Source organism: Coleofasciculus sp. G1-WW12-02 (assembly GCF_040219735.1).
Taxonomy (GTDB): Bacteria; Cyanobacteriota; Cyanobacteriia; order Cyanobacteriales; family Coleofasciculaceae; genus Coleofasciculus.
The window spans coordinates 1-81,616 of sequence record NZ_JAVJRX010000063.1 but is presented as its reverse complement, the minus strand read 5'-3'; the positions used below and the strand labels follow the sequence as shown (position 1 = coordinate 81,616).

General features: G+C 46.2%; 65 protein-coding genes and 3 pseudogenes. 36 read left to right on the top strand and 32 right to left on the bottom strand.

Annotation, left to right across the window (positions count from 1 at the left end; all coding sequences use genetic code 11):
* Positions 1-170: 170 nt before the first annotated feature.
* On the bottom strand, positions 171-650 hold the full coding sequence (locus RID09_RS11620; protein WP_446336101.1) for a Crp/Fnr family transcriptional regulator: 480 nt from the start codon (positions 648-650) through the stop codon (positions 171-173).
* Positions 651-746: 96 nt separating this feature from the next.
* On the opposite strand from RID09_RS11620, the gene RID09_RS11615 reads away from it, so the two are divergent.
* Positions 747-3,281, top strand: coding sequence for a PhoD-like phosphatase (locus RID09_RS11615; protein ID WP_446336100.1), 2,535 nt, complete (start codon positions 747-749; stop codon positions 3,279-3,281).
* Positions 3,282-3,450: 169 nt separating this feature from the next.
* Here RID09_RS11615 and RID09_RS11610 read toward each other — a convergent pair whose 3' ends face one another.
* The 3 genes from RID09_RS11610 to RID09_RS11600 all read right to left on the bottom strand — a co-directional run bounded on the left by RID09_RS11610 (position 3,451) and on the right by RID09_RS11600 (position 5,975).
* On the bottom strand, positions 3,451-4,059 hold the full coding sequence (locus tag RID09_RS11610; protein WP_446336105.1) for a hypothetical protein: 609 nt from the start codon (positions 4,057-4,059) through the stop codon (positions 3,451-3,453).
* A gap of 156 nt (positions 4,060-4,215) precedes the next feature.
* A complete protein-coding gene (locus RID09_RS11605) occupies positions 4,216-5,547 on the bottom strand; it encodes a hemolysin family protein (RefSeq protein ID WP_446336099.1) in 1,332 nt (443 codons plus the stop codon).
* A 197-nt stretch (positions 5,548-5,744) separates the two neighbouring features.
* Positions 5,745-5,975 (bottom strand): hypothetical protein, encoded by a 231-nt coding sequence (locus tag RID09_RS11600; RefSeq protein ID WP_446336098.1) that lies wholly within the window; start codon positions 5,973-5,975, stop codon positions 5,745-5,747.
* Between RID09_RS11600 and mfd the strand changes: the two genes are divergently transcribed.
* The 4 genes from mfd (at position 5,974) to RID09_RS11580 (ending at position 12,105) form a co-directional block, all read left to right on the top strand.
* On the top strand, positions 5,974-9,495 hold the full coding sequence (gene mfd / locus RID09_RS11595; protein ID WP_446336097.1) for a transcription-repair coupling factor: 3,522 nt from the start codon (positions 5,974-5,976) through the stop codon (positions 9,493-9,495). The two genes, RID09_RS11600 and mfd, sit on opposite strands and share 2 nt — an antisense overlap.
* 115 nt (positions 9,496-9,610) lie before the next feature.
* On the top strand, positions 9,611-10,243 hold the full coding sequence (locus RID09_RS11590) for a ParA family protein (protein ID WP_446336096.1): 633 nt from the start codon (positions 9,611-9,613) through the stop codon (positions 10,241-10,243).
* Positions 10,243-10,872 carry a hypothetical protein gene (locus RID09_RS11585; protein WP_446336095.1) on the top strand — a complete coding sequence of 210 codons (630 nt, stop codon included), beginning with the start codon at positions 10,243-10,245 and terminating at the stop codon, positions 10,870-10,872. The genes RID09_RS11590 and RID09_RS11585 overlap by 1 nt, the downstream gene beginning before the upstream one ends.
* A 147-nt stretch (positions 10,873-11,019) precedes the next feature.
* A complete protein-coding gene (locus RID09_RS11580) occupies positions 11,020-12,105 on the top strand; it encodes a DUF3616 domain-containing protein (RefSeq protein WP_446336094.1) in 1,086 nt (361 codons plus the stop codon).
* Positions 12,106-12,169: 64 nt separating this feature from the next.
* Here the strand turns inward: RID09_RS11580 and RID09_RS11575 are convergent, their stop codons facing one another.
* The 3 genes from RID09_RS11575 to RID09_RS11565 form a co-directional block, all read right to left on the bottom strand.
* Positions 12,170-12,472, bottom strand: a complete 303-nt coding sequence (locus tag RID09_RS11575; protein WP_446336093.1) for a DUF1830 domain-containing protein — start codon at positions 12,470-12,472, stop codon at positions 12,170-12,172.
* 319 nt (positions 12,473-12,791) lie between these two features.
* Positions 12,792-13,181, bottom strand: coding sequence for a hypothetical protein (locus RID09_RS11570; RefSeq protein ID WP_446336092.1), 390 nt, complete (start codon positions 13,179-13,181; stop codon positions 12,792-12,794).
* Between the two features lie 206 nt (positions 13,182-13,387).
* On the bottom strand, positions 13,388-14,065 hold the full coding sequence (locus RID09_RS11565) for a response regulator transcription factor (protein WP_446336091.1): 678 nt from the start codon (positions 14,063-14,065) through the stop codon (positions 13,388-13,390).
* 279 nt (positions 14,066-14,344) lie between these two features.
* Between RID09_RS11565 and RID09_RS11560 the strand changes: the two genes are divergently transcribed.
* From RID09_RS11560 to RID09_RS11545, 4 genes are all read left to right on the top strand, one after another.
* Positions 14,345-15,361, top strand: coding sequence for a PAS domain-containing sensor histidine kinase (locus RID09_RS11560; protein WP_446336090.1), 1,017 nt, complete (start codon positions 14,345-14,347; stop codon positions 15,359-15,361).
* Positions 15,362-15,490: 129 nt separating this feature from the next.
* A complete protein-coding gene (locus tag RID09_RS11555; protein ID WP_446336089.1) occupies positions 15,491-15,940 on the top strand; it encodes a hypothetical protein in 450 nt (149 codons plus the stop codon).
* Positions 15,941-16,026: 86 nt separating this feature from the next.
* Positions 16,027-16,581, top strand: a complete 555-nt coding sequence (locus tag RID09_RS11550) for a GAF domain-containing protein (protein ID WP_446336088.1) — start codon at positions 16,027-16,029, stop codon at positions 16,579-16,581.
* Positions 16,582-16,586: 5 nt separating this feature from the next.
* Positions 16,587-18,470: a hypothetical protein gene (locus RID09_RS11545; RefSeq protein ID WP_446336087.1), complete on the top strand. Its 1,884-nt coding sequence runs from the start codon at positions 16,587-16,589 to the stop codon at positions 18,468-18,470.
* 418 nt (positions 18,471-18,888) lie between these two features.
* On the opposite strand, the gene nrtS is transcribed toward RID09_RS11545, so the two are convergent.
* Positions 18,889-18,969, bottom strand: a complete 81-nt coding sequence (nrtS, locus tag RID09_RS11540; RefSeq protein WP_446336104.1) for a nitrate/nitrite transporter NrtS — start codon at positions 18,967-18,969, stop codon at positions 18,889-18,891.
* Between the two features lie 178 nt (positions 18,970-19,147).
* On the opposite strand from nrtS, the gene RID09_RS11535 reads away from it, so the two are divergent.
* The 5 genes from RID09_RS11535 (at position 19,148) to RID09_RS11515 (ending at position 24,178) form a co-directional block, all read left to right on the top strand.
* Positions 19,148-20,617 carry a glycoside hydrolase family 13 protein gene (locus tag RID09_RS11535; RefSeq protein ID WP_446336086.1) on the top strand — a complete coding sequence of 490 codons (1,470 nt, stop codon included), beginning with the start codon at positions 19,148-19,150 and terminating at the stop codon, positions 20,615-20,617.
* 299 nt (positions 20,618-20,916) lie between these two features.
* Complete coding sequence (gene hpf, locus RID09_RS11530) at positions 20,917-21,564, top strand: ribosome hibernation-promoting factor, HPF/YfiA family (RefSeq protein WP_446336085.1); 648 nt, start codon at positions 20,917-20,919, stop codon at positions 21,562-21,564.
* Positions 21,565-21,648: 84 nt separating this feature from the next.
* On the top strand, positions 21,649-23,229 hold the full coding sequence (locus RID09_RS11525; protein WP_446336084.1) for an ATP-binding protein: 1,581 nt from the start codon (positions 21,649-21,651) through the stop codon (positions 23,227-23,229).
* Between the two features lie 129 nt (positions 23,230-23,358).
* Positions 23,359-23,670, top strand: coding sequence for a carbon dioxide-concentrating mechanism protein CcmK (locus RID09_RS11520; RefSeq protein WP_446336083.1), 312 nt, complete (start codon positions 23,359-23,361; stop codon positions 23,668-23,670).
* Positions 23,671-23,818: 148 nt separating this feature from the next.
* Positions 23,819-24,178 (top strand): carbon dioxide-concentrating mechanism protein CcmK, encoded by a 360-nt coding sequence (locus RID09_RS11515; RefSeq protein ID WP_446336082.1) that lies wholly within the window; start codon positions 23,819-23,821, stop codon positions 24,176-24,178.
* A 121-nt stretch (positions 24,179-24,299) separates the two neighbouring features.
* On the opposite strand, the gene RID09_RS11510 is transcribed toward RID09_RS11515, so the two are convergent.
* Complete coding sequence (locus RID09_RS11510; protein ID WP_446336081.1) at positions 24,300-26,027, bottom strand: diflavin flavoprotein; 1,728 nt, start codon at positions 26,025-26,027, stop codon at positions 24,300-24,302.
* Positions 26,028-26,340: 313 nt separating this feature from the next.
* Here RID09_RS11510 and RID09_RS11505 point away from each other — a divergent pair, with 313 nt between their 5' ends.
* Entirely contained in the window at positions 26,341-26,928 is a 588-nt protein-coding gene (locus RID09_RS11505; protein ID WP_446336080.1) for a Uma2 family endonuclease, read from the top strand.
* A gap of 157 nt (positions 26,929-27,085) precedes the next feature.
* Here the strand turns inward: RID09_RS11505 and RID09_RS11500 are convergent, their stop codons facing one another.
* Positions 27,086-28,021: an alpha/beta hydrolase gene (locus RID09_RS11500; protein ID WP_446336079.1), complete on the bottom strand. Its 936-nt coding sequence runs from the start codon at positions 28,019-28,021 to the stop codon at positions 27,086-27,088.
* Between the two features lie 72 nt (positions 28,022-28,093).
* Between RID09_RS11500 and wecB the strand changes: the two genes are divergently transcribed.
* Positions 28,094-29,212: a non-hydrolyzing UDP-N-acetylglucosamine 2-epimerase gene (wecB, locus tag RID09_RS11495; protein WP_446336078.1), complete on the top strand. Its 1,119-nt coding sequence runs from the start codon at positions 28,094-28,096 to the stop codon at positions 29,210-29,212.
* Positions 29,213-29,521: 309 nt separating this feature from the next.
* Positions 29,522-30,355, top strand: coding sequence for a PEP-CTERM sorting domain-containing protein (locus tag RID09_RS11490; protein WP_446336077.1), 834 nt, complete (start codon positions 29,522-29,524; stop codon positions 30,353-30,355).
* 215 nt (positions 30,356-30,570) lie between these two features.
* On the opposite strand, the gene RID09_RS11485 is transcribed toward RID09_RS11490, so the two are convergent.
* On the bottom strand, positions 30,571-35,664 hold the full coding sequence (locus RID09_RS11485) for a WD40 domain-containing protein (protein WP_446336076.1): 5,094 nt from the start codon (positions 35,662-35,664) through the stop codon (positions 30,571-30,573).
* Between the two features lie 327 nt (positions 35,665-35,991).
* Between RID09_RS11485 and RID09_RS11480 the strand changes: the two genes are divergently transcribed.
* The gene (locus RID09_RS11480; protein WP_446336075.1) at positions 35,992-36,567 is read left to right on the top strand and encodes a Uma2 family endonuclease; all 576 of its coding nucleotides are present in this window, start codon (positions 35,992-35,994) and stop codon (positions 36,565-36,567) included.
* Between the two features lie 210 nt (positions 36,568-36,777).
* On the opposite strand, the gene RID09_RS11475 is transcribed toward RID09_RS11480, so the two are convergent.
* Together RID09_RS11475 and RID09_RS11470 are read right to left on the bottom strand one after the other, a co-directional pair.
* Positions 36,778-37,008, bottom strand: coding sequence for a hypothetical protein (locus tag RID09_RS11475; protein WP_446336074.1), 231 nt, complete (start codon positions 37,006-37,008; stop codon positions 36,778-36,780).
* A 28-nt stretch (positions 37,009-37,036) separates the two neighbouring features.
* Complete coding sequence (locus tag RID09_RS11470) at positions 37,037-37,201, bottom strand: hypothetical protein (protein WP_446336073.1); 165 nt, start codon at positions 37,199-37,201, stop codon at positions 37,037-37,039.
* A gap of 213 nt (positions 37,202-37,414) precedes the next feature.
* On the opposite strand from RID09_RS11470, the gene RID09_RS11465 reads away from it, so the two are divergent.
* Both RID09_RS11465 and RID09_RS11460 read left to right on the top strand, forming a co-directional pair.
* Positions 37,415-43,180 carry a translocation/assembly module TamB domain-containing protein gene (locus RID09_RS11465; protein ID WP_446336072.1) on the top strand — a complete coding sequence of 1,922 codons (5,766 nt, stop codon included), beginning with the start codon at positions 37,415-37,417 and terminating at the stop codon, positions 43,178-43,180.
* Positions 43,181-43,253: 73 nt separating this feature from the next.
* Positions 43,254-43,880: a Uma2 family endonuclease gene (locus tag RID09_RS11460; protein ID WP_446336103.1), complete on the top strand. Its 627-nt coding sequence runs from the start codon at positions 43,254-43,256 to the stop codon at positions 43,878-43,880.
* 313 nt (positions 43,881-44,193) lie between these two features.
* Here RID09_RS11460 and RID09_RS11455 read toward each other — a convergent pair whose 3' ends face one another.
* From RID09_RS11455 to RID09_RS11400, 12 genes are all read right to left on the bottom strand, one after another.
* Positions 44,194-44,394 carry a hypothetical protein gene (locus RID09_RS11455; protein WP_446336071.1) on the bottom strand — a complete coding sequence of 67 codons (201 nt, stop codon included), beginning with the start codon at positions 44,392-44,394 and terminating at the stop codon, positions 44,194-44,196.
* Between the two features lie 188 nt (positions 44,395-44,582).
* Positions 44,583-45,707: a sensor histidine kinase KdpD gene (locus tag RID09_RS11450; protein WP_446336070.1), complete on the bottom strand. Its 1,125-nt coding sequence runs from the start codon at positions 45,705-45,707 to the stop codon at positions 44,583-44,585.
* Between the two features lie 25 nt (positions 45,708-45,732).
* Positions 45,733-47,763 (bottom strand): cation:proton antiporter domain-containing protein, encoded by a 2,031-nt coding sequence (locus tag RID09_RS11445; RefSeq protein ID WP_446336069.1) that lies wholly within the window; start codon positions 47,761-47,763, stop codon positions 45,733-45,735.
* Positions 47,764-47,801: 38 nt separating this feature from the next.
* Positions 47,802-48,146, bottom strand: coding sequence for a hypothetical protein (locus RID09_RS11440; RefSeq protein WP_446336068.1), 345 nt, complete (start codon positions 48,144-48,146; stop codon positions 47,802-47,804).
* A 4-nt stretch (positions 48,147-48,150) separates the two neighbouring features.
* Positions 48,151-48,813: a response regulator gene (locus tag RID09_RS11435; RefSeq protein ID WP_446336067.1), complete on the bottom strand. Its 663-nt coding sequence runs from the start codon at positions 48,811-48,813 to the stop codon at positions 48,151-48,153.
* Entirely contained in the window at positions 48,806-49,120 is a 315-nt protein-coding gene (locus tag RID09_RS11430; RefSeq protein WP_446336066.1) for a CHASE3 domain-containing protein, read from the bottom strand. Before RID09_RS11430 ends, RID09_RS11435 begins: the two co-directional genes overlap by 8 nt.
* Positions 49,121-49,162: 42 nt before the next feature.
* The gene (gene kdpC, locus RID09_RS11425) at positions 49,163-49,741 is read right to left on the bottom strand and encodes a K(+)-transporting ATPase subunit C (protein WP_446336065.1); all 579 of its coding nucleotides are present in this window, start codon (positions 49,739-49,741) and stop codon (positions 49,163-49,165) included.
* 76 nt (positions 49,742-49,817) lie between these two features.
* Positions 49,818-49,982, bottom strand: a complete 165-nt coding sequence (locus RID09_RS11420) for a hypothetical protein (protein WP_446336064.1) — start codon at positions 49,980-49,982, stop codon at positions 49,818-49,820.
* Positions 49,983-49,984: 2 nt separating this feature from the next.
* Positions 49,985-50,254, bottom strand: coding sequence for a K(+)-transporting ATPase subunit F (gene kdpF / locus RID09_RS11415; protein ID WP_446336063.1), 270 nt, complete (start codon positions 50,252-50,254; stop codon positions 49,985-49,987).
* A 27-nt stretch (positions 50,255-50,281) separates the two neighbouring features.
* Complete coding sequence (gene kdpB / locus RID09_RS11410; protein ID WP_446336062.1) at positions 50,282-52,387, bottom strand: potassium-transporting ATPase subunit KdpB; 2,106 nt, start codon at positions 52,385-52,387, stop codon at positions 50,282-50,284.
* Positions 52,388-52,440: 53 nt separating this feature from the next.
* Positions 52,441-54,150 carry a potassium-transporting ATPase subunit KdpA gene (gene kdpA / locus RID09_RS11405; RefSeq protein WP_446336061.1) on the bottom strand — a complete coding sequence of 570 codons (1,710 nt, stop codon included), beginning with the start codon at positions 54,148-54,150 and terminating at the stop codon, positions 52,441-52,443.
* 175 nt (positions 54,151-54,325) lie between these two features.
* Positions 54,326-54,619 carry a hypothetical protein gene (locus RID09_RS11400; protein WP_446336060.1) on the bottom strand — a complete coding sequence of 98 codons (294 nt, stop codon included), beginning with the start codon at positions 54,617-54,619 and terminating at the stop codon, positions 54,326-54,328.
* Positions 54,620-54,898: 279 nt separating this feature from the next.
* Between RID09_RS11400 and RID09_RS11395 the strand changes: the two genes are divergently transcribed.
* The 4 genes and pseudogenes from RID09_RS11395 to RID09_RS11380 form a co-directional block, all read left to right on the top strand.
* A complete protein-coding gene (locus tag RID09_RS11395; protein ID WP_446336059.1) occupies positions 54,899-56,002 on the top strand; it encodes a sensor histidine kinase in 1,104 nt (367 codons plus the stop codon).
* 304 nt (positions 56,003-56,306) lie between these two features.
* On the top strand, positions 56,307-56,960 hold the full coding sequence (locus RID09_RS11390; RefSeq protein WP_446336058.1) for a response regulator transcription factor: 654 nt from the start codon (positions 56,307-56,309) through the stop codon (positions 56,958-56,960).
* Positions 56,961-57,027: 67 nt separating this feature from the next.
* Positions 57,028-57,726, top strand: coding sequence for a Uma2 family endonuclease (locus RID09_RS11385; protein ID WP_446336057.1), 699 nt, complete (start codon positions 57,028-57,030; stop codon positions 57,724-57,726).
* A gap of 15 nt (positions 57,727-57,741) precedes the next feature.
* A pseudogene (locus RID09_RS11380) lies at positions 57,742-57,825 on the top strand (DNA-binding response regulator); the annotation flags it as partial.
* Between the two features lie 55 nt (positions 57,826-57,880).
* Here RID09_RS11380 and RID09_RS11375 read toward each other — a convergent pair.
* On the bottom strand, positions 57,881-62,587 hold the full coding sequence (locus RID09_RS11375) for a glutamate synthase-related protein (RefSeq protein WP_446336102.1): 4,707 nt from the start codon (positions 62,585-62,587) through the stop codon (positions 57,881-57,883).
* A 560-nt stretch (positions 62,588-63,147) separates the two neighbouring features.
* On the opposite strand from RID09_RS11375, the gene RID09_RS11370 reads away from it, so the two are divergent.
* The gene (locus RID09_RS11370; protein ID WP_446336056.1) at positions 63,148-63,291 is read left to right on the top strand and encodes a hypothetical protein; all 144 of its coding nucleotides are present in this window, start codon (positions 63,148-63,150) and stop codon (positions 63,289-63,291) included.
* A 235-nt stretch (positions 63,292-63,526) separates the two neighbouring features.
* Here the strand turns inward: RID09_RS11370 and RID09_RS11365 are convergent, their stop codons facing one another.
* Together RID09_RS11365 and RID09_RS11360 are read right to left on the bottom strand one after the other, a co-directional pair.
* Positions 63,527-64,153 carry a hypothetical protein gene (locus tag RID09_RS11365; protein ID WP_446336055.1) on the bottom strand — a complete coding sequence of 209 codons (627 nt, stop codon included), beginning with the start codon at positions 64,151-64,153 and terminating at the stop codon, positions 63,527-63,529.
* Positions 64,154-64,205: 52 nt separating this feature from the next.
* The gene (locus tag RID09_RS11360) at positions 64,206-66,845 is read right to left on the bottom strand and encodes a CHAT domain-containing protein (protein ID WP_446336054.1); all 2,640 of its coding nucleotides are present in this window, start codon (positions 66,843-66,845) and stop codon (positions 64,206-64,208) included.
* Positions 66,846-67,169: 324 nt separating this feature from the next.
* Between RID09_RS11360 and RID09_RS11355 the strand changes: the two genes are divergently transcribed.
* Positions 67,170-68,435: an IS701 family transposase gene (locus tag RID09_RS11355; RefSeq protein ID WP_446336053.1), complete on the top strand. Its 1,266-nt coding sequence runs from the start codon at positions 67,170-67,172 to the stop codon at positions 68,433-68,435.
* On the opposite strand, the gene RID09_RS11350 is transcribed toward RID09_RS11355, so the two are convergent.
* Both RID09_RS11350 and RID09_RS11345 read right to left on the bottom strand, forming a co-directional pair.
* On the bottom strand, positions 68,373-68,690 hold the full coding sequence (locus RID09_RS11350; protein ID WP_446336052.1) for a hypothetical protein: 318 nt from the start codon (positions 68,688-68,690) through the stop codon (positions 68,373-68,375). The genes RID09_RS11355 and RID09_RS11350 overlap by 63 nt on opposite strands.
* Before the next feature lie 340 nt (positions 68,691-69,030).
* Entirely contained in the window at positions 69,031-69,207 is a 177-nt protein-coding gene (locus RID09_RS11345; protein WP_446336051.1) for a hypothetical protein, read from the bottom strand.
* A gap of 47 nt (positions 69,208-69,254) precedes the next feature.
* On the opposite strand from RID09_RS11345, the gene RID09_RS11340 reads away from it, so the two are divergent.
* On the top strand, positions 69,255-70,367 hold the full coding sequence (locus tag RID09_RS11340) for an IS630 family transposase (protein ID WP_446336050.1): 1,113 nt from the start codon (positions 69,255-69,257) through the stop codon (positions 70,365-70,367).
* Positions 70,368-70,371: 4 nt separating this feature from the next.
* On the opposite strand, the pseudogene RID09_RS11335 reads toward RID09_RS11340, so the two are convergent.
* Positions 70,372-70,815: pseudogene (locus RID09_RS11335) on the bottom strand (Uma2 family endonuclease); the annotation flags it as partial.
* Between the two features lie 389 nt (positions 70,816-71,204).
* Here RID09_RS11335 and RID09_RS11330 point away from each other — a divergent pair.
* The 9 genes from RID09_RS11330 (at position 71,205) to RID09_RS11290 (ending at position 80,957) form a co-directional block, all read left to right on the top strand.
* Positions 71,205-73,196 carry a phosphodiester glycosidase family protein gene (locus RID09_RS11330; protein ID WP_446336049.1) on the top strand — a complete coding sequence of 664 codons (1,992 nt, stop codon included), beginning with the start codon at positions 71,205-71,207 and terminating at the stop codon, positions 73,194-73,196.
* Positions 73,197-73,700: 504 nt separating this feature from the next.
* Positions 73,701-74,126: a phosphomannose isomerase type II C-terminal cupin domain gene (locus tag RID09_RS11325; protein ID WP_446336048.1), complete on the top strand. Its 426-nt coding sequence runs from the start codon at positions 73,701-73,703 to the stop codon at positions 74,124-74,126.
* A 193-nt stretch (positions 74,127-74,319) separates the two neighbouring features.
* Positions 74,320-74,649: a HesB/IscA family protein gene (locus RID09_RS11320; protein WP_446336047.1), complete on the top strand. Its 330-nt coding sequence runs from the start codon at positions 74,320-74,322 to the stop codon at positions 74,647-74,649.
* Positions 74,650-74,957: 308 nt separating this feature from the next.
* Positions 74,958-75,338: a 30S ribosomal protein S12 gene (gene rpsL / locus RID09_RS11315; protein ID WP_446336046.1), complete on the top strand. Its 381-nt coding sequence runs from the start codon at positions 74,958-74,960 to the stop codon at positions 75,336-75,338.
* A gap of 215 nt (positions 75,339-75,553) precedes the next feature.
* Entirely contained in the window at positions 75,554-76,024 is a 471-nt protein-coding gene (gene rpsG, locus RID09_RS11310; RefSeq protein ID WP_446336045.1) for a 30S ribosomal protein S7, read from the top strand.
* Between the two features lie 207 nt (positions 76,025-76,231).
* Positions 76,232-78,307: an elongation factor G gene (fusA, locus tag RID09_RS11305; protein WP_446336044.1), complete on the top strand. Its 2,076-nt coding sequence runs from the start codon at positions 76,232-76,234 to the stop codon at positions 78,305-78,307.
* A gap of 23 nt (positions 78,308-78,330) precedes the next feature.
* Positions 78,331-79,560, top strand: coding sequence for an elongation factor Tu (gene tuf, locus RID09_RS11300; protein ID WP_446336043.1), 1,230 nt, complete (start codon positions 78,331-78,333; stop codon positions 79,558-79,560).
* A 222-nt stretch (positions 79,561-79,782) separates the two neighbouring features.
* Positions 79,783-80,100 carry a 30S ribosomal protein S10 gene (gene rpsJ / locus RID09_RS11295; protein WP_044208966.1) on the top strand — a complete coding sequence of 106 codons (318 nt, stop codon included), beginning with the start codon at positions 79,783-79,785 and terminating at the stop codon, positions 80,098-80,100.
* A 209-nt stretch (positions 80,101-80,309) separates the two neighbouring features.
* Entirely contained in the window at positions 80,310-80,957 is a 648-nt protein-coding gene (locus tag RID09_RS11290; RefSeq protein WP_446336042.1) for an LON peptidase substrate-binding domain-containing protein, read from the top strand.
* Here RID09_RS11290 and RID09_RS11285 read toward each other — a convergent pair.
* A pseudogene (locus RID09_RS11285) lies at positions 80,950-81,476 on the bottom strand (RNA-guided endonuclease InsQ/TnpB family protein); the annotation flags it as partial. The gene RID09_RS11290 and the pseudogene RID09_RS11285 sit on opposite strands and share 8 nt — an antisense overlap.
* Positions 81,477-81,616: the final 140 nt, after the last annotated feature.

Genomic DNA, 81,616 nt, shown 5'->3' with positions numbered 1-81,616 from the left:
AAGTTAAACAGTTTTAAGGTCACTGAAACAGTGCTTTTTGGACAGTTACCGACCGATAACCTTGGCGAGGCTAACTTTACCCCAGAAATGGGTGAAAACCGGAGGGGCAACCATACCCCTCCACCCCGAAAGGGGTATGCTTAAACCGCTACCGCGTGTTCCTCCCTGGTCTAAAGACACAGGGTTTCCCACAACGAAGGATTTTTATGATGGCGATTGCAAGCCGCCGTTTGACTAACCTGATTTAACAGGGTTTGGGTGTAAAAGAGGAGCAATCGTGGCAATTTACTCCCTCGCTCAAACTCGCTTTTCAGAATTGAGGCATTCATCTTCATCGCTGTGCCTTCTATTTGCACAACTGCCTCGTTGATTGCCATCCCATCCGCTAAAAATACAGCAATCCCCACCATTCCTTCCTTCCCTACCATGCCAACTTCAGTCGTCAAACCATTTGCCAAGAGGATGATTAAAGAAACTATTGCCCGATTCGGGAAATAGACATGGAGAATCGGTTCTCCGGGTTGGTAAAGAATTTGTCCTAATGTCAGAGATACTTCTTTGAGGTGGGGAACGAGGCGCTGGTATTCCTGATCAGGTAGAGTCGTCAGTAATTGATTAATCTTGATAGAATTACTATTTAACAATGTCATTTCAGTTGAGTATTTTTATGTAGATTGCCAAAAACCTATCAACCTTTTTTGGTAGTATAAAGTCTGTATGACCACTCATTCTTCAACCCTTTAGCTTTGCCCTTGCTCGACGCCTACAGCGAATTTCAGCAACAACTCCCCCATCTGCCGCTAATTTTGGCAGGTCCAATCTTGCGGCGTACTGATCCAGATGGAGTCACGGTTTGGCTGGCACTGAAAGCGCCGAGTATAGTCACACTTCGAGTTTATACCACTATCGACGGTCAGGGTAAAACCATTGATCAGGAACGGTTGACTGGATCACGCGCTACTGTAGCTGTTGGCAAATACCTGCATATTGTCGCTGTGACGGCTAAACCTGTGGATGGATATTTACTTGAACCGGGACAGATTTATGCCTACGATTTGGAATTTGGCGATCGCAATCAAACCCTCAACGATGCCCTCAACGCCAGAGAGGTTTTCCCCTTCATCACGATTAGCTATTTAGAACACAATCTGCCGACATTTGCTATGCCGCCAGATGACTTAAATCATCTGCGGATTGTTCACGGTTCCTGTCGAAAAGCCCACGGTAAGGGACAAGATGCCCTACCCCTGCTGGATGGCTTGATAGAACAGTCAGCCGATCAACCCCATTGTAGACCCCATCAACTCTTCTTAACGGGGGACCAAATTTATGGGGATGATGTGGCTGATCCCTTGTTAGCCGCGCTAGGCGATGTGGGGACTACCTTACTGGGTTGGGAGGAAGATATTCCCTATAAAGGGGATTTTGTCAAGGGGTATTCCCGGAAAAAAGTGAGTGAGTGGAAACCCGGACAGCGCACGGAAATTGCCCAAAAATATGCTGGCTTGACCGCGATGCTGGATAATCAACCTGAACGCGCCAAAAGTCATCTGTTTAGTTTGGGTGAATATTTGGCGATGTATCTGTTTTTTTGGTCGCCAATCCTTTGGGTAAATCCCTTTACTAAGGGCAAGATCAGGGGAAAAAAGCCGAAAACGTGGGATAAGGAAGTTAAAGCGATTCAGGAGTTTGCTAGCCGTTTGTGGCAAGTCAGGCGATCGCTAGCGAATGTGCCAACCTATATGATCTTTGATGACCACGATGTTAGCGATGATTGGTATTTGAATCGGGAGTGGTGTAATCGGGTTTTGGGTAAACCTCTGGGTAGACGGGTGGTACAAAATGGACTATTAGCTTATGCTCTGTGTCAAGGGTGGGGAAATACACCGGAACAGTTTACATCGGGGCAACCGGGAGATCAACTATGGCAGGCGTTGCAACAATGGTCAGAATCAGGCGGGACGGATGAATTAGCCTGGGAGAGGATGGGGAAGTATTTGGGAGTACCTGGGATTGAGGCTGAAACGGGATTGCCGAAATTGAAACAGGATGGAACGGTTTTAGTTCTGAATCGAGACTATGCTGATGGTACTCCTAGCTTAACCTGGCACTATAGCGTGAGGAGTTTTAAACACGAAGTTATCGTACTCGATACGCGGACGTGGCGGGGTTATCCCATGGGAGAAGATCAGGTGATGGCGCCGCCGATGCTATTATCCCCGACAGCCTTTGATCAGCAAATTGAAGACTCTCTAGACAAAACCGATCAGCTAAAAGCGGCGGGTAAGTCGAGGATTGAAGCCACATTACTCGTTTTACCGACAAACTTAATTCATGCATCGATAGTGGATTTAGCTCAACAGTGGTATTGGCGTCAGGGTAAGGTGTTTGGCACAGATGTGGGGGATTCGTGGAACTTTCACGATGTCGCTTTTACTAAGCTGCTAACGGCGCTATTTCAGCGACGCGATCGCATCGTGTTGCTGTCGGGGGATATTCACTATGGTTCGGTGGTTCGCCTCAACTATTGGTCCCATCCCTGTGGGGAACTCCAGAGACAAGCATCAGGCTACATCTGGGAAGCAGATGAAGGCTGTCGAGATGAGCCATCGCGGGTTAAGGAAGCTCAAGAGAGCCAAAATCCTAAATCTGCCTCTGTGCTGGTACAGTTAACCTCTAGTGCGATTAAAAATGCCGAGTTAAAGACCTATTTAGCTCATACCAAAGTCAAATCACTGCTATTAGAACAACCCCAATATTGGGTGGGATGGGAGAAACCGCCACAACTGCTGGAAATTATCACCACTCCCGATAAGGTGAGAATCCAGGATCTGCCTGTTCCCAGTGAAGGACCTTTTTGGCAGCAAATCCAGGTTCCTCAAGGGAATTGGGACATTGCGTGGCAAGTCGCCCTCAAGGATGAGCGATCGCAACCTGATTGGCGGTATCGCACAGAGTGGAGTAAACGCCAAAAAGCGGAGTCAGTACCTTGGCTGAAGCGACATCCCCAACCAGATTTACACCAGACATCACCCTTATGGCAAAAGGTTTTATTAGGTTCTATATCCTGGTTATGGCGAAATCGCTGGTTACAAGAGGGTGAGGAAATTGTCGGCTGTAATAATATTAGCGTTGTCTGTTTTCACTGGTCACCGGATGAGGATAAAGCGGTGATTCAAGAGATGTATTGGCATCCACCCTGGAAGCCGACGAGTGTGGTTAAGAGTCGTTATTTTGCGCCACTGCGGTTAGAGTCGCCACCGCCATTGCCTACCTATTAATCATTTAGGGTTTTGTGATGAGGGAGCAGGGGGAGCAGAGGGAGCTGGGGGAGATTTTAGTTTTCACGGTATGTAGCGCAATGTGTGTAGGGGCGGGTTTCACTACTATCTTTTCGGTTGCATCCAGATGTGACTAAACCCGCCCCGTGGTTAATACTTGTTGGAAAGACTATGCAATTAGAGCCTGCACAAGAATTCGCATGAGTGGATCTAGATCATCTGGAACTCGATAAAGATTTAATACCTGCTCAATTTCTTTAGTTTTTCGATGTAAACAGGCGAATTGCCAAACCGTGCCAGTAGTGACTGCACCAATCAAAATGGATTGTTCAGGAGTTCTATCCCATTGATCGAGAGCGATCATTTCTGCTACAAGTTGTGTAAAACCGTAGTCTAAATCCTCGCGCTTTGCTTCAATGACTAGCAACTCTGTTTCACTTCTGAGTAAGTAATCTAAGTAACCTTGTAATTGCTCGTTCACTTTGATAGGATATTCAATTCTTAGTTGAGATTTCGTATATTGAACTAACTGCAAAAGTACCTGTGAAATCAATACTTCACGTCGAGAAGCTTCACTTGATAAATCAACGTAAGGAAGCACGGATTCAATGCGGTTCTTGAGGTCTTCTAACTGCTCTAGCTCAGACTGATATTGAGGCAATGTCAAACGCTTGCGAATTAATTTATATCCGAATTCATTGGCTAATTCATCGGCAAGAATCCTTAATTCAAAGATTTTACTAAACGTATAGGATTGATTCGGATCTAAAAGGTGCATATTGCTAACATTCATTAACTTATAGGTTCTGTCGCCAGAGAATGTGCGTGAGCGTGTCCAACAAAAACTACGAACTCTCTGCCATTTGTACGATATCGAGACTCGGTGACATCCTCCTATTTACCGTAGGGTGGGCAATGCCCACCAGCCTTAGTTTCAATACACATCATTAGAACGCGGATAAAACTCTTTTTGCAACGGTGCCACCAATACCTTATCCACCCGATTGCCATCCATATCCATCACTTCAAACCGTAAACCTCCCCATTCAAAATAGTCAGCCGCAGTAGGGATGCGACCTAAATGAGTAATTACAAAACCGCCTAACGTATGATAGTTTCCCCGTTGCTCTCCCGGTAACTCCTCAATGCTAAATAGTTTGCGGAACTCTTCAACGGATAACATGCCATCAACTAACCAGGAACCATCCTCCCGCTGTACCGCGTGCAACTCATCGGCATCATCAAAAGAGGGAATTTCACCAATAATGGCTTCTAAAATATCATTGAGTGTCACTAATCCTTGAATTATTCCATACTCATCCACCACCAATGCCAAATGCGGTCCTGATTGCTTGAATAACTCCAATACTTTCAGCGCCCTAGTGCTTTCGGGGATAAATAATGGCTGCCGCAAGCAACAGGTTAGATCGAGAGGATAACCCGCCAGACAATGGGCAAGTAAGGCATTGACTTGCACAACACCCAGCACATTGTCAATTCCACCCTGACAAACCGGAAAACGAGTATGGGAACTCGTCATCATTTTATGGCGGTTCATTTCCGAGGAATCGTCTAAATTTAGCCAGACAATATCGGGACGAGGCGTCATCAAGCCACCAACCCGTTGATCATCTAACCGGAATACTCGCTGCACCATGTCTTGTTCGACTTGCTCAAAGGTTCCGGCTTCTGTGCCTTGCTGCATTAAAATCTTGATTTCTTCCTCGGTTACCGTCGGTTCTTGGGAAGGGGCGATGTCCAACAGGTGCAATACAGTTTCCGTGGAATAGCTTAATAAATGAACCGCAGGCGCTGCGAGTTTTGCCAAAAATTTCATCGGTGTCGCTACCGCCGTGGCAATTAATTCTGGGTTACTCAGTGCCAATCGCTTAGGCACCAGTTCCCCGATAACCAGAGACAGGTAGGTAATCGTCACCACGACAACAAATAACGCGATCGCATCTGCCCGGGTGGCAAGTAGGGGAATCCCCTTCAACTGGGTAGCGAGTTGTTCGGCAATCGTCGCACCGCCAAAGGCACCGGCGAGGATACCAATCAGGGTAATCCCAATCTGAACTGTGGAGAGGAACTGATTCGGGGAATTAGTCAACTCCAAAGCCGTGCGAGCTTTAGAATTACCTTGATTAGCTAATTGTTGCAGGCGCACCTTGCGAGCGGCGACAATCGCCATCTCTGACATAGCAAAGATACCATTGAGTCCGATAAGGAAGAGGACAAAGACAATTTCGCGAGAGACAGAGGACATGGGTTTAGTGGCTGGCAAGTGAGGGAGGATGTATTCCTCACGTTCTAGTATTAAGCATGACTTGAGTTCTGGGTTTTGACTGTAGAGATGTGATGCGAGAAGCGTCTGCGGTTTGGTGTCGGGGTTCCTTTTGACTCCTATCCATGGGAGGAAACCCGTCCTGACCAAGGTTTGAGGGTGGCGATAGAATAGTTTTTTTAACGCAGAGGGACGCAGAGGTTCACGCAGAGGGACGCAGAGGGGTTGATCGGGAGATTGGGTGTGGGGTGAATCAGGTTGGGGGTTTGGTGTCGGGGCTTCTTTTGACGATTATTATTTCTTTTTGACTCATAAGTGAGTAAATCTGCCTCGACCAAGGCTTCTACAATGAGATAAGCCGATGGACAGCGGCTTGGGTTGTCTATTTCTAATAACGTGCGGTGAATCATGGCATTCTCTTCTATCATTCGGACTCTGGAGCGATCGCCTCTGACGAGTGAACTCCTCTCTAAACTGAATCGTCAGTCGTCTTTGCACCTGAATGGGATTGCTCGTCTACCTAAGGGGTTAGTCTCATCTGCTATCGCCCAAGCCGCAGGGCGTAATCTTTTGGTTGTCTGTGCCACGTTGGAAGAAGCTAGTCGCTGGGCGGCGCAATTGGAAGCCATGAACTGGCAAACGGTTCATTTCTATCCCACCTCAGAAGCCTCACCCTACGAACCTTTTAACCCAGAATCGGAAATGACTTGGGGACAAATGCAGGTATTAGCCGATTTGGTGATTGGTCATTCGTCAAGTTCTGATCAGGCTAACCAAGGGACTTCAACAGACAATGGACAGACAAAACACAAGGGACTGGCAATTGTCGCCACTCATGCGGCACTCCAACCCCATTTACCACCCGTCGCCGCCTTGGCATCCTACTGTCTGACAATCAACCGAGGCATAAGTTGGGACACTAAACAAATCGATCAACAATTAGCACGCTTGGGTTATGATCGAGTGCCACTGGTGGAAATGGAAGGTCAGTGGAGTCGGCGCGGTGATATTGTGGATATTTTCCCAGTTGCGGCTGAATTACCGGTGCGTTTGGAATGGTTTGGGGATGAACTCGAACAACTGCGCGAATTTGACCCCGCGACCCAACGCTCCCTAGATAAAATTGAGCAACTTGTACTTACCCCTACTGATTTTAGCCCCATTATTACCGATGCCCTCAGTGATACCCAAGTTCAACAGGTTCAAATCCATCTAGAGGAAGAGGAACAGGCACTTTGGCAAGCCGGGGGACATCTGGAAGGGAGTCGCCGCTTCTTGGGTATTGCCTTTGAGAAACCCGCCTCTCTATTGGATTATTTACCCGATAATATCGTTATTGCCATTGACGAACCCGAACAATGTCGCGCCCATTGCGATCGCTGGGTGGAACACGCCCAAGAACATTTAGAAACCCTTGCCCATCCCCTTCCCCCTCTGCATCGTCAATATGACCCAGACGCGCCATGGCACGTTTTTACAGTCTATTTATCAGAACTGGCAGAAGCAACCAATGACAAAGCGGTAAATTTAGCCAGCCGCCCCATTCCCGCAACACCGCACCAATTTGCCAAACTTGCAGAAATTGTCCGCAGTGAACGCGATCGCAAGTTTTCGGTTTGGCTGATTTCTGCCCAACCTAGTCGTTCTGTCTCTCTGTTACAGGAACATGATTGTCCCGCCCAGTTTGTTCCTAATCCCCGTGACTATCCCGCCATTGATAAACTGCAAAGCCAGAAAACACCCGTGGCGGTCAAATATTCCGGATTAGCTGAACTCGAAGGCTTTATCCTGCCTACGTTTCGCCTTGTTGTCATTACCGATCGCGAGTTTTTTGGGCAGCATACCCTCGCCACCCCCAGTTATGTGCGTAAACGACGCCGCGCCGCCTCGAAACAGGTTGACCCGAATAAGTTAACCCCTGGGGATTATGTGGTACATAAAAATCACGGGATTGGTAAATTTGTCAAGCTAGAAAGCCTCACCCTTAACCATGAAACCCGTGAATATCTAGTTTTACAATATGCTGATGGATTATTGCGGGTAGCCGCCGATCAGGTGGGGGTTTTGTCTCGCTATCGCAGCGCCGATAGCCCTGCGCCCCAACTGAATAAAATGTCCAGCAAAGCCTGGGAAAAGACCAAAAGTCGGGTTCGCAAAAGCATTAAGAAACTGGCGGTTGATTTACTCAAGCTCTATGCCCAACGCAGTCAACGTTCCGGTTATGCGTTTCCCGTGGATTCCCCTTGGCAAGATGAACTAGAGGAGTCATTTCCCTACCAACCCACCCCAGATCAACTCAAGGCGGTGCAAGATGTGAAGCGAGATTTAGAGAGCGATCGCCCCATGGATCGCTTGGTTTGTGGGGATGTGGGGTTTGGGAAAACCGAGGTGGCATTGCGGGCAATTTTTAAAGTGATTACCTCCGGCAAACAAGTCGCCTTCCTCGCCCCAACCACGATTCTGACTCAACAACATTACCACACCCTCAAAGAACGCTTTGCTCCCTATCCCATTCATGTGGGATTACTCAACCGTTTCCGCACCGCTCAGGAACGCAAGGAGATTCAGCGCCGCCTCAATACTGGGGAATTAGATGTTGTTGTGGGTACCCATCAATTATTAGGAAAAGGTGTAACATTCCGCGACTTAGGTATGTTAGTCATTGATGAAGAACAGCGATTTGGGGTGAACCAAAAGGAGAAAATTAAAGCTCTAAAAACTCAAGTCGATGTGCTTACCTTAACCGCTACACCCATTCCCCGTACTTTATATATGTCCCTATCTGGGGTGCGGGAAATGAGTTTAATTACCACACCACCCCCTTCCCGGCGTCCCATTAAAACCCATTTAGCCCCTTATGATCCAGAAGCGGTTCGTACCGCGATTCGCACGGAATTAGATCGAGGGGGACAGGTGTTCTATGTTGTCCCCCGAGTCGAGGGAATTGAAGAAGTAGCTACTAAACTGCGGGAAATGATACCAGCGGCGAGATTGGCTATCGCCCATGGGCAAATGCCAGAAGGGGAATTAGAAGCGACAATGCTCACCTTTAGTAACGGGGATGCGGATATCCTCATTTGTACCACTATTATTGAATCGGGGTTAGATATTCCGCGAGTGAATACTATCCTGATTGAAGACGCCCAACGCTTTGGTCTAGCCCAACTCTACCAACTGCGGGGACGAGTCGGGCGATCTGGGGTTCAAGCACACGCTTGGTTATTCTATCCGAAGCGAGAAACGCTTTCTGACCCTGCTCGCAAGCGCTTACGGGCGATTCAGGAGTTTACTCAGTTGGGTTCGGGATATCAACTCGCGACGCGGGATATGGAAATCCGGGGGGTGGGAAATCTTCTAGGGGCGGAACAGTCGGGACAAATGGATGTGATTGGCTTTGATTTGTATATGGAAATGCTGCAAGAAGCCATTCGCGAGATTCAGGGTCAAGAAATTCCCCAAGTGGATGATACGCAGATTGACTTGAATATCACCGCCTTTATCCCGGCTGATTATATTCCCGATTTGGAGCAAAAAATGAGTGCGTATCGGACAGTGGCGGCGGCGAATTTCCAGTCCGAGTTAGCCCAAATTGCGGCTGATTGGAATGATCGCTATGGTTCTTTACCCGCACCCGTTGAGCAATTATTGCGGATTGTACAACTCAAACAGGTGGCGAAGTCTCTAGGATTTAGTCGAATTAAACCCGAAGGGAAACAGCACATTGTTCTGGAAACGCCCATGGAGGAACCGGCGTGGAATCTATTGAAAGAGAACTTACCCGAAAATTTGCGATCGCGCTTTGTCTATTCTCCTGGTAAAGTAACAGTACGGGGATTAGGCGTCCTCAAAGCTAACAAACAGTTAGAAAATTTAATTGAGTGGTTAAGTAAGATGCAAGGAGCATTGCCCAAAGCAATAAAACCTGTGTAGGGGCGGGTTTCACCCCTATTGTTTCCAATGACCCAGATGTCACTAAACCCGCCCCTACCAAATAAGAAATGACGAATGACAAATGACATAAACAAATGACATAAACAAATGACGAATGACCAGCATAATCGCTATCATTAATGGTAAGGGAGGTGTGGGCAAAACCACGACCTCAATCAACTTAGCCGCCGTACTAGCGGAGAGAAAACAGGTTTTATTAGTGGATACTGATCCGCAAGGTTCGGCGAGTTGGTGGGTGGAACGTAGTGAGGGAAAAATCGGGTTTGATGTCGCCAAAGAAACCAATCCTCAACTCTTGAGTCGCCTGCAAACCCTGAAAGGCTACGAGTTAGCGGTTGTGGATACGCCGCCCGCGCTGCGATCGCAAGCTTTGAATGCAGTTGTCGCGATCGCAGATTATATTGTTTTACCCACACCTCCCGCACCGATGGATTTAGCGGTTTTAATGGAAACCGTGCGGCGTGCGATCGCGCCTGTGGGAACCTCCCATCGGGTACTCTTAACCCGGGTAGACTCTCGTAGTCGCCGGGAAGCTTTAGAAGCTCAAACCACACTCCGGGAACTCGGCGTTCCTGCATTCGGGACGTTTATTCGGGCGTATAAAGCCCATGAACGCGCCGCCCTACAGGGGATACCGATTACTCAATGGCGGGGAGAAAATGCCCGTGAAGCTCAAGCTGATTATCGCCGCGTGGCGGATGAAATACACCATAATTGGGGGTGCTAATGACTAAAAAACGTTTAACTGATTTGCTACGGGAAGAAGTGGAAAAATCGCCATCCCCGAATCAGCAAAATGTTGACGATACCGACGAACCGAATACTGAAACAGAGGAGACATCAACTATGGCAACTCGCCGGAGAACCAGTACAACGAGAAGCTCGAATCCGACAAAAGCTGACCTAGAAGCCACCGTTGCGGAATTGAGGCAAGCACTGGAGGAAGCTCAAAACCAAGAAACCACTTTGGTTGATTTAAAAGATAGTTTAGCACAAGCTGAGCAACGAGAACGTGATTTAAAAAAACAAATTACGGAATTAGAAACACAATTGCAGCAGCAGCAAGAATCTGTTGAACAATTACAAAATGAGTTAAAGAAAATTAATCATCTCAAGAGTGAGTTTGATCAAGCCAAAAAAGCCGCCGTTCAACTTGCCCAAGCCAATGAGAAATTGATCCAGGAGGTTGATACACTTAAACAAGAGAATGAAGCGACCAAAGTAAATCAAAAGCGACCTGTAGAGACCAAACGACCTTTAGAAACCAAGCGTCCTCAAGCCCGCACTCTAGGACGACCGATTCAAAAGGAAAGTGAAAAGCCGGCTGATTTTGCTAACAAATCGTGGTTACTGTGAGGGCTTTCCATACTTTGCCCTCAACATTGGTACTTTAAATTTTCTCCAGAGGGCTTGAGGTACTGGTGAGAATAAGAATCATTGACTTTGTGAAAAAATACGCACCTTAATCACCAATACCTAATCACCAATCACCAATCACTAATTATGTCCAATCCCTTTTTGCTCAGCCGCGTCCTTTTACGCTTTAATTCCTCCGATGAAGACCTACTTAACGAACTCTCAGCCACCACGTTCACACCGGATGGCAATTTGTGGCTAGGTTCCGATGACGGGTTAAATGTAGAACGTCTTTCTCTGATCGAACCTTGTGTTTTTGGTAATCACCAATCCTATTATCTCGGAGATTTCATTGAACTATTTAATCAAGATGATGAAATCGATATTGAAGGAATCGATCATGACGATAATTATCTTTGGATAACAGGTTCCCACAGCACTAAACGTGGCAAACCTAAAGGAAAAAATTTAGAAAAAGACATACAACGCCTTGCCACAATTAAAACCGATGTGAATCGATATTTACTGATTCGTATTCCTCTGGTGAATGGCGAATTATTAAAAGTATCTTCTCTCCCGGATAATCCTGATAAGAAATTGACCGCCGCCTGTCTACAAAAGACAGAAGCGAGTAATATTCTCATGGACGCCTTAATTGACGATATTCACTTGGGTCCGTTTGTCACCCATCCCTTACCCAGTAAGGATAATGGCTTAGATATTGAAGGATTGGCGGTGCGTGGCGATCGCGTGTTTTTGGGCTGTCGGGGTCCGGTTCTCAGGGGTTGGGCAGTTATCATAGAAATCAAAGTGGCTGAAACTGCACCGGGGATATTAACCCTTCAGGATATCGGTGAAAACGGCAGACGCTATCTCAAGCACTTTATCGATCTTAATGGTTTAGGCGTGCGGGAACTCTGTTGGCAAGGAGACGATTTGTTGATTCTCGCTGGACCGACAATGGATTTAGAAGGCGCTATCAATGTATTTCGCCTCAAGTCTATTTTAGACCGTTCAGCCGATAGTATCACTGGGCAAGCCTCAGGAGAGCTAGAGAGTCTGTTTGACTTACCCTTTACCCCAGGATGCGATCACGCCGAAGGTTTAGCCTTGTTTCCCTGTTTAGGAGAATCCGATGCGCTATTAATCGTTTATGATTCCCCCAACCCCATTCGCCAAATTGAACCAAGTGTGATTTACGCAGACGCTTTTAGCGGAAAAATTGTCGGCTAATCGTGCTAAATAACTTATGAATGCTCTAGATTCAGGATAGTTTAGGTATGATCGATTCTAGCAATCAAGCAATTTGATGCCATAGCGTTTCCTGAACTTGACTCATCTGTTCCTGGACTTTTAGGTAACTACAGGGAATACTATCGATTAAACTCATTGCGGTTTCCCCATTGTGATGAAGTTCGAGTTTAGCTTGGGAAGGGGCTTCAAAAAATAAACGTTCCTGGGGAAATATAATTCGCTCAAATCGCCAATTTGGGATATTGGTAATCCGAGCAATTAAGGTTTTGCCTGTTCCATTGGTGTAGTAACAAAGCATAAGATTACTAATGTCATTGAGCCGAGAAGAAAATAGTTGAGTCATCATCAATAACCCCCGTAATGTTATCAGTTGGTCAGAATTCTTACTCAGAAGGAGGATAAAGGATTACCAAAAAGCTTTATCCACAAGTTTGACTGCAGAAGACTAGGGCAGAGCTGTTTCCCATACCACTCCGTTAACACTAGACAAAAAAGCAGATACCAAAAGCATAGAGCATTCTACCCTCTGCCTTCTGCTTTCTACCTTTTTGTCCTCGCTGAAACTGAATCAGATACTTAATCAGCTAAAACACCTTCAATCCCCTATTTACTTTGCCCAAAATGTCCAACAGCTTATCCGTAATTTCTCTCAAGAACAGCTTTCCTTATGAAAAGGCTGGCGCAAAAAGATAGGTATGGCTCCAAGGCAAGGTATAGAATTGAGCATTGGTTAGGGACGAGGGAGGTTGCCAGTCTGATTGAGTGTGTAGAAGGTACTCTATTCCCCAATGAGCATAGGTTTCAACCCGCAAACGCAGTTCTAAGGAATGGTAAGGAATTTTCGTGGATACAGAACCGTTTCTCGTTTTCTTTGCCTGGGTATAAGCTTCGGGAATTGCTGCCATCACGTAGTCAACGAGTCGTTGACGGACATCAGGCTGGGCAAACAGTTCGTTGTAGAGCTCATCACCATAAACTGCCAGTGCATTGTCAATTTCTTCATTCACTAATCGTAGTCCCAAGTCTACAACCGCTTTAGACAGTGATTTAGACATTGTTCATTTCCTCAACTTGATGGTTTACCTGCTGAGATAAGAATGGAGCTGTCGTCACACGGAAACACTGAAATTAGAGGACATCCAGTCAAAAACGGGAATGCCCCTATCGGTCATGACTCGATGACCACTACAGACTTTACAGGTTAAACGTAAAAAATTTGGGGAATGACAAAGGAAATTTAGTGATTTAGTTCAAGAAAAGATTAAGACAAGGGTTTCAATCGATAACCCACACTGTGAACCGTCTCAATCAAGTCATCGGGCGCTCCCACCGCTTTGAGTTTGTGACGCAAGCTCTTAATGTGGGCTTTAACGGTATCTTCAAAAGGGCTTGCCTCTGATGACCACAAATGTTCAATGATAAACTCGCGGTTGATGATACGCTGACTATTTCGCAAAAATAATTCTAGACAGGAATATTCCTTTGGGGTTAAATGTACAGGCTGTTGATTATAAGTTACTTCATGACGGCTGGGATCGAGCTGTAAGCGCTCCCACTCTAGCACTGGCGGTACTGAACATCCTCCCCGCCTCAACAGCGCTCGAATGCGAGCTAAGAGTTCTGGCAAATCAACGGGTTTGACCACATAGTCATCAGCGCCTGCATCTAAACTGTTCACCTTATCCGTGCTGGTGTCAAGGGCTGTGATCATCAGGATCGAGCCGTGATAGCCATCAGCACGCAGACGTCGGCACAAACTGACACCATCTAACTTAGGTAGCATGACATCGAGCAAAATTAAGTCATAATAAAGGCTGATCGCTTGTTGCCAGCCTGCTTCCCCATCATTGACAACATCCACATCATAATGCTGATCGATAAGCGCCTCTGTGAGTGCTTCCGCGAGCGGTATATCGTCTTCCACGAACAAGATTTTCATAGCCAATTTTTTGAATAAACCAGAAAGGAGACTAAAGCTGATATAGCAGATGCGCTATACTCTTCCGATTTCCACTTTACCAACCTTAACCTTGGCTCCACTCATTCTTGAGAAACCGATTCAGTAATTCAATTATCTACTGAAATACCCGATACAAGGTAACATTTGCTACCTAGATCTCCCAGTTATAACCAAGGGTGGGTTTTGTTGAGAGGGTATTGGTAGAGACTAAAATTACACGGCTAAACCCGCCCTTACACTTAAGTTATTACTGGACTTGTGACTTATGACACACTCTATTTTAATCAAACCTGTGAACGATTAACTGGCTATTCCTTTGAGGAAGTCAAGGGAAAGTATATTTGGGATTTGTTTTTAATTCCAGAAGACATTGAATCAGTAAAAACTATTATTAAAGAACTCCAAGCCTGTCACTTTCCCAACGAGCATGAAAATTACTGGCTCGCACGAGATGGTAATCGTCGCCTAATTTCCTGGTACAATACAGTCCTGCTAGATAACAACAGTGCAGTAAAGTATCTCATTGGTATTGGCATTGATATCACTGAGCGCAAACAAGCCGAAGAAATGCGTCGCCAACTCGAACGTCAGCAAGAACTGAGTCAACTCCAGCTACGCTTTTTTTCGTTAGTGTCTCATGAATTTCGCACTCCCTTGAGTACAATTTTAGCCTCCGTTCAACTCCTACAACTTTGCCCTGATAAATTTTCTCCTGATAAAAAACTCAGAAATCTGCAACGTATTGAAGGTGCGACTCAACGCCTACGGCAAATGTTAGATAACATTCTCACAATTAATCGTGCTGAAACGGGACAATTGGATTTCCAGCCGACGCAGGTTGAGCTGGAAAAGTTTTGTCAAGAGATTTTGGCTGATATACCGCTTAACCCTGACCATCAACATGTTCTAAATTGTGTTATAAATGCCGACTGTGGCAGCGCCTGTTTAGATAAAAATATGCTGCGTTCTATTTTGAGCAATTTACTGACGAATGCAATTAAATATTCTCCGCAAGGTGGCACTATTGATTTTCGGATAAATTGCACAGCAACTGAGGTAATTTTTCAAGTTTGCGATCGAGGAATTGGTATTCCGGTTGATGATATTCCCCATATATTTAAAGCCTTCCACCGGGGAACAAATATTGATAGTATTCCGGGTTCAGGATTAGGGTTAACGGTTGCCCAAACTTGTGTTAGCGTACATGGCGGTAACATTAGCGTGACCAGCGAACCTGAAGTTGGCACAACGTTTACGGTAACAATTCCTGGCTAATTCATGAGTCAATTGTAGGGGCGGATTTAGCCTATTCAACTAGCTATAGACAAAAAAATGAACAACAAAACCCGCCCTTATTCATAAGTTAATAAATAGACCATTTTGAATGAGTGGAGTGTGAAAGTAATGAGCAAAAAACCAACTAAACTAAACCATTTTGCTATTACTAACGCTGCTAAGATAAGGCTGATCATCTTATTTTTCCTATTGGTAAGTTTAGGAATTTGGACAGGGTTAACGTTTTCGGAACCGACGAGTCCCCAACAGGCAGCCGCTCAAGTTAAGCTGCTAGAAGCTATTTACCAAAAGGGGAATTATATCGAGGCGGGGATTTGGATAGCGATCGCACTCGGATTTGGAGTCCGCATCATTCGCCGTTCGGGAACAGAGCGATATCAAGCACTCATGGCTTTCCTCACCTTCTTTTTCTTTGGACTATCGGATATCATCGAAGTGCAGACAGGAGCCTGGTGGCGTCCTTGGTGGTTATTTGTGTGGAAAAGCCTGTGTGTGTTTTCCATGGCAGCTTTGCTAATCAATTATCTGCGATCGCGCTCTGATTCGCAGTTATATTGAGCGGGCGTACAGGGGGTTCCCGGAGATGGAGGAGATGGGGGAGATAGGGATAAAATAGCAAGTGTAACCAATAATTGGGACTTAACATGAATCAGCCAGTGCCAGGGAATCCCCAAACCAACTCTGATTCTGATCAATCGATGACCACTGGTGATCCAGGTTTACGATCCTTTGCTGACCGTCTGGCTAAGAATTTGGCACGGGATACGCTAATTCAAGGAACGACTGACTATCTGCGAAACGTGTTAGCAGTCGATCGCGTAGTTCTCTATTATTTCTATCACGAGTGGAAAGGTCAGGTCACCTTCGAGTCATTGAGTTCTCCCAAATACTCCATCTTCGGCTCGACAGGGGGCGATGACTGCTTTAATGACGAGTATGCGGGGTTGTATTATGCAGGACGGGTAAGAGCGATCGCAGATATTGAAACCGAACCCATCGATCCCTGTCACCGCGACTTTTTGCGGAGCCTCAAAGTACATGCCAATTTAGTTGTGCCGATTCTCACACCGCGACGGTTATGGGGATTACTTGCGGCTCATCATTGTCAAGATACCCGTTCCTGGTTACCGTCTGACATTGAAGCCATGAAAAAATCAGCCCAAACCCTAGCGACGGTTCCAGCAATTCGAGATAGCTAGATATCATGAAAGTCAAAGTCCTAGTTCTCACGCTGACAACTCTTACCGCACTTATCGGTACGGCGGATTGGGCGGCAGATTTTCCCCTGAGTCGAGCCCTGTTGTCTGAGTGGCAATGGGGAGGAGTTGGACAGTCCCAAACCCTGCTCAAAGAGCGTATTTTAGATGAAGGGGAAGCAGAAGCCGCATTTCGGGCGCGGAGTTTGGCAATTCGGGAAAAGGTGGCGGCGGAGGATTTGCAAGGATTGGATACCTGGTGGCGTACTCGCACGATTAGTGACCCCCATAAATACCTACTTCCAGTCATTCTTGCCCGCCTCAGCTTAGGGGAACAATACGATCGCCAGCAAACCTGGGATATACTCTTAGGTTTAGATGAAGGAAAACCTGATCTTTATCACTTCCGCAGCCCCTACGATATTCGCATCTTCTTCTTATTCGGAGATACCATGCCCAAAGCGGTACAATCCTCTTACCGTAGTATGGTGGATTCGCCGCGTGTGCGGGAGTGGCTGGAACAGGGTACAGAAAACCATCAGTTCATGCAGCGTATTTCCGGTTTAGCGCTGATGGATGGAAGTGGTTTCCCTACGCCTCTCCCGGCGACGGCGGCGACAAATGAGGCTTGGTTAAGGGCAGAATTGAATAAGTTCCTGACGATTGGACAGGGAGAGTTTCATTCTTCGACGTATTATGGTTATGCGATCGCAGGTTTGCTAAATCTCTATGATTTTGCCGATACTCCTGAACTGCGCCAGTTGGCAAAAGCCGCATTAGATTGGTACGCCGTCAATATGGCGGTGCGCTTCAGTTGGGGAACCGCAGGCGGTGCAGAAAGTCGTGGTTTTGATCGGGGGACGTGGGATGATAGTGGTTTGAGTGGGGTGGCTTGGATTTGGTGGGGGGATAGTTTGACACCTGTCGAGCGTATGGATCGTGGTGTTACTAGGGTAGCATTACCTGCCGCGTTGAGTGATTATCGTCCGCCGCCTCAATTGAGAGCGATTGCCCGTAAGGAGATAAAATTACCCTTTCAGCTTAAAGCCAGTCATCCTGGTTATTATAGTTATCACCAAGACAACCGATTTTGGGAAACATTTTATGTGACTCAAGATTATAGTTTGGGTACATTAATTGACCCCAGTCGTTCTTACCAAGTCAAAGGCACTATTAATGCCCAATATGCTACCTATAAATTAGTCATCCGCGACCCCAAAGGGCAAAATAATGCCGTTGTTAGTTTGGGAGGAACCTATCATTCCGCCATGGCGACAGGGCGTTCTCCAGGAGATCAGTACGTCCAAGAAAAGGGTGCGGTGATTTATCAGTTACGATTAAATCCACAAGATAAAGCCGCCGATGTACTGGGGCGTTCTCACCTGGTTTTACCAACTCGATATGGGAAACCTCAGCGCTATAGGGATTGGTACATTTGGCGAATTGATAATACCTTCCTTTGCGCCCGTCCTTGGGGTGAAAAGATAGACTGGCAAAGTCAGGTATCAGAGAAATATTCTGATTACCAAGTTTTAGCGGCAATCGGCAGGAATACCGCTTGGATTACCGATGTAGCCAGTGTTGATGATTATCCCACAATCGAGGCTTTACAGCAAGCCCTTGACCAAACAGAGATTCGCGATCGCTCCTGGGAGACAATGGGTCAGCTTACCTATACCAGTTTAGCTGGCGATCGCTTACAGATGACCTATCAACCCAATCGAGGGGCGGGTGTAGCTCAGATTAATGGCAAAGAGCGAATTCTCGATGATTGGGCGGTGTTGGATAGTCCTTATGTTCAGCAAGAATTAAATAGTGGTCTTTTAGACGTGTTTTCTCCCCAAGGAAATTGGCGTCTGCGAGGCACATTGACGGGTCCTGAATGGGATTAGGTAATAAGTAATAATTAGGGGCTTTTGAATAAGTATTGTGGTGAGAATAGGGAACGGGGAACGGTTGTAGTGCGAGGGTCTAGCTCGTTATTTTGTATAGGTTTTTATCTACTGTAGGGGCGGGTTTAGCCACTAAGTTAGCTAGTCACCGATAAATGTTCGTCATTTAAATCTTATTGTCAAGAATTACGAAATCTATATAGTGTGACCAAGCGTCCCGCTACTTCTCCTCACTTTAACGCCATGACAGCTTAATTCATCGGTTAATATATCTCACTCTATACCCCTGATGCCATCTGAGCAACCCAATCTTTTTCACGGGGATTGGGATTCTCACGCCGTTCTTGAAATTAAAAATATACGACTTTTGACAGGTGACAAAAAATTCGAGTTAAATATGCATTTTATCAAGATTCCATCATCGTTGTCGGGAGCGACTGATATACTGCCCATGAATATTCACTCCATAAGGAACTAGGTAGGTGAGTAATCCAGAAATCCAGACAGTATTCCTTGAACGGTTTCATCATTGGCACAATTGAAATCATTGGATTTCGTTACATAAGTTTTTCTTTGGCTTAAAGACAGTTTTCGGGTAAAATACTAACTTCAATAACATAAATCGTATTTAGCGAGCCATACTTGTACTCTAGTAGAGAAGAGCTAGACCATTATCAATGCAGATTCAGACGCCAGATTGGGTGAAGCACGCCGTCTTCTATCAAATATTCCCGGATCGCTTCGCCAAGGGTCATCCACCCCGTTCGCAAGTGGCTAAAACACTTCCCCTAGAACCCTGGGATGCCCTGCCCACCTTACAAGGTTATAAGGGCGGAGATCTGTGGGGCGTAATGGAAAAACTCGATTATTTGCAAGATTTAGGCGTTAACGCCATTTACTTTACCCCCATCTTTCAATCCGCCAGTAACCACCGTTACCACACTCACGATTATTATCAGATCGACCCAGTATTAGGGGGGAATGGTACATTCATGACACTCTTAGAGAAATGTCATCAGCGGGAGATGAAAGTCGTCCTGGATGGTGTATTTAATCATGCAAGTCGCGGCTTCTTCTTCTTCCATGACATTCTCGAAAATGGTCCTTATTCGCCGTGGTTAGATTGGTTCAAGATTGAACGCTGGCCCCTATCAGCCTATGATGGCAGCAAACCAGCTAACTATGTCGGTTGGGAAGGCAATCGGGCGTTACCCGAATTCAACCATGATAATCCCGACGTGCGGGAATATATTATGCAGGTTGCCGAACATTGGATTAAACTCGGCGTCGATGGTTGGCGCTTAGATGTCGCGTATGAGATTGAAGCGCCAGGATTTTGGCAAGAATTTCGCGATCGCGTCAAAGCCATTAACCCAGATGCCTATATTGTCGGCGAAGTGTGGGTAGACTCGAGTCAGTGGCTAGATGGGACTCAATTTGACGGGGTAATGAACTACCTATTCACCGGACCCACCATCGCCTTTACCGCAGGCGATCGCGTGGTTCACGCATACGTAGAACAACCCTCTTACGAACCCTATCCTCCCCTAGATGCACCGGGTTATGCAGCTAAAATCGAGCATCTGTTGCAGCTATACCCCTGGGAAATTCAACTCACCCAACTCAACCTGCTAGCCAGTCATGATACAGCCCGACTGCTATCCATTGCCAGTGGCGGGAAGAAAAATCCATCCGCCGAAGCGATCGAAAGCGTTAAGCTAGCTACCCTATTACTGTTTACCTTTCTCGGCGCCCCCAGCATCTACTATGGAGATGAAGTCGGTTTACCCGGCGCATTAGATCCTGACTCCCGACGGGGTTTTCCCTTAGAATCTCAATGGAATCAAGAGATTCTCGATTGTCACCGTCAGCTTATTGCCCTACGTCATCATCACCCCGCCCTGCGTACAGGTAGCTATAAAGTGCTCTTTGCCGAGGGAATGACGTATATCTTCGCCCGCCAACTTGAGGCAGATGAGTTAATTATTGCCGTCAATGCAGGAATGACAACCACCCAAGTTCAGGTTGAGGTGCCGCCAGAATTATCACCACGTCGTCAAATCCTGTACGGCGACGCCAGCTTCACCTGGAATCAAAACAATTTGGCGATAGAATTACCGCCTCGGACAGGTTGTATTTTGGGTTAACACCTCCGTTGACTCCCTCATCTCCCTCTATTGGGGAAGAGGTAACTCAACCCGCGCCGCTTGACTGTTCCAGACGTAGAATCCTACGTCTGGGCATTCCTTGTCCCCATTTTGTGCCATTTGTACCTTATTCCCTGGTTAAGGAATATATCAGAGAACAAACTTACGTAAAGTATTGCTGCTTACATCCAGAAGTTATCCACACTCAGCCTTACAATAGAAGTATCCTCCAAGAGCAGCTAAGACCAGCCCTAGCTCTGCTCTATTACGACACAATACTACAGGACGGAGTAGTCAGTATGAAGCTTGTGATCCAGGGCAAGAACATTGAAATCACTGATGCAATTCGAGAATATGTTAATCAAAAGATAGAAAAAGCGGTCAATCACTTTCAGAATATGACGACTGAGGTAGACGTGCATCTCTCTGTTGCCCGTAATCCTCGGATCAGCACGAAGCAAACTGCCGAAGTTACCATATATGCCAATAAAACCGTAATTCGTGCCCAGGAGAGTAGCGAAGACTTGTATGCCAGTATCGATCTGGTGGCAGATAAGATTCAGCGTCAACTGCGTAAATACAAAGAAAAGCTGCAAAAGAAAACACAGGCACAACCGAAAACAGCCGCTGTTATTCATGAAGCACCTGTGGCTGAGGATTTAATTGGCGATCGCGCTCCCGAACTGCCCACAGAAGTCGTGCGGATGAAATATTTCGCCATGCCGCCGATGACCATTGAAGAAGCCTTGGAACAGCTTCAACTGGTCGATCACGACTTCTATATGTTCCGGAATGCGAAAACCGATGAGATTAACGTCATCTATGAACGAAATCACGGCGGATATGGTGTGCTTCAGCCTCGTAATGGCAATGGTCATACCAATAATAAAAATGGCAAGACTGCCCAGGATCTTGAGGTGGTAACCAATACATCAACAATTTCATAGCATCTGTTATCAAACTTGGTGTCCTCTCTTGATCCTCCCCCGAGTGACAGACGGGGGATTCTTTTGAAATAGAGGAATAGTGGTGTGGCAAGGGCAAAGATTCTAGTTGTCGAAGATGAAATTATTACTGCTCAAGCCATTGCTGGTCAACTCAAACGACTGAGTTACGACGTGGTGGATATTGCCAATTCTGGTACAGCCGCCCTCGCTAAAGTCGCTGAAACTCATCCGGATCTGGTGTTGATGGATATTGTTCTCAAACACCGAGAAATGGATGGAATTGAAGCCGCCGATCAAATTCGCAGCCAATTTAAAATACCCGTCATCTACCTGACGGCTCACTCCGAGGCGGCTACCTTGGCGCGTGCTAAAGTGACAGAGCCATTTGGCTATATTGTCAAGCCCTTTAATCAACGAGATTTAGGGATTACTATCGAAATCGCGCTTTATAAGCATCAAACCCAACAGCAGTTAATCGAACGCGAGGAATTTCTCTCGACGATTCTCGACTCAACCCATGATGCGGTAGTGGCAACGGATGCAATGGGCGGCATTACTTATATGAATCCTATCGCCCAAACCGTAACGGGCTGGTTGTCTACTGAAGCGATGGGCAAACCCATTACTGAAGTCGTGCAAATTCTCAATGAAGCCACGAATACAGTTGTGGAAAACCCAGTGATGCTACTGCTGCGGGGTGAACCTGTCCTGAATCAAGGACATAATCGCCTGTTAATTGCCAGAGATGGAACCAAGACGCCAATCGTAGATCATGTTTCCTTAATGCGCCCCAACGATGATGATATCAAGGGTGCGGTTTTAGTATTTTGCGATATCAGCGAACGCCGTCAAGCCCAAGCCCTAGAACTAGAACGGGTTAAACTGGCAACGGAAGTCGCCGAACGCCAAAAAGCCGAAGCCGAAATTCGCAAAGCCTTAATCGCTGAACAGGAATTGAGTGAACTGAAATCTCGGATTGTGGCAATGATTTCCCACGAATACCGCACACCCTTGGCAGTAATTTTAACCTCAACAGAACTCCTGAAACGGTACAGTGATCAGTTATCACAGGAGAAACAACAAACTTATTTAGACCGGATTCAAATGGGCGTCAAGCAGATGGCTCAGCTTGTGGAAGAGGTTCTCACGTTTAATAAAGCCCAAGCTGGCGAACTTCAGTTTAATCCCGAACCGTTGAATGTGGAAGACTTTTGTCTCCAATTGGTAGACGAACAGCGACTGATGGTCGGCGATCGCTATACTTTGACTTATGACGCTCAACTCTCGTCTGGTGAAGCGGAGTTAGATAAGCAGATGCTGCGACATATCGTCACCAATCTCCTCAGCAATGCGATTAAGTATTCTGCCAAAGGCACGACGGTTTCCTTGTCTCTACGCCACGAGGATGACAGTATTATCATTCAAGTTCAAGACCAAGGGATTGGTATTCCCGAATCGGAGCAACCTCGATTATTTTCCCCCTTTTTCCGTGCCAGTAATGTCAGTACAATTGCCGGCACGGGAATGGGACTGTCTATTGTTAAAAATTGTGTAGATTTGCATCAGGGGAAGATTGCGATCGCGACTCAGGTGGGCAAAGGGACAACGGTGACAGTCATGTTACCCGTCAACGCCAAACCGTCCTCTGGAAATCCAACCCATTAAAATATTTCAATTGATGAAGTTTTGTTTCATCTAAAAAATAATCTATAATCTAATTTCGCCCAAATGGGTCATCAAGCCCCGTACAATAAGTTGGATATAGTCTTTTGAGGTGGAGGCAACAGAGCAATCATGCCAGCAGCAGTTGGGACGATTGAAGCGTTGGGGTTTCCAGGGATACTTGCCGCAGCAGACGCGATGGTCAAAGCTGGCGCTGTTACCCTGGTGAAGTTTGATCGCAATGAAAGTGGTCGCTTTATGGTCAGCGTTCGGGGCAAAATATCCGAGGTCAGGGTAGCTGTAGATGCGGGTCTAGAAGCGGTGGAGAAAACCTATGGCGCCGAGATAACTGCTTACTACATCATTCCTAATCCCCACGAAAATGTTGACACCGTTCTACCGATTGAATATACCAGTCAAGTTGAACAGTTTCGTACATTTTAACTGATTAAGGAAAGGGTAAAAGTTTCAGTTGCTCTAGGTCTGGTTCGCGATAAAAATGCTAAAGACAAAGAGTATTTTCCTGAAAAAAACCCATAATTCGTAGAATAAGTTTTTGATTTAATAATTTCACTGATTAAGGAGATTGGCAATGTCAATAGTAGCAGTTGGGTCAATTGAAACCAAGGGCTTTCCCGGTATATTAGCCGCAGCCGATGCCATGGTGAAAGCGGGTCGAGTGACGATAGTCGGCTATATCCGCGTCGGTAGCGCTCGTTTTAATCTGAATATTCGTGGCGATGTTTCTGAGGTAAAAACTGCCATGGATGCGGGGATTGCCGCCGTTGAAAAAACCTATGGTGCAACCTTAGAATCGTGGGTGATTATTCCCCGTCCTCACGAAAATGTGGAGTGTGTTCTGCCGATTGCGTATACGGAAGAGGTTGAGCAGTACCGAGAAGCAGTTGAAAATCCATTAATCCAAGGTCGAGGAAACGGATTGCAACGTTAAGAAAATAGGGAAGTTGGTAGGGTGTTATGTAGGGGCGGGTTCCACCTTTAGACAGATGCAAGTTTTGCGCCCCTACGAGATCAACGATCGCACCAATTCGTTAAAAACAAATGGCAAATGACTAATAATGATTCCCCACCTTACGATGGTGTACCGCCGTCATCCCATCCGTCTGAGAAACCCGACCGGTAGAAACTGTGGCATAAATCGTCCAGTGATCACCACAATCTAAGCGGCTTTTCACTTCACATTCCATATAGGCTAGGGCGTCGGCTAAAATCGGAGAACCATGGCTAGCAGAATAGGTTTTAATCCCATCAAAACGGTTCGCACCGGGGGGGAAGCGCTTGAGGAAATGCTTCATCAGTCCCTGGTAATTTCCAGCTTCTAGGACATTGAGAACAAAGTGATCGCCAACATACATTAACGACTCGATCGCCCGATCCTTTGCCACCGCCACAGATATACCCAGGGGTTTGAATGAAGCTTGCGTCACCCACGACGCTACCATCGCACTGCTGATATTCCCCTTTTTAGCCGTAATAACATACAATCCACTGCTGAGTCGCCCCAAGGCTTTATCCAAATCACTATCCAGGGACTTACTTTGCTTAATCGTGCGATCGCGTGATAACCATTGTCCTAAATCCGTTCCCGCTTCTTCACATAACTGATAAACCTGTTCGTTAGGCGTATCTTTGACTAAAATCGGCGCAAACCCTGGCGTTAGTCCTAAATCCCGAAACTTATTCACCAACAGATAAGCTGATTCACTCTCAAGAGCCCCCGATTCAAATACACCAAAAGACTGCTTTGGATTCGTCGCCCCCAAAATTGTACCCATCGCAGTTTGGGCGATAGAGGCGACTTCTCCCGTCGTCGGTGGTGTACCCATCACCACCCCAGACGCTATACTCATCAATTCCTTAATCTCTTGCGGATCAGCCGATCGCACGTCCATCATATCCACCGCCACACCGGTTTTGGTAATTCCATGGGCAATGGCTTGGGAGAGGCGATCGCTATACCCGTAATCGGATATATAAAATACAGCAACAGTCGTGTCTGCTTTTGCCTGTTCCTCACTCCACCGACGGTAACGTCCCGTGAGTTCACTCAGGTTGTGATAAAGTAGGGGTCCATGACCTGTGGCAATGGTGGTAATTTCGGGTAACTTGTCCATCCGTTTCAGGGCGGATAGCACAGAACGGGCATTTGGACCCATTAAACAGTCATAGTAATATTTAAAATCGTCTTCGAGTAGGTCTAAGTCTTCATCAAACGTGTAATCATCACAATAGTGCATGCCAAAGGCATCACAGGTAAACAAAACCTGGGTTTTGGTATCATAGGTGAAAATCGTATCGGGCCAATGGAGATTGGGAGCAATTACGGCTTCGAGGATATGTCCATTTCCCAAATCAATGCGATCACCATTTTTGACGATTTGCGATTGAAACGGCTGATTGACCCAATTTTCCAGAAATTGGATCGCCACTTTCGACCCCACAACTGTAATATTTGGGGCAAGTGCCAGAATATCTTTGACTAAGCCACTGTGATCGGGTTCCGTATGGCTGACGACTAGATAATCTAATCGAGCTGGGTCAATTAATCCCTTCAGAGTATCGAGATAGAGTTGGCGAAACTTTTCATGGGAGGTATCCACCAACGCCGTTTTTTCACCCCGAATCAGGAATGAGTTGTACGTCGTGCCATTCTGTAAACCAAATTCTATATCAAAGCGATCGCGATCCCAATCTAGCGATCGGATTGCGGTGGTATCCGGGGCAATTTCGGTCGTCTGCATCGTCAACCGACGCTGAATTCCCTCTGCTACTGCTACCATCGGTCGTCTCCTTTCTTATATCAACTTCATTTACTCGGCTTTTTAATTATGTTTACATATCAATCCAGTTTTATAGATTTAAATTATTTATGAAACAGATTAAAACGGTATTCAGCAAGCCCTAAATAGACGAGGTGCGGTTCGGTCATGAGTTAGGCTCAAGAGTATCGGGGAACCTCTCTCACCCTGTCCCGATTCAAGTGAAGTTGAGAGAGATGGGCGATATCGCGGACTAGACCCGTTAGTCAAAATTTAGCATTATCACGTTTCGGCTGAGAAAATATTAGAGGTAGAGGAATAGCGGGTATCATTTATGCAATTACAGACACAAAAACGCTCCTACACGCCAGAAGAATACTTAGAACTAGAGGAGAAAGCGGAGTACAAGCATGAATATCGCGATGGGGAAATTGTACCGATGACGGGTGGGACGACTAATCACAATAAGATTGCGTTGAATTTTGCCGCCAACTTAAAGTTTGGGTTAAGAGGGCAAGATTACGATATCTATATCGGGGATGTACGGTTATGGATACCTCGTTATCGTCAGTACACCTATCCTGATGTGATGGTTATTGAAGGAAAACCGATTTACACAGGAACGGGGACAACGACGGTAATGAATCCCTCGTTGATTGTTGAGGTATTATCCAAATCTACGAAAAATTATGATTTAGGCGATAAGTTTATTTACTATCGGTCGATTCCGGAGTTTAAGGAATATATTTTGATTGACCAAACCAAATATCATCTGATGCAGTATGCCAAAAATCCTAATGGTCAATGGTTATTAAGTGAGCAGGAATCAGCCGAGGCGGTTCTCGAATTAAGTTCAATCGAATTTCAGATCAATATAAGTGATATTTACGAAAACGTCAATTTTGCCGATAGTGAGAAATAGAAATGTAAAAGCGTCAAGTATCGTGGCGAAATGTCATGCTGAACAGAGCGACAGCGGAGTGAAGCATCTCGACCTAAGGAGTCGGACGTAATTATTAAATATCGTGGGAATAAATATAAATTAGTTGAATTAGAAAAGCCTGACAAAAATTGGGGAACTAAGCAATGGCGAACCGATGCTTGAGTGCGGCGGCGGCTTCAGCTAGCGCCTCTTGACCTTGATCCAGAACCTTTGCCATGCCCACAAAGCCGTGAATTGTGCCATCATAGCGAGTCATTTTTACAGATACTCCGGCGTCTTGCAAGCGATTGCCATAAGCTTCTGCTTCATCTCGCAGAGGATCATATTCGGCGGTGATAATCAGCGCTGGGGGTAAGTTACTCAAATTGTCTGCCAGGAGTGGTGAAGCATGGGGATTTTGTCCGTCGGCGGCTGATGAAAGATAGTGATGCCAAAACCACACTAATAACTCTGTGGTTAATAGGTAATCTTTACCATAGTACCGATGGGAGTCGGTATCAAAGCCATACTGGGTTACTGGATAGAATAACAGTTGATAGACTAGGGAGGGAAAGTTGCGATCGCGTGACATTAAGGCGACAACGGCGGCTAAGTTTCCTCCAGCGCTATCTCCGCCAACCGCAATACGTTCCGGATCACCTTGAAATGACGCCGCATTTTTAGCCACCCATTCTGTGGCGGTATACGCATCCTCTACGGCGGCGGGAAATTTATGTTCGGGTGCGAGACGGTAATCCACAGAAACGACAATACAACCGACTTGATTGGCTAACGTGCGACAAATACTATCCGCCGCCTCTAAGTTTCCGACAACCCAACCGCCACCGTGGAAAAATACCACAATAGGAAAGGGTGGGTTTCCGGCTGGTGTATAAATACGGATAGGAATGTCTATCTCAGAACTAGGAATGATACAATTTTTCACCGAGGCGACAGGTTCAGGTTTAGGGGAGAACTGATCTCCCATCGCTGCTTGTTCTCTCGCCTGTACGGGGTTCAGTTCATTGAGAGGAGGTAGTCCTAATTCTTTGATTTGGTTTAATAGTATCCTGGTTTGGGAATTCAGCGGCATAATTAATTCGCTATCAAATTGAATGGACTGATGATTAAAGACGAATGACAAATGAAAAATGACGAATGAAAAATGACTTATAAACCGACAATCTGTATTACGTTAGGCACCCGCCCAGAGGCGATTAAACTAGCCCCGGTTATCCAACAGTTTCAAGCTTGTGATCTGTTCAAGACTCAGGTCATCTTAACGGGTCAGCATCGGGAAATGGTGGATCAGGTGATGCAGCTATTTAAACTAAAAGCTGATCGCAATTTAGAAATCATGCAAGTCAAGCAAACGCTGACAGATATTACCTGTCGAAGTTTGCGGGGATTGGAGGAGTTATTTACCGAGATTAACCCGCAGTTGGTTATCGTACAAGGAGATACGACGACAGCATTTGCTGCTACTTTAGCAGCATTTTATCAAAAAATTCCTGTGGGTCATGTAGAAGCCGGGTTACGAACGGATGATTTGTTTAATCCTTATCCCGAAGAAGCCAATCGGCGGTTGATTTCTCAGTTAGCCCAACTGAATTTTGCACCAACAGCTAAGTCGGTGGAGAATCTGAAGACATCGGGGATTGTGGGCGAGATTCACCAGACGGGGAATACGGTGATTGATGCTTTACTGACAGTAGCCAAGGAGGAACCCCAATGTCCGGTTCCGGGATTAGATTGGAACAAGTATCGCGTCTTATTAGCTACGGTTCACCGTCGGGAAAACTGGGGTCAACCTTTAGAACATATTGCCCAAGCCTTTGTCCAACTTTTGGATATGTTTACGGATACGGCTTTACTCTTACCCCTCCATCGCAATCCTACCGTCAGAGAACCCCTGAAACAAATATTAGGCAATCATCCGCGAGTCTTTTTGAGTGAACCCTTAGATTATGGCAAATTAGTGGGCGCGATCGCACGCTGTTATTTGTTGCTGACGGATTCGGGTGGATTGCAGGAAGAAGCGCCGAGTTTAGGTAAACCTATATTAGTTTTGCGCGAAACCACTGAACGTCCAGAAGCCATTACAGCAGGGACAGCGAAACTGGTGGGAACCAACCCCAGCCACATTGTCGCCGTAGCCAGTGAATTACTCCGGAATTCGATGGCGTATCAGGTTATGGCTACCGCCGTTAATCCCTTTGGTGATGGTTACGCCGCTCAACGGATTTTGGCAATTGTTAAACGTTATTTAGGGCTTGCTGAATAAGTATTGTCAGGCTAAGCTTTTGGATTAGGGATTGAGAATTGGGAAAATTAAGGACTGTAGAAACATTGCAGGCAACGTCTCTACAGGCTCCATTTTACTACATCGGATATCTAATCATCAGAGACTGGATTGTCAAGATCCAGAAAAATACCTGAAAGTATTCACCCAAAAGGAATCTGACAAATATATTGCCTAAATTTATCTGTTTTTTAACTTAAAGATTCTGTAAAGTTTCCAGCTATCTATAGAAAATATAATAGGTTGAACCTATACTAATAGTAAAGTTTTTTCATAATGAGGCTCAACTTCATGGGTATTTCTCACCTGGTGAGCAAATTATCGGTAGCTACTGCTGGAGCCGTATCCTTGGCTTTAATTTCTGGAGGAGTAGCACAAGCGACATCTATTCTTTCGACTAGCAATGGACAAGTTGGAACGATTGACACAGCTACAGGAAATTTTACACCGTTTATTAATAGTGATCCAAGCTTTACTGATTTAGCCTTATCGACGGATGGCGATTTATTTGGGGTGACGTTCAGTCAATTATATAGTATTAATCAAAGTCAAGGAGTATCATCGCTGATTGGTGGACTTGGTGTAAATGATATCAATGCTTTAGGCTTTTCAACGAATAATCAGCTTTACGCTGCTGGCACTTCAGGTAATTTTTATACCGTTGATACGTCCAGTGGAAATACATCATTAGTGGCTCGCATTTCTGGATTTAGTAGCAGTGGTGATCTTGTATTTAATCCTGACAACAATCAGTTTTTAGCCACATCTAGAAGTAGTAGCACAGATACCTTATTCTCTATTGCTCTAGATGGTACAGCTACCCAGATTGGTAATATTGGCTTCGTGGATGTTTTTGGCTTGTTCTTTGAGGATGGCACCCTGTTTGGTTATACCGCTAATCGACAACAGATTACTATTAATACCAACACAGGAGCCGGCACATTTAATCAGAATGTTACAGGTAGTAGTGGTCAAATCTTTGGTGCTGCATCATTACCATCAACAGGTCCCTCAACAGAACCCTCAACTTCTGTTCCCGAACCCACTTCAATACTCAGTTTATTAGCCGTTGGTGTTGTCGGCACCGCTTCAACCCTCAAGCGCCGACAGAAGCAAAAATCATAAGCTTATTATATCATGTCAGTTTGAACAGACTTGTATGAGCCTGTTTGTAGTCAGCACTTTAGTGCTTGAAAATAAGCCATTTTAAGGCACTTAAGTGCCTACTACAAACAATTTCCATACAACCGGACACGATATTACCTGGATTATTTAGGAACAAAAAATTGCCTGTTTCCTGTGGGAGTATCTCTTAATCCAAAATGGGATGCTCCCGTTCCCTATCTCCTCGCACACAACGCCCGAAAATCCTGGGGATTGGCATCATTAATCCTTGGCGACTCTGAATTATTTTGTAAATAATCCTCTAACCAAGAACAACTGCGTCCAACTAAATCCGCTAAATCCAAATTCCACAGAATAACCGTCGTGTCTTGAGACGCTGATGCCAAAATCTTACCATCAGGACTGAGACTCACGCCAAACACGGCATCTTTATGACCGACAAAGGAATTAATTAAATGACCCGTGTGCCGACTCCACAGATTCACCGTTTTGTCATCACTCGCCGAGGCAATAAACTCCCCATCGGGACTAAATGTTACCCAATTAACTAATCCATTATGTCCCTTCAAAGAATGCACCAATTCACCCTCTCGATTCCATAAATTCACCGTTCTATCACTACTTGCTGAAGCAATAAACTCCCCATCGGGACTAAACGTTACCCAATTCACGGCATCCCTATGCCCCCTCAATGTTTTGATCAACCTGCCGTTACGACTCCAAAGTTTCACCGTTTTATCTTCAGAGGCTGATGCAATTAAAGACCCGTCCGGACTAAATGTTACCCCCCACACTGTCCCCTGATGACCGATTAAAGTTTTATCCAATCTGCCATCCATTTGCCACAATTTGACCGTTTGATCCGTGCTACTTGAGGCAAGTTGTTGACCATCGGGACTAAAATTAACACTGGTTACCCCATCTTTATGTCCTGACAAGGTTTTTTGCCAGGTTCCATCTTGATTCCAGAGTTTAATCGTGGTATCATCACTCCCTGTTGCTAGGGTTTTACCATTGTTAGAAAAACTGACACTATTGACCGGCTTTTGATGTGCCGCAATTGTTTTTAATAATTTGCCCTGGCGAGTCCAGAGTTTCACAGTATTATCCCAGCTAGCTGTAGCAATTCTCTGACCATTCGGGGAAAAACTGACACTGCTGATGGGTTGGCTATGTCCAGGAATTGGTTGCAACATTCCCCCCTCCACTTGCCAAAGTTTGATGGTATTATCGGCACTAGCAGACGCCAATATTTTGCCACTGGGACTGAATCCTAATCCGAGAATCGCCTTACCATGTCCCTGCAATGTGTCAATTAATGTGCCATCGGGACGCCAGAGTTTAATGGTGTTATCCTCACTTCCAGAGGCTATTATCTGACCATCTGGACTATAGGCGACTGTAATTACAGCCTCTTGATGTCCGGATAGAGTGTTGAGTAATTTACCATCGGTTCGCCATAGTTTGATGGTTTTATCTGCACTAGCAGATAGGAGATATTCACCATCGGGACTAAAACTGATGTCGAGTACGGGTTGATTGTGGGCGGTTAAGGTTTTGAGTAACGTACCATCAGATTGCCACAGTTTAATCGTTCTATCACGACTGGCGGAAGCAATCAACTGACCATTGGGAGAAAAACTTACATCTAAAACCCAATGATTATGACCGGAAAGAGTCCTCAGCAGTGTCCCGTTGATATGCCAAAGTTTAATTGTATTATCCTCACTCGCCGAGACAATCCGTTGACCATCGGGACTAAAGCTGATACTGTGGACGCGATCGCGATGTCCGGTTAAGGTTCTTAATAATGTACCCTCTCGACTCCAGAGTTTAATTGTATTATCCTCACTAGCAGAAGCTAAGATTTGACCCTGGGGACTGAAGCGAACCGAATACACCCCCTCTTCATGTCCCAGCAAATCTTGCAGCAATTTCCCCTGCTGACTCCACAGTTTAATCGTTTTATCTTTAGACGCTGAAGCAATCAACTCACCATCGGGACTAAAACTAACGCTACTCACCCAATCACTATGTTCAGTTAAACGGTTGCGTTCTCTCACCCCATACACCACCTGTTGCAATGTAGAAATCACCCGCATCCTGGTTTCCTGTGTCACCCCCAGGGCTTGTTTTAATTCTTTGGCGGCTGATAAACTTTTTAGTAGGGCGTCAAATTTGCGGTTTGATGCGACTAAGGCTTCTGCTGAAGCATTCAAGGCAATTAATTGGGCGTTGGTTTCACTAAATACCGCTCGCCATACCAGTCCTACCGCAATCACCGCCAGTGTAGCTAATGTCACGCCAACAATCTGGGCTTCTTGCAAACGGCGTCGTAGAACTTGATTTAATTTCTCCTCAGCTTGGTGTTGTTTTTCCACAGCAGCAGTATGTTTTTTCGTCGCCGCTGATAATTTAGACCGCAGGGTTTTTTCCCGAATCAGTTGTTGGATTTTATTTTGACTATCCTTATCTTTTTGACGCAGTTCTTCAAGTTCTTTCCGCAGAGTATTTTGTTCATTCTGGCGAATAAATTCTACCAGGTAATCATGAACCAGTTGATAGCGATGGCTAGGAATTTCGGGGAGTAGGAAAACTAAGCCAGATTTTTCTAATACTTCTAAGATTAAATCTAGTTTCTGGACATCAAGATCCGATTCAATAACTAATTCGGCACGGGTTTTTAAGGGACGATTATTATTTTCATCGGTGAGGAGTTGCAAAACTAGCCAAGCCGCCTGTTCGTTTTCTACACCACAGTCTTTTAAGGCTTTTTCTAGGAAGCGTTCCGCCAGCTTTTCCACGGGACCCCGTTGTCGATATTGCGCCAGGGTGGTTATATTTTCTGCTTGCAACTGCGCCCCAACGACTTGCAATTCAATCGGACGGACTTCTCCCAGTTCTCGTGCTAAATCTCGGACTAATTCATCAATTAACGTGGATTCTAAGTAAAAATGAGCGCGTTCGGTTAGGCTTTGGATCACAGCCCGGGCGTCGGGAGGGGAAAAATTGCCCAAAGGGTAGCGATTTTTTCGATCCAATATGTTATTTTCAATTACTTCTAGATCAAGTTTCTCAAATTCTAATAAGTAGTGTAAAAAGTCTTCCCGAATGGAAACAATAACTTTAACAAAGGACAGATCTAAACAGGTCTGAAAAAACTGATAAAATAAGCGGGTTTGCTGGGTAGAGGCATGTCCCAGAAAAAACTCTTCAAATTGGTCAAAGATTAATACTGTTAAGATATTACGATCGGCGTTATCGTGTAACTGTGCTTGCAACTGGTTGAGAATAAGTTCATCGGAACTATCGTCATCAATGGTTTGTGTGGCGGCAAATTGGTCAGATTGACCGGAGGTTAACCCAGACAGGGCGGTTCTCAAGCCTTTATTGAGTTCCTTAATCCAATCAGTATAAACTTGCAGTACCACAGGTAACACTAAGCGATCGCCTAATGCTCTATACTTGAGGGCGGGTACTAAGCCAGCGGAAACGATGGAACTCTTCCCGACTCCAGAGGGTCCATGAATCACCGTCAATTGGCAATCCGCACGGCTTAAACGTTCAATTAAACGCTGCACATCCTGTTGACGTCCGGATGCGGCAATTTCTTGGGCAACAATTTCTTGCTGTTCAACTGGGGTTAAGGTAGGATTAGTTACGGCTCGTCGAGGCTGGAGACGAGCCGCACCAATGAAGGCACGAAATCCATAGAGTTGTTCGACCGCCCCTTGTTCTTGCTTGATCTCAAAGGCTTCTAAGTAACGCTGTTGCTCAAAGTACAGCCGCCGCAAGCTTTCCAAAAGATATAAGTAGCGCTGGGGTTCGTAGTGATAATCACTTTTGGCAATGGCATCCGGCAAATCTTGACTTGCCCGGTTCAGATGGTGGGTGGCTTCAGTTGATTGATGCAACTGATGATAGGATTTGACCAGGATGAGTTGATAGAGTTGGGTTAATAAATAGGGATGTAAGCCTTGATAATCTTGGGGTTGATTGGGGATAGATGCTAACTGAGAGAGAGCTTGCTGCGCCCAGTGATTGGCATCTCTCCACCGCCGTTTGACTAGGGCGACTTCTGCTAAAAAGCCATAATCTTGCGCCAGTTGGATAGGGGAACCGTAGCGTTGGTGTACCTGTAAGCACTGTTTGGCTACCTGTTGGAGGGAGTCCCATCCTTCTAAATGTTGCAACACTTCCGCCTGTTGGGTAATAAACTGCGCCACCAAATCCTGACGCCCCGCCCACTCAAACGCCTCAACCGCTCGCTGAAGATAGGGCCACGCTTCTTCCCAGTTGCGGTGTCGTTGCGCCCGATGTAAGTCAGCATTACGGCAATAACATAAGCCTAAATGAAATAGGAGGACTCCTTGACGTTCTAAATTATTGGTAATGCGCCAATACCGCAGGCTTTTTTGGTAACGGATAACCGCTGCATCAATATGATCATTGGCATAATCATATTGACCTAATACAAATTGCAGACTCGCTTCTAGTTCCGGGGTAATCGTTTCTTGACGCTGTTGTAAGTCATGAAGAGCGCAATCGAGTTCGGCGCGGGAACGGCATCCTGTGGCTAAATTAAGATTGGTATGGTGGGTACAAATACGCCAGGGGGCATATCGCCCTGGAGTTCCTTTTAATACGGTTCTAAAGAGGGAGTCTGCTTTGTGTTGCAGCAAATCGAGTAGTTCATCGGTGGCAATTTCAAACTTAATCGGAGTTGCTGCCCAACTGCTAAAATCGGGAGCAGAGCGGACGAGTTTGTGCAATACTTCGTCATTCACCCACAAGACTAAGGGGAAGGGTAAGCGTTTGCGAAATTCATCCCGCACTTGATTGGTGGAGGTGAGTAAGTCCTTTAGCGCTTCGACGGATTCGAGTCCGAGGATGATTAAGGCGGGAGGAGTTTTAAGTTCCACCGGAACGTCTCTACTATCTTCCCGTCTTCCTGATTCCTCTATGGGGGCGGGTTTAGTTAAGTTATCTGTTGTTTCCGACAGGTTATCGGTAAAACCCCCCCCTACAACCCTGTTCCCAAACGCGCCATGCTGATTCATCCCCACATAATTTTGAATCGTCGTGTAAAGGGTGGTGACGGATTCGGGAAGAACTAATTCCTGAATTTGGTATCGACCTTGAGCTCGTTCGTGCAGTTGGTGTAAGATACGTTTCTGTAAAAGCTTGTAATTACAGCGCACCAAGACGAGAGAGAACTCTCCCTGAGAAAATGCGATCGCGCGATCGAGGGCGTTCAATGAACTCTGGTTATAGTCGGTAACATTTTCCGGTTGTTTGGTTTCAATCATTGGCAAACGTGGTTCGGGGTTCGTCCAGCATGGGATTGATGGCAACTGGACGACAGGGTAAAACAGCAGTGAACTTGACTTTCTTCTTCTAGTGTGATATATCACGACCGGAACCAACAACGTCCGCTCTGATTGGTTATCTCAATATTTGATACCTTGGCTTTATAGTATTGAGGGTTGAGGCGCGATCAAGGTTCCTTTGCTCAGGGTTGATGGTACACCCATCGTAGGGCGCACACCAACCATCTGAGGGCGCAAGGATGGTGCCCCTACAATGGGAATAGATTAAATTCAGTTGAGTTAATCGATAAAACTCAAAAAACTAAAATGACTGCTTATACTATAGATTTTAACCCAGTTATTCAGCTTACCGATGACCAATTTTATCAATTGTGTCGGGCTAATCCTGATCTGAAATTTGAACGCAATGCCCATGGAGAATTGATTATTATGCCCCCAACCGGAGGAGAAACCGGAAATCAAAATTTTGAGTTTGGTGCTGATTTAGCTATATGGAATCGCCAAACTCGATTAGGGGTTGGGTTTGACTCCTCTACCTGCTTTAAACTCCCCAATGGTGCCAATCGTTCTCCCGATCTGGCTTGGGTGAGACAGGAACGGTGGGATGCTTTATCTCCTGAACAACGCACCAAGTTTCCGCCAATTTGCCCCGATTTTGTTGTGGAACTGATGTCTCCTTCAGATACTTTAAAATCGACGCAGGATAAAATGAAGGAATATAGGGAAAATGGCGTCCGTCTGGGCTGGTTAATTGCGCCGGAACACAGACGAGTAGAAATTTATCGTCCCCAGCAAAATGTTGAAATTTTAGAGGCTCCAGATACTCTTTCTGGAGAAGAAGTGTTACCAGGATTTACCCTAGATTTACGCTCTCTTTGGTGATTGTACATTAGAACCCGAATTACTGATGTGCGATCGCCTCTTCTACTATCTTGGTCTAAAAAGCTTGATGAAGAGGCTATAGGCAGGCACATTTTCCCACGATTAAAAGTATACCATAAAATTGTGCGATCGCATCGTTCGTCGTCATGTCCATGCCAAGTCCTCAGTCAAGATAAACCTGACTAAATTCTACCTGGGAGCCTTCTGCGCTTAAACCAGTTGAGACTCTAATGAACAAACCCGCTCATTTCGGCGGGATACGATCCTTAATTCATGAGGATAGCGTGGGCGCGGATTATCCACTAACCATATCGGGGGAACCATCATGGGTTCATAGAAGTCAATGGTGTATAGGATTCCCGGTTGCGCTTTCAATTCCACCAGAGATCCAGGTAAATATTCAAATGCTTCATCCCAATCGATCGCTGTATCGACGTTCATAAAATTATATCAATGTGTTTGCCGTAACCTACTTACCAATCTGAGCCGGAAATTTCAGGTAAATTGTTTTTTCTGTATCTGATGATACTTTTTTGCCGTAATACTTGTCTATTTCTTGAGGAATATATTTACAAATCCTGACATTTGGCGCTTTATCGGGCAAGAAGGCAGAAATAACGCCAACAGCTAACATCTCCCCCAGCTCCCAGACGTAGCTACGTCTCTACATTGCTCCCCCAGCTCCCTCTGCTCCCTCTTTCCATCTATACCTGTTGGGGGAATTGGCTTATTGTAGTATCGGTCTATAGTAAAGGACTATGCCTTATTGAAATTAGCCATAGCGATCGCACCCACAAAAGAAACGCAACCGCAAGAGAGCATCTATTGCCCGGTGTGAACAACGATCATGACAAATTCACCCCCTCCCAGCAACGAACCTGACTCCAATTCCAACCCACAACCTGAATCTCCACCCCCTAGACAATCGCGACGCCGACGTTGGTTAATTGGGATCAGTATCATCCTACTGGTGGGAATCGCTGGGGGTACGGTTGGGGCGTGGTATTTTATCCAACGGATGTTGGCACCCCTGGTGGCGAGAAACCTTACCCAACTCCTGCAACGTCCCGTGGAAATCGGAGACGTGGAACGCTTTTCCCTGAATAGTTTGCGGTTTGATAGCGCCGCCTTACCCCCTACGGATACCGAACCCGATCGCGCCTCGATTGAAGCGGTGGAAGTTCAGTATGATTTAATACCCCTTATACTCAACCGTCGGTTAGAATTAGAGGTTACCCTAATTGAACCCGATGTCTATATCGAACAAGCCGTCGATGGGTCTTGGATGCCCTTGGAACTCCAAGAAGGAGACCCCGGTCCAATTAAAGCAGAATTACAACAGTTAAGGGTGCGGAATGCCGAGGTGGTGCTTGTTCCCAGATCCCCGGAAGGCAAACCCCAATCCCCTGTCGCGATCGCGATTCCCCAGGGGAGTAGTCAATTCCTACAGGACAATGAAATTATTCGCTTCGATGTCCAAGGGAAAATCGCCAGTGGCGGCACCTTTAATCTGCAAGGGGAACACCTCTTCCCCACTAGCACCACCCACCTACAAGTTAATGGGGAAAATGTCAACGCTAGCACCCTAAATCGCCTGATTCCCCTACCCCTAGACGTGAGTGCCGGTAACGTTGGCGGGGACTTAGAACTCACGATTAAACCCGAACAACTCCGGTTTCTGGGAAATGCTACCCTCAACAACGTAACCGCCAAAGTCCCCCAACTCCCCCAACCCTTTATCAATACCAATGGGCGATTACGCTTCAAAGAGACAACCATTGGCTTAGAAGACGTAACCACAAAATTCGGGCAAATTCCCGCCACGGCTAATGGTAGCGTTGATCTAGAGACGGGATTTAATCTCACTGCCCAAACCCAAGCCGTACAGATCAAGCCCGTTTTGCAAACCTTTGCGATCAAAGATACGCCCGTTCCCCTGTCCGGAGAAGTCAAAGCCGCCCTGCTAGTCACTGGACCTTTGACCCAACCTGTGGTTAAAGGAGAAGCCGTCACCACGAAACCGACTCAGATTGATCGCGTTACCTTCAGCACAATCCGTACCGATTTTACCCTAACCACACCCGCCCAACCCGAAGATCCGAGCCGCCTCGCTATTCGCAACCTGCAAGCCCAACCCATCATCGGCGGCAAAATTACTGGCGGGGGCATGATTGAACTGGGGGAAGAGGGGGGTTTACAACTTACCCTAGAAGCCAGTAATGTCCCCGTCACCCCATTGGCTAAAACCTACAACACCACCCTACCCATTCCCGTCGGTGATCTCTCCGGAACCGCCAAAATATTTGGTCCGTTGGATAATCCTCAAAACATCCGCGCCACCGGAACCGCAACAGTCCAAGCCGCTGGGGGTACAGTAACCGCCACGAATCTGCAAGTTCTGGATAATCGTCTCACCGCCTTAGTCCAAGCCCAAGGGGTGCAACTGTCCCAACTCGCTGATGTCCCGCCGCAATTTCAGGGGACAGTAGCGGGTCAGTTTACCCTATCAACCCCCTTGGACGAGTTTGCCCTATCCCAGATTCGCGCCCAGGGTAGCGGACGCCTGAATGTGGCGGGGGGAACGATTGGAGTGGAGAATATTCAACTGTCTCAAGGTCGCTGGCGGGCTAATGTTGATGCCAATGGGGTGCAGTTGGGAGAGTTAGCCCCGCAAATTCCGGAAGCCCTGCAAGAACCAATCAACGCGACGTTTGCCCTTTCTGGTTCTCTGGCAGATCCTTCGGTTTCCGCGATTACTGGACTCGGTGAAGTGACGCTGACGGCGGCTGGGGGACAGATTAATTTAGAGGAGGTGACTCTAAAAAATGGTCGCTGGCAAGCCAGGATAGACGCGAATCAGATTCAGTTGGCACAGTTGGTGCCTCAATTACCCCCTCAACTCCAGTCTCCCTTCAGTGGTACGTTCTTGGTGTCTGGGTCAATGGAAGAGTTTTCACCATCGACGATTAATGTAGCTGGTGAGGGACAGCTAAATGTGGGTGGGGGAACCGTTCAGGTGTCGAACGTGGATGTAAATGCCGGTCGCTGGCAAGCTACGGTGGCGGCGAATCGTGTGCGACTGGCTAGGGTAGTGCCGGATTTACCGCCGCAATTGTCAGGAAATTTAACCGGAATCATGAATCTTTCTGGGAGTGTGGAGCAGGTGGCGCTGGAAACGATTCGGGGAGATGGGAATGCTTTAATTGACCTGGCAGGGGGTGTTGTCCGGGCAAGGGATATTAATCTCGCCGCCGGACGCTGGCAGGCAGATGTACAGGCGGCGGGGCTGGAGTTGGACAGGTTAGTGCCGGATTTACCGCCGCAATTGGCTGGGGCGTTTAGTGGGAATTTTGATCTATCGGGGTCTGTTGAGAAGGTGGCACTGGATCAGATTCGAGCCCAAGGTCAGGGTAGATTAGCCGTGGCGGGGGGTACGGTGAGGGCAACAGGGGTGCAGTTAAGGGATGGGACGCTACAAGCGAGACTGGCGCCGGAAGGGATTGAATTGGCACGGTTTGGGGAACAGTTATCGGGAACTGTCAGCGGAAATGTAGATGTATCAACCAGTCTGGAGACATTGACCCCGGAAGCGATCGCGCGATCGCTAACGGCTGCTGGTCAACTGCAATTTAGTCAAGGACTTGCTCTGATTGACCGTCCCCTAAATACCACATTTCGTTGGACAGGTCAAGGGATAGACCTGCAACAGTTAACCGCTGAGGGACTGTCTGCCAGTGGTTTTATTGGGGTGAATCCCGCCCAGTTGGATCAGGGAATTGGGGCGATAGGAAATTTTAACCTGGATGTGGCGGCAAATAATTTGGATTTAGCCGAACTCTCGGCGTATTTACCCCCAGCCGCAGCGGATGTGAATGTGGCGGGATTGGCGGATTTTACGGGTACTATCGCGGGGAATCTGACGAATCCGCTTGTTCAGGGGAATGTCGAACTGGAGAATTTTGCTGTTAGTGGTTTGGCATTTGAAGAGGAACTCGCAGGTCCTGTGACGGTGATACCCGGAGAAGGCGTAGAACTCGATCTGCAAGGTGAGACCGATCAGATTGAATTAGCCCTAGGATCAGATTATCTCCCCGTATCCTTTAACATTCGTCGGGGGGACGCGATCGCTACCGGGACACGCCAGGGTGATGTGCTACGGGTGAATGCTGAAAATATTCCCATCGCCTTGATTAAAGATATCGCCCCGGTTCCTGTCGCCCTGCAGACTCAACCCTTGGTGGGTGATATTTCCGGGGAACTGGCGATCAATTTGAATACCTTTGATGTGGCTTTAGACCAAGTAGAATTAGCAGGTCCAATTTTTGGCAGTCGTTTGCCAGGGGAAGCGGCACCAGGGGAAAATCTGTATAGCCTATCGGGTCGAATTACCCAAACGCCCACGGGTCCTCAATTTCAAGGGACGCTGGATATTGAACAGGGACAACTGGAAACCTTGGTGGCGGGCTTACAGTTAATCGACCTGACCACAACACCACCCACCACCCCCACCGCACCCTTGGATATCGCCCAAGTGGGAATGCCCCAAGCCAAACTGCAAACCCAACTGCGCCGACTTGCAGAAATTGAAACCCTGCTGCGACAGCAGCAACAGGCGGAGGAAGAAGCGGAGATTCTGCCTGATTTAGACGAGTTAGATGGCACATTTAGTGGTGAGGTACGAATTAGTGGCTCGTTGGCATCGGGAATTAATGCCAAATTTGACCTCCAGGGACAAGACTGGGAATGGGGTGATTATGAGGTTAACCAGGCAACGCTTCAAGGCAGCTTCCAAGAGGGAGTACTGACTCTGCTGCCGATCACCTTACAATCGGGAGAGAGTTTTGCCACATTTTCTGGGACTATCGGTGGAGAGACGCAATCGGGTCAGTTACGTCTCGAAAATTTCCCCATCGCCCTAATCCGAGACGTGGTGGATTTACCGCCTGCGATCGGTCCTATTAGTGGGAGTCTGGACGCTACAGCCACCCTTTCGGGGAATTTAGCGAATCCCCAAGCCAGAGGAGCAGTGACGGTAACCGATGCGACGCTGAATCAAGAAGCTATTGAAACCTTGCAGGGGAATTTCAGTTACAGTGATGCCCGGTTGCGGTTCTTAGCCGAAAGTATACCCACAGACGAGGGTGAACCTCAATTGGTGGTTCAGGGGAGTATCCCTTACCAGTTACCCTTAAGAGAAGCCGTCGCCCCAGAGAGTGAGGAACTTCGCCTGAGTGTGAATGTGGAAGACGAGGGGCTAGCTTTATTGAATATCCTCACCCGCCAGCAAGTTGTCTGGAGAGGGGGAACCGGAAGCGTTAATTTGGATATTCAAGGCAACTTTAACCAAGAACAAGGGCGTCCCACAGGAGTGAGGGCAGCAGGAGTTGCCATCGTGGAAGGGGCAACAATCGCCTCGCAAGCCCTACCCGAACCCCTGACTGATGTGACAGGGGAAATTGAGTTCAACTTTGACCAGGTTGATGTGAATGGCTTGACGGCGAACTATGGTGGCGGTCAAATTACAGCAGCGGGAACCCTACCCATCTCTGAACCTATCCCTCAACCCAATCCACTCACGGTAAATATTGGGGAACTGGCAATTAACCTGAAAGCCCTATATCGAGGTCAGATCCAACAAAGTCAGGTGGTGCTAACTGGGACAGCGTTGAATCCCACAATTGGTGGTGAAATTAACTTAGTTGATGGTACTGTACCACTACCTGAGCAAGATGGCGGTGCGGTAACTGGTGTAGGAACTGGGGGTGACACGGAGGAGGGTATTGTTTTCGAGTTTAATGACTTAAAAATTACCCTAGTGGAAGATATTCAGATTAGAAAGGCGCCAATTTTGAATTTCCTTGCCCAAGGGACTCTAACGCTGAATGGGACTTTAGATGATTTGAGACCCGACGGCGTGATTCGCCTGCGGCGGGGTCAGGTGAATTTATTTACGACTCAATTCCGGTTGGCGCGGGGGTATGAACAGACGGCTACATTTATTCCCAGTCAAGGACTTAATCCCTTTTTAGATGTACGGTTAGTTGCATCAGTGGCGGAAGCCACTCAACGGCGACTCCCCACTACCGCCCAGACGGCGGAAATTGCGGATGTGCCGGAGTTTGAGTTGGGTACGGTGCAAACAGTTCGGGTTGTCGCCCAGGTGGAAGGACCGGCGTCTCGACTGGAGGATCAGTTGGAATTGACGAGTACACCGGCACGCAGCGAAGCCGAAATTGTGGCGCTGTTGGGTGGGGGTTTTGTGGATACTTTAGGGCGAGGGGATAGTACGTTGGGGTTGGCGAATCTGGCGGGTTCAGCGGTGTTGGGACCGGTGGGGAATTTTATTGCGGATACGTTACCGTTGAGTGAATTTCGTCTGTTTCCGACGATTATTCCCAATGATGAACAGCGGAGTTCGAGTTTAGGGTTTGCGGCTGAGGCGGGGATTGATATCACGCAAAGTTTCTCGGTTTCGGTGTTGAAGGAGTTAACCACTGGGGAACCGTTCCAGTACAACCTGCGCTATCGAGTGAATGATGATGTGCTGTTGCGGGGGGGGACTGATTTTTCGGAAGATAGTTGGGCGATTATTGAATATCGGCGGCGATTTTAGCCGTTTTGAGTTTTGAACGGGAGTTTAGATTACGATGGCAGTACTTGCCTTAATAGAACCTGGGTTAGACGGGATGATTCAATCACCACTGAAACTAATATCCGTTGATGAATTCATCACTCGCTATGGCGACGACAATCGCTATGAACTTATTGATGGGGAATTAATCGAAATGGAACCCACTGGACCCCATGAACAAGTTGCCAGCTATGTTGGGCGCAAGCTGAACGTCGAGATTGATCGTCAAGATACCCCTTATTTTATTCCTCATCGCTGTCTGATCAAACTCTTAGGAACAGATACTGCATTTCGCCCCGATGTCATTGTCTTAGATCAAACCCGATTAATCCATGAACCATTGTGGCAACAAGAACCTGTCATCACTCTGGGAAGCACCATCAAGCTAGTCGCGGAAGTTGTTAGCACTAATTGGCAAAATGACTATGCTCGAAAACTTGAAGACTATGCCATTTTAGGAATTCCTGAGTATTGGATTGTAGACTACCTGGGAATTGGCGGTAGAGAGTATATCGGCAAACCCAAACAGCCAACCCTGACAATTTGTACCCTAGTCGAAGACGAGTATCAAAAGCAATTATTTCGGAGTGACGATTTGCTCGTCTCCTCCATCTTCCCTGAGTTACAACTCACCGCCCAACAAATCTTCAACAGCAGCACATCAGGGAATGTGAGTGCCTAAATCCGCTCTAAGGTTCCTTTGCCTGTCGCGTCAGAAGTGCTATTCTTCTAAGCCTTTGAACGTTTTTCCCTGCACCTACCCACAGAACGGAAGTGACTTTCTCTCTACAGTTCTCTATACAGGCGCACACATTTTCCCACTCTACAAGTATACCAGAAAAAAGGCGCGATCGCATCTCTTGTGGGATCATGTCAGTTCTGCACAAAATTCTTATAGGTTGGGTAGAGCGTAAGCGTTACCCAGCAGGCTAACGATGGCGACAAAGGTGACATGCTCTCATGCCCACCCTAGGATTCTATTCTACTTTGTTTGATTAGGCGACTGCCTCGTATGACTGGGATTGAGCCTCAACTTGTCGGAGAATCTCCATGGCTTCTGGTAGAGTCTCACAAGTATAATTCGCTTTAAACTGAAAGGGTCGAACCCGAGAGTCACTCAGCACAGCAGGTTCCCAGATACACAGTTTGATCGGCTTGTTGGGATTGTTCGTGGCACTAATGGAGTATTGAACCATGGCAGTGCTTTGTTCTACAAAAGGTCGATGGTATCGCAGTACAGATTAAGGAGATATTTTTCTCTCCATACTAAAATTATGAGCGAAAACGAGACTTGATTGTTCCCTCTGGCTGAGGATTTGCCAGGAAAAACAGCAAAGGACTGCTGAATAAGTGCAAGCGGTGGGGGTAGGGAACTCCAATTAGTCTAGGTGGCAATGAGGTGCAAGTCAACATCCTTGAGATACCGCAGCAACTGCTTCACAGGAGAACCTCGTAACGCTAACTGCCATCGGGATTTATGAGTTTGTCCCACCACGACTTGAGTAATGTGGTAGTTATGTGCTACTTTCGCGATCGCCTTGGGAATATTGGTGCTGGTGACGTGTAAAAATTCACCCCCAAATTCCTGACAAAAATGCTCACACATTTCTATATAGAGGCTTTCATCTTTGGTGAGAAACTGTTCAGGGTGAGCCACAAACAATCCATATAAACGCGCTCGCATGATAGTCGCTAACCGTGCCCCCCGTCGCAGCAGTTGAGCTGAATTAGGATAGGTTGACACACAAACTAACACCCGTTCGTGAACGCTGTAAAATTTGCCGGTGAGGGCAGACTTTTCAGCGGTGGCTTCTAGGTTGTCAGCCACTTCCCGCAGTGCCAATTCTCGCAAGGCGAGTAAGTTTCGGCGTTGGAAGAAATTCTGTAGAGATTGTTCTATTTTTTCAGGGGCGTAAATTTTCCCTTCGATTAATCGTTCTTCTAAGGTTTCTGGCGTGACATCAACGATAACCACTTCGTCAGCTTCATCCAAGAGGCGATCGGGTATTCGTTCTCGCACGACAACCCCGGTAATTTTGGCAACTAAATCGTTGAGACTTTCTAAATGTTGGATATTAACGGTAGAAAAAACATCAATCCCGGCATCTAAAATAACTTCAACATCTTGATAACGTTTTTCCCTAGGCAAACCCTTTATATTCGTATGAGCGAGTTCATCAACTAACACCAGTTGCGGTTGACGCGCCAGAATTGCATTGGTGTCCATTTCTTTGAGCGTTGTGTTTCCTCGACATATAGATAAACGGGGAACCATTTCTAGTCCCTCAGCGGCTTCTGCTGTCTCCTGACGTCCGTGAGTTTCTAATAACCCAATAACGACATCAATTCCTTCTTCTCTAAGTTGATGCGCTTCTTGTAACATTCGATAGGTTTTACCCACGCCCGGTGCCATACCGACATACAGACGGTGTTTTGCGCGACGGCGTGTAGGGGGTTCGGAAGATTCAGGGGAAGCGGATAAATGGGTGAGTTCGTCTTTACTAATCATCGCGGATCAAAAAGTAGAAGTTAACTTATAAAATAGTCTTCGGGAAATGAACCACAATCATCGAGGTATCGGGATGAGTTCGTGCGATCGCCTCGGGTTCCATTAGTTGCCCTGGCAAACTTAATAAACGAGTAGAATCCGTGTATGCCATTAAAATCAGCAAATCATCCCTTTGCAGCAGGCGCGAAACTTTTTTGACAAAATTTCCCCGCACTTGCATTAGTGGAGTATCGATACTTAACCCAACTGATTCTGGCTGTAGCTTGAACGGTTTCGAGTGAGTCGCAACTACCACAAGTTGGAGGGTTGCTTTGAGTTCTTTGGCTAAATTATCAGCGACTTCTACGGTTTGTTTAAATGTAGCCGATGACGTAGTTTGAGCGTCTGCGGCTAAAAGAACTCGTCGGGTATTTTCAATCGGTTGGGAAAACCGACTAATTAATACGGGGACAGGGGAGCGCTGGATTACATTATCGATAACACTGCCAAAAAAATTATCGCGTGTAGTTGAGTATCCTTTCCACCCACAAATAATCAGACTAGCATCACGTTCTGATGCTGTGCGGGTAATTCCTCTGTCAATTGCATCATCCACTCGACCAATTGACTCCACCTGAGTTACGGCGGCATGAGCGATGGCTTCTGCTGTGGCTAAGAGCTGGGTTTGTAGCATCTTGGCTTGGGGAGTTACAGGTTTATATTTATCGGAAATCACATGAAGTGGGAGTAATGTTCCTTGAGCAGTTTTTGCCAAGATTAATGCCAATTGCAGCAGGTTATCTTCAGTGTTGGGATTAGCAACCGGAACGAGAACGCGCTTCCCCAATCGCTGAGAACTTTCGGTTTCAACTGAGAGAGTTTGGACAGTTTCGACTTTCTTCCCCCAGCGCTCAGTGATCCAGGGTGAAGCAATACAAGTCACTAGGATCATGGCAATAATGCCATTAACGGTTAACTCATCAACCAGTTCGACATCATAGGCAACTGTAATAGCGGCTAGCGTGGAAGCGGCTTGAGCCATGGACAAACCAAACATGACCATGATGCTGGGAAATCGAAAGCCAAACCACTTCCCTGTTCCCCAAGCCGCCAGAAACTTACTGATGACTTCAACGACAACAATGACAGCAGCAATTAAAATAGATTTAGGTTGCTGGATTAACACCAAAGGGTTAATCAGCATTCCTACGGAAATCAGAAAAAATGGCACAAATAAGGTGTTACCAATAAACTGAATCCGATTCATCAAAGGACTCAGTTGGGGAATCAGTGGCGTCAGGGCAATTCCCGCTAAAAATGCACCAATAATGGGTTCAATTTCAATCAAACCTGCCAGATAAGAAATGACAAATAATGTCGCCAAAACAAAGATGAATTCTGCACCTTCGTCATGTCCAAACCGTCGAAAAAACCAGCGACCGATTTTAGGAACACCCCAGAGGGTGGCAAATGTATAAATGCAAAGCGCTGGAATCAGAAATAACCAAAAACTGAGGGTGAGTGTTCCGCTAGCTGCTTTGAGGACAACGGCTAATACTAATAATGCCAATACATTGGTAATTAAGGTTGCTCCTAGAGTCGCGGTTACAGCCTGAGTTCGCATAATTCCCAGCTTGTTCAACAGGGGTAATGCTAGGAGGGTATGAGACGCGAAGCAGGAGGCTACCAGTATTCCGGCTAAGACGCCATATCCCAACACCAACATGGCAAATGTCCCCAGTACCATCGGCACAGTAAAGGTAGTTAACCCGAAAATAACGGCTTTACTAGCATTGTCTTTAAGGTCATTTAGGCTGGTTTCCAACCCCGCCATGAACATCAAAAATAGCAACCCGACGGTTCCTAGTAGAACAATTGTACTGTCGCGTTCCAGCAGACCTAGAACATGGGGTCCAACCACCACACCAGCCAGGATTAACCCGACAATCCCAGGGAGTTGCAGCCGCTCAAATAGAAGCGGAGCGACTAACATAATCGCCAAAATGGTGAGGAAAACGGCTACGGGGTCAGTAATCGGTCCGGGTAAGACTTGAGCTAGATAAGTCAGTAGGAGCATTCTACTTAAGGATGTCTATTTTACAAGTAACCAATAATTTAGTTTTGGACGGGTTCTTTTTTAGGTTTAACCTGTGGAGAATAGCCGTGTTTATAAATAAACCATTGTTTTCGCACAGGTCGAGTGATTTGCCAAAACACCTTAGCAACAGGTTGTTCTATCCATTCCGGGATAAACACGCCAATTAAACCTCGACCATCATCTTCTTGAAATAGGACAAAAAGCCGCTCTAAAAAATAGAGAAATAGAAGACCTCCAAAAAAGTTAAACAGATAACTCCCGACGTATAATCCAAAGAGCCTGAGAAATAGAAACCGCAGCGGAATCCAAATTAGAACTCTGACTAGAAAGGAGGTGGTCAAAAATAGAATCAACTTCCGCATGGCGTTAACTCAACGGAGGACGGCTTTTGGGGGATTGTGTGGCTCGTTTGAGGTTCGCTTGTGCCGGTTTGTAGGTGGGATCAAGGTCTAGAGCAACTCGGTAATTTTTTAACGCTTCCAATAACTCGCCTTCAATTTCCTGTAATTCACCCAACATATTAAAGGCATCGGGTAGAGATGGATCTAAACCAATGGCTTGTTTAACATGGACAATTGCTTTGTTGAATTGCCGTTTACGCCGCCATTTTTTGGCAATATTTATTTCCTTTTTATAGCTAGATGATTCATTGGTTTTAGAGGATTCAATCTCTAAAACCTGGAAAACAAGATCACGCAGTTCTTTAGGAGTAAACGGCTTTTGCAAAAAATCGACAGCGCCTAGCTTCATCGCTTCAACAGCATCTTCAATCGTGCCATGTGCGGAAATAATGATAACTTTAATATCTGGATGTATCTCGATAGCACGTCGCAGCACTTCTAATCCATTCATTCCTGGCATTTTTAGGTCTAACAGAATCAGATCATATTCTTGAGATTGTAACTGTAATAGAGCATCCTCTCCATTGTCTGCTGTTCCTACCTGATACCCTAATGGGTCTAATGACTGAGCAATGGTTAGTCGAATGTTTTTTTCATCATCCACAATTAAAATGTTGGCATTATTCATCGTTTTTGTTTCCTTTGTTGGCGTGATATAAGGAGTAATTAATTCCATATTTAACGTGAATTGTTTTGCAGATAAAGTGATTGTCGTGGCTAGAAAATTCAGGAAAATTAAATGTGGAGCTGCTTAAAAATGGGTAATGTAAATGTAAACTTACTTCCTTTGCCAGAATGCTACGGTAGTTTTCCCTAAGAATGGCTTCACTCGTTTTACCTAGACGGCGAAGATTAACCACACCCCAGCCACAAACGAGAACAACTAATAGTAAGGTAGCACCATAACCCGCTAGAATTTTTGTTCGCAGTTTCATGACCTATACTGTAGGAATATATATTCCCTTGAGGTTTATCGATTACAGCGCATCGAGTGCCAAATTCAGCCTTAAAACATTCACTCCGGGTTCACCAAAGATGCCGAGAAATCGACTGTCTGTATATTGACGAATGAGAGTCTCGACTTGATTGGTTTCTAGGGAACGTGCCTGGGAAACCCGCTCAATTTGTCTTCTGGCTGCCTCAATGCTAATATGCGGATCTAAACCCGAACCAGAGGCATAAACTAAATCAGCCGTTGACTCAATTCCTGCTTCCTGAAGTTGATCAATGGTTTCCTGAACTCGTATGATTAATTCTGGATTACTGGGTGCTAAATTACTCGCACCCGAAATACCAGTTGGTGCCGCATCTTCCCCTTCAGAGTAGTTTACGGTACTGGGACGACTCCAGAAATATTGTTCAGAGGAGAAAGATTGACCAATCAACGCTGAACCGATGACTTGTCCTTGGTTATTGGTAATCAAACTGCCATTGGCTTGATAGGGAAAAAATACTTGACCGATAAAAATCATCAAAAAGGGATAAATTAGGGCGGTCAAAATCCACAAAACTAACGTGGCACGAATTCCTGTAATCGTTTCTCGAATGACAGACATGGTTTTGAATGATGAATGGGTAGTGCTGGTAGGGTAGGTTAAGGGAGCAAGATGCTCCCCCTATTTCTGAGGCAAATTAACGGAATTGACAGATTTTATTCGGCTGGTTCGGTTCAGATGTCTTTGATTGTTTTTTCTGGTGTTTCTTCTGATACCGTTCTAACCATACATGCCGCCACTGACGCTTGATTCGCCAATTGGCTATTCTACTCCGAATTTCTTCAACAAGTTCTTTCCACATGATTAAAATCGCTCCGGTTGAAAAATAACTACAAATAAGTACACGGATAGTCCCAGAGTGACAATGCCCAAAATGCCGATCGCATAAGCCGCTTGGCGGGTAATTTCATTCCCTGTCGTGGCATAGACGGCTGGCGCGATCGCGAGATTTAAGCACATTAGTAGAAAGAGTTGAATCGGTAAGCGATTGCCTTGCCACTGTTCTTGGACTAACTCAATCAGTTCACTCACGTCTCTAGGTACAATTTCGTTTAAATCCTTCCCTGGTTTCATCTGTTATCTCCTTTTTAAATAGTGGTGCTACGCCAATCCAACAGCCGCTATTAACCAATCAATCCCTTTAATTCCGATAAACGGTGCAACAATTCCCCCTAACCCGTAAATCAATATATTTCGTCGCAATAATTGATTGGCACTTAAGGGTCTAAACTTCACACCTTTTAATGCCAAAGGAATTAAAGCAGGAATAATCAAGGCATTGTAAATCAGCGCCGCTAATATGGCAGATTGAGCGCTGGCTAACCCCATAATATTGAGATTGCCAATACCAACAGCCGCAAACATGGCGGGTATAATCGCAAAATATTTAGCGATATCATTTGCCAAAGAAAAGGTAGTTAACGCCCCCCGCGTAATCAGCAACTGTTTGCCAATAGTGACCAAATCAATTAACTTAGTCGGATCAGAATCTAAATCCACCATATTCGCCGCTTCCTTTGCCGCTTGCGTGCCAGAATTCATGGCTAATCCCACATTTGCCTGTGCCAAGGCTGGGGCGTCATTCGTCCCATCCCCCGTCATCGCCACCAATTTACCCGCCGCTTGTTCCTGTTGAATCACGGCGATTTTATCTTCCGGTGTCGCTTCGGCAATAAAGTCATCCACTCCGGCTTCTTGGGCAATCACCGAGGCGGTAATTCGGTTATCCCCAGTCAGCATCACACTCTTAACCCCCATGCGTCGCAACTGGTCAAAGCGATCGCGCATTCCCGGTTTGATGATATCTTTGAGGTAAATTACGCCATAAATATCCTCACCACAGGCAACCGCCAAGGGAGTACCTCCTAAGCGAGAAACCCGTTCGTAAGCTTCATCTAAGTCAGATGCAAATTGACCGCCTCGAGACCGCACAAATCCCTTAATCGCATCCACGGCGCCTTTGCGTACCTCGTCCCCATTGGGGAGATTTGTGCCACTCATACGAGTTTTCGCCGTAAACTCTACCCCTTCCGCCGCGTTGCGGTCAAAGGTGATGGCTGAACCAATATGATGTGCCAGTTTCACAATCGACTTGCCTTCCGGCGTCTGATCAAAGATACTGGCAGCTAATGCGACATCGGCAACCTCGACAACGCAGTGACCATTTACGGGAATGAACTCCTCAGCCAAGCGGTTCCCCAGGGTAATCGTGCCAGTTTTATCCAGAACCAAAGTATTCACATCACCACAGGCTTCCACTGCCCGTCCCGAGGTGGCTACTACGTTAAACTGGGCAACTCTATCCATCCCGGCGATACCAATCGCGCTGAGTAATCCGCCAATTGTTGTCGGAATTAGCGCCACCAATAGGGCAATTAAGGTAACCACGCCCACTGGTGAACCCACATAATTAGCAATTGAGGGAATTGTAACGACTACAATTAAAAACACCTGGGTAAGAACCGCCAACAACACCGTTAAAGCAATCTCATTCGGCGTCTTGCTGCGTTCTGCCCCTTCCACCAAAGCAATCATCCTATCCAGGAATCCTTGACCGGGCTCTGCCGTTACCCGGATAATCAGTTCATCAGATAGAATCCGGGTTCCCCCTGTCACAGAACTTGCCACATCTGAACCGGGTTCCTTGAGAACCGGGGCTGATTCCCCAGTAATAGCGGATTCATCAACCGAAGCCACCCCTTCAATCACTTCCCCATCGGCGGGAATGATGTCACCGGCAATCACTTTAATGGTTTCACCTTTATGCAATTCGGTGGAACTCACCTCTACCACCGTATTATCAGGCAAAAGTTTCCGGGCGACGGTATCGGATTGAGTGGAACGCAAGGAATCTGCCTGTGCCTTACCCCGCCCTTCTGCCACGGCTTCGGCAAAATTGGCAAATAGAAGAGTGAGTAAGAGAATGATGGCAACCAGACTATTAAATAAGCGCTGATTGTCTCCAGGAACCGGACCAAATAAACTCGGATATAGCGCCAGCAAAATGGTGATAATTGTACCCACCCAAACCACAAACATGACTGGGTTTTTCATCATCACGCGGGGGTTCAGCTTGACGAAGGCATCCCCTAACGCGCGTTTGTAGAGTCCTTTTGTATTCACTCGCTGTTGTCGTTTATTTTGCTGTCGGTTTTCACGACGGCGAGGTTGTTTTTGGGGTGTTTCCAGAGGTTGTTTCGTTTTCATACCGTAACAATGGATAATGAATGGGTTTAGTCAGGGCGATGAAAGGCTGAATATTAACCGCCAGCGGCAATTTGAAAGGCTTCGGCAATCGGTCCAAGGGCAAGTACGGGGAAGAAGGTGAGGGCGCCAAGGATGAGAATCACGCCAGCCGTTACACCGGTAAACAATCCCGTATCTGTCCGCAGCGTACCTGTTGTTTCGGGTACAGGCTGTTTACGGTACATACTGTCGGCTAACAGCAATAGGGCAATAATGGGAATGTAGCGTCCTGCCAAGAGGCTAATGCTGGCTGTCAAATTCCACCACAACGTACCATCAGCTAATCCTTCAAATCCTGACCCGTTATTGGCGGCGGCAGAGGCATATTCGTAAATAACTTGGGAGATGCCGTGAAAGCCGGGATTCGTAATTCCGGCTAGGGTTTCTACCTCTGGCAAACCCACCGTATCAGCGAAGGAAATACTAATCGCACCAGGAATCAAAATCATAATCGGGTGGACTAGCAAAATCACACTCGCCAGAATAATTTCCCGCTTTTCAATCTTGCGTCCAAAGAGTTCGGGGGTTCGCCCCACCATCAATCCGGTGAGAAATACCGTCAAGATTAAGAAGGTAAACAGATAGGCAGTTCCCGTTCCTTGACCCCCCCAAACAATTTGTAGGAACATATTGAATAAGGTGGTAAAACCTCCGGGTGGCATCAATGAATCATGCATTCCGTTCACTGCACCACACATCGTTCCTGTGGTAGACACTGCCCAAAGTGCTGTTAATGCCCAATCAAAGCGCACTTCTTTTCCTTCTAAGTTTGTTGTCAGTTCGCCTAAACGATTGTTGACTAAGGGATTGCCTTGATACTCACCCATGGCAGCAACGACAATCAGGACGGTATAGATCAAAAAGACCATGCCAAAGAGTAACCAGCCTTGCTTTTTGTTATTAGTAAAGATGCCGTAGGTGTAAATGAGTGCGGCGGGAATAACCAACATGATAATCGTTTCAATCAGGTTAGACGCACCGTTGGGATTTTCAAAGGGATGGGCTGAGTTGATGCCAAAAAATCCTCCCCCGTTTTCGCCCAGTTCTTTAATAATTTCAAAGTGAGCAACTGGACCTCTGGCAATGTATTGGGTGGCACCTTCTAAGGTGGTGGCAACCGCAGATCCAGCTAAGGTTTCTGGGATACCGAGGATGAGTAAGACTAATCCCCCAACTAGAGAAATCGGCAGTAAAATTCGGGTGATTGATCGGGTTAAATCGACATAGAAGTTCCCTAATGATCTACCTGTTAACCCTCGGATAAATGCGATTCCTACTGCCAAACCTGTCGCGGCTGAGGTAAACATTAAATACCCCAGCGCTAGCATTTGAGAGGCATAACTGAATGTGGTTTCGCCAGAGTAATGCTGCTGATTGGTGTTGGTGACAAAGGAAATCGCCGTGTGTAGGGCTAAATCCCAACTCGGTGCATCTAATTCTGTGGGATTCAGAGGTAGAATACCCTGAAGCATGAAGATTAAATACACCAGGACAAACATGGCGAGGTTGCTGTACAGCACGCCTTTGGCATACTGCCAACCGCTCATATCTCGTTGCGGGCGGATTCCAATTAGCTTATAAATGACTCGTTCAATCGGTGTCAGGATTGGGTCGAGAATGGTTCTCTCACTCAAGAACACTCTCGCCATATAGGTGCCAAAAAAGGGAACAATTGCCACTAATATTGCTAAGATTATGGCAATTTGAAAAAAGCCTTGTAACATAAATCAGTAGGTGGGGAGAATAAAGTTTAACGGCGGTGATCGTTATACTCGCTTCCGAAAAGAAGCAAGCTACGTTATTTATCGGGTGCATGTCATGGAAAGCACGTCATGTTCACGGTAATGGTGGCGTTGGGTTTCGTTCTAAAGACCCAACCTACTTGCGTTAACATGCTCCCTATTTATCATTTGTCCTTTGTAAGGGACGAATCCAGTCCGACGGGAATAGGGCATCACTGTTGTCATTTAGGACTTCGTAAATAGAGGCGATCGCGTCGGACAAAGCGATCAACAGAAAGTCCTGTCCGTAATTCATTGCTGCTTCAATTGTGGAGGCAATTCCATGGGTGAGTCTCACCGTATTCAGGAGTAGGCATTCTTTGGGTATCGGCAGAACCGAAAAATTCATACCGAATTGGCGGCTATACCATTGAATTTGATGGTGAATCAGGTGGATTGACAATGTAAACATGGTTTTGCATCGATAGCTGTTCTGGGAACGGTGAGCGAGTTTTCAATAATTTAATTATTAACGCTGAGAAGAAAATGCACATCATCCATCGAGTATAAATTTATTTGTTTTTTCAATAATGGCTTAAATTTATCGGATTATATGCGGATTTATATTTAATGAATATCTGGGTCTAATTAAAGATATATACTTGGAGATATAGTTGATATCTGAACACTAAGTTTAGGCTAGATTAGGAGTAATCGATAGGCTTGGATAAAATAAACAAAGCGAATTATAATGTTGCGCCGATTACTGGCTCTAAAACCGAAATTTTTCCCTCAAAACCAGTACCACAAAACCTGTTGGCTGATAGCTGGGACGTTTGCTGTGGTGATTGCCTTGGAGTATGCCACACCCTCAGACTACGTGTTTGGCTATCTGTACACCGGACCAATTTTGCTGGCGAACCCCCGCTTAAATCGTTCAGCAACCCTGCAAGTCACGCTGATAGCCTCTGTGCTAACGCTTTTAAATCTGGTGGTTCCCACTTTAGAATTAACCAATCCAGCAACAGTCGCCAATCGATTCATTGCGGTGATGGCATTAGTCGCGACAGGTTGGTTAAGCGATCGCAACCGCCGCTATGAAGAAGCGATCGCGCGACACAAAGCCCAGTTGCAAGCCCAAACCCAACTCGCCAGTATTCGCGAAGATTTTGTGTCTACTCTCACCCATGACCTGAAAACCCCCCTCTTGGGAGCGATTGAAACGATAAAATTGTTTGAGGGTGGTCAATTTGGCACGATAACGCCACCTCAAGAAAAAGTGCTGAGGATGATGAATCGGTCTCATCATGCTTCATTACAACTCATCCAGACGTTGCTGGATGTTTATCGTAATGATGCCGAGGGGCTAAAACTCCAACGCCAACCTGTAAATTTAGTCGCGTTAGCAGAGGAAGTGATTGCCACCTTCACCGATTTAGCCGCCAGCCGTCGGGTACATATCCTCTTGAATCATAGTGAATCGGACTTTCGCCGTTCTTTATGGGTGAATGGGGATGCTTTACAATTGCAGCGAGTGTTTGCCAATTTACTCGTTAATGCCATCAACCATTCCCCCCGTGGCGGCAAAGTCGAAGTGAGACTGGCATCCTTGGGAGAGTATCAAGTTGTCAGGATGCTTGACAGCGGACAAGGCATTACAGAGGAAGAATTACCTCACCTATTCGAGCGATTTTATCAAGGACACACCAATCGCCAAGCCACAGGTTCGGGACTAGGACTATACCTGACGAGGCAGATTATTGAAGCCCATGGCGGTACAATTTGGGCAGAGAACCGAAAACCAAAAGGAGCGCTGTTTGGGTTTCAACTGCCTGCTTATGTTAAAGACGAATGATGAATAATACCAAATCAGGGTTAGCTACCCCCGTTATAACCCAGTCCGCGCAGGCGGACTTTGTTTGTATAGCAGCGATTTCAATCGCCTCTTACAGGGAGCAATAAAGGCGGATTTGGTATGACATAAACAAATGACAATTCACAAATTGACAATGGATAATGAACAATGGATAATGACCTCTCCTTAAAAGAAGAGGATTGAAATTAATGAAAATCTTTTTAAATTTCTTCGTAAACGAAGAGGTCTTAGACCCAATGAATCAATTGTCAATTATCAATTATTAATTATCCATTGATAACGAATGCGAATTCTACTCGTAGAAGATGATGAACTGTTCCGCTTAGGACTATCGACGCGATTGCAGCAAGAACCCGGATTAGAAATTGTCGCAGAGGCGGTAGATGGCGAGACGGCGGTGGAATTAACCAATCAGTATCTACCCGATGCTGTACTGTTGGATGTGGGACTACCAGGAATTGGTGGTGTGGAAGCTTGCCGTCAAATTAAGCAGCAACATCCAGAATTACCGATTTTAGTTTTAACCTCTCATTCCCAGAAACCTCTAATTGAGCGGCTAATTGCAGCGGGGGCTTCTGGATACTGTCTCAAAGGCATTGAAGCAGAAGTATTAATCTTAGCACTGCGTTCTGTGGCGGTGGGGGCGTCGTGGTGGGACAAAACCAGTACCAGTGAAATTCGCGCCGCTGTGGGAGAACAAACTCCGGAGGTTGCCCAATCTACTGATGAATCGTCCGCCAATCCTCTGACTCAGCGGGAACAGGAAATTCTGGCGCTGATTGCGGCGGGTAAGAGTAATCAAGAAATTGGGGAACTCCTACATATTGCCACAGGGACAGTCAGGGTTCATGTTCATGCCATTTTACAAAAATTGGACGTGCGCGATCGCACCCAAGCTGCTGTTCTGGCAATTCAAAAAGGATTAGTGAAAACGTAACTGTCTAAAATAAAGCGATCGCTTCTCAACTAGCAGCCTTAGACAGTCTTGAATGGAGAGTAGGGTTATGGTTTTTCGACTAGAGGATCAGACAAAAGAAGATGTCATTTACCCGGAAAGTGATGGTCAACCGATGGCAGACAATACCAAGCAATTTCGCTGGATTACGATCATCTACTACAATTTAGAGTGGCTCTTCGCTGATGATGCCAATGTGTTTGTTGCGGGGGATTTGTTATGGTATCCCGTTCAAGGAAATAATAAAATTCGTCAAGCCCCTGATTTGATGATTGTCTTTGGTGTTACCAAGGGCGATAGAGGTTCCTACCAGCAGTGGAATGAGGGGAATATCGCGCCGCAGGTAGTGTTTGAAATTCTCTCTCCTGGTAATACCTTAACGGAAATGAATAAGAAGCAGGTCTTTTACGATCGCTATGGTGTTGAGGAATACTATCTGTATGATCCGGATAAAAATGATTTGAGTGGTTGGTTGCGTTCTGAGTCTCGTTTGGATGTAATTGACGAGATGAATAATTGGGTGAGTCCCCGACTGGGTATTCGCTTTGATTTGTCTGGGGAACAGTTGCAGCTTTATCGTCCTGATGGGAACCCATTTGCCAGTTATGTGGAGATTCAACGACGCCTAGAAAAGGCTCAACAACGAGTCCAAGACGCTGAACAACGGGCAGAAGCTGAACGACAACGGGCAGAAAGGTTGGCACAGCGGTTGAGAGAGTTGGGTATTGACCCGGAGCAAGTGGATTGAAGATTTGTGATTTTTCATGCCATTTTACAAAAATTAGACGTGCGCGATCGCACCCAAGCCGCTGTTCTGGCGATTCAAAAAGGATTGGTGAAAACTTGACGGTTCTAGCATTCGGGAACTGTAGAGACGTTGCATGCAACGTCTCTACGAGGTTTTATTGAACTGGACTTAACTCCCGTTGTGCCACCGCATCGGGATTGGCTTCTGGGGTATCTTCCTCCGAGGGTGGCACCACTTGCCAGAATTTCGGTAAGAAGTCCGACCAATTTTCCAGAATTGTCTTGGCTTTAGCACTTCCGGTGCGGTCAACATGGGCTTGAATCAGGGCTTTTAGCTGCTGTTCCCCAGCCGATGTGGTTACCCGTTGCATCTTCACAATTTCGGGGTTGACTTTTGCGGGGAATTGACCATTTTCATCCAAGAAGTAGGCTAACCCTCCAGTCATCCCCGCACCGACATTGCGCCCGACACGACCTAAAACCACAATCACACCACCTGTCATGTATTCACAGCAGTGATCGCCAGCGCCTTCTATCACGGCTTGACCTTTAGAATTGCGGACGCCGAATCGTTCACCCGCCCAGCCATTGGCAAATAAAGTACCGCCTGTGGCACCGTAGAGGCAGGTATTACCGACAATCACGTTTTCTGCTGGGTCGTATGTCACCTCCCTCGGAGGCGTGATAATAATTTCACCCCCATGCATCCCTTTACCCACATAATCATTGGCTTCCCCAACTAGGCGTAGGGTGATTCCAGGTAAATTAAAGGCACCAAAGCTTTGTCCGGCTGCGCCCTTGAAGTTGAGGGTAATTTGCCCTTCAAAGCCATTATTGCCGTATTTTTTCGCGATCGCGCCCGCTAGACGTGTCCCGACACTGCGATCAGTATTCAATACCGCTACGTCTTTGGTGATTGTACCTTGGTTGGCGATGCAGGCTTGAATCTCTGGATTAGCCAATAGCTGATCATCGAGAACCGATCCATTACTATGAACCTGCTCATGGTTGAGGAAGGAACGATCTGTGCGCGTATCGGGTAAATCAGTTAAGCATTTCACCGATACGGTGGACGTCTTAGTTAACGCCACATCCTCTCGTTGCTGCAATAAATCCGCCCGACCGATTACCTCGTCTAACTTACGATACCCTAACCGTGCCAGGAGCGATCGCACTTCTTCGGCAACAAAGTAGAAAAAGTTGACCACATGATCTGGTATCCCGATAAACCGCTTCCGCAAATGATCCTGCTGTGTCGCCACCCCAACCGGACAGTTATTCGTGTGACAAATTCGCGCCATGATACAGCCTTCAGCAATCATCGCCACAGAACCAAAGCCATATTCTTCCGCGCCCATTAACGCCGCCATGACTACATCCCAGCCGGTTTTGAAGCCGCCATCTGCCCGTAAAATCACGCGATCGCGCAATTGATTCCTCATCAGCGCTCGATGTACCTCAGTGACACCCAATTCCCAAGGAACACCCGCATGTTTAATCGAACTTAAGGGAGATGCGCCGGTTCCACCATCATGACCAGAAATTTGGATCACATCAGCATTTGCCTTAGCCACACCCGCTGCGATCGTACCAATGCCAATTTCTGCTACCAATTTTACCGACACCTTCGCCTCTGGATTAATTTGATGCAGGTCAAAAATCAGTTGGGCGAGGTCTTCAATCGAATAGATATCGTGGTGGGGGGGTGGTGAAATCAGCGGTACACCAGCTTTAGAGCGCCGCAGCATAGCAATATAAGGACTCACCTTTTTCCCCGGTAACTGTCCCCCTTCTCCGGGTTTCGCACCCTGAGCCATTTTAATTTCCAATTGTTTGCCACTCATCAGGTACTCTGGCGTTACACCAAAGCGCCCTGAGGCTACCTGTTTGGTCGCAGAACTCGCTGTATCCCCATTTCGCAGCCCTTTAAGATGAGGCAATGTGGGCGAATTTCCTTGATCATCCACATCATCCAGGATTTTAAACCGAACGGGGTCTTCCCCACCTTCACCGGAATTTGACTTCCCGCCAATCCGATTCATGGCAATTGCCAAGGTTTCATGTGCTTCCCGCGACAGGGAACCCAAGGACATCGCACCGGTACAGAAGCGCTGGACAATCTCAGCGACAGGTTCTACCTCCTCGATCGGGATAGGGGCGCGATCGCTCCTGAAGTCTAACAAATCCCGTAACGCCGTGACTGGGCGCTCTTTGAGGTATTTTTTATAGACCTCATAGTGGTCATAGGCTGTCTGTTCGTTGTCGGTTTTGCCGTTTGAGTTTTTGACCGACGAACCTTGACCCTTAAAAGACGCCACGGCTTTATGCAGCGCCTTTGCCATCTCCGGGCTATTCATGTGATATTCCCCACCGGGACGATACTGGATAAAGCCAAAATTTTCCAGTTTCTTACCCGTCAAATCGGGGAACGCCCGTTGATGGAAAGCCATCACTTCCTGTGCCAATTCTGCCAAATTCAAACCACCCAAGCGGGAGGTTGTACCGCGAAAGGCTAAATCTAATACCTCTGCACCAATTCCTAGGGCTTCAAAAATCTGCGCCCCTTGGTAAGACGACAGTAAAGAAATCCCCATTTTAGAGAGGATTTTCAATAAACCCGCTTCCACCGCCTTACGGTAATTTTTCTGTGCCTCTTCAATCGTCAGCGGCTCAATTTTACCCCGATCCATCAGTTTCTGCGTCTTGGGATTAGACCACCACTGACGCACGGATTCCAATGCCAAATAGGGATGAATTGCTGAAGCCCCATAACCAATTAAACAAGCAAAATGATGAGTACTCCAACATTGTGCCGTTTCCACAATTAGGGATGCTTTCATCCGCAACCCTTCGCGAATCAGATGATGGTGAACCGCCCCGACTGCTAATAACGGGGGAATATAACTGGTTGTTTCACCCACACCCCCGCCAATTTTATCGCTCAAAATCAGGACTTTTGAGCCAGATTTCACAGCTTGATCGGCTTGGTCACACAATTGGTCAATGGCATTTTTTAGCCCATCCGGACCTGCGCTAATTTCAAATAAAGTTGAGAGTTCTGTGGTGGCAAATCCAGAGGTTTTTACCGCATTTAACTCCACTTCATTCAGCACAGGGGTTTTCAGTTTCAGCAGTTGGGCATACTCTGGTTTGGCATCTAGCAGATTACCCCGTTGACCCAGTTCTATACTCAAGGACATAACCAGGCTTTCCCGCAAGGGGTCAATCGGTGGATTGGTTACCTGGGCAAAGCGCTGTTTAAAATAGTCATAAAGCAAACGTGGCTTATCGGAGAGAATGGCTAAGGGAGTATCATCCCCCATACAAAACGTGGCTTCTTTCCCTTGAGTGGTCATCGGTTCCAGGATCATATCCAAATCCTCAGCCGTATAACCAAAGGCGGTTTGCTGCTGTAGTAACGTCTGGGCGTCTAGTTGGGGATTATCCGTAAAAGGTTGAGAGGATAAAACCTGACGATGCTGTTTTAGCCAGTCTCCGTAGGGTAAGCGTTGGGCAACTCGCTGTTTGATCTCCCAGTTTTTGAGAATTTCGTGGTTGGCTAAATCCACAGCAATCATCTGTCCAGGTCCTAGTCTACCCTTTTCCACGATTTCCGCTTCGGGTAAGTCTACGACTCCAGCTTCTGAGGCGACGACGACATAACCATTCCGAGTAATACTATAACGGGCAGGTCGCAGTCCATTCCGGTCTAGGGTTGCACCCACCACTTGACCATCACTAAAGACTAACAGCGCCGGACCATCCCAAGGTTCTTGAATGCCACTGTAATATTCGTAAAAATCAACAATTTCTGGATGATCCTGCAAATCCGGTTGATTTTTGTACGCTTCGGGAACCATGATCATCAAGGCTTCCAAAGGAGAGCGACGCGATCGCACGAGTAACTCAAAGATATTATCTAGAGTAGCTGAGTCACTATTATCCGGATCAACGGTGGGCTTGAGATCTTCGATTTCATTCCCCCATACCGGATGCGATAAATCCGCCTCCCTTGCCTTCATCCAGTTAATATTACCCAGCAGGGTATTAATTTCCCCATTATGTCCCAATAACCGCATCGGTTGCGCTAGGGGCCATTTGGGTAGAGTATTGGTACTAAAACGGCGATGATAAACAGCAAAGGGGCTTTGAAATTCAGGATGTTTTAAGTCCAGATAAAATTCACCCAGTACCGCCGAACGCACCATGCCTTTATAGACAATTGTGCGACTCGATAGGGAGCAAATATATAAATCATCGGACCAATGGAGGGTGCCATCCGCTTCTAAAGCATTGCCGATGCGACGGCGTGTCTTATAAAGGAGACGTTCCCGATCATCCCCAGGCTGATTGGGGCAGCTAACAATAATTTGCTCAATGTGTGGTTGATTGTCTAGGGCTTGGGGTCCAACAACCGACTCGTTTAGGGGAACGACACGCCAACCCAATACAGTAAAACCGTTTTGTTTAAAGACTCCGGCAACAATTTCCCGCACTTTAGTCGCCAATGTCCCATCTTGGGGTAAAAATACCATACCCACCGCCAACTGATCGGTTGGTGGCATGGTGATTCCTTCTTCCTCAAACCAAGACGTAAACAAGCCCCAAGGAATAGCCGTCATTAAGCCAGCGCCGTCACCCGAATCTCGGTCAGCGCTACAGCCGCCGCGATGTTCTAAACAGGTTAAAGCAGAAAGTGCCTGTTCAATCAGTTCATGGCTAGCGACACCTGCGACTGAGGCGATAAAGCCAACGCCGCAAGCATCCCGTTCTTCAACTAACCATCGTTGTCCTGGATAGGCTACATCGTCTCGATTCCAAGATTGATGCTGTTGATTTAGGTTGATGCTCCTGTTTGTCATAATATAGTTCCTGGTGTTATTGGTCATTCGTTATTGGTCATTCGTCATTAGAGGTAAGGTTGGCAAGGGGTATAAATCTTGAAACCCTTGTCTTATCGTTAGTTGTTCTCGCCCACCTTACGGTAACTAGACATTGATTACCAGTGCGGCAAAATCTCAGTTCTATCCAAGTCGGCTACGTCATCGCCAGTTCCATTGAAAAACTGAAAAATACAGAAATAATTGACGTTAATTCGCTCTCTAGTGATCATTGTGTGAGTCATCTCGTGTCCAGTTGGCGTGGTTGTCCTAATATTTTTATATATACGGTTGGCAGACGGAGTAGCATCAGCCACTAAACTGCAGACCCAGAAGGGTCAGCAACTTTGGTTCTAAAATGAAGCTCTTTCGATGGGGAGACTAATCTTATCGAAAATACTTGGCTATGGCAATCCCCAATGGCATGATTTAGGATATTAGCCAAGTGATCCAAATGGCTTAAAACAACAACCATCTAGATGGGTGGGGAACATCGGTATGACGTAAACCTTAGTCTAGCGTATTGCTTCCCATCCTAGCAGTTGAGACGTGCAGTTGAGGCGTGGTTGGTAATTCCGGTGGCGTTGTGGCGGTTATTGGGATTTGAGGAAGGGGATAGGCTGATTGCTCGTGAGCAGGGAGGCGGTTGGTACTGGAAAAGCCGGAGACGATTAAGCAACAATTGAAGGCACGGTTCGCACAGGTGTCCAAAAATCGCCGTTTAGTCGATGAGTTGATCGCTGAACGTTGCGAAGCCGCGAAAAAGGAAGCTACAGAATGACAGTCGTTTTGGATGCTTCGACGTTGCTGGCTTATCTGAAGGTTAACCGAGTCGGTGATATCAAGTGTAAACTGGGCAGAAGTCGTGCAGAAGTCGATCGCGCGCGGCAGGAGTCGATGTCGATGGCATGGTGGATGAGTTCACAGCTCATCTCTATGGGATAGATGTTGAGCCAAGGGAGTCGATAATATTCCTAATATTTGATTAACTTCTTTAATAAAGTAATCGTTTAAATCAATAAAAGCTGTTTGATTAACCAACTTGATAAACTTCCAAATCATTCCTGTGGTAACAGCGCCATAGATAACATCAATTGGAATTTCCTTTTGTTGATTGAAGCGCTGGGCAGCCACCATTTCAGCAATGCATTGTCCTAAACCACTTTTAATATTTTCGTTCTTAGCTTCTACAAGGGTAACGACTGGGGCATATATTTCATACATTTCTGGGGAAGCGGTGAGAATATAATCACAGTATCCATTGAGTCCAACAGTTTGGTCTACGTTGAAATCTGTGCCAGAAAAGAAGCCGACTTGAAAGTTAAAGTGTCGCCGGACTTCTAATAAAACGGGGGCAATAATTAATTCAGAACGTGCTTTTTCTGTGTTAATAGCATTAGCAAGAGGTAAAAATTCATGCAGCGTGGTTTTGAGGTAGTCGCTGGGTTCAAGAGGAGCAATGTCAGGAAAAAGGCGGCTGGTTTCGTTTATAGTTAGGTTAAATGTTGTTCTGACTTTGCTGAGGGTAGTAAAATCGCTGTACGCCATATTTATAAGGTTAAGATAGCTTTGTCTCGTTTCAATGTAGCCATCGCCTGTTTTACCAAGGACTTCCTACTAACGTAAATGCACTCCAATAATAAGGATGAGTTAGTTCTTTATCTGGTAATTCAGCCAACTGGGGCGGTAAAGGAATGGTACGATTCGGCGTAATCAGTTGACCCTTTTCAAGTCGCACTTCACCCCGAATCATCGCTAACTGTGTTTGTCGTAATGCTTCAGCTTTAATCGGCACTTGTTTTAATTGGGAATAAAAAGTTGTCATTAATCCCAATGTGGCTTCATCACTCACGTACCAGAGACTTCCCAAGGCAGATTTAACCCCAGCTTGTACCGCTAATCCGGTAAATCCTAACTCCGCCTCTTCATCTCCTAAAGCGGTGCGACAGGCGCTTAATACCATTAGTTCCACTGGGGGGTTATTTAATCCCAGTTCTCGGATTTGGTCAAGGGCTAACTTGGTCTGCCAAAACTGAATATAAGAGTTTTCAGGTTTCCCTGATTTAAATTCACCATGGGTGGCTAGATGCAGAATGCCAAAGGGGGTTTGATTCCGAGCGGCTTTCAGTTGTTGGAGCGTAAAGGTGGAATTGAGAAACGATTGACCCTGCCAGAGTTTCTCAGTAATTGTTGCTAACTCTACCGGAACGGCAGGTAAGGGATTTTGATCGGTAAATTCAGATGCCCCCATCGCCAATACTGCCAGATTCTTTACATCCACATAGCGCGTATCGGTTAAGGAGATACTGGGCATTAAATTAACATTGTATTTCTCCAAGAGAAATTGCTCCCCATCATGCAGTACTGCCATGGGTAGGGAACGTAAGCCACTATCGACGAGAAGGGAAATGGTATCAATTTGGTGGGTATTTAACTCCGCTTCAATGGGAGCAACTAACCATTGATAAAGCTGTTGTGCGGCGGGGAGGTAAGGGCGAGGAATGCGAATATCGGTGACAGCACGGCGTTCAACAATGACATTACTCGCACCACCGGAATTACCATCAATTATCAAATCCCCATTCCTGGTATCAATAGATAACTCATCGGATGTCAGCGTTACTTCAGTTAACCCAGGTATAAAGCGAATCTGATCATCTCCATCAACAGCATTAGCATCCAGAAGCGCTTGTCGCAGTGAACCTATCCCAGCATCATTCCCATTCGTAGTTGTAAATACCTGTAACGTATCCCCATAATTTGCCAACACATTCCCCTCAAACGGTGCAGTCGCCTCAATCTCCCCCACACTCCGTTCTAACTGCCAATCTCCCCCGAACCCAGTCAGATTCGTAGAACCCGCCACATCTACCCCCGTGTAACGTGCCAGGGTATTCAGCAAAGCGTCACCACTACTCCCCAATGCCACAAAACAGGCATAGAGTAAAATATCTGCCCCTACATTCAATCCCTGATTCCACGTCGCAATTTGAGGTTGATATTGACCGATCGTGTTACTATCTACAAAAGCATTCCCTAACCAGAAATTCCCCTCACTCCCTTCGGAAACAATATGCAGCGCATCGACTAAACTCAGTCCAGGTGTGGTTAGGGTTTGAGTAATCGTCTCAATCCCATTTTCATTCGGCGTAACCACCACCGTCGTCGTTCCCGCCTCACCCCCGAAGAGTAAATTACTGTAGTCAGGGACAGTTGCATCTAGGAAAATGTAGCTGTTAGCATCCGTTGGATTAGCGGCAAACCGAGTAACAGTAGGGGCGCTGTATTCCCCGTTATTCGTGCGAATAAGGGTTTCGGGGTTGCCAATGGGGTTAACCTGATTCGCCGCCGCCAGATGGACTTGATTGCCTTCAACCTGACCCGCAATTGTCACATTACCCGCCGTATCTAGGGGATGATTGGTATCTGTTAACCTGAGTTCATCGTTGGCATCAACACTGATTCCTGTGTCGTCTTGAAGATTGGAACCCGTGAGTAACCTCGCTAAGTCTGTCGCCTGAATACCACTCTCCAAATCAGCCGGACTAATTTCTAAGCCCAACACCATCCCCGCTTGATTAATCCTCACCGTTCTATTTTCGGGTACAGCCGTAACCGTAATTGTCCCGTTGGCGGTGCTGAGGGTTCCGGTATTAATGACACTACTCCCGATTAAAGCCAAGTTTCCTTGGTTAAAGTCAAGTTCAGCCGCATTGACAATACTGCCATTATTACCCGTAAAAACAAATGTATTCGGCGCACCAACCAGATTTTGATAGTTAACATTGCCTGTCGCCGGAAAGAAGCCACTCTCAAAACCAATAGCATCAGCAGTGGTAACCGTTAAACTGCCAGGAATGTTAAAACTTGCCCCTTGAGTAAACACAATCCCGGCGGGGTTCATCAGCAGTAGGTTACTATTGCCCCCGGTGACTTGGAGTAACCCTTGGATAATCGAAGGGTTTCCCCCAGTAACTCGCCCGAAAATGGTTTGGATAGTCGGATTGGAGAGAAAGTTGGCAATTTCGTTAGGCGAAAGTCCGAGTTCCCCAAAGGAGTGGAATACCTTAGAGTCAACTTGTGTACCCCCCGTAATCGTGTAGGTATTACCCTCCTGTTGAATCATTGTACCCGTGCCATCAGCGGCTGGCGTGATAGATTGGGCAAGGGTTTGGGGCGCAAGGGTAGTTAGTCCCAGCAGGGGGAGAAGGGCAATAGCGATGTTGCGGCAATCTACCATGATGTTTGGGGGACTTTTATTAGGAGGGGAATTCCTATTATTCTCTCATGATAGTAGGACATTCGGCATTTTTATGGGTGCGATCGCGCAACTCGCTTCCAATTTTACCCAAAAAACTGTTCATAGTTATCATGACTCCCAATCCAAAACCAGGTTACTGTATCCTTTTGTAAAATTCTTGTAAAATTCCAATAGCTCGGTAATTTCGGGTAATTCTCACTGACCAAATATCTTGATCGCGATTAATGGGACTTGAACGAAAAAAAGAACTAAAACAGGTTATAATGTATTTGTAGCAAGTCTTTCACGTTTTCTGGACTTGACATGAAAGAGACTCATCCAGCAGCGATGCCTAATTGCTTTGATAAATGGTGTCAAAGATTTGACCATTGCTTTAAAACCAAAGCCCAAAAAAGAGAATTTAGAAATTATTTAGGAGGATTGTTAGGAGAAAGTGAGAGGAAAAACCTATCTCAAATAGCCGAAAACAATATAAAAATAGTTTATAATCGGTTGCATCACTTCATAACAGAAGCGCCTTGGAAAGCGAGTGAAGTAAATGAAGTGCGTCTTTCAGTAATGAACAAATGTTCTCAAAGCCGAATTAGTAGAGGATTTGCGCTAATTGTCGATGATACAGGACACCGAAAAAGTGGAAACTTCACGGCGGGAGTAGGACGACAGTATATTGGAGAAATCGGAAAAACAGATAATGGTGTAGTTACAGTAACAACTCATTTGTATGATGGGAAAAAGAATTTACCATTAGATATAGAATTATATCAACCAGCCAGTTCGTTGCCAGAGGGAAAAGAAGACAAAGAATTTAAGAAAAAACCTGAACTGGCGATGGAGTTAATAGAAAAAACTTTATCGCGAGGATATCGACCAGGAATTGTCTTAATAGATTCCGGCTATGGAAACAATAAAGGTTTCTTGCAGCAATTAGAAGAAAAAAAGTTGAAGTATATCGGAGGTGTAGCGAAAAACCGGAAAGTGTACAGAAGACTTGAGCGTGAAAATTGTGAAGGTATTCGATTAGATGAAATAGCAAAAAGCTTACCATCAGAGGCTTTCAAGCCAGTAAATTTAAATCTAGATAAACCGAAAACCGTTTGGGTAGCAATAGTTGAGGCTCGTACAGGTCGTCAAGAACACTACAAAACATTTGCTATCGTCATGAATGCAAATTGTTTTGAAAAGGCGACAGATATTGACTATTTAATCACTAACGTAGAAAAGGAAAAAGTAACAGAAGAATGGGTCGCTAAAACTTATTCTCAAAGAAATTGGGTAGAGGTATTTTATAGAGAAGCGAAGGGCTGGTTAGGTCTAAAGGAATATCAAGTTCGAGTAAAAACCAGCTTAGAACGCCATTTTATATTAGTATTTTGTGCCTATAGCTTTATCTTGTGGCAGAAGTTAACAGGAGGACTCCGAAGGCAATGGGCAAATAAACCTTTGAGGAGTTTTACTGATGCTTTAGAAGCATTTCGTACAGCAATGTCAAGTGCTTTTATCGCTTGGTTAAACGAAAATAGGGACGTATTTGTCGCTTATAAAGCCAGTTTGGGCTTTATTTGGCGTTGATTTTTGTTTAAGTCCCGTTAATACATTTAAAGTGTAAAGAGGGATGAAAAGCCCCTGTCCTTGAGCAATTTGTTGTTTCGCCAGTTTCGCTGCTTCTACTAACTTATTTTGTGTTTTCCGAAAAGATTGCTCCCACTTTAATTCATCTTCAATATCAGCAATATAGTCCCGTAAATGTTCAATAATTCGCTCCTGCTGTGCATCAGGGAGAGATTCTAAAATTTTAATGACAGTGGCTATATTTTCCTTTGACATTTTTGAGTTAAACGGTACGAATTTAATGAAGATACTTAAATCATAACATTTTTCCCTGATTTAAGGACATTGAACAATTGATCAATGTAGAGTAATTCATCCACTCTCGGGGAAGCCTGTCACCAAGAAATTTAGCCCAGCAAAAGGTAATGTATCTCTATGCGATCGGGCTTGGGTTCTGTTTAAACCTGTTGTGCTTGCCCGCTTCATGGTCTCACGCGATCGCTAAAATCCTGCAACACTTTCCTGTAGCCGATGCGACTGATTCAACCTGTGCGATCGCGAATTCTATAGCTACAGGCGCACACATTTTCCCATGATAACAATATACCATAAAACATTAGTTTTGCAGCGCCTTTTGAAATGTTTTAATAGCATCTACATGATTCACCATATTGATGCAACGTAATAACAAATCTAGATCAATCCCTTTCACTTCCTCACTACTCTTAATCTGTTCATAGTCAAGTGTCTTCCCCTCTCCTCGCAGGTGATAAAGCTCTAAGCTGTTCGGCATTTAAATAGGGTATAATTAAAATAGGAAATCCGAAGAACAAAAAAAATATGCCAGCCAAAGATTATTTGAAACCCGCTCAAAAAGAAAAATTACAAATTGCTCTAAAAACCGAGAATAATGCAGATATTAGAGAAAGAATCCTAATACTATTATTGCTGAATGATAGCAAGACCCAACAAGAAATCGCCGAGTTTATTGGTTGCTCCCAAAACAAGGTGTGCTATTGGTGCGTTCATGGAGACCCAGATAACTTGGAAAGTCTCAGAGATAAAAGAATGTCAGGAAACCATCATAAAGCCACAGATAAATATATTGATGTTTTACTCGAAACAATCGAAAAAAGCCCCGAAGAGTTCGGATACGAATTTGGTCGATGGACAACCCAAAGATTGGCTAAATATTTAGAAGAAAAAACAGGAATCCAGTTAAGTGGCTCACAGGTTCGGAGGATATTAGAGAGAAAAAAGTACGCTTACCTTTGGACAAAGTATAGCTTGGAAGCGAAGAGAAACTCTCAAAAAAGAGAAGCATTTAAAGAAAAGATAGAGGCATATATAAAAATAGAGAAAGAGAGTCCAGAGCGTCTTCAGGTATGGTTTTGGGATGAAAGTGGATTTAGTTTAAGGGTAATTAGAAGAAAAGATTGGTGTAAAAAAGGAAAGCGAAAACGAGTTAGAGGAGACCGAAGAAAGGGAAGAGTCAATGTCATGGGGTGTATGCGTCATTCAGATAAGAAGAGATTTGTCGAATTTCTAGATACAAGCAATTCAGACAACTTTTACAAAGTCTTAAAAGGCTTCTATGAAGAGGCAATTAATGAATGGATAGAAGCGGGAAACAAAAGAGAAGACTTTGCCGAAAAGGGAGCCAAAATCGTTATTATATTAGACAACGCCAGCTTTCACAAAAAAGAAGAGTATATTAATAAAATTGAAGCTGAAATGCCAAATATTTATCTTGAATATTTACCTGAATATAGTCCAGATTATAACTTAATTGAATTAGTCTGGCATTCGGCTAAAGAATATATTGCTAATCGGCTGTTTGAATCCATTGAAGAGTTAGAATCTTTGTTAAATCAACTTTTAAATGAAGACAAGCTAGTTATTAACTGGGGGCGCAAACTGAAAAATAAGGGTAATGCTCTTATCACAGTTTAAATGCATGACAGCTTAACACCCCATCTTCCCAAAACCACACTTCCTTGATCTTCAGCCGCTTATAGATCTCCAACTTGTTGATACCGCCACTGGTAAACACCACCTCAATCGCCAGATCGAGATGGGTTCGACCCGGAGCCAGTTTATAGGATTCATCGGCTTCTCGCTTGACGGCGACTCCTTCACTTTCCAACGTCATTGAGCCAGTTGGAGTAAAGTCAAATCCTGCCATCAACAGGTAAAACTCCAACAATGCACCAATTCTTTCCTTAACAGTTTGGTGAGGTTCTCCAGGCATTCGTCGTATCTCCAAAACTCCATCTAAAAAAGAAAGTCGATATCCTGGGCGGTCTAACAATTGCTCAACGGCTTTGAACTCTCTCCAGGTCATTCCCTCAAACAAAAGGGGGGATTCATTTTTGGGTGTTGCGATCGTGGCTACAGTCATTTGAGTCTCCCGTTTTTTTTCGATTATAAATCAACTCAAAACTGGACAGGTCTGCCATCTACCCTTTATTTGAACTGACTATTTTAACTGACAAGCAAATTCCCAGGGAACCTTTGAGCCGAGATGGCTGTCAACAGCAAAACAGATTATGTAGAATTTAGCTTTAATTATTGAACTAATTTTCCTAATATACATACAATACAGAAATTAGTTTATCTGTACGTTTAAACGTCAATTCATCTCACGCTAAAGCCAAGATTATGACAAAGGGATTCTCACGGAATAAAGCCAAAATTGTGATTGGACTCTTAGCAATTTGCACTTCATGCCTAGGTTTAACCGCTAAACGTGTTAATTCTGCGAAATCCCTAGTAATAGAGAGTCTAACCATGGGGGAAATTCTGCAACGTTTAGTCGTTCAGTCAACCCTTGAACTCGATCGCGAATGGGTAGAAGCTGAAGCCGTGACTCCCTCGGCTTCTCCCTCACCTCAGACGCAAACTTTCGCTCAAACCCCGACTCAAGTCGTTGGCGGGGGGACAAAACTCTCCTTAAATGGTCGCATACTACCTCTTGCCTGGAAACAGTGGCAAGTTGGGGGAGTTATACGCACGGGTATCACTGATGTGGGAATCCAACAACTCTTCGGACTGGAATTGTTGAGTACCCGCAATTGGACACGACAACCTGTGCAGTGGTTCTCTAATCCCCTGAGTACGCCTCTAGTTCTGGTGGCTCACCATCGTGATGCTTATCGCTATTTAGATATTACAGAGTTTGCCCAACAGGTGGGATGGCAATTCCAAGCCCAAGGAGATACATTAGCGCTAACGTCTGCACCCGCACGATTAGACAGTATCCGGGAAGAGGCACACCCGTGGGGGTTTAGGATGATTCTTGATTTAGATCGTCCCACACCTTGGCAAGTGAGCAGAAGCCCCGGTGAAGGGGTGATTATATTAGAAGCGATCGCGAATCCGTCTGTGATTGAACAGTTTACCCCGCCTCCGCCTGTGGAAAATGAGGAAGATGAGGGAAATCACTCAACACTCAACACCCAACACTCAAAACTTAGTCAGGGCGGGTTTAGTCACATCCGGGTGAAGCAAGAAATGATAGTAGTAAAACCCGCCCCTACACACTCAACACTTAAAACGTTCCCCATTGAGGGGGATGAGAAAAACAATGCAGTGCCGGAGAATCAACCGATTATCCGCGTTGAAACGAATCAAACCCAAACCACTATCGGCGTTTCGATTCCAGATGGTCTACGGTTACACGTCTTTAGCTTACCCAACCCCAATCGCTTAGTCATCGAACTTCGACCGGATGCCATGGTGGAAAAAGATATTCTGTGGGCGCCGGGTATCTGGTGGCGTCAGCGGACTGTGACCCTGGGTGATACTCGATTTCCTTTGGTGTGGCTAGAGGTTGATCCCAAAAATCCCCAAGTCAACCTGAAACCGATTTGGAGTAATCCCACAACTCAAATGGGAACCGCCCCCCTGATCCAAACCGCCCAGTTGTGGCAAGCCTCAGCCGCCATCAATGGTGGCTTCTTTAACCGCAATAATCAATTACCATTAGGTGCGATCCGCCGGGATGGATATTGGTATTCTGGTCCCATTCTCAACCGAGGTGCGATCGCGTGGACGGATCAGCATCAATTCAAATTTGGACGTCTCAGCCTTCAGGAAACCTTAATCACTGCCAAGGGAGAACGTTTTCCGATTCTGTTCCTGAATAGCGGTTATGTGCAAGCCGGGATATCTCGCTATACTCCAGAGTGGGGCGCAATCTACACCCCGTTAACCGATAATGAAGTGATCTCGGTTGTGCAAAATAACCAGATTACGGCTCAATTACCCGGAGGTTTAGCGGGTAAGGAGTCGTTTCCTATTCCAGTTAATGGCTATCTTCTCATAGATAGAGGCAGTGATCCAAAAGTTGCGGTAAGTACTCTCACGATTGGCACACAAGTTCAGATTGAACAGAAAACCTTGCCGATTGAGTTTAATAATTATCCTCATATCCTCGGTGCTGGTCCGTTGTTACTGCAAAATCGCCAAATTGTGCTAGATGCCCAAGCTGAAAAGTTTAGTGATGCCTTTGCTCAACAAGCCGCCATTCGGAGTGCGATCGGGATCACGGCAAATGGCACACTAATTATTGCCGCCATGCACAATCGCCTCGGTGGTAGAGGTCCCAACTTAACCGAAACAGCACAGTTGATGCAGCAACTCGGAGCCGTTGATGCACTGAATCTCGATGGTGGGAGTTCCACTGGACTCTATTTAGGGGGTCATCTTCTGGATCGTTCTCCTTACACAGCCGCCCGGGTTCACAATGCTTTGGGACTCTTTCGACCCAATTTCCCCTAAGTAGGTTGCTGGAAATCAACTGAACCCTGTTAAGTTATGTAAAAATTTCTCAAATCCTTACAAATGACGAACACTAAGCTAGCTCTAACCTTTAACATCTTCTTCTTTATCTGCCAGAGCTTTTATCTAAAGTTTCGATAAAGCTCAAGTCTCTCAATGTGAAGACTTTCTACAATTTGACGTATCTATCCCCTAATGGGTGCAAAATCTAAGATGAATTTGCTAATCTTAACTGTAGTTGGCTTTTGTGTTGTTGATAACCGGGCAATAGCTAAATACCCGATTTAACCTTTTGATCACAATTAATGCCTGCGGGAGGCAGGCGGCTGCCTGTGGACGCTGAGTAAGACCAATAAAGGGCAACCTTTGGAGGCATCGGCGGATGAAGCGGGAAACCCTAAAGACGAATAAGACCGTCCTTGTTTTAAGAAGTTGGAGGTTCCCCAACTTCAGCGAAGCAAGTTGGGGTACTTCACTACCGTAACTATTTTCAGGAGAAATACTATGGTTCAGCAAGCAGTTCCTCAAGATTCGGCGATTACCCTGCCCAGATCGTTGACTGCCGAAGGCGCTGCCGCTACAGAACTAAGACCTTGGGGTTCATTTACTGTTCTGGAAGAGGGGCGAGGATACAAGATTAAGCGCATTGAGGTGAAGCCCGGTCATCGCCTCAGCCTGCAAATGCACTACCATCGTAGTGAACACTGGATTGTTGTCAGCGGCATGGCAAAGGTTATTTGCGGAGATAAGGAATTATTGATTCATCAAAATCAGTCCAGTTATGTGCCTCAAGGACATGCTCATCGCCTAGAAAATCCAGGTGTTATTCCGCTGGTATTAATAGAAGTGCAGAATGGCGAGTACCTTGGCGAAGATGACATTATTCGCTATGAAGATGACTATGCCCGCAACGAGTGTGACACAGAATAGGTGGGGTTGTCCGAAGTAGCTAGTACGGCTTCCAGGGAAGTCGAAGGTTAATATCGGTTTAGCTTGGTAAATTGGTGATTAATTATTACACTGTGCTGTACTAGCTTGACGCTAAATGAACTCCTCCCTAATACTAAGGGAGGAAATTTTTTTTGCCCCAAGTGACGACGATTTCTAAGCCAGGACAAAACCGATGATTACACTGAGTCAAGCGGCGACCAATGAAATAAGACGCCTCAAGACCAAGCGCCAGCAACAGCAAGCTCGATTACGCTTAGGCGCGAAGCCAGGGGGATGTGCTGATTTATACTATACTCTGGAGTTTGATGATGCCGTCAGAGCGAGCGATCGCGTCTATGACACTCAAGGTATCACTGTGGTCGTGGATGAAGTGAGCATCAAGTATTTAACCAACCTAACCTTGGATTATTCAGAAGATCTCATGGGTGGTGGGTTTCGCTTTTATAACCCCAATGCCATTGAAACCTGTGGCTGCGGAAACTCGTTTCGAGTCAAGGCGTGATCTAACTTTTCACGGTATATGGCGCTACGTGAGTATGAATTGTGTAGGGGCGGGTTTCACCACTATCTTTTCGGTTGCAACCCGATTTAACTAAACCCGCCCAGACGCTTCAAAAGCGCGTCTCTACAATAGTTTCTAGACTTCCCGTGAAAAGTCAAGGCGTGATCAATGCTCCTAGGTGTAAGGAGTAGCAAATGACGAATGACCAAGGACAAAGGACAAAAACATTGACATTGTTGCCCAAAAGTCAGTACAATCAGAATTTGTCAATACTTTAAACAATTAAGGAATTTTACGCGCCGTAACTCATGCCCACTATCCAGCAGCTTATTCGTAGCGAACGCGCCAAAATCAAGGCGAAAACCAAATCGCCTGCACTGAAACAATGTCCACAAAGGCGGGGTGTTTGCACCCGAGTCTACACGACAACCCCCAAAAAACCGAACTCAGCCCTGCGGAAAGTGGCAAGGGTACGCCTGACATCAGGTTTTGAAGTGACGGCGTATATTCCTGGAATTGGTCATAACCTTCAAGAACACTCGGTCGTGATGATTAGAGGAGGACGGGTTAAAGATTTACCCGGGGTTCGATATCATATTATTCGGGGAACCCTAGATACGGCAGGTGTGAAAGATCGCAAGCAGGGTCGTTCCAAGTACGGAACCAAGCGTCCTAAAGTAAGCAAATAGAGCTTTTTAAAGTCTGCCCACACCTGGTTCAACTTGCCCATAGCGGTTTAGGTGGGGTAAGCTGCCCTGGAAAATGGTAGATGATGTGGCTAGGTTTTTCTGGCTGGGTTTTTCTGGATTTTTCCAAGCAACCCTTAAACCTGGGGAAAAGAAAATCAATTCCCGGATAATTTGTTAAATTTGCCAACGGATTATGTATTTTGTAAAGGCTTACTATGTCTCGTCGTACAGTTGTTAAAAAGCGCCCTGTCCCCCCTGACCCGGTTTATAACAGCCGTTTGGTTAGTATGATCGTGCGCCGGATTATGCGTCATGGAAAAAAATCTCTGGCATCTGGAATTATCTATGACGCCTTCAAAATGATTGAAGAACGCACAGGTAACGAACCTCTAGAGGTATTTGAAAAAGCGATACGGAATGTCACCCCGTTAGTAGAAGTGAAAGCCCGTCGGGTTGGAGGGGCAACGTATCAAGTTCCCATGGAAGTCCGCTCAGAACGCGGAACAACATTAGCTATGCGCTGGCTGATTCAATTTTCCCGAAGTCGCTCAGGGAAAAGTATGTCGAGTAAATTGGCAAATGAGCTGATGGATGCGGCAAATGAAACCGGGAATGCCATTCGTAAACGGGAAGAAACCCATCGGATGGCAGATGCGAATAAAGCGTTTGCCCATTATCGCTACTAACTCAGTTAGACCGATGAATGACAGCACTCGCGAAGGCTAAAGGTTGATTCGGGGGGTTCCGTGAGGAATAACCAATAACCTAGCTGGCTGGCTTTTTGAGGAGCGAATAGGACAAAGGACAAACAACAAATCCCTAAAAAGTTAAACAAAGTATAGAATTGTAAAGAGATAGCAACGTGGAAACTTGCGGCGACGAAGGAGGTAGCTGTGGCACGTACCATCCCGCTTGAGAAAATACGCAATATCGGGATTGCAGCCCACATTGATGCGGGCAAGACAACAACAACCGAACGGATTCTGTTTTACTCAGGAATCGTTCATAAGATAGGCGAAGTCCATGAAGGGACAGCCGTGACGGACTGGATGGAGCAAGAGCGGGAACGGGGAATTACAATTACTGCTGCGGCCATCAGCACAAACTGGCTGGATCACCGGATTAACATCATTGATACACCGGGTCACGTAGACTTCACGATTGAAGTTGAGCGTTCGATGCGGGTTTTGGATGGTGTGATTGCTGTGTTCTGCTCAGTGGGAGGTGTCCAGCCCCAATCGGAAACTGTGTGGCGACAAGCGGATCGCTACCGGGTACCGAGGATTGCCTTTGTCAACAAGATGGATCGCACGGGTGCTAACTTCTTCAAAGTATACGAGCAACTCCGCGATCGCCTGCGTACCAATGCAGTTGCGATCCAAATTCCCATCGGCAGTGAAAATGATTTCCACGGTATTGTCGATCTTGTCCAAATGCGTGCCCGGATTTATAGCAATGACCTGGGTACGGATATGCAAGACACAGAAATTCCGGAAGATGTTCAAGAGCTAGCCCAAGAATACCGAGTCAAGCTCATCGAAGCCGTAGCCGAGACAGATGAAGCGCTCTTAGAAAAGTATCTGGCGGAAGAGGAACTCACCGAAGACGAAATTCGGTCTGCTTTGCGTAAAGGTACAATTGCGGGAACAATTGTCCCGGTGCTGTGTGGTTCAGCCTTCAAAAATAGAGGAGTACAACTACTCCTAGATGGAGTGGTGGACTATCTACCATCTCCCCCGGAAGTTCCGGCAATTCAGGGACTATTGCCCGATGGTACACCTGAAACCAGACCTGCAGACGATGAAGCTCCCCTAGCGGCGCTGGCATTTAAGATCATGTCAGACCCTTATGGTCGTTTAACCTTCATGCGGGTCTATTCGGGAGTTCTGCAAAAAGGCAGCTATATTCTCAACTCCACCAAAGATCAGAAGGAACGTATATCCCGTCTGATTATTTTGAAATCCAACGAACGGATTGAGGTCGATGAGCTACGGGCTGGCGATCTCGGTGCGGCGATTGGTCTCAAGCAAACGACAACGGGTGATACAATTTGTGGTGAAGAATCGCCAATTATTTTGGAATCGCTTTATATTCCAGAGCCGGTGATTTCGGTAGCCGTAGAACCCAAAACAAAACAGGATATGGAGAAGCTTTCCAAAGCCCTCCAAGCCTTATCGGAAGAAGATCCGACATTCCGGGTGAGTATCGATCAAGAAACCAATCAAACCGTGATAGCGGGAATGGGTGAACTCCACCTGGAAATTCTGGTGGATCGGATGCTGCGGGAGTTCAAAGTTGAAGCCAATGTGGGTGCCCCTCAGGTGGCTTACCGGGAAACAATTCGTAAATCCGTGCAAGCGGAAGGCAAGTTTATCCGTCAAAGTGGCGGTAAAGGCCAGTACGGTCATGTTGTCATTGAATTGGAGCCAGGTGAATCCGGTAGTGGGTTTGAATTTGTCTCCAAGATTGTTGGTGGTTCCGTACCGAAGGAATTTATTTCTCCGGCTGAGCAGGGTATGAAAGAAGCCTGCGAATCGGGTATCCTGGCTGGGTATCCTCTCATTGATGTCAAAGCCACATTAGTTGATGGCTCTTACCACGATGTTGATTCTTCGGAAATGGCATTCAAAATTGCCGGTTCAATGGCAATTCGACAAGCGGTGCTGAAGGCTTCACCCGTGCTACTAGAGCCTATGATGAAAGTGGAAGTTGAAGTGCCTGAAGACTTTCTCGGAGATGTCATGGGCGATCTCAACTCCCGCCGTGGTCAAATTGAAGGAATGGGTACCGAAGAAGGCATTGCTAAAGTTTCTGCTAAAGTTCCATTAGCCGAGATGTTTGGTTATGCTACGGATATCCGGTCTAAGACCCAAGGTCGAGGTATCTTCTCAATGGAGTTTAGCAACTACGATGAAGTGCCTCGTAACGTGGCTGAAGCTATCATTGCTAAGAGCAAAGGGAACGCATAACTAAGAAAAGGAAAACGTAATTCATGGCACGCGCAAAGTTTGAAAGGACTAAACCCCACGTCAACATTGGCACAATTGGTCACGTAGACCACGGCAAAACAACGCTGACGGCTGCCATTACCATGACTCTGGCTGCATCAGGTCAAGCAACCGCCAAGAAGTACGAAGAGATTGATGCGGCGCCAGAGGAAAAGGCGCGGGGGATTACCATTAACACGGCTCACGTTGAGTATGAAACGGCAAATCGCCACTATGCTCACGTTGATTGCCCGGGTCACGCCGATTATGTGAAAAACATGATCACGGGTGCGGCTCAAATGGATGGCGCCATCTTGGTGGTTTCAGCCGCTGACGGTCCAATGCCCCAAACTCGGGAACACATTCTCCTTGCCAAGCAGGTAGGCGTCCCCAACTTGGTGGTCTTTTTGAACAAGAAAGACATGGTGGATGACGAAGAACTACTGGAATTGGTGGAACTTGAAGTCCGCGAACTCCTCAGTGATTATGAATTCGATGGGGATAATATTCCCATCGTGGCAGGTTCGGCTTTAAAGGCACTCGACTCTCTCACAGCTAACCCAAGCCTTAAGAAGGGTGACGATGAGTGGGTTGATCAGATCTACGCGTTAATGGACGAGGTCGATGCTTACATTCCTACCCCAGAGCGGGATGTAGATAAGCCCTTCCTGATGGCAGTCGAAGACGTCTTCACCATTACCGGTCGGGGGACAGTAGCTACGGGTCGGATCGAGCGGGGTAAAGTCAAGATTGGTGACGAAGTTGAGTTAGTTGGACTCCGAGATACGGTCAAGAAAACCGTCACCGGCATTGAGATGTTTAAAAAGAGTCTCGATGAAGGGATGGCGGGTGACAACGCCGGAATTCTACTCCGAGGTGTTGAGAAGAAAGATATTGAGCGGGGAATGGTAATTGCCAAGCCCGGTTCGATCACTCCTCATACTCAGTTCGAGTCGGAAGTCTATGTACTCAAAAAAGAAGAAGGAGGTCGTCATACTCCATTCTTTTCCGGCTACCGCCCCCAGTTCTATGTTCGTACCACCGATGTGACGGGAACAATCAGTTCCTACACCGCTGATGATGGTAGCAATGTGGAAATGGTCATGCCGGGAGACCGAGTAAAAATGACCGTGGAGCTAATTAACCCGATCGCGATTGAACAAGGAATGCGCTTCGCCATTCGCGAAGGCGGTCGCACCATCGGTGCAGGTGTTGTCTCCAAGATCCTCAAGTAGCACTGTTCTGGCTCAAAAGAGTAGGAGCAGAGAACTGCATCAGCTTCTCTGCTCCTTACTATCTGTTTTGGAAGTCCGAAAGGTGGAAACTATCGCACTCAAAGTCAGGGCTGGTTTGGCAACTGAGGCTTTGGGAAAACCAATCCATATTAATCCCTAAACCTGCCCCTACACCCTCATCAAAATTCTTAATTATTTCAGAACCTAGACAACTCAAAAAAAATGGCAACGATTCAGCAGCAAAAAATTCGGATTCGCCTTAAAGCATTTGATCGGCGATTGCTGGACACTTCTTGCGAGAAGATTGTGGATACAGCAAATCGCACCAATGCTGCCGCCGTCGGTCCAATTCCCTTACCGACCAAACGTCGTATTTATTGTGTCTTGCGATCGCCCCACGTTGATAAAGATTCACGGGAACATTTTGAAACACGTACTCACCGACGTCTGATTGACATTTATCAACCGTCGTCCAAAACAATTGACGCCCTGATGAAACTTGATTTACCTGCTGGTGTGGATATTGAAGTGAAACTATAGGGTAGGAGGGTAGGATCACGCGGAGGGGAAAAGAGCGAAAGTATAAAGCGTAAGGATTTGGAAACCTGCGTTAGCGTAGCTTGGCAGACCTAAAATCTCCCTTGTTCCTGGAGCTTCTGAAGCTCCTCTGCTCCAATGCTTGCTTCTTGTCCCCAAAAAATCCGTTAAAGTAGGTAAAGAAGCGCAGTTACCCTTTTCCCCAAGGCACAATGGCATCCTCTTCCTCAATTGCTGTTAGAGAACTTCCTTTGTTTCCACTGCCAGAAGTGGTTCTATTTCCGGGACGACCCCTACCCCTACATATCTTTGAATTTCGCTATCGTATCCTGATGAACACGATTTTGGAGAGCGATCGGCGGTTTGGGGTATTAATGTGGGACCCGGTGCAAGGTCAACCCGCCGCCGTTGGCTGCTGCGCTGAAATTATACACTTCCAGCGTTTGCCCTTGCCCGATGATCGGATGAAAGTCTTAACCCTGGGTCAGCAACGATTTCGGGTTTTAGAATACGTCCGAGAAAAACCCTATCGCGTCGGGTTGGTGGAATGGATAGAGGATCAACCCTCCCAAAAAGACTTAAGAGAACTCTCCAAATCCGTTGAGCAATTGCTGCGAGATGTCGTCCATCTTTCTGCCAAGCTGACGGATCAGAAAATTGAGCTGCCTGAAGATTTGCCAGACCTTCCTTTAGAACTATCCTATTGGGTAGCGGGCAATCTTTACGGCGTCGCTTCGGAACAACAAGCTTTGCTAGAAATGCAGGATACAGCAGCCCGTTTGGAACGCGAAGCTGAAATACTCACCTCCACGCGCAATCATTTGGCAGCCCGTACAGTCCTTAAAGATGCCTTTAATTAGCCGTTACATAAGACTTACCCAAAGCTACCCACAAGTGGACATCCTTGACGCTTACTTCCTGCTTCATTCTGGAGGTGACGGCACTCAACCAGTCCACAGGCTCTCCCCACCTAACTGGCGGCTATCTCCAAATTAATGGAGGCATTGAAATCCCGGTCAATTTCCAACCCGCAGTTGTCACACCGAAAAACCCGCTCAGATAAGGGCATTGAGTCTTTTTCGGTGTGGCATCTTGAGCAGGTTTTGGTTGAGGGATACCATCGATCAACCACAATTAAGGTTGACCCGTACAACTGGCACTTGTACTCTAGTTGGCGTTTGAATTCCCCAAATCCCATGTCCTGAATAGCTTTCGCCAGTTTATGATTAGCCATCATGCCGGACACGTTCAGATTCTCTATTCCTATTCGGCTGTGGTTTTGGGCTAAATAGGACGTGAGAAGAGTGTAACGTATCTTTACGGATGTTAGCTATCTTTCGGTGCAAACGGGCTATCTTGACTTGGGAAGACTTCCAGTTCTGAAGGGGTGACAAGCAGCTCAAAAGCTTGGCAGGCAAAGCATTTCCCCCCTCAAGCCTCAAAAAGATGAGAGCTTATTGACAGGCTTATTGAGAACAAAAACGTGAATGAGAATGATAATCACCTGGGTGACACTCCA

What these genes read in the sequence shown, in the direction of transcription:
- RID09_RS11520 (WP_446336083.1), top strand. Translation starts at nt 23,359, where the DNA reads ATGCCAGCAGCAGTTGGGACGATTGAAGCGTTGGGGTTTCCAGGGATA.
- RID09_RS11355 (WP_446336053.1), top strand. Translation starts at nt 67,170, where the DNA reads ATGAAAGAGACTCATCCAGCAGCGATGCCTAATTGCTTTGATAAATGG.
- RID09_RS11475 (WP_446336074.1), bottom strand. Translation starts at nt 37,008, where the DNA reads ATGAACGTCGATACAGCGATCGATTGGGATGAAGCATTTGAATATTTA.
- RID09_RS11610 (WP_446336105.1), bottom strand. Translation starts at nt 4,059, where the DNA reads ATGCACCTTTTAGATCCGAATCAATCCTATACGTTTAGTAAAATCTTT.
- RID09_RS11515 (WP_446336082.1), top strand. Translation starts at nt 23,819, where the DNA reads ATGTCAATAGTAGCAGTTGGGTCAATTGAAACCAAGGGCTTTCCCGGT.
- RID09_RS11360 (WP_446336054.1), bottom strand. Translation starts at nt 66,845, where the DNA reads ATGGTAGATTGCCGCAACATCGCTATTGCCCTTCTCCCCCTGCTGGGA.
- RID09_RS11290 (WP_446336042.1), top strand. Translation starts at nt 80,310, where the DNA reads ATGGCATCCTCTTCCTCAATTGCTGTTAGAGAACTTCCTTTGTTTCCA.
- RID09_RS11585 (WP_446336095.1), top strand. Translation starts at nt 10,243, where the DNA reads ATGACTAAAAAACGTTTAACTGATTTGCTACGGGAAGAAGTGGAAAAA.
- RID09_RS11390 (WP_446336058.1), top strand. Translation starts at nt 56,307, where the DNA reads ATGCGAATTCTACTCGTAGAAGATGATGAACTGTTCCGCTTAGGACTA.
- RID09_RS11480 (WP_446336075.1), top strand. Translation starts at nt 35,992, where the DNA reads ATGACTGCTTATACTATAGATTTTAACCCAGTTATTCAGCTTACCGAT.
- RID09_RS11555 (WP_446336089.1), top strand. Translation starts at nt 15,491, where the DNA reads ATGAGCAAAAAACCAACTAAACTAAACCATTTTGCTATTACTAACGCT.
- RID09_RS11325 (WP_446336048.1), top strand. Translation starts at nt 73,701, where the DNA reads ATGGTTCAGCAAGCAGTTCCTCAAGATTCGGCGATTACCCTGCCCAGA.
- wecB (WP_446336078.1), top strand. Translation starts at nt 28,094, where the DNA reads ATGACTTATAAACCGACAATCTGTATTACGTTAGGCACCCGCCCAGAG.
- rpsG (WP_446336045.1), top strand. Translation starts at nt 75,554, where the DNA reads ATGTCTCGTCGTACAGTTGTTAAAAAGCGCCCTGTCCCCCCTGACCCG.
- RID09_RS11455 (WP_446336071.1), bottom strand. Translation starts at nt 44,394, where the DNA reads ATGGTTCAATACTCCATTAGTGCCACGAACAATCCCAACAAGCCGATC.
- RID09_RS11620 (WP_446336101.1), bottom strand. Translation starts at nt 650, where the DNA reads ATGACATTGTTAAATAGTAATTCTATCAAGATTAATCAATTACTGACG.
- RID09_RS11330 (WP_446336049.1), top strand. Translation starts at nt 71,205, where the DNA reads ATGGGGGAAATTCTGCAACGTTTAGTCGTTCAGTCAACCCTTGAACTC.
- RID09_RS11395 (WP_446336059.1), top strand. Translation starts at nt 54,899, where the DNA reads ATGTTGCGCCGATTACTGGCTCTAAAACCGAAATTTTTCCCTCAAAAC.
- kdpB (WP_446336062.1), bottom strand. Translation starts at nt 52,387, where the DNA reads ATGAAAACGAAACAACCTCTGGAAACACCCCAAAAACAACCTCGCCGT.
- RID09_RS11545 (WP_446336087.1), top strand. Translation starts at nt 16,587, where the DNA reads ATGAAAGTCAAAGTCCTAGTTCTCACGCTGACAACTCTTACCGCACTT.
- RID09_RS11460 (WP_446336103.1), top strand. Translation starts at nt 43,254, where the DNA reads ATGATTCAATCACCACTGAAACTAATATCCGTTGATGAATTCATCACT.
- RID09_RS11345 (WP_446336051.1), bottom strand. Translation starts at nt 69,207, where the DNA reads ATGCCGAACAGCTTAGAGCTTTATCACCTGCGAGGAGAGGGGAAGACA.
- RID09_RS11505 (WP_446336080.1), top strand. Translation starts at nt 26,341, where the DNA reads ATGCAATTACAGACACAAAAACGCTCCTACACGCCAGAAGAATACTTA.
- RID09_RS11385 (WP_446336057.1), top strand. Translation starts at nt 57,028, where the DNA reads ATGGTTTTTCGACTAGAGGATCAGACAAAAGAAGATGTCATTTACCCG.
- RID09_RS11430 (WP_446336066.1), bottom strand. Translation starts at nt 49,120, where the DNA reads ATGAAACTGCGAACAAAAATTCTAGCGGGTTATGGTGCTACCTTACTA.
- RID09_RS11375 (WP_446336102.1), bottom strand. Translation starts at nt 62,587, where the DNA reads ATGACAAACAGGAGCATCAACCTAAATCAACAGCATCAATCTTGGAAT.
- mfd (WP_446336097.1), top strand. Translation starts at nt 5,974, where the DNA reads ATGGCATTCTCTTCTATCATTCGGACTCTGGAGCGATCGCCTCTGACG.
- kdpC (WP_446336065.1), bottom strand. Translation starts at nt 49,741, where the DNA reads ATGTCTGTCATTCGAGAAACGATTACAGGAATTCGTGCCACGTTAGTT.
- RID09_RS11450 (WP_446336070.1), bottom strand. Translation starts at nt 45,707, where the DNA reads ATGATTAGTAAAGACGAACTCACCCATTTATCCGCTTCCCCTGAATCT.
- RID09_RS11605 (WP_446336099.1), bottom strand. Translation starts at nt 5,547, where the DNA reads ATGTCCTCTGTCTCTCGCGAAATTGTCTTTGTCCTCTTCCTTATCGGA.
- RID09_RS11510 (WP_446336081.1), bottom strand. Translation starts at nt 26,027, where the DNA reads ATGGTAGCAGTAGCAGAGGGAATTCAGCGTCGGTTGACGATGCAGACG.
- RID09_RS11440 (WP_446336068.1), bottom strand. Translation starts at nt 48,146, where the DNA reads ATGCGGAAGTTGATTCTATTTTTGACCACCTCCTTTCTAGTCAGAGTT.
- kdpA (WP_446336061.1), bottom strand. Translation starts at nt 54,150, where the DNA reads ATGTTACAAGGCTTTTTTCAAATTGCCATAATCTTAGCAATATTAGTG.
- RID09_RS11500 (WP_446336079.1), bottom strand. Translation starts at nt 28,021, where the DNA reads ATGCCGCTGAATTCCCAAACCAGGATACTATTAAACCAAATCAAAGAA.
- RID09_RS11485 (WP_446336076.1), bottom strand. Translation starts at nt 35,664, where the DNA reads ATGATTGAAACCAAACAACCGGAAAATGTTACCGACTATAACCAGAGT.
- RID09_RS11575 (WP_446336093.1), bottom strand. Translation starts at nt 12,472, where the DNA reads ATGATGACTCAACTATTTTCTTCTCGGCTCAATGACATTAGTAATCTT.
- RID09_RS11445 (WP_446336069.1), bottom strand. Translation starts at nt 47,763, where the DNA reads ATGCTCCTACTGACTTATCTAGCTCAAGTCTTACCCGGACCGATTACT.
- RID09_RS11400 (WP_446336060.1), bottom strand. Translation starts at nt 54,619, where the DNA reads ATGTTTACATTGTCAATCCACCTGATTCACCATCAAATTCAATGGTAT.
- RID09_RS11550 (WP_446336088.1), top strand. Translation starts at nt 16,027, where the DNA reads ATGAATCAGCCAGTGCCAGGGAATCCCCAAACCAACTCTGATTCTGAT.
- RID09_RS11570 (WP_446336092.1), bottom strand. Translation starts at nt 13,181, where the DNA reads ATGTCTAAATCACTGTCTAAAGCGGTTGTAGACTTGGGACTACGATTA.
- kdpF (WP_446336063.1), bottom strand. Translation starts at nt 50,254, where the DNA reads ATGAAACCAGGGAAGGATTTAAACGAAATTGTACCTAGAGACGTGAGT.
- RID09_RS11535 (WP_446336086.1), top strand. Translation starts at nt 19,148, where the DNA reads ATGCAGATTCAGACGCCAGATTGGGTGAAGCACGCCGTCTTCTATCAA.
- RID09_RS11350 (WP_446336052.1), bottom strand. Translation starts at nt 68,690, where the DNA reads ATGTCAAAGGAAAATATAGCCACTGTCATTAAAATTTTAGAATCTCTC.
- RID09_RS11590 (WP_446336096.1), top strand. Translation starts at nt 9,611, where the DNA reads ATGACCAGCATAATCGCTATCATTAATGGTAAGGGAGGTGTGGGCAAA.
- RID09_RS11600 (WP_446336098.1), bottom strand. Translation starts at nt 5,975, where the DNA reads ATGATTCACCGCACGTTATTAGAAATAGACAACCCAAGCCGCTGTCCA.
- rpsL (WP_446336046.1), top strand. Translation starts at nt 74,958, where the DNA reads ATGCCCACTATCCAGCAGCTTATTCGTAGCGAACGCGCCAAAATCAAG.
- RID09_RS11580 (WP_446336094.1), top strand. Translation starts at nt 11,020, where the DNA reads ATGTCCAATCCCTTTTTGCTCAGCCGCGTCCTTTTACGCTTTAATTCC.
- RID09_RS11340 (WP_446336050.1), top strand. Translation starts at nt 69,255, where the DNA reads ATGCCAGCCAAAGATTATTTGAAACCCGCTCAAAAAGAAAAATTACAA.
- tuf (WP_446336043.1), top strand. Translation starts at nt 78,331, where the DNA reads ATGGCACGCGCAAAGTTTGAAAGGACTAAACCCCACGTCAACATTGGC.
- RID09_RS11435 (WP_446336067.1), bottom strand. Translation starts at nt 48,813, where the DNA reads ATGAATAATGCCAACATTTTAATTGTGGATGATGAAAAAAACATTCGA.
- RID09_RS11490 (WP_446336077.1), top strand. Translation starts at nt 29,522, where the DNA reads ATGGGTATTTCTCACCTGGTGAGCAAATTATCGGTAGCTACTGCTGGA.
- rpsJ (WP_044208966.1), top strand. Translation starts at nt 79,783, where the DNA reads ATGGCAACGATTCAGCAGCAAAAAATTCGGATTCGCCTTAAAGCATTT.
- RID09_RS11470 (WP_446336073.1), bottom strand. Translation starts at nt 37,201, where the DNA reads ATGTTAGCTGTTGGCGTTATTTCTGCCTTCTTGCCCGATAAAGCGCCA.
- RID09_RS11365 (WP_446336055.1), bottom strand. Translation starts at nt 64,153, where the DNA reads ATGGCGTACAGCGATTTTACTACCCTCAGCAAAGTCAGAACAACATTT.
- RID09_RS11465 (WP_446336072.1), top strand. Translation starts at nt 37,415, where the DNA reads ATGACAAATTCACCCCCTCCCAGCAACGAACCTGACTCCAATTCCAAC.
- hpf (WP_446336085.1), top strand. Translation starts at nt 20,917, where the DNA reads ATGAAGCTTGTGATCCAGGGCAAGAACATTGAAATCACTGATGCAATT.
- RID09_RS11565 (WP_446336091.1), bottom strand. Translation starts at nt 14,065, where the DNA reads ATGAAAATCTTGTTCGTGGAAGACGATATACCGCTCGCGGAAGCACTC.
- RID09_RS11320 (WP_446336047.1), top strand. Translation starts at nt 74,320, where the DNA reads ATGATTACACTGAGTCAAGCGGCGACCAATGAAATAAGACGCCTCAAG.
- RID09_RS11420 (WP_446336064.1), bottom strand. Translation starts at nt 49,982, where the DNA reads ATGTGGAAAGAACTTGTTGAAGAAATTCGGAGTAGAATAGCCAATTGG.